The sequence below is a fragment of the Pseudomonas baetica genome (genome assembly GCF_051216495.1).
GTDB lineage: Bacteria > Pseudomonadota > Gammaproteobacteria > Pseudomonadales > Pseudomonadaceae > Aquipseudomonas > Aquipseudomonas baetica_B.
In genome coordinates, this window is record NZ_JBPKAM010000011.1 from 1 (window position 1) to 94,673 (window position 94,673).

Sequence of the window (94,673 nt, forward strand, 5' to 3'; positions counted from 1 at the left end):
CCCCCCCTCCCCCCCCCCCCCCCCCCCCCCCCCCCCCCCCCCCCCCCCCCCCCCCCCCCCCCCCCCCCCCCCCCCCCCCCCCCCCCCCCCCCCCCAGGTCCGGTTTTTTGTGGTTTAGAACGCCGTAACGCCACCATCCACCGCCAATGAATGACCGGTGGTGAACGCTGCACCATCGCTGCACAGGTACAACACCGCGCTGGCGATTTCCTCGACCTTGCCGATGCGCCCCACCGGGTGCATGGCATTGGCGAATTCGCCTTTCTTCGGATCAGCTTCATAGGCGCGGCGGAACATGTCGGTGTCGATCACGGCCGGGCATACCGCATTGACCCGGATCTTTTTCTTGGCATATTCGATGGCCGCCGATTTGGTCAGGCCAATCACCGCGTGCTTGGAGGCGGCGTAGATGCTCATTTTCGGCGCGGCGCCCAGACCGGCCACCGATGCGGTGTTGACGATCGCCCCGCCACCCTGGGCCAGCAGCAATGGCAACTGGTACTTCATGCACAACCAGACGCCTTTGACGTTGACGCCCATGATCGCGTCGAACTCGTCGACGGTGCCCTCGGCCAGCTTGCCTTTCTCGATCTCGATGCCGGCATTGTTGAAGGCATAGTCGAGTCGGCCGTAGGTGTTGATCACCTCGTCCATCAGGTTTTTTACTTCACTCTCCACGGTGACGTTACAGCGCACGAAGGTCGCTTCGCCGCCCGCTGTACGAATCAGCGCAACCGTCCCCTCGCCGCCCGCCGTGTCCATGTCAGCCACTACCACTTTCAGGCCTTCGGCGGCGAACGCCTGGGCGGTCGCTCGACCGATACCATTGGCGGCGCCTGTCACAACGGCGACCTGGCCGGAAAACGTCATGCTCATTGTTATGTCCTCGAAGAGAAGTGTGCGGGGGATCGCTTTTTTCCCAGTCTAGCCACAGCGCCTCCTGTCGCGGCAGCACTATCAGAAGGCCGGTTGGGCGACCATGAGTTGCAGTGATGGAACAGCCGTACCAACTATCACTGCACTGGATCAAGCTGCATTCGCCGCATCAGCCAAACTTGCGGCATCGCGCCTGAAGGTCTATCAACAAGGCTTCATTCATCTTGAGTGCCTGTCATGACTGCCCAGACCAATCGCCAATTCCTGCTCGCCAAACGTCCCGTCGGCGCGGCAACCCGCGAGACATTCACCTATCAGGAAGTACCGGTCGGCGAGCCGGCGGCGGGTCAGATCCTGGTCAAAAACGAATACCTGTCCCTGGACCCGGCCATGCGCGGCTGGATGAACGAGGGCAAGTCCTACATCCCTCCGGTGGGCCTGGGTGAAGTGATGCGAGCCTTGGGTGTCGGTAAAGTCGTGGCGTCGAACAACCCTGGGTTCGCAGTCGGGGACTACGTCAATGGTGCGCTGGGTGTGCAGGATTATTTCCTCGGTGAGCCGCGAGGCTTCTACAAGGTCGATCCGAATCTGGCACCGCTGCCGCGATACCTGTCCGCGCTGGGCATGACCGGCATGACGGCATACTTCGCCCTGCTCGACGTCGGCGCCCCGAAGTCTGGCGAGACGGTGGTGTTGTCGGGGGCGGCCGGCGCGGTGGGCAGCATTGCCGGGCAGATTGCCAAGATCAAGGGATGCCGGGTGGTCGGCATCGCTGGTGGCGCCGACAAGTGCAAATTCCTGATCGATGAACTGGGCTTCGACGGCGTCATCGACTACAAGAACGAAGACGTCATCGCCGGCCTCAAGCGTGAATGCCCGAAAGGCGTCGATGTGTATTTCGATAACGTCGGCGGCGACATCCTCGACGCGGTATTGAGCCGCCTGAACATGAAGGCACGGGTGGTGATCTGTGGCGCCATCAGCCAGTACAACAACAAGGAAGCGGTCAAGGGGCCGGCCAATTACCTGTCACTGCTGGTCAACCGCGCACGGATGGAAGGCTTTGTGGTAATGGATTACGCCGCACAGTTTGCCGCTGCTGGGCAGGAAATGGCCGGCTGGATAGCCAAAGGGCAGCTCAAGAGCAAGGAAGACATCGTAGAGGGACTGGAGACGTTCCCGGAGACGCTGATGAAGCTGTTCAGCGGGGAGAATTTCGGGAAGTTGGTTCTGAAGGTTTAAAGCAGTCACCAATGTGGGAGCGAGCCTGCTCGCGAAAGCGGTGTATCAGTCAACATTGATGTCGGCTGACATTCCCTCTTCGCGAGCAGGCTCGCTCCCACATTTGAATATTTAGCGTTTGATCAGGCGAGCTCAGCCACAACATCGGCCAACGCTTTTGCAGGATCCGCCGCCTGGCTGATCGGACGGCCGATCACCAGGTAATCGGAACCGGCTTCCAGCGCCTGACGCGGGGTCAGGATGCGGCGCTGGTCGTCCTGGGCGCTGCCCGCGGGGCGAATCCCCGGGGTTACCAGTTGCAGCGACGGGTGTGCCGATTTCAGGGCTTGGGCTTCCAGTGCCGAGCACACCAGGCCGTCCATTCCGGCCTTTTCCGCCAGTGCTGCCAGGCGCAGAACTTGCTCCTGCGGTTCGATATCCAGGCCGATCCCCGCCAGATCCTCACGCTCCATGCTGGTCAGCACGGTCACGCCGATCAGCAGCGGCTGCGGGCCACTGCGCTTGTCCAGCACTTCACGGCAAGCAGCCATCATGCGCAGGCCGCCGGAGCAGTGCACGTTGACCATCCATACGCCCATTTCCGCGGCGGCCTTGACCGCCATGGCGGTGGTGTTGGGGATGTCGTGGAACTTGAGGTCCAGGAACACTTCGAAACCCTTGTCGCGCAGGGTGCCGACAATTTCCGATGCGCAGCTGGTGAACAGTTCTTTACCGACTTTGACCCGGCACAGTTTCGGGTCCAACTGATCGGCCAGCTTCAGTGCGGCGTCACGGGTGGGGAAATCCAGGGCGACGATGATAGGAGTCTGGCAGGCGGACATGAGCGGGCTCTCAGGCAAGTCGAAATCGGCGCGCATTGTAGCGGAACCAGCGCCGCTGGGGGACCCGATGATCGGTAAATCGTCGAGAACGCTCAGGCAAGACTAGTCTTTGCGGCCATTGTGTCGAGTTCGGTACATTCCCGACACGTCCACAACACCCTTGGCCGCTACCCTCGCCAGCCGCAACATGTCCTTACAGCACTTCCCGCCTCCGGGCCGGACGCCTATGCTGAAGCCACAACCTCGCCGCCTATCTTTGTGGTTGGCAGCCTATACGGCAGATGAATGCACGCATGCACACGACCCACGCCCCTGTGAACGACGACCCAAAAGCGCCCGGAGACGACAAACGCTGGAGCATTCGCGCCCTGATCGTCGACGATGACGTCCCGATCCGCGAATTGATGATCGACTACCTCGCCCGGTTCAACATCCACGCCAGCGGCGTGACCGATGGCGCCGCGATGCGCCTGGCCATGCAGGCAGAACATTTCGACGTGGTGGTGCTGGACCTGATGCTGCCCGGCGAAGACGGTCTGTCGCTCTGTCGCTGGCTGCGCGCCGAGTCTGACATCCCGATCCTGATGCTCACCGCCCGCTGCGAACCCACCGACCGGATCATCGGCCTGGAACTGGGCGCCGACGACTACATGGCCAAGCCATTCGAACCCCGGGAACTGGTGGCACGCATCCAGACCATTTTGCGTCGGGTGCGCGACGACCGCACCGAACAGCGGGCGAACATTCGTTTCGACAACTGGCGGCTGAACAGCGTGTTGCGCCAGTTGATCGCTGCCGATGGCCTGGTGGTGCCGCTGTCCAACGCCGAGTTTCGCCTGCTCTGGGTGTTCATCGAACGTCCGCGCCGGGTCCTGAGCCGCGAACAACTGCTCGACGCCGCCCGCGGTCGCTCGATCGAGGCCTTTGATCGCAGCATCGACCTGCTGGTATCACGCCTGCGGCAGAAGCTCGGTGACGACCCGAAAGCGCCACAACTGATCAAAACCGTGCGCGGTGAGGGCTACCTGTTCGACGCCCGAGACATCGGTTGATGCGCGGGCGCTTCGATACGCTGTTCGGCCGCCTGTTTGGCGTGCTGATGCTGGCGATCATCATCGCGCACCTGTTGGCATTCATCTGGTTTCACCACTACGGCCCCCCGCCACCTCCCCCGCCGCCACCTCCCGTCTCAGCAGGAGATGTCCAGGGCCAACGCCAGCCACCAGACCCACGGTTCGAAAACCGTCCGCCAAGACCGTGGTTCGGCGGGCCGGTGGTGCCGTTCACCTTTCAATTGATCTCGCTGATCATTGCAGCCTGGTACGGCGCCAAACTGCTGAGTCGCCCCATCCAGCGCCTGAGCGATGCCGCCGAGCGCTTGAGCGAGAACCTCGACAGCCCGCCGTTGGAAGAATCCGGTCCTCGTGAAGCGCGGATGGCGGCGCACACCTTCAACCAAATGCAGCGACGGATACTCGAGCAAGTCAAACAACGCTCGCGGATGCTCGGCGCCGTGTCACACGACCTGCGCACGCCGCTGTCGCGGCTCAAGCTGCGACTGGAACAGATCGACGACGACAAGTTGCAAGGTCAGATGCGTCAGGATCTGGACGACATGATCAGCATGCTCGATGCGACCCTCACCTACCTTCACGAACAGCGCACCAGCGAGGCGCCGCAGTGGATGGATGTGCAAGCGCTGGTGGAGTCCCTGAGCGAAAACGCTCAGGACCAGGGTGCCGATGTCCAGGCCCTGGGGCATTGTGCACCGCTACAAGTGCAGCCGATGGCATTGCGCTCCTGCATCAACAACCTGCTGGACAATGCCCTGCGTTATGCCGGACAGGCGTTGATCACCCTGGAGGACCATCGCGGACACCTGGTGATCCGGGTCATCGACCATGGACCGGGGATCGCGTTGGAGCAACGCGAAGCGGTATTCGAACCGTTCTTTCGCCTCGAAGGTTCGCGCAATCGCAATTCCGGCGGGGTCGGCCTGGGCATGACCATCGCCCGCGAGGCAGCGCAACGGCTGGGCGGGCAGTTGAACCTGGAAGAAACTCCCGGTGGTGGACTGACTGCCGTCATTCGCCTGCCACGCATTTGAATATCCCACAGGGTGCTCGGCTAGCCTGACAACGATGTATTCCAAGCGCTACAAATCCTACACACCCACGACACCTTGTCCATTGAGGCTGCATGAGCCGGTACACCCACCGGCTTTTCCTTCCAAGGAGTGAGCCCAATGATAGGTAGCGTTAGCAGCTATTCGAGCTACACCAGCACCGCCAGTACCACCGCCAACAGCGCCCGTTCACAACAGTTCCAGAAAGAACTGCTCGCCAAGCTGGACACGAATACCGACGGCTCGGTGGATCAGGATGAACTCAAGAGTGCGTTGTCGCAGAAAAGCGACGATGGCCTGCTGGTCAGCCTGAGCAAGAATTTCGCCGACTTGGACAGTGACGACAGTGGCAGCCTGAGCAGCGAAGAGATGGCCGCAATGGCCCCTCCTCCCCCACCGCCACGGGATCAGGCGCCGGACACCGAACTCGCTGACGCGTTGATCAGCGCCCTGGACGCCGACGGTGATGGCGCCATCAGCAACGATGAACTGAGCAGCGGCCTGACCAGCGCCGGCAGCAGCGCCGACAGCACGGAAATTTTCTCGGCGCTGGACAAGAACCAGGACGGCGTCGTCAGCCAGGACGAACTCGCCGCCAGTCTTGCGCCACCGCCACAAACGTCCGCCAACGAACAGTTCAGTAGCCTCAACGCCGACACCACTGGCGATTCGACCCAATCGGCCACCCGCGAAGCCCTGGACAAAATGATCGCCAACCTGAGCAAGCAGTATTCGCTCGACAGCGTGGCAAGCGTGGGCAAGCACCTGAACGTGGCGACCTGAAGCCCGCCAGAAACCATTGTGGGAGCGAGCAGGCTCGCTCCCACAATGGCTCTGAGTGAAGCTGAACTTAACGCTTGCGCAGAATCACGCTACCGATCGAGTACCCGGCACCAAACGAGCTGAGCACCGCCAGCGAACCGGCCGGCAGGTCGTCCTGGTTCTTGTGGAACGCAATCACGGAACCGGCGGAGCTGGTGTTGGCGTAGGTGTCGAGAATCACCGGCGCTTCCTGCTCGGTGGCGTCGCGACCCAGCAGTTTTTTGACGATCAGGTGATTCATGCTGAGGTTGGCCTGGTGCAGCCAGAAGCGTTTCACATCGCTGACGTTGAGCTGGTTCTCTTCCAGATGCGTGCCGATCAACTCGGCCACCATCGGGCAGACTTCCTTGAACACCTTGCGGCCTTCCTGCACGAACAGTTTGTCCCTGGCGCCAATGCCCTCTTCCGCAGCGCGGTTGAGGAAGCCGAAGTTATTGCGAATGTTGTTGGAGAACTTGGTCAGCAGTTTGGTGCTAACCACATCGAACTGGTACTTGGACGTGGCCAGATCGGCACGCTCGACGATCACGGCGGTTGCAGCGTCGCCGAAGATGAAGTGGCTGTCGCGGTCGCGGAAGTTCAGGTGACCGGTGCAGACTTCCGGGTTGACCATCAGGATTGCCCGGGCCTGGCCCAGCTGGATGCTGTTGGCAGCGGTCTGGATGCCGAAGGTTGCCGAGGAACAGGCCACGTTCATGTCAAAACCGAAACCCTGGATGCCCAGTGCTTCCTGAACTTCGATGGCAATGGCCGGGTAGGCGCGTTGCAGGTTGGAGCAGGCGACGATCACGCCGTCGATGTCGGCTGCGGTCTTGCCGGCACGCTGCAGCGCTTGTTCAGCGGCGCCAATGGCCATTTGGCAAAGTACCGACCATTCGTCGTTGGACCGCTCCGGCAGACGAGGCGCCATGCGTTTCGGGTCGAGGATGCCTTCCTTGTCCATGACAAAGCGGCTCTTGATGCCGGACGCTTTTTCGATGAACGCTGCGCTGGACTCGGTCAGCGCTTCGACTTCGCCACGGGCAATGGCGTCGGCATTATCGGCGTTGAATTGCGCCACGTAGGTATTGAAAGACTGCACCAGCTCTTCGTTGGAGATGCTGTTGGCCGGAGTGAAAAGGCCGGTGCCGCTGATGACGACGTTATGCATGGTCGTGTCTCTAATCTGTTCAGGCAGAAAGCATTGGCACCGACGTACCAATACGCAAAGGGTCTATTCCCATCCGGGGGACGCAAACCTGGCATCGCTGTAGTCCGACAAGCACCCCGGCCAAAGGCTCTGGGTCGCGAAACCGGCGTTTATGGTCGCGAAGTTTGCCATAAACGTTAGATTTTGGCGCCTTTCTCAAGAACGATGAGTTACTTGTGGGAGCGAGCCTGCTCGCGAAAGCGGTGGATCAGCCAACAGTGATGTTTTCTGGTACTACGCATTCGCGAGCAGGCTCGCTCCCACAGGGTTCAGGGCTCTACCTGGCTCCACTGCTTGCCCAGGCGCTTGTCGGAGATCGGCACCCTGGTCCCCAATTGCTGGGCGAACAACGACACCCGGTACTCCTCCAGCCACCAGCGATACAGTTCCAGCTGTGGATCGCGCTTGCCTTCCTGGGCGTGTTTGCTGGCGCGGGTTTGGTACTGAGTCCAGAGATTGGCCAATTCGCCACTCCATACCCGGTCCTTCTGCACCTGGGCGCCCAGCTTCTCGAAGCGCTGTTCGATGGCTTTGAGGTAACGCGGCAGCTCCTTGAGCCATTGCATCGGCGTTTCCCGGACAAAACCCGGGTACACCAGTTGGCTGAGCTGCTGCTTGATGTCGTTCAGGGCCACGGCTTGCGCCAGATCGATCTTGCCCTTGAAGCGTTTTTGCAGGCCATGCCAGAGCTTGAGGATTTCCAGGGTCAGCTTCGCCACGCGCTCGGCGTGTTCGGTCCAGGCACCGCGCTTGCGCTCGGCCAGCGACGCCAGCCCGGCACCGTCACGGGGCAAGGGGTCTTCACCTTCGAGAATGCAGCTGTCGAGGCTGGCCAGCAGAATGTCTTCCACCAGCGCATCGACGCGCCCCATGTCGCGATATAGCAGGCCCAGTTCGGTCAGCCCCGGCAGCTTGCCGCGCAGGAACTTCGCCGACTCCGCCAGTTGTTGCATCAGCAAGCGCTGCAAAGCGCGACGATGCTGGAACTCGGCCTCGGCCGGCGTCGAGAAACGCCCCTCCTTGACCGTGCCGCCCTCCTCCACCAGCGCCGGATAGACCGTCATCGACAGCCCGGCAATCTTCTGCTGGGTTTTCTCGGCCACGGCGGCGAAGACTTTCGGCTCCACCGGTTGCTGGCTTTTCGCGGTTTGCGGTACGGCCAACGCCGCTTGGCTGGCTTCGGCGAAACGGGCTGTCAGCTCGGCCAGATCCCGACCTTCACCGAGGAACTTGCCCTGGGCGTCGACGATCTCCAGATTCATGCGCAGATGGTTTTCCACCTGCTGCGCCGCTTCGGCCCAGGCTTCATCGCTGACCCGGGCACCGGTCATGCGCAGCAGCTCGCGACCCAACGCCTGGGGCAACGAGCCCTCGGCGAAGGTCATGCGTTGCAGGGCGGCCTTGACGAAGTCCGGCACCGGCACGAAATTCTTGCGCAAGGCTTTGGGCAGGTTACGCACCAAGGCAATGCACTTGGCCTCGATGACACCCGGCACCAGCCATTCCAGGCGTTCTGGCGGCAGCATCGGCAACAGAGGCGCCGGCACGCGCAGGGTCACGCCGTCGCGGGGGTGGTTAGGTTCGAAGTGGTAGCTCAGCGCCAGTTCCAGATCGCCAATGTGCAGGGTGTCCGGGTAATGCTGGGCGGTGACTTCGCTAGCCTCGCGGGCCAGTACATCTTCTTCGCGCATGATCAGCAGCTGCGGATTTTTCTGGCTGTTGACTCGGTACCAGCTGTCGAAGGTCGCGGTCTGGTGAATCTCTGCCGGCAGCCGTGCATCGTAGAAAGCGAACAGGGTTTCTTCGTCGGCGAGGATGTCGCGACGACGCGCCTTGGCTTCCAGCTCATCGAGCTGTTCCAGCAATTGCTTGTTGGCGGTCAGGCATTTGGCCTTCGACTGGATCTCGCCCCGTACCAGCGCTTCACGGATGAACAGTTCGCGGGACACCACCGGGTCCGCTGGCCCGTAATGCACCGGCCGACGGCCGACTACGATCAATCCGAACAAGGTGATCTGTTCGAACGCCACCACCTGGCCGCGCTTCTTTTCCCAATGGGGTTCGAAGTGGTTTTTCTTGATCAGGTGCCCGGCCAGCGGCTCGATCCAGTCGGCATCGATCTTGGCGACCATGCGCGCATAGAGCTTGGTGGTTTCCACCAGTTCGGCGGTCATCAGCCATTGCGGGCGTTTCTTACCGATCCCCGACGAAGGATGAATCCAGAAGCGCCGCTGGCGGGCGCCGAGGTAGTCGCCTTCTTCGGTCTTCTGGCCGATCTGGCTGAGCAACCCCACCAGCACCGCCTTGTGCAGTTTCGGGTAATCCGCCGGCTCTTTGTTGAGGCTCAACTGCATGTCGCGACAGATCAGACTCAACTGACGATGGGAATCGCGCCACTCGCGCAAACGCAGGTAGTTGAGGAAATTCTTGCGGCACCAGTTACGCAACGGGTTGGCGGTGAGCGCTTGGCGTTGCTCTTCGAAACCCCGCCATAGATTGACCAGCCCGGCAAAGTCCGAGTCGGCGTCTTTCCATTGCGCGTGAGCCTGGTCCGCCGCTTGCTGACGCTCCGGCGGACGCTCGCGCGGGTCCTGGATCGACATGGCACTGGCGACGATCAACACTTCCTGCAAGCTGCCCAGCTTCGCCGCCTCCAGCAACATCCGCCCCATGCGCGGATCCACCGGTAGCCGCGCCAATTGCCGGCCAAGCGGGGTCAGCTGGCTGTTGCGATCGACCGCCGAGAGTTCTTGCAGCAGGTTGTAACCGTCGCTGATGGCCTTGCCATCCGGCGGCTCGATGAACGGGAATGCGGTGACCTCGCCAAGGCGCAGGTGCAGCATCTGCAGAATCACCGCAGCCAGGTTGGTGCGCAGGATTTCCGGATCGGTGAATTCCGGCCGGCCGAGGAAATCCTCTTCGCTGTACAAGCGCACGCAAATGCCCGGTTCGACTCGTCCGCATCGACCTTTACGCTGGTTGGCGCTGGCCTGGGAAACCGCTTCGATGGGCAGGCGCTGGACCTTGGCCCGGTAGCTGTAGCGGCTGATGCGCGCGGTGCCGCTGTCGATCACGTAGCGAATGCCCGGCACGGTCAGCGAGGTTTCGGCGACGTTGGTCGCCAGCACCACCCGACGCCCCGGATGCGACTGGAAGATCCGTTGTTGTTCGGCGGGCGACAGGCGTGCGTACAACGGCAGAATCTCGGTGTGCTTGAGCTGAGCCTTGCGCAGCATGTCGGCAGCGTCGCGGATCTCCCGCTCGCCGGGCAAGAACACCAGCACATCGCCGGGGCTGCGTCGTTCGCTGCGTTCGTATGCGGCAATTTCGTCGAGGGTGGCGAGAATTGCCTGATCCACCGTCAAGTCGTCCTCGACGCGGTTGCCTTCTTCGTCCTGCTCCAGGGTCAGCGGGCGATACCAGGTTTCCACCGGGAAGGTGCGACCGGAAACCTCGACAATCGGTGCATCGTCAAAGTGCTTGGAAAAGCGCTCCAGATCGATGGTCGCCGAGGTGATGATGACTTTCAGGTCCGGACGACGCGGCAGCAGGGTTTTCAGGTAACCGAGCAGGAAGTCGATATTGAGACTGCGTTCGTGGGCTTCGTCGACGATGATCGTGTCGTAGCGTTCCAGGTAACGGTCGTTCTGGGTTTCCGCCAGCAGGATGCCGTCGGTCATCAATTTGATCAGGGTATTGGCGTCGCTCTGATCCTCGAAGCGCACCTGATAACCGACCAGCGCGCCCAATGGCGTGCCCAGTTCCTCGGCAACCCGACTGGCCACGCTGCGCGCAGCAATCCGGCGCGGCTGGGTGTGGCCGATCAGGCCGTGTTGGCCGCGACCGATTTCCAGGCAGATCTTCGGCAACTGGGTGGTTTTACCCGAGCCGGTTTCGCCAGCGATGATCAGCACCTGATGCTTTTCCAGCGCCTTCTTGATTTCGTCGCGCTTGGCGGCGATCGGCAGGCTATCGTCATAACGAATCACTGGCAGGCTGGCCTTGCGCGCCAGCACCTGATCACAGGACGCCTGCATCCGCGCCACCCACTGGGCCAGCTTGACCTCGTCAGGTTTCTTGCGCAGCTCGAGCAACTGCCGCCGCAGCCGGTGACGGTCGGCGAGCATGGCTTGGTCGAGGTTTTTCAGCAGTTTGTCGATGGAGGGCGATTCGTCGGTCATCGGGTACGTAGTTCGGTCGTGTAGTGGCGCAAGGGTGCGGATTGTCGCAGAAAAGCAGCTTCAAGCGGCAAGCCACAAGCTACAAGTTGAACGCGGCTTTATCTTGCAGCTTGAAGCTTGTGGCTTACAGCTGCTTCCTCCTATACGGGAACACATCAATCACCTTCCCGGCCCGAATCGCCTCTTGCAGCCCTTTCCAGTAATCGGCGTTGTACAACTCGCCATGCAACTTATCGAACAGCTTGCGCTGCCCGGCGTCGGCAAACAGGAACGGCGGAAATTCTTCAGGGAATACGTCCAGCGGCCCGATCGAGTACCAGGGCTCCGAGGCCATTTCGTCCTCGGGCGTACGCGGTGCCGGGATGTGGCGGAAGTTGGCTTCGGTGAGGAAGCAGATCTCGTCGTAGTCGTAGAACACCACGCGGCCGTGACGGGTGACGCCAAAGTTCTTCAGCAGCATGTCGCCGGGAAAGATGTTCGCCGCCGCCAGTTGCTTGATCGCCAGGCCGTAATCTTCCAGCGCCTCGCGCACCTGCGCCTCGCTGGCGTTTTCCAGGTACAGGTTTAGCGGCGTCATGCGCCGTTCGGTCCAGCAGTGGCGGATCAGCACCGTGTCACCTTCCACCGAGACCGTGGACGGCGCGACTTCCAGCAGTTCTTCCAGGCACGCCGGATCGAACTTGCCCAGCGGGAAGCGGAAGTCGGCGAACTCCTGGGTATCGGCCATGCGCCCGACGCGATCGACGCTTTTCACCAGGCGGTACTTCTCGATCACCGTCGCACGGTCGACGTTTTTCGACGGTGAGAATCGGTCCTTGATGATCTTGAATACGGTGTTGAAGCCCGGCAGGGTAAACACGCTCATCACCATGCCGCGCACGCCCGGGGCCATGATGAACTGGTCGTCGGTGTTGGCCAGGTGATTGATCAGCGCCCGGTAGAACTCGGACTTACCATGTTTGTAGAAGCCGATCGAGGTGTACAACTCGGCGATGTGCTTGGCCGGCAGGATGCGTTTGAGGAAGCCGATGAACTCTGCCGGCACCGGTACATCCACCATGAAATACGAACGGGTGAAGGAGAAGATGATCGATACGTCGGCTTCGTCGGTGATCAGCGCATCGATCTGGATGCCGTGGCCTTCAAGGTGCAGCAGCGGAATCGCCAGCGGCCATTGCTCATCGGCGGTGTAGATGCGCCCCACCAGGTAGGCGCCCTTGTTGCGGTAGAGCACCGAGGAAAACAGCTCGACGCTCAATTCCGGGTCCTTGCACACCCAGTCCGGCAGGTTTTCGCGCAATTGCGCTTCCAGGCGACGCAGGTCGCCGGGCAGGTCGGCGTAGTCCTCGCTGAAGCGATAGTCGGCAAAGATGCTCGCCAGCATGCCCGACAGCTGGCCCTGTGGTTTGTAGGTACGGGTTTGCGCCGCCCTCGCCCGGCGCAGGCTTGGCCGGGTGGTGTGGATGAACATGCAGCCGTCGCTGATCAGGTCATGGCTGAACAGCCCGCAGAAAATCGAGTTGTACCAGGTCTCGGACAGCTCATCGTCGAAGCGCAGGTCGATCAGCGTGATATAGGCGCTCTTGACCAGCGGCCAGCAACTGACGTCCAGGGTGTCGGCGTCAAACGCCGTGCGCAGGCGCTCCACCGTTTCGCTGACCTTTTCTTCGTACAGGTTGATCCGCGCCGCCGACGCCGACTGCGTCTCCTGCCACCGGGCCTGCTCGAAACGGGCCCGGGCGCCGTCGGTGATCTGGCGAAAATGCTCGCGGTAATCGTCAAAGCCATCGAGGATCAAGCGGGCGATATCGGCGGCTGGCCATTGCTGCGGCATGGTGAGACCTCTGCGGGAATTTTCGAGCCTTGAGCTTAGCCAGTGAAGCGGGTGCAGGAGAAGTGTAATTTTCCGGCCGAATTAAATGCCTGGTTTTCGGTTGCCACGGACAAGGCTGTCAGCAACACTCTCGCCCTCATCAAGGAAGGAACTCGCTGTGAACCCCGTCGATATTTTCCGTTTACTGTTCCTGGCGGCCATCTGGGGAGCGAGTTTTCTGTTCATGCGCATCATCGCCCCGGTGATCGGCTCCCTGCCCACCGCGTTTTTCCGTGTGTCCATTGCCGCTGTCGGGTTGCTGGTGATTCTTGGCCTGATGCGCACCCGTTGGGACTTCAAGGGCAAACTCAAGACCGTGATGCTGCTCGGGGTGATTAACTCCGGCATTCCGGCGACGCTGTACTCCGTTGCAGCACAGGTGCTGCCCGCCGGTTATTCGTCGATTTTCAACGCCACCACGCCGCTGATGGGCGTGCTGATCGGCGGCCTGTTTTTCCATGAAAGGCTCAGCGCCGCCAAGCTCGGCGGAGTTTTTCTCGGCCTGTTCGGGGTTGGCGTGCTGACTCGCGCGGGCCCGGTGGCGTTCGATATCGGGTTGTTGATGGGCGCTGTCGCCTGCCTGCTCGCCACCACGTGCTACGGTTTTGCCGGTTTCCTGGCCCGGCGCTGGCTCGATCAGGCCGGTGGCCTCGACAGCCGTTTGTCGGCACTGGGCAGCATGCTTGGCGCGACGTTGTTCCTGCTGCCGCTTTTCGGTTACAGCGTGATCAGCCAGCCACCGTTGAGCTGGGGCGGCTGGAGCGTATGGCTGTCATTGCTTGGGTTGGGCCTGGGCTGCACGGCGTTTGCCTACATTATTTACTTCCGGCTTCTGAGTTCGATTGGTCCGGTGAAATCGATGACCACGACCTTCCTGATTCCGTTGTTCGGGGTGTTGTGGGGGGCGCTGTTTCTCGATGAGCCGCTGTCGATGGCGCATGTGTATGGCGGGGTTTTGATCGGGTTGGCGTTGTGGTTGGTGTTGAAACCAGCCAAGTAGTTTGAGGTGTGGCTGATGACGCCATCGCGGGCAAGCCCGCTCCCACAGTGATTGATGACATACACATAATCTGTGTACGACTCCAAAACCTGTGGGAGCTGGCTTGCCAGCGATGACAATTGTTCAGGCACTACAAGGCTGACGGGCTCAACTCCCCATCCACCAACCGCCGAATCCCCAACGGATTGCTGTTCTGCAACGCCTCGGGCAACAACGCATCCGGGTAATTCTGGAAGCACACCGGCCGCAGGAAACGGTCGATCGCCAACGTCCCTACGGACGTCCCCCGCGAATCCGAAGTCGCCGGGTACGGCCCGCCATGCACCATTGCTTCGCAGACTTCGACTCCGGTCGGGTAGCCATTAAGCAAAATCCGCCCGACCTTCTCCTGCAGCAATTCCGCCAGCCAGCGATACTCCAGCAACTCCTCAGGTTCGCCGATCAAAGTCGCCGTCAATTGCCCGCGAAGGCCCTGCAAGGCAGCAGCCAACTGCACCTGATCCTCGACCTCAACGACGATCGTGGTCGGCCCGAACACTTCCTCCTGAAGCAACTCATCGCCCTTGAGCAACAGGCTGACGTCTGCCTTGAACACTTGCGGCTGCGCCTGATTCCCTTGCTGCGGCCTGCCTGCCAGGTGTGTCAGGCCCGGATGCTCGTGCAGTTCTCCCAGGCCTCGGCTGTAGCTGGTCAATGCGCCTGCGTTGAGCATGGTCTGCGCCGGTTGCTCGTTCATGGTGGCGCAAAACGTGTTCAGGAACTGGCTGAACTGCGGTGAACGCAGGCCGATGACCAGACCGGGATTGGTGCAGAACTGACCGCAACCCAAGGTCACCGATCCGGCCAGTTGTGCTGCAATCTGCTCGCCGCGCACTGCCAGCGCTTCAGGTAGCAGGAATACCGGGTTGATGCTCGACATCTCGGCAAATACCGGAATCGGTTGCGGCCGGGTCGCGGCCATGTGGCTCAGGGCATTACCGCCCTTGAGCGACCCGGTGAAGCCCACGGCCTGAATCGCCGGATGCTTGACCAGCCACTCGCCGACGCCACCGCCATAGATCATGTTGAACACACCGGCCGGCATTTGCGTACGCTCGGCGGCGCGGATGATCGCGTCCGCCACCCATTCGGCCGTTGCCATGTGCCCACTGTGGGCCTTGAACACCACCGGGCAGCCGGCTGCCAGTGCCGAAGCGGTATCGCCACCGGCGGTGGAAAATGCCAGCGGGAAATTACTGGCGCCAAACACGGCGACAGGTCCCAGCGCGATGCGGTACTGGCGCAGGTCCGGGCGTGGCAATGGCTGGCGCTCGGGCAAGGCACGGTCGATCCGCGCACCGTAGAAGTCCCCGCGACGCAGCACCTTGGCGAACAGGCGCAACTGACCGCTGGTGCGACCGCGCTCACCTTGGATACGCCCGGCCGGCAATGCAGTTTCACGACACACGGTGGCGACGAAATCATCGCCCAATGCGTCGATTTCATCAGCGATGGCATCAAGGAAGATCGCGCGTTTTTCCGCACTCAGGTTGCGGTAAATCGGGTAAGCCGACGCGGCGGCTTTGGCGGCGGCGTCCACTTCGGCTTCACTGGCTTGGAAAAACCGGCCGGGCAATGGCTCACCCGTGGTGGCGTCGAGGCTTTGCAACTGCAAGGTACCGTTGGCGCTGCGACGCCCGCCGATGTAGTTATGTCCCAGAATCATGGTCATGAGCATTTCCTTTTGGCAGATTTAGAGTGCACGCACCTGGCCGATCGGCAGCGGTTGGGCACTCTCGCCAATGCCGTTGACCAGCGGTGCACCGAACTCATCGAGGCTGATCTGGAAACGATCCCCCGGCTGGGTCCGCACGCCATCGGCGAACGACAGCGTGGCCGTGCCGAAGTAATGCACGTGGACATCGCCGGGGCGCAAAAACTGCGCGTACTTGAAGTGATGGAATTCGAGGTTGGCCAGGCTGTGGCACATGTTGTCCTCGCCGCTGAGAAACTCCTTCTCCCAGATCGTTACGCCGTTGCGCTTGATGCGGCTGGTGCCCACCAGATGTCTCGGCAATTCACCGACGCGCAGCTCCGGACCGTAGGCGCAGAAGCGCAGTTTCGAGTGCGCCAGGTACAGGTAATTGCGACGCTCCATGACATGGTCGGAAAACTCGTTGCCCAAGGCGTAGCCCACGCGATACGGCAAGCCGTCATCGCCGATCACATAGAGGCCAGTCAGTTCCGGCTCTTCACCCGCGTCCTCGGCGAACGGTGGTACCGGGAAGTCCGCACCGGGACGCACGACGATGCTGCCGTCGCCCTTGTAGAACCACTCCGGTTGCGCACCGACCTGCCCGTCCGCCGGTTTGCCACCCTCCAGGCCCCATTTGAAGATGCGCATGGTGTCGGTCATGCCGGCTTCGACTTCACCGTCGTGCTGGTGCATTTTGTCCCGCGCCGAGGCACTGCCCAGGTGGGTCAGGCCGGTGCCGCTGATCAGGCAATGGGCCGGGTCTTCATGGTCCAGCGGCGGCAAGACTCTGCACTGCTGCAGCAGATCGGCGTAGTCCGGGCCGGGCTCGGTACCACGCTGGGCGATTTCTTCCTGCAGGCTGCGTTGGGCGCGAATCGCCGCGAGTGCCAGTTCACGGGTGCTTTGGGTGCTTCTAAGCACCTGAATCCGTGCGCCGTCGACGACGCCAACCTGGCGCTCACCGGCAGTGTTTTCAAATTGAATCAGGCGCATGTCGGCCCTCCGGAAAGTCGTGGATGAGTGGTGAGGGGATTTATCCCCTCACCACAAGATCATTCGATGATGTTGAAGTCGCTCAGGTACTCATCGGAGATTTCCAGGCCCAGGCCCGGCTTGTTGTCGTCGAGCTGGATGTAGCCGTTGACCGGCTGCGGCTCGCCCTTGAACACGTAGTAGAAGAGTTCGTTGCCGACCTCGACGTCGAACACCGGGAAGAACTCGGCCATCGGCGAGGCGGTGGTGGACATGGTCAGGTGGTAGTTGTGCATCTGCCCGGCATGGGGGATCACCGGTACCGACCAGGCTTCGGCCATGGCGTTGATCTTGCGCGCCGCGGTGATGCCGCCCACGCGGTTGGTGTCGTACTGGATCACGTCGACGGCGCGGCGTTCCAGCAGGTCCTTGAAGCCATAGGAAGTGAATTCGTGCTCGCCGCCGGAGATCGGCATGATCCCCATTTTTTTCAGCTCGATGTAGCCTTCGATGTCATCGGCGATCACCGGCTCTTCCAGCCAGCGCGGTTCGAATTCGGCCAGTTTCGGCAACATGCGCCGGGCGTATTCCAGGGTCCAGCCCATGTAGCACTCAAGCATGATGTCGACGTCGGGGCCTGCCAGTTCACGCAAGGCGCGCACTTGCTCGATGTTGCGACGCATGCCCGCCGGGCCGTCTTTCGGACCGTAGCCGAAACGCATTTTCAACGCGGTGAAACCCTGGTTCAGATAACCCTGAGCCTCTTCGAGGAACAGGTCGAGGTTGTCGTTGGCGTAGAGCTTGGAAGCGTAGGTCCAGATTTTTTCCTTGGTGCGGCCGCCGAGCAGCTTGAACACCGGTTTGTTCACCGCCTTGCCCATGATGTCCCAGATCGCGATGTCGATCGCCGAGATCGCCGCCATGCCAATGCCTTTACGGCCCCAGGCGTGGCTCTGGCGGTACATCTTCTGCCAGATGTATTCGTTGTCGAACGGGTCTTCGCCGATGGCAATCGGTGCCAGGTAGGTGTCGATGATTTCCTTGGCCACGCGCGGCGCCAGGGCGCAGTTACCGATGCCGACAAGACCGGTGTCGGTCTCGACTTCCACCACCAGCCAACCGTGGAAACGGAACGAGCCCATGGCGTCGCCGCGTTCGAAAAGAATGTCGCTGGCGTTGGTGCAGAAGTGCGCTTGGGGTGGAACGACCTTGCCTTTCCACTCGAAAACGCGGGTACGGATTGCTTTGATTTTCATGAATACAGTTCCTTGCTAACGCTTGGGTAGTGATCAGCCAACCTGAGCCGGTGTGAGCTGCGAGGGGGATGTGTGGGTGGTGCGAAGTCGGGACAGCAGGATGGCGCCCAGGATGCCGACCATGGCCAGGGCGAACATGCCGGCACGGGGGTCTGCGAACGAGGTTTCCATCACGGTTTTCAGGTTCGGCGCGACGAAGCCGCCGAGGTTGCCGAGGGAGTTGATCAGGGCGATCCCGCCGGCTGCGGCGGCACCGCTGAGGTAGCTGGTGGGGATGGTCCAGAACAGTGGCTGCACCGTGACGAAACCGGCAGCGGCGAAGCAGAACGCGAGGACCACCGGCACCATGCTGGTGCCCAGCGCCGAGGCGGCGATGCCCACGGCAGCCATGGTCAGCATGCACACGGCGAGACGACGATGCTGGCCGGTGCGGTCGGCATAACGGGTGACGATACGGGTCACGATCAGCGCGCAGATCCATGGAATCGCCGTGATCAGGCCGACGTTCAAACCGACGTGCCCGTCGAGCAGACCGGCAATTCGCGTTGGCAGGTAGAACACCACGCCGTACACGCTCATCTGGATCGTGAAATAGGCCACACAGAATTGCAGCACTTTCGGGTTGCGCAGGGCACTGAGGAAACCGTGGGGGCTGCTGTGTTTTTTCTGCGCGTCCTCATCGGCCAGGGCTTTTTCCAGTGCCAGTTTTTCCTCGACGCTGAGCCATGTGGCTTGGGCCGGACGGTTGACCAGATAGAAGTACGCGGCAATGCCCACCACCGACGCCATCAGGCCTTCGACCACGAACAGCCACTGCCAGTTGGTCAGGCCGAACACACCGTGGAAGTCCAGCAACCAACCCGACAACGGACTGCCCAACACCAGCGCCAGCGGCAGGCCGAAGTAGAACAGACCGAGGGCCTGGCCACGGCTCTGCGCCGGGAACCAGTAGGTGAGGTAGAGGATGATGCCCGGGAAGAACCCGGCTTCAGCCACACCGAGCAAGAAGCGCAGCACGTAGAAGGTTTCGGCGTTGTGGGCGAACATCATCGCCGCCGACACCAGCCCCCAGGTGACCATGATCCGGCACAGCCAGACCTTGGCGCCGAGGCGATGCAGCATGTAGTTGCTCGGCACTTCGAAGAACGCATAGCCGATAAAGAAGATGCTCGCACCAAAGGCAAACGCGGCATCGCCCAGGCCGGTGTCCGCCTGCAACGCTGCCTTGGCGAAGCCGACGTTGGAGCGATCGATGAAGGCCAGGATGTACATCAGGATCAGGAACGGCAGCAAACGCAGCCGGCTTTTGGAGATGGCACTGGACAAAACCAGGGCGGAATCTGGACGGGTCATGGGTGTGTTCCTTTACTGCCGGTCTGTGCCTTGCGGAAGTGACAAGGCGGGCTTTTTGTAGTTGTCATTCGCCTGATTGCAGCGGCTCGAAATGGCCGGTTGCGTTCATTCGATGGAGCGACTTTAGCCAGCGCAAAGGGGCTCGGATAATCACTTATGCACATCCATCGATAACCTGGGGTGATAGCAAAATCCGGTTAATGGGTAGATCGAGTTATCAGCCATCGCACAAAAAAAGTGGGAGCGGGCTTGCTCGCGAATGCGTTCTGTCAGTCACTTCAAAGGTGTCTGGCAGATTGCATTCGCGGGCAAGCCCGCTCCCACAGGGTTTTGCATGGGTCACAAATTCGTGCGACACCATCAAATCATTGTGGGAGCGAGCCTGCTCGCGAAAGCGGTGTGACAGTCACTTCCATAGTGTCTGCCTAGCCGATTTCGCGAGCAGGCTCGCTCCCACAGGGGTAATGCGTTTAGTTGTTGTTAGCGCCCATCCGGCAGGCGATTTCGAAGGCCTGGCGCGTGGCGCCGACGTTGGCCTTGCCCTGCCCCGCTATGTCGAAGGCGGTACCGTGGGCCGGGGTAGTGATCGGGATCGGCAGGCCGCCCTGTACGGTGACGCCACGGGAGAAGCCCATCAGTTTGATCGCGATCTGCCCCTGATCGTGGTACATGGTCACCACCGCGTCGAAGGCGCTGGCATCGCCCTGGACCTTGAGGAAAATCGTGTCCCCCGGATACGGCCCTTCCGCCGCGATCCCCAGTGCCTGGGCCGAACGCACCGCCGGGCCGATGATGTCCAGTTCCTCACGACCGAACGAGCCGTTGTCGCCATTGTGCGGATTGAGCCCGCAGACACCGATTCGCGGTTTTTCCAGGCCGCTGCGTTTGAGGGCGGTGTCAATCAGTTGGATCGCTTCCACCACCCGTTTCTCACTCAACAGCCCCGACACCTCGGACAGCGCCACATGAGACGTCACCCGCGAAGTCCAGAGATTGTCGAGCACGTTGAACTCGCAGAACGGCCCGTGGAAATCCAGCAACTCGGCGAACCAGTGCAGCTCGTCGTTGTGGGCCATGCCGGCCATGTGCAGCGACGTCTTGTTCAGCGGCCCGAACAGCACCGCATCGGTGGTGCCGGCCTCGGTCAGGCGCAGGGCTTTTTCCAAGGTGTCGAGGCTGTAGCGACCGCCAATCACACTGGCTTCACTGCGCGGGAATTCACCAACCGTGTCGCCGCGGAAATCGTAGAACAGTGGCGTGTCATCAATGAACGACAGTTGCTCCAGCGACTCCACCCGGCGATAGGGAAACTCCATCCCGGCAATGCGCATGCCGCGACGCATCTCGGCTTCGTCGGCAATCAGGATCACCTGGGCCTGGCTGCGCACCTCGGGTTCGCCGAGCAGGCGTGCGATCAGTTCCGGGCCAATGCCCGCCGGGTCGCCCAGGACCATGGCGATGGTGGTTTTTTTCATGCTTCACTCCTCAAGGATTCAGGCGCTGCCCGGTCAAGGGCGCAAGGCTCGCAGCGATAGACCCGCTGCGCGTTGCTGTAGAACAGCCGCTCCTGCTCAGCCAACGGCAGATCGGCGACGATGGATTTGAAACCGCTGTAGATGTCATCGAAAGAGCCACACAGACTGTCCACCGGAAAGTTGCTGGCGAACATCGCTCGATGGCTGCCGAACATGGCTATGATCTCGCGCACGATCCAGGCGTTGTCGATGGCGCGCCAGGCCCGGCCCGCCTGACCCAAACCGGAAATCTTCACTTGCACGTTCGGCCACTGGGCCAGTCGCGCCATTGCCGTGCGCCAGCCCGCCAGGCCCTCGGCGCTGCGGTCATTGGGCAATCCGGCATGGTTGAGAATCAGGGTGATGCCGGGAAAGTCCCGGGCCAGCCGTTCAGCCTCGGGCAGGTTCCACCAAGGCGTCTGCAAGTCGAAATGCAGGCCCAGGCCTTCGAGCGCGGCATAACTGCGCCGCCAGTGTTCGTCGCTCATCAGGCTGCGCACGCGACCGAACTGTTCGGGTGATGCCGGCCCGCCGGGCTTGTGCCGCACGCTGCGCACGCACTTGTAAGAGGCCTGTTCGGTCAATACCGCAATGGCGTCCGGATGATCCAGCCAAGCCTGTGCAACGATCGCATTCGGGACGCCGTAGCGGGCGGCCAGTTGCTCGATAAAACGGGTTTCGCCAATCGGGTCCTGCGGGTTCCACTCGGTCTCCACGTACACGGTCTGCACCACCCGATGCTCACCGGCGTCGGCGAAGTAATCCTCGGGAAAATAGCGGCGCTTGATCGCACTGTAATCACCGTAGCGAAACGGGATGCTCGCCTCGGGCGCGAGCCACGGGTGATCGTTGACGGCCGGGTCCCAGAAGTGATGATGGGCGTCGATGATCGGGCCATTCCAACGCTTATCCATGGCGTACCTCGTCGAGACTGATGAACAACGTTGCAAACACAAACACCGCCGAGCACGCCGCAAAGAACCCGAGTACCGGGGCAAAACCGCCGGACATTTGCAGGATCACGCCCACCAGAATCGGCACCGCGATACCGCCGGTGCTGCCGGCCATGTTCATCACGCCGCCGATCAGGCCGACCCGTGCCGGGGCTGCCAACAACGCCGGGAAACTCCAGTAGAGACTGCCCCACATAAGGAAAAACGCGGTCAGGGCCAACAGCGCCACAGCGGCATAGGGATTGCTCAGCGTCGGCAACAACAGGAAGGCGCCGAGGGCCACCAGGCCGGAGAACGCCAGCAGGCTCTTGACCGCCACCCCGCGTCGCACGCCCTTGCGGATCAAGCCATCGCAGAGAAAACCACCGGTCAGCGAACCCAGGGCGCCGCAGATGAAAATCACGAAGGTCGCCGCGCCAATGCCCTTGATATCAAAGCCGCGAGCCTGGGACAGATAACTCGGCCCCCAGGTCAGCAGACCGAAATACACCATGGCCCAACTGGCCCGCCCGATCAGCAGACCACTCAGGGAACGGAGGGCGATGCCCAAGCCCTTGACGGGCGCACGGGCGGCTTCGCTGACGGGCGTGGCGCGCCCGGCGTTGATCTTTTCCAGCTCCAGCGCATTGACCTGCGGGTGGCTGTTGGGGTCATCGCGCAGGTAGCGCCATGCCAGCCAAGCCAGCGCCAAGGTCGCGACGCCGGCAATCACAAACGCCAAACGCCAGGAATCGAGCGTTGCAATCAGAAAGGCGATGATCAACCCACCCAGTGCCACACCCAGCGGGCTGCCGCTGTCCATCAGCACCGCGCCGCGACTGCGTTCGCTGGGCGCCAGCCACAGGGAAATCAACTTGCCACCGGAGGGGAACAGCGGCGCTTCCGAGGCCCCCAGCGCCACGCGGGCAAACAACAGCGACAAGCCACCGGTGGCAAACGCCGCCAGCACCTGAAACGTGCCCCACAATCCGGTGGACCAACCGATCACCCGATGCGGGCCAAAGCGATCGATCAACCAGCCGCCGGGAATCTGCAACAACGCATAGGCCCAAAAAAAGCTGCTGAGGATCAGCCCCTGCATACTGGGAGACAGGGAAAACTCATGGGCGATGGTGGGCATGGCGATGGACAGCGACACCCGATCGATCAGGTTGACCATGGTCAACGCAAAGATGATCGCGAAGATCCGCCAGTGCACATTGCTGGCTTTGAGGGTGGTGGCCTGCGGGGTTGCAACGGCGGCGGACGAAACATCGGCGCCGGGCAAATGCAGGGAAGCACTGGGACGAGCCATGGTGCGTACCTCTTTTATTATTTTTGTCGGGGAACAACTTTGCCGTCTGTCTGTAGGAGCGAGCATGCTCGCGATGAACCTGAGAGCACCACGGGGTGTCAGGCACCCCATGTCATCGTTAACGACCATCGCGAGCATGCTCGCTCCTACAGGAAAAGCGGCCTTGGTGAGCACTATCGAAGGCCCAGCGATAACCGTCTAATCAAAACTTGAAATCAGGCGATAGCCTCGAGTTATGGCATACCTGTCTTTCACTGCGCTTTCAGCAAAACTCTACTGTTTCGACTTGTTACCAATATCGCTCTGGTCCACGGCTTTGAGCATTCGCTGCTGTGTTTTCACTTGTGAGCTATAACCCCAGGCTATCGGTGTATGTATTGTTTTGACTAGACGCGGCGACGCGGCGTTCCCACACTCGACCCAGGCTTGCGGCTTTACCGCACAGACAAGTCACTCATAACAACTACAAAAACAACGAGGCCCTTCCATGCGAAATGCATTCGTCCGTCGCACATCCCGTCTGTTTCTTGGTTGCACCCTGATCGCCGCCGGCGCCCTCCCCGCGCTGGCTCATGCCTGGCAACCGGACAAGAACGTTGAAATCGTCGTCGCCGGTGGTCCTGGCGGCGGCACCGACCAGCTCGGTCGCCTGATCCAATCGATCATCACCACCCACAAACTGCTCGACGTCAACACCATCGTCCTCAACAAGGGCGGCGGCAACGGCGCCGAAGCGTTTCTCGACATGAAGATGAACAAGGGCGATGCCGAGAAACTGGTGATCGGCACCAACAACATCTATCTGCTGCCACTGGTGTCCAAGCTCGGCTACCAATGGCAGGAACTGACGCCGATTGCCGCCGTGGCCGAGGATGACTTCATTCTCTGGAGCTACAAGGGTGCGCCGTGGAAGGACGCCAAAGGCTTCTACGAAGCAGTCAAGGCTGATCCATCGAACCTGCGCATGGGTGGGAGCCAGTCCAAGGACGTCGACCAGACCCTGACCCTGCTACTCAACCAGACCACCAACAGCAAACTGGTGTACATCCCCTTCAAGAGCGGCAGCGAAGCCGCGACCCAGCTGGCCGGCAAGCACATCGCCGCCAACGTCAACAACCCCAGCGAAAGCATCAGCCAATGGCGCGGCGATCAGGTCGAGCCGCTCTGCGTGTTCAGCAAGGAGCGCATGAGCTACACCGAAAAAGTCGCCGGCGACAAAGCCTGGGCCGACGTCCCGACCTGCCACGAACAGGGCCTGGGCATCGATCAGTACCGCTTCCCGCGCACCGTGTTCATGCCCGGCGACGTCAGCGCCGAGCAGCGTGCGTTCTATGTCGAGCTGATGCGCAAAGTCACCCAGACCGATGAGTTCAAGGCGTACGTGAAGCAGAACGCCCTGGTGCCGACCTTCCTCGAAGGTGAGCCGCTGACCGCCTACATCGAGCAGGACACCGCCCGTGTCACGCCGGTGTTCAAGGAAGCCGGCTGGCTGAAAAACTGACGTTGCCACGGCCGCTCGCTCGCGGGCGGCCGTCACCTGCTGGAGACCTCTTCATGTCCCATTCTTCGGATTCACCGGCGCTGGTCGGCACCCGCTGGGTCGAGCTTGGCCTGACGCTGTTCACCACCCTGATCGGCGTGGTGGTGATGTTCGGCAGCCTCGAACAAGGTATCGGTTGGGGCGATGCCGGCCCCGAGCCGGGTTACTTCCCCTTCTACATCGGTCTGTTATTGAGCGCCGCAAGCGTGGCCAACGGCGTGCTAGCCCTGGTGCGCTGGCAAGCCCTGAGCGTTTCCTTCGTCAGTCGCAGTGCATTCAGGCAAGTAATGTCGGTGTTCGTACCGATTGCACTGTTCGTCGGCGCCATGCCGTTCACCGGCATTTACCTCGCCTCGGCGGCGTTCATTGCCTGGTTCATGTGGCGCGACAGGGTGCGCGCCAAACCTTACGGCAAGTGGATGATCGCCAGCGTGTCCCTCGGCGCGGTGCTCGCCAGCTATCTGATTTTCGCGCTGTGGTTCAAGGTCCCGCTGGATGCAGGTCCCCTGGGCGACTGGATTGCCCTGGCCGGGAGACACTTCAAATGAGCGAATTCGATTCCCTGTTGCAAGGCATGAACCTGATCCTCACCCCAGGCCATATCGGCCTGATGGTGGTCGGTGTATTGCTGGGCATCCTCGTCGGCGTACTGCCCGGCCTCGGCGCCCCCAATGGCGTGGCACTGCTGTTGCCGCTTACGTTCACCATGTCGCCGGTGTCGGCGATCATCCTGCTGTCGTGCATGTATTGGGGGGCGCTGTTCGGTGGTTCGATCACCTCGATCCTGTTCAACATACCCGGTGAGCCCTCATCGGTGGCGACCACCTTCGACGGCTACCCGATGGCCCGCGAAGGGCGTGCTGCCGAAGCCCTGACCGCCGCGTTCAGCTCGGCGCTGATCGGCGCCCTCTGTGGCGTGTTGCTGCTGACCTTCCTGTCAACCCGCATTGCCGAGTTCGCCATGTCGTTCAGCTCGCCGGAATTCTTCGCGGTGTACCTGTTGGCGTTCTGCACCTTCATCGGCATGAGCAAGAACCCGCCATTGAAAACCGTGGTGGCAATGATGATCGGCTTCGCCATGGCGGCAGTCGGCATGGACACCGTGTCCGGCAACCTGCGCCTGACCTTCGACCAGCCGATCCTGATGACCGGCATCAGCTTCGAAGTGGCGGTGATCGGCCTGTTCGGCATCGGTGAAATTCTCTGCACCGTCGAGGAAGGCCTGGTGTTCCGTGGCGAGCATGCACGCATCACGCCGATGGTGATCCTGCGGACCTGGGCGAAACTGCCGCGTTATTGGTGGACGATCGTGCGCAGCACGCTGGTCGGTTGCTGGATGGGGATTACCCCCGGCGGGCCGACGGCGGCTTCCTTCATGAGCTATAGCCTGGCCCGGCGTTTCTCGAAGAACCGCGAGAACTTTGGTAAAGGTGAAGTCGAAGGGGTGATCGCTCCGGAAACCGCCGACCACGCCGCCGGCACCAGCGCCCTGCTGCCGATGCTGACCCTGGGCATTCCGGGTTCCGCCACGGCGGCGGTGATGCTCGGCGGCCTGATGATCTGGGGCCTGCACCCTGGCCCGACGCTGTTCGTCGAACAACACGACTTCGTCTGGGGCCTGATCGCGAGCATGTACCTGGGCAACGTGGTGAGCCTGATCGTGGTATTGGCCACCGTGCCACTGTTCGCCTCGATCCTGCGCATTCCGTTCTCGATCATTGCGCCGATCATCATCATGGTCTGCACCATCGGTGCCTACTCGGTGCACAACTCGTTCTTCGACGTGGTACTGATGCTGGGCTTCGGTGCGCTGGGCTATCTGTTCAAGAAGCTCGGCTACCCCATCGCTCCGCTGGTGTTGGCAGCGGTACTGGGCGACAAGGCCGAAGATGCGTTCCGTCAGTCAATGCTGTTCTCCGACGGGCACATCGGGATTTTCTGGTCCAACCCGCTGGTGGGCAGCCTGACCACGGCAGCCCTCCTGATGTTGTTCTGGCCGTTGATTTCCAAAGCGCTGCAATCGCTGATGGGCTTGCGCAAATCCCCTGTCGCCAAGCCAAAATCGGTGCTGTGACACAGCAATGCTGGCAACGCCTGACATTTGTTGTCAGGCTTGCCGCAGTCTTTCTTGCGAGTGCGACCCATGACCCGAATTCCTGACGCCAATGTGATCCACAGCCGACTGCGACTGCGCCAGCTGCGGCTGATGCTGGCGTTACAGGAGTTCGGCTCGTTGCGCCGCGCTGCCGACCACATCGGCATGACGCAACCGGCGGCAACCAAAATGCTGCACGAGGCCGAGGACCTGCTCGGCGTCGAACTCTTCGAGCGTCTGCCCCGGGGCATGCGCTCGACTCCGTTCGGTGAAACCGTCATCTACTACGCGCGCATGGTCTTTGCCGAGCTCAGCGGCATGCGCGAGGAACTGGTGGCGCTGGAGTCCGGCAACCTTGGCCGGGTCGCCGTTGGCGCCATTCCGGCGTTGGCGTCGGGGTTGCTGACTCGCACCATCGCCACCTTGAAACAGAGCCATCCACGGTTATCCATGAGCATTCAGGTCGACACCAGCGACGTGCTGGTGCAGGCGCTGTTGCAGGATCAACTGGACGTGGTGCTCGGGCGAATCCCGGTAGGGGCGCGAGCCGAAGAATTGCTCTTCGACAGTCTGGGTGAAGAAGCCTTGTGCGTGATTTGCGGCGCACAAAATCCCTTGGCGCAGGAGACCCAACTGACCTGGGCCGAATTGCAGAACCAGACGTGGGTACTGCAACAGCATCCGAGCCCGATGCGCGCGATCATCAATCAGGTGTTCCACAACGCCCGGGTCGATATCCCCAGCAGCATCGTCGAAACCACTTCGATCATGACCTTGCTCTCGCTGATCCAGCAGACCGACATGCTCGGCGTGACGCCGGTATCGGTGGTCGAGGATTACCCGGGTCGTGATCTGTTGGCGGTGTTGCCGATCAAGTTCGAAGCACGACTGCCGCCGTACGGGTTGATCACCCGGCGTCATCGCATTCAATCATCGGCGATGCAGGCGTTCATGAATTCGGTGCGGGCCGAGCATGCCCATTCGCTCCCCCTGTAGGAGCGAGCCTGCTCGCGATGGACGTCAACGATAACGAGTGCTGTCTGAATGATCGCGTTGTCTGGAAGTCCATCGTCGGAACGCCGCCCGGAGACAAGCTCGCTCCTACAGGAGAACGAAGGCCCGAAGCAATGCCTCGGGCCTTTGCGCATTCAGCCTGTTTTACGGAACACAAACACCAGGCCGACGATGATCAACAGCATGCCCAGCATGCTCAACGTCGCCAAACGATTGCCGAAAAACACATAGTCCATCACCGCCGTCACCGCTGGCACCAGGTAAAACAGACTGGTGACATTCACCAGATTGCCTCGGGCGATCAAGCGATACAGCAGCAAGGTCGCCAGCACCGACACCACCAGCCCCATCCACAACACCGGCACGACAAAGCCGCTGTTGTGCTCGAAGTGAAACGGCTGGAACGGCACAAAGATCCCGCAGAGCAACAACCCCGCCAGGTACTGCACCGGTAGCGTCCCCAGTGGATTGTCGGTGATGCGCTTCTGCATGATCGAGCCGAACGTCATGCTCGCCAACGCCAGCAAACCGAAAAGCATCCCGGCCAGCGACATGCCGGCCAGGCCGATGCCCTGATAAACCACCATGATTAATCCGGCCAGCCCCAGGGTCAGACCGAACATCCGACTGGCCGAGCGCTGACGCTCCATGATCACCACCGTGAGAATCGGTTGCACACCCATGATTGTCGCCATGACCCCCGGCGTGACTTTCAGGTCCAGGGCCAGCAGATAGAAAATCTGATAAGCCCCCAGCAACACCACCCCGGTGGCCATCGCATACAGCATCGGTTTTCCGCCCTTGGGCAACTTCAGCTTGAGCAACGGCACCAGCAGCAACAAACCGCACAAGGCGATGACAAAACGAATCAGCAGAAAGGCAAAGGGCGCCGCATGGGCTAACCCCCATTTGGAGAAAATCGCCCCGCTGCTCCACAGCAGGACGAACAGGCTCGTGGAAGCCGCCGCGAGCGCGGACTTTTGAGTAAGGACAAACATGAATACCACCTGTAGTCAGGCAAAGAGCCAACTCAGCCGAAGCTGAAATTCAGTAGGTTTTTTCAGGCGGGTGCAGGGTCAGCAGAAAAACGCTGATCAGCCCCGAACACCAACGCCCGGCGGTGATACGACTGCGCACACCGGCGTGCTACTGACAGGTGGAGGGTAATGACTGATCTGCACAGGCTGCTGATTCCCGCACGGCACGACGCCAGCGTTGACCGCTGAATCGACTACCGCGTTGTTAGGGAATGCAGGCATGGGCTGATCTTTATTCGAGGGATAAAAAGTGAGTTCTGGAACTCACAGTGCGCCGACTATAACTAGCGTTCGACATGGATTGCAATAAGTGGACAGGCTTCCTGTGGGAGCGAGCCTGCTCGCGATGGTCTCAAGGGCTCCGCGTTCATCCAGGATGCTCGCGTCATCGTTCACGTCCATCGCGAGCAGGCTCGCTCCTACAGGGGTATCAACCGAATAGCCAATAACCCAATAACGTCAGCACGACTACCGCCAACACCGGTCGCAAAACCCGATAAGCCTTGGGATTGCGCCGCTTCCACTGCTTGACCATACCGCTAATCTTGTCGCTGAAATTCTTGCTCCATGCGTAAGCCCGGTTGATCCCGCCAACCCGCTCCTCATCGAGGTTCTGCGGCGCGGTGGCGCGTCCCAGAAAAGCACTGATCGAGCGGTTGATGCGCGTCATCAGGCGATTGCTCAGCGGTCGCTCGATATCGCAGAACAGGATGACCCGGGTTTTGTCGGTTTCATTCTTGACCCAATGCACATAGGTCTCATCGAACATTACATCCTCACCGTCACGCCAGGCGTAGACCTGACCGTCGACGAAAATGCGGCAATCATCAGAATTGGGTGTGGACAAACCCAGGTGGTAACGCAGGGAGCCACCAAACGGGTCGCGGTGCGGGTTAAGGTGACTGCCACCCGGCAACAGGGCAAACATGGCGCCTTTGACATTGGGAATGCTGCTGACCAGCTCCACGGTTTTCGGGCACAGCAATTCGGCTGAAGGCAGCGGTTTGTCGTACCACTTGAGATAGAAACGTTTCCAGCCCTTCTTGAAGAAGGAGCCGAAACCGGCGTCGTTGTTCTTTTCCGCAGCGCGGATATAACCCTCATCGAACAGGTGCATCGCTTCGTCGCGAATGATTTCCCAATGGTCCTTGAGCACGTCCAGTTCAGGAAACCTGCTGCGGTCCAGATAGGGCTTGGAAGGTACACTGGAGAATAGATACATCAACGCGTTATACGGTGCGAACAACGCCGAGTGGTTGACGAACTGACGCAAGACCGGCAACCGCGCCTTGCCGCGTAAATGCACATAAAGCGTACTGCCTAGAAACAGCAGCAACACTGAAGCCTTCGCGACAAAGGAAAAGGTCATCAACAACTCCTTGGTATTAGACACTTTGCTCAACGCCATTTGCCCGGCGTTGCTGCCAGCATGATAACCACTGCCAACTTGGGGAAAAACCCGTCTGTCGCAACATTCAGTATTAAGGATTGTGCAATAAACCTTTCTTAACACGACGCATCTGAACGCCCGCTGACCAGCGTCATGTATCCGTATTCTGAGCGCTGTACGGTCTATCGCGGGCAATCCGGTTTGCCCACGATAGACCGTACAGCTGGCTACCATCAAAACGTTACTGCTGGTTCTCCTGCTCGGTAAACAGATCGCTGAACAGCATGCTCGACAGGTAGCGCTCCCCGGAATCCGGGAGGATCACCACGATCGTCTTGCCCTGCATTTCCGGGGTCTCGGCCAACCGCACCGCCACCGCCATCGCCGCGCCGCAGGAAATACCGCACAGAATCCCTTCTTCCTGCATCAAACGCAGGGCCATGGCTTTGGACTCTTCATCGCTGACCAACTCCACCCGGTCAACGATCGACAGGTCCAGGTTCTTGGGTACGAAACCGGCACCGATCCCCTGGATCTTATGCGGGCTCGGCTTGATTTCCTCACCGGCCAGCGCCTGACTGATCACTGGCGAAACAGCCGGCTCCACCGCCACCGAGAGGATCGGTTTGCCCTGGGTATTCTTGATATACCGCGAAACGCCGGTGATGGTTCCGCCCGTTCCGACGCCTGCCACCAGCACATCAACGGCACCATCGGTGTCGTTCCAGATCTCGGGGCCGGTGGTTTTTTCGTGGATGGCCGGGTTGGCCGGATTATCGAACTGCGCCGGCATGAAGTACTTGGATGGATCGCTGGCAACGATTTCACCCGCCTTCTCGATCGCGCCTTTCATGCCCTTGGCCGGCTCGGTCAGCACCAGTTCCGCCCCCAAGGCCTTGAGTACCTTGCGTCGCTCGATGCTCATGGACGAAGGCATGGTCAGCATCAATTTATAACCTCGCGCCGCGGCGACGAAGGCCAGGCCGATGCCGGTATTGCCGGAGGTCGGTTCGACAATGGTCATGCCAGGCTTGAGTTTGCCGGTGCTCTCGGCGTCCCAGATCATGTTCGCGCCAATCCGGCACTTGACCGAATACCCCGGGTTGCGCCCTTCGATCTTGGCCAGGATGGTTACACCGCGCGGGGCGATACGGTTGATCTGCACCAGCGGCGTGTTGCCGATGGAATGGGCGTTGTCAGCAAAAATACGGCTCATGGCTGGGTCCTTGATACAGCATTCAATAAGCGCACAAAGGTAAGCCTGTTGCCGATGGGCGTCCAGTCAGGTCGAACGTCCAGATATCAGCGCAGTCAATGGCTTTAGATCGCCAGAGATTTTCCGCCATGAAACGTCGATACCGCTGGCCTTTATGGACCCTCGCCGGCCTCGTTGCGCTGCTGGTTGCCCTGCACTTCGCCCTGCCCTGGCTGGTGCGTGACTACCTCAATGACAAACTGGCGAACATGGGGGATTACCGCGGCCAGATAGCGGACGTGGACCTGGCCCTGTGGCGCGGAGCCTACAAAATCAATGGACTGAAAATCGTCAAGGTCGACGGCAAGGTGCCGGTGCCGTTCGTCAATGCGCCGTTGATCGACCTTTCGGTCAGTTGGCACTCCCTCTGGCACGACCATGCGGTGGTGGCCGAAGTGTTGTTCATCAACCCCGAAGTCAATTTCGTCGACGGTGGCGCCAACAAACAGAACTCCCTGACGGGTGAAGGCACCGACTGGCGTGCCCAATTGGGGAAACTGCTCCCCATCACTTTGAACGAAGTGCGGATCGATGACGGCAAGATCAGTTTTCGCAACTTCAATTCCAAGCCCCCCGTGAACATGAATGCCACAAAGGTCGACGCCAGCATTTACAACCTGACCAATGTGGTCGACACCCAAGGCAAACGCGACGCCCGCTTCGAAGGCAAGGCACTGCTATTGGGGCATGCACCACTGGAAACCAGCGCCACGTTCGACCCGTTGAGCAACTTCGAAGACTTCCAGTTTCGTCTGCGAGCCAGGGACATCGAACTTAAGCGGATGAACGACTTCGCTTCGGCCTACGGCAAGTTCGATTTCAATGCCGGCCACGGTGATGTGGTGATCGAGGCGCAAGCTCAAAAAGCCAAACTGACCGGTTACATCAAACCGCTGCTGAGGGATGTCGACGTTTTCAACTGGCAACAAGACGTGGAAAACAAGGACAAGGGGATTTTCCGATCCATCTGGGAAGCCATCGTCGGCGGCTCCGAAACCGTGCTGAAAAACCAGGGCAAGAACCAGTTTGCCACCCGCGTCGAACTGAAAGGCAATGTACACCGGCAAGATATCAGCGCATTTCAGGCGTTTTTGCAGATTTTACGCAATGGTTTCATCGAGGCGTTCAATGCCCGCTATGAACGACCAAAGCCGGATGCCGGTTAACGCTTACGCGTGACGGTATAGCGGCCAGTCTCCTCAGCCGCCCGGGATGTTCCGGATTGCTGCTGCAGGAAATCCCAGCCCAGACAAGCCAGGGCCAGGGAACGTGGCACCGCTTCCCGACCGCTGCTGTATCGGCTGATGCTGCGAGTACTCACCCCCAAGGCTTCAGCGGCCTGATTGAGCGGCAAACCCGTGCGAGCGCGCCAGTCGATGAAAATCCGGGTGTTTTCGTCCGATGCGTTTTGCGCGAGTGCATCCAGGTACAGAGTGTCGGCGCCGATCTGGATATCCGCTTCAGGCCACTCCACACACCAGCCATCATCGCCCAATACCGCACCGTCAAAGGCGCTCCCCAGCAGTGGCTGTAACCCGGGAAAGGCCAACAGGTCGTGGCTCAGATCAAGGGTCAGCTGTTGACCATCAATAAACGTCAGCGCCAAGTGGTAATCCGGCAATACCCGCACCGCCAATAGCCGTGGTCGTTTCATGGGTAACATCGTTTCCAATACTCCAGCAATTGCGCCTGATGGGCCCTGACCCACTCCAGCGCTTCCTTGATAATCAGCGGCGGTGCCTTGCCCATCATCACCTCGACGGTTTCCAGGCTGAGCATCACATCCAGCCCGCCGCCGGTCAGATGGACGTGGGGTGGCGGATAATCCTTCTCGCGCAACTGAATACGGTACGTATCTCGAAATCGATATTTAGTAGACATGACGGGCAAGCTATCGCCAATATGGCGATAGCTCAATGCTGGCCTGTCGCCGATACTGAGTCAAGTTGTGACGCCCCATTCAGAGACTGAATAAGCCGTCTGCGTTCACAGTCGACCGGACACCGCGTTATAGTCAGGGCTGACCATTTATTGCGCTCCGCCCTGCCTCGTTCAGGTCGGCATTTTCGTTCGAGGATTAGCAGATGAAGTTCGAAGGCACCCAGGCCTACGTCGCCACCGATGACCTGAAGCTGGCGGTCAACGCCGCCATCACCCTGGAGCGGCCGCTGCTGGTCAAGGGCGAGCCGGGCACCGGCAAGACCATGCTCGCCGAGCAACTGGCCGAATCCTTTGGCGCCAAGCTGATTACCTGGCACATCAAATCCACCACCAAAGCCCATCAGGGACTCTACGAATACGACGCGGTCAGCCGTCTGCGCGATTCGCAGCTGGGCGTGGACAAGGTCCACGACGTGCGCAACTACCTGAAAAAGGGCAAGCTCTGGGAAGCCTTCGAGTCCGACGAGCGGGTGATCCTGCTGATCGATGAAATCGACAAGGCCGACATCGAGTTCCCCAACGACTTGCTGCAAGAACTCGACAAGATGGAGTTCTACGTTTACGAGATCGACGAGACGATCAAGGCCAAGAAGCGCCCGATCATCATCATTACCTCGAACAACGAAAAAGAACTGCCGGATGCCTTCCTGCGCCGCTGCTTCTTCCATTACATCGCCTTTCCTGACCGCGTCACACTGCAGAAAATCGTCGATGTTCACTACCCGGACATCAAGAAGGACCTGGTCAGCGAAGCGCTGGACGTGTTTTTCGACGTACGTAAGGTGCCGGGCCTGAAGAAGAAGCCTTCGACCTCCGAACTGGTGGACTGGCTCAAGCTGCTGATGGCCGACAACATTGGCGAAGCGGTGCTGCGCGAACGCGATCCAACCAAGGCCATCCCGCCGCTGGCTGGCGCTTTGGTGAAGAACGAACAGGACGTGCAATTGCTTGAACGCCTGGCGTTCATGAGCCGTCGCGGTACTCGCTAAGAGGCTGATCGCCATGTTGCTCAACCTGTTCAATGAAATGCGCGCCGCCAAGGTCCCGGTCTCGGTACGCGAGCTGCTGGACCTGATCAACGCGCTGAAACAGCGCGTGACCTTCGCCGACATGGACGAGTTTTATTACTTGGCCCGGGCGATCCTGGTGAAGGACGAACGGCATTTCGACAAGTTCGACCGGGCCTTTGGCGCCTACTTCAATGGCCTGGAAAAACTCGACGACCACTTGCAGGCACTGATTCCGGAAGACTGGCTGCGCAAGGAGTTCGAACGCTCCCTAACCGATGAAGAGCGGGCGGCGATCCAGTCCCTCGGTGGCCTGGACAAATTGATCGAAGAGTTCAAGAAACGCCTGGAAGAACAGAAGGAACGCCATGCTGGTGGCAACAAGTGGATTGGCACCGGTGGCACCAGTCCGTTCGGCTCCGGTGGTTTCAACCCGGAAGGCATTCGGGTCGGCGATGCCGGCAAGCGCCAGGGCAGAGCCGTCAAGGTCTGGGATCAACGCGAGTACAAGAACCTCGATGACTCAGTGGAGCTGGGCACGCGCAACATCAAGGTCGCCCTGCGCCGCCTGCGCAAGTTCGCCCGCCAGGGGGCGGCGGAAGAGCTGGACATCGACGGCACCATCGACCACACCGCCAAGGATGCCGGGCTGCTGAATATCCAGATGCGGCCCGAGCGGCGCAACACCGTGAAGTTGTTGCTGCTGTTCGACATCGGCGGTTCGATGGACGCTCACGTGAAGATCTGCGAAGAGCTGTTCTCGGCCTGCAAGACCGAGTTCAAGCACCTGGAGTACTTCTACTTCCATAACTTCATTTATGAATCGGTGTGGAAGAACAACATGCGCCGCACGTCCGAGCGCACCTCGACCATGGACTTGCTGCACAAATACGGCGCCGACTACAAAGTGATCTTCATCGGCGACGCCGCCATGGCGCCCTACGAAATCACCCAGGCGGGCGGTAGCGTCGAGCACTGGAACGAAGAAGCCGGTTACGTGTGGATGCAGCGTTTCAAGGAGAAGTACAAGAAGCTCATCTGGATCAACCCGTATCCGAAAGACACCTGGGGCTATACCTCGTCGACGAACATTGTTCGGGATTTAATCGAGGACCAGATGTATCCGCTGACGTTGCGGGGGTTGGAGGAAGGGATGCGGTTTCTTTCCAAGTAGCCTTTGTTGTCCTTTCGGGCGCTTTCGCGAGCAGGCTCGCTCCCACAGTAGACCGGCGTACGCCACACCAATGTGGGAGCGAGCCTGCTCGCGAAGCTCTTAGCCGATTGAAAACCTGCGCAAATACTCGACCTGCTCCCGATGTGCCACTTCCTGCACCACCGGCCGCAACCGCACCTGCGCCCCCGGCAGGCATTGCGCCAACCGGGCCAGCGCCAACGGCGTCAACGCTCCCAAACGCGGATAACCACCTATGGTCTGCCGATCATTGAGCAACACGATCGGCTGCCCGTCCGGTGGCACCTGGACCGCGCCCAGCGGGATCCCTTCGGAAATCATCGGTTTGCCCAGATAGTGCAATGCCGGACCCAACAGACGAATGCCCATCCGGTCACCGCGACTATCGAGGTTCCACACGCTGTTGAACGCATCGAACAGGCTTTGCCCGCTGAACTCGCCGATTTGCGCACCGAGTACCAGGTCCAACGGCGCATCAAGGTTAAGGTTCGGTCGCTGTTGCGCCGTCAACTCTCTCAGCAACAACACTGAACTGCCCGAATAGCTCAAGCACGCACCTTTACCCAGCGCACGCCCCATGCCATCCAGACCACCGAGCTCTTCACGGACCACCGTCGCACTACTGCCCAACACTTTCGGTGCATCGAAACCACCCGGCGCGGCCAGATAGGCGCGAGCACCGAGCAATGGCTGGGTGAATTGCAGACGTTGCCCTTTGCGTAACCGGAAACTGCGCCAGGGTGCCAGCGACTCGCCGTCCACCTGCGCCCCCAGATCCGCCCCGGCCAGCGCCAGCACGCAATCCTCGTCCGCCACCACGGCAAACCCGCCCAAGGCAATTTCGATGACGGGAGCATCCAGCCCGTTACCCAGCAACCAGTTGGCCCAGGCCATCGACCGCCAATCCAGCCCACCACCCTGGGTCACGCCCAGATGGCGCACGCCGAATCGACCGGCGTCCTGCAACAGGCACAGCGGCGTACTCGCCTCAATCGTCAGACGGCTCATGCCAGGGCCTCCAGAGGGGTGTCGTCGCCACCCAGCTTGATGAACTCGGCGTGATCGACGGCTTCGAAGCGCACGGTGTCCCCCGGTTGCATCAGGCTGTAGCCATCGCGGTTGCGGTCGAACAATCTGGCCGGGGTGCGACCGATCAGGTTCCAGCCACCCGGCGACACCACTGGATAGGCCGCCGTTTGTCGTTCAGCGATGCCGACACTGCCGGCGGCGACTTTCTTGCGTGGCGTGTTCAGGCGCGGAGCGGCGAGCACTTCTTCCACCAGCCCCATGAAGGCAAATCCCGGTGCGAAGCCGAGCGCGAACACCTGATATTCACGCTCGCTGTGACGGCGAATCACCTCTTGCACCGCCAGCCCACTGCGCTGCGACAGCAGCGTCAGCTCCGGGCCGACGCTCAAGTCATACCAGACCGGCAACACATGGCAGGTGCCGCGGGTACGCGCGTTAGGGGTCAAATCGATCAAGGCTTCGCCGATCAATTCCCGCGCCTGGACCGGAGTGAACGCCATCAGGTCGTAATGCACCATCAAGGTCGTGTAGGACGGCACCAGATCGATCAGGTGTTCACCGAACGCCGCCCGCAGGCTTTCGCTGGCCGCCAGCATCCAGGGCATGTTGGCCTCGGCGATTTCGTCGAACAGACGCACCATCAGGCAATCGAGCGCAACCACTTCCACCCGCAGCTTCATGACGCGCTCTGCTCATTCAAGGCCTGACGGATACGTTGTACGGCCGCGACCGAACTGGCGTTGTCGCCGTGCACGCACAGGGTGTTGGCCTGCAAATGCAAGGCACTGCCGTCACTGGCCGTGAGGTGATCGCCACGGGCAATGATCAATGCCTGCTCGATGATTTTCTCCGGATCGTGATGCACCGCCCCCGGCAGGCTTCGCGAAACCAGCCGGCCTTCACTGTCGTAGGCACGATCGGCAAAGGCCTCGAACCACAGGGTCACGCCGTACTCATCGCCCAACTGCTGTGCGGCGCTGTTGTCGCGGGTGGCCATCAACATCAATGGCAAGTTTCGGTCATAAGCGGCCACGGCCTGCAGCACCGCACGCAACTGCGCCGGGTTGGCCATCATGTCGTTATACATCGCGCCGTGGGGTTTGACGTAGCTGACCCGACCGCCCTGGGCACGGCAAATGCCATCAAGGGCGCCGATCTGGTAATGCAGGATGTCCTGGAGCTCCTGGGCGGCATAGGCCATGGAACGGCGGCCGAATCCCACCAGGTCCTGATAGGCCGGATGTGCGCCGATCTTCACGCCATGGCTAAGGGCGAGGCTGACGGTTTTGCGCATGATGCTCGGGTCGCCGGCATGGAAACCGCAGGCGATGTTGGCGCAATCGATGAAGGGCATGACCTCCGCGTCCAGACCCATGGTCCAGCTGCCGAAACTCTCGCCGATGTCGCAGTTCAATAGCAGGCGGCTCACGATGAACACTCCTGTAGGCTTTATTCTTTTTAGCTGCGGGACATATCCGTAGGACATGCCCGCAGGTTATCAGTTACTGGGCGTCGAGTTGTTTGCCGCGGGTTTCCGGCAGGCTCAGGGCGGCGAGGATCACGACCCCGTAGGATACCGCTGCAAAGGCACCGATCCCCACGCTCAGCGGCACGGTCTGGCTGAGCAGGCCGATCAGCAGCGGAAACAACGCCGCCAGCGCCCGGCCGATGTTGTAGCAAAAACCCTGGCCCGAACCACGAATGCGCGTCGGGAACAGCTCGGTCAAAAACGCACCCATGCCACTGAAAATGCCCGAGGCGAAGAAGCCCAGCGGAAAGCCCAGCCACAGCATCACGCCGTTACTGACCGGCATCTGCGTATAGAGCAAAACGATGGTGAACGAACCGACCGCGAACAGGATGAAGTTCTTTTTTCGCCCGAGGATGTCGGTCAAATAAGCGCTGATGACGTAGCCAACGTAGGAACCGATGATCACCATCGCCAGATAACCGCTGGTATTGAGTACGCTCAAACCCCGTTCGTTCTTCAGAAAGGTCGGCAGCCAGGACGTGATCGCGTAATAGCCGCCCAGCGCACCGGTGGTCAGCAGCGAAGCGCGAATGGTGGTGAAGAGCATGCCGGGGGCGAAAATCTCGTAAAACTTCGAAGGATTGCTCGGTGCTTCCTTGGCCTTGGCTTCACGGTAGATTTCCGGGTCCTTGACCAGACGGCGAACGAAGATGACGAAGATCGCCGGCACGATGCCGAGGATGAACAGTGCGCGCCACGCGTCTTCCGGTGGCAACAGCGAGAACAGCAGCGCATACAGGATCGCCGTCAGGCCCCAGCCCAATGCCCAGCCGGACTGCACCATACCCACCGCCTTGCCACGGTCCTTGGCCCGAATGACTTCACCGATCAGCACCGCGCCGGCCGTCCACTCGCCGCCAAAACCGAAGCCCATCAGGGTGCGTGCGACGAGCAGTTGTTCATAGTTCTGGGCGAAACCGCAGAGGAAGGTGAAGAAGGCAAACCACAGCACCGTCAGTTGCAATGTACGAACGCGACCGATGCGATCGGAGAGAATGCCTGCGACCCAACCACCGATGGCCGAAGCGATCAGCGTGCTGGTGTGAATCAGTCCGGCCTGACCGGTAGTGATGCCCCACATGGCAATCAGGGTGGGCACCACGAAGCTGAGCATCTGGGTGTCCATGCCGTCCAGGCCATAGCCGATCTTGCAGCTCCAGAAGGTGCGGCGTTCCTGCTGATTGATGTTGCGATACCAGTCGAAAGGTCCCGGGCGAGCCGTGGCTTTCGAAATGGCGGTAGTGTCGGGCGCACTCATGGCGAATCTCCGCGCTGATTTTATTGGTATTGTTCTGAGCCCCGACGACGCCTATCGTGGGAACCGGATGGCCTGATTCTTGGGCGCACCACCCTGCTGCGTCCAACTAATAAAATCCCGCCTTAGGCATAAGAAATTTTTATCCCATGAACCTGAAGTTTCTCGAAACCTTTGTCTGGGTCGCCCGACTCAAGAGTTTCCGCCTCACCGCCGACAAGCTCTTCACCACCCAGGCGTCGATTTCCAGCCGCATCGCCGTGCTCGAAGGCGAGCTCGGGGTGAAGCTTTTTCTGCGCGATTCCAGGGGCGTGAGTCTGACGCCCGAAGGCCTGAAAGTGCTTGATTACGCCGAGCAGATGATGGACACCATGCAGGCGCTGAAGCAGTCGATCGAAACCCGTTCGAGCAAGGCCGGACGCGTACGCATCGGCGTGATGGACACAGTGATCCACACCTGGCTGAGCCCATTGGTGGCGCAGATGACCGATCACTATCCCCTGGTGGAAATCGAGCTGGTGGCCGATACCTCGCTCAACCTCTGCGATCAGCTGCAAAAAGGCTTCCTCGATGTGATCCTGCAAACCGACCTGTTGCGTCAGGAAAGCGTGCGCAGCCTGGAGCTGGCCAGCCATCCCATGGGTTGGATCGTCGCCAGCAACTCGCTGTACAACCGTGAATATTCAGGCGTTGCCGATCTGGCGAACGAGCGGATCATTACCTATTCGAAAAACTCCCACCCCCATCAGGAAGTACTCGCTCTGATGCAAGCCAATGGCGTCATGGCACCCAGGCTGAACTGCGTGAATTCGGTGTCGGCGATTACCCGCTTGTTGCGCGATGGCTTCGGCATCGGCGCCTTGCCGCCAGTATTGGTCGCCGAAGAACTGGCACGCGGGGAATTGACCTTGCTGGCCATCGATCAACGCCCGCCGAACCTGCAAGTGGTGGTGTCGTGGCGGGTGGGTGTGGAATGGGTCGAGGAGATTGTGGCGTTGTGTCAGCAGGTGCTGGAGGGGTATGCGCGTCGGGTGGGTGAGGATTACATCGTTTTGGCCAAACCCGGCTTGTAGGCGACGCGATCATTGTGGCGAGGGAGCTTGCTCCCGTTGGGCTGCGAAGCGGCCCCAAAACCAGCCACTTCGGACATTCAGTCATACTGCATTTATCGGTTTACGACTGCTGCGCAGTCGAGCGGGAGCAAGCTCCCTCGCCACAAAAACCGCCTCAATCGTTACAACCCCCGCAAATCCCGCTCTTCGATCGGCCGGCTCTGGCGCAAGCGCTTGCCGCCCAGCACCACCCAGTCGATCAGGCGGAACAGGCACTCCAGACCAAATGACAGCAGCATCGCACCGCTCATGCCCCAGATCATCGCTTCGGGCGTCAACAGGATCTGGTAGCTGTAGCCGTTCCAGGTTTCCTTGCGAATGTCCGGATCGGCGGCCAGCACCACTTGCAGGAAGCGGATGTACCACGGGCCTTGCATGGCCTGGAACTGCTTGTCCAATGCCCGCTGGCGGGTCAGCAGGTTGTTCAGGCTCTCGGCATCGCTGCGAAAAATCGGGTCCTCGCTGGCGCGATAGTGAGCCACCAGCGCCTGCATATCGCCCTTGAAGAACTGATTGGCCGTGCCCTGGAACCCGCTCAACCCAGCCTGCGCTTCAATCAGATGCGCTTCGACCCGCTTGGCGTAATCGTTGATGAACCCGGGCACCTGGACACCGACCAACAGGCCCGCCGCGAACAACACCAGCCGTAGATAACTGAGCAACATGGGGAGTAGATCCTTATTCGGTCCTGCCCTGGCTGACGCATTCACCGCGTCGCCACAGGCTCCATTGGCCCGGTTCGTAGCGGGTCCAGGTTTCGTTTTCGGTCAAGGGTTCGGTGGCGATCACCGTGACCACGTCGTTGGGCGTGGTTTCGGCCTGGAAATCGACGATCACATCGACATCCTTCAAGCGCGCCGGGCCGAACGGAGCACGACGGGTAATCTGCGCCAATTTCGTCGAGCAATAGCAGAACAGCCAGTCGCCGTCGCTGAGCAGGCAGTTGAACACGCCTTTGCTACGGTATTCGGCGCAGGCGGCCACCAAGTCTGGCAGCAACGCTTCGACCTCCACCGGATCGGGAAACGCTCCACGTACGCGGTTGAGCAAATCGCAGAACGCCGCTTCGCTGTCGGTATCCCCCACAGGACGGTAGAAGCTGGTGACGGGCTGGAAATCAGCCAGCTGGCCGTTATGGGCGAAACACCAGTTGCGGCCCCACAATTCGCGCACGAAAGGATGGGTATTGGACAAACAGACCTTGCCGACGTTGGCCTGGCGTATGTGCCCAATCACCACTTCGCTCTTGATCGGATAGCGTTGCACCAGGTTCGCGACTTCCGACTCGCTGCTCGCCGCCGGATCCTGAAACAGGCGCAAGCCCCGGCCTTCGTAAAACGCGATGCCCCAGCCGTCACGGTGCGGACCGGTGCGCCCGCCACGCTGCATCAGACCGGTGAAGCTGAACACGATATCGGTCGGGACATTGGCGCTCATGCCCAATAACTCACACATGCTTGGACTCTCGCTCGATGGCAGCGGCCAGGTTACAGGCGGGGCTCGACCCGCATACGCTGAGGATTGCTCGGTACAGGCGGACGGCCGTAACGATCGTCGCCGGCGCCGCCGAACGGGTGCACTTCGTCCGGCTCGTCAGCCAGGGCCGCGGCTTTGGCTGCAGCGGCTTTTTCCTTGCGCTCATTGGAAGCGCGTTCGATGGGGAAGCGGATCGCCACGAACACCAGGTAGATGCCGAACGCGATCATGCCGTACATGAACAGATCGGAAATGGCCCGCCAGGCGTTATTGCCGACCTTGAACAACAGGTCCAGGGCAGTAATGGCGATGGCCGGGGCCACCTTTTCCTTCACCGGGTCGATGATGGTCGGGCTAAACAGCAAAACCGCCATCAGCAACCGCAGCGGCTCACGCAGCCAACGCCACATCCAGCGGGTAATGCGCATCCACACCAACAGGCAGCCCAAAGCGGCAAAGGCGTAGAGGCCCCAAGCGATCAGATAGTCGTTCTCGGTCATGGTGTCCATGGCAAGGCAGGCAAAGAGGCGCTTATGATAACGGCTTTTCGCACGTCAGGCTTGCCCCAAGCGCAATCCATGTGGGAGCGAGCCTGCTCGCGAAGGCGTCTTCAGCAGCACCCAAAAAACCCGAGTCAATGCATGTCCTCGCTGAACCTCACAAACCTCACCTGGTCCCCCCTGGGCCATGGCCACTGTCATCACCAGTTCCAACTGCGTGATGCCTCGCTGCAGGTGGCCGCCGGAGAGTTCGTCGGCTTGATCGGCCCCAACGGCAGTGGCAAGACCAGCCTGTTACGTTGCGCCTGGCGCTTCAGCAAGCCGGAAAGCGGCGAAGTCACGCTCGATCATCACAACGTCTGGCGACAGTCGTCACGCTGGTGCGCGCAACGCATCGCCGTGGTGTTGCAGGAATTTCCCGATGCCTTTGGCCTGACCGTCGACGAGGTGGTCGCCATGGGTCGTACACCGCACAAAGGCCTGTTCGATGGCGACACGGTCGAGGATAGAAAGCTTGCGACCCAGGCCTTGAAGTCGGTTGGCCTTGAAGGTTTCGAAGACCACGCTTTCTCCACCCTCTCCGGCGGAGAGAAGCAGCGGGTAATCCTCGCCCGCGCCCTGGCCCAGCAACCACAACTGCTGATCCTCGACGAGCCGACCAACCATCTCGACCCGCGCTATCAACTGGAGCTGTTGCAGTTGGTCAAGCGCCTGCAGATCGGCACCCTGGCCAGCATCCACGACCTCAACCTGGCCGCTGCCTTCTGTGATCGGCTGTACGTGATCAACCACGGCCGCATCGTCGCCAGCGGCACGCCGAAAGAAGTCCTGACCAGCGCGTTGCTGCGCAACGTTTTCGACGTCGAAGCACTGGTCGACGAGCATCCCTTGCACGGCTACCCACGAATTACCTGGATAACCCAACCATGATAATGCGTCCCCTGCTGTACGCTTCCCTGATGCTGTGCAGTGCCCAGGTATTGGCCGAGGCCACGCACTACCCGCTGACGATTCAAAGCTGCAACCGCGAGGTGACCTTTCAGCAAGCACCGAAGCACGCCGTCAGCCACGACATCAACATGACCCAGATGATGCTCGCCCTCGACCTCCAACCGCGGATGGCCGGCTACAGCGGTGTGTCTGGCTGGAAATCGGTGACGCCTGAGATGCACACCATCCTCGATGGTTTGCCGGAACTGGCAGCCAAGTATCCGTCGGTGGAAACCTTGCTGAACGCCAACGTCGACTTCTTCTTCGCCGGCTGGGATTACGGCATGCGCGTGGGCGGCGACCTCACGCCACAAACCCTGCAACCGTTGGGCATCAATGTCTATGAGTTGACGGAGTCCTGCGCCTTCGTGATGAAGCGCCCGGCGGCGACGCTGGAGGACACTTACAACGACCTGCGCAACCTCGGGAAAATCTTCGACGTACAGGACCGGGCCAACACCCTGATCGGCCAGATGCAGGCGCAAGTCGCCGCAGTCCGCAAACACCTGCCCGCCGACAAGCCACGGGTGTTCCTGTACGACAGTGGCGAAGACCGGGCCATGACCTCGGGCCGTCTGGGCATGCCGCAAGCGCTGATCGATGCCGCTGGCGGACGTAATGTGCTCGACGACGTCGAAGCGAGCTGGACCCGGGTCAACTGGGAAAACGTCGTCGAGCGTAATCCGCAGGTGATCGTGATCGTCGATTACGGCGAGGTCACTGCCGAACAAAAAGTGCAATTCCTGCTGAACAACAAGGCGCTGCAATCGGTGGACGCGATCAAGCATCAACGCTTTATCGTCATCCCGTACGTGCAGGCCACGCCGGGCATCGACAACGTGCTGGCGGTGCAAGCCCTGGCGAAAGGCTTCCACGGCGGATGATCGATCGTCGCTACACCTTGTTACTGATGGCCCTGGGCGCGCTGCTGCTGGTGTCCTGTGTGGTGTCCCTGGGTTTTGGCCCGGCACGGGTGCCCGTGGACGTGGTGTGGCGAATTCTGCTGCACAAGCTGTTCGGAGTTGGCGTACCCGACTGGAGCGCTGGCCAGGAACACATCGTCTGGCTGATCCGCGTGCCGCGCATGTTGCTCGGAGCGCTGGTCGGTGCCGGGCTGGCGCTGATCGGCGCGGTATTGCAAGCCGTGACGCGTAATCCGCTGGCCGACCCGCATTTGCTCGGAGTCACGTCCGGCGCCACCTTGGGCGCCGTGATCGTGGTGCTGCATGTCGGTGAAATCGTCGGCCTGCTGACTCTTCCCATCGCCGCTTTCATCGGCGCGTTGTTGAGCATGCTCGTGGTGCTGTTGATCGCCAGCCGTCACGGCCGCCTGGACAGTGATCGCCTGTTGCTGTGTGGCGTGGCGGTGTCTTTTGTGATGATGGCGATTGCCAACCTGCTGCTGTTTCTCGGCGATCACCGCGCCAGCTCCGCGGTGATGTTCTGGATGCTCGGCGGCCTGGGGCTTGCGCGGTGGGAACTGCTGGCAGTCCCGGCCACCAGCGTACTGCTCGGTCTGGTGTTGCTGCTGGGCATGGCACGGTCGTTGAACGCGTTGATGGCAGGCGAGCAGACGGCCGTGACCTTGGGACTGAACGCCCGAACGGTGCGGTTGTGGGTGTTCGTGATCGCCTCGCTGATGACTGGCGTACTGGTGTCCATCAGCGGCTCGATAGGTTTCGTCGGGTTGATGGTGCCGCATATTGCGCGGCGGCTGGTCGGGGCGGAGCACCGCCGTTTGCTGCCCGCATGCGTGTTGCTCGGCAGCGTGTTTCTGGTGTGGGTGGACGTCGCCGCCCGTACCATGATCGCCCCAGAAGACCTGCCCATCGGCGTTGCCACCGCCGCCATCGGCGGCCTGTTCTTCATCGGCCTGATGCGCCGCCGCTGATTTATACAAATCAAAAACTGTGGGAGCGAGCCTGCTCGCGAATGCAGTGTGTCAGTCACATAGATGGAGACTGACACGACCTCTTCGCGAGCAGGCTCGCTCCCACAAGTGATTACCGTTGCCCGCCCCAATGTGGCGCAGCACTGCGCACCAACGCACGAGACGCGTCCCTTCATGGTGCGCCATCAATCCCCGCAACCGCTCTAAACCGACATTTCCGTGCCTTTCCCCGACCAGGCACAGCCCTTGCTAAAGACCCTTCAGTCGTCCGCATCTGCCAACCAGAAAAATTAAACGTTCATGGAGATCGCACAATGAAGCGTCGCAGTTTGATCAAGGCTTTCACACTCTCGGCAAGCATTGCCGCGATGGGCATGACCTGGACTGTCCAGGCTGCCGAGACCATCAAGGTCGGGATTCTGCATTCGTTGTCCGGAACCATGGCGATCTCCGAAACATCGCTCAAGGACATGGCGTTGATGACCATCGACGAAATCAACGCCAAGGGCGGCGTAAACGGCAAAATGCTGGAGCCGGTGGTGGTGGACCCAGCATCGAACTGGCCGCTGTTCGCGGAAAAGGGACGCCAGTTGCTGACCCAGGACAAGGTCGCCGTGGTGTTCGGCTGCTGGACCTCCGTGTCGCGTAAGTCAGTGCTGCCGGTGTTCGAAGAACTCAATGGCCTGCTGTTCTACCCGGTGCAGTACGAAGGCGAAGAGATGTCACCGAACGTGTTCTACACCGGTGCAGCCCCCAATCAGCAAGCGATCCCCGCCGTCGAGTACCTGATGAGCGAAGAAGGAGGCAGTGCCAAGCGCTACTTCCTGCTGGGCACCGACTACGTTTACCCGCGCACCACCAACAAGATCCTGCGCTCGTTCCTGCATTCCAAAGGTGTGGCCGACAAGGACATCGAAGAGGTCTACACGCCGTTCGGTCACAGTGACTATCAAACCATCGTCGCCAACATCAAGAAGTTCTCCGCCGGCGGCAAGACCGCCGTCATCTCCACGGTCAATGGCGACTCCAACGTGCCGTTCTACAAAGAACTGGCCAACCAGGGCCTGAAAGCCACCGATGTACCGGTGGTGGCCTTCTCGGTCGGCGAAGAGGAACTGCGCGGCATCGACACCAAGCCGCTGGTGGGTAACCTCGCCGCGTGGAACTACTTCGAGTCGGTTGAGAACCCGGTGAACAAGAAGTTCGTTGATGACTGGAAAGCCTACGCGAAGAAACACAACCTGCCGGGCGCCGACAAAGCCGTGACCAACGATCCGATGGAAGCCACTTACGTCGGCATTCACATGTGGGCGCAGGCCGCGGAAAAAGCCAAGTCCACCGACGTCGACAAAGTCCGCGAAGCCCTCGGCGGCCAGACCTTTGCCGCACCGTCCGGCTACACCCTGACCATGGACAAGACCAACCACCACCTGCACAAGCCCGTGATGATCGGCGAGATCCAGGCCGATGGTCAGTTCAACGTGGTGTGGCAGACCGAAGGCCCGATCCGCGCCCAGCCATGGAGTCCGTTCATCCCGGGCAACGACAAGAAGCCTGAGTATGCGGTGAAGAGCAACTGAGCCATTGGATGTCGGGTGTGAGCACGGTGCTCATGTCCGACACAATTCCCTGTGGGAGCTGGCTTGCCAGCGATGGCATCACCTCGGTACATCAGACACACCGAGTCGCCTGCATCGCTGGCAAGCCAGCTCCCACAATGTCCGCGTCAAGGCGACTCCCTATGCCCACTGCCCTTTACCGCTTCATCCTTGCCATTGCACTTTGGTTGCCGATGGCCTCCCACGCCGGCGACACCGAGGACTTCCTCGCCGCCAATCCCACACAGCAAGCCAAACTGCTGGAGTCCTGGGCCGCGCAACCCGATCCGGCGCGCATCGAACTGATCAACGCCCTGCAACAAGGCGAGTTGTCCGTCGATGGCCAAGCGAAAACCCTGCGCCTGAACAACCGACTTCGCGGCTTGATCGACACCGCGCTGGCCAGCCATCAATTGCTTGCCGCCGATGCAAAAATCCGTCTGGCCGCCGCGCAGCAATTGCAGAAAAGCGCCAAACCCGCGCAGCTGAAGTTCCTCGACCAGCAATTGGCGGGTGAGCAGGAAGAAAGCGTGCATGCCGCCCTGAGCCTGGCCCTGGCCAATCTGCAACTGGTGGACACTGATCCCACCGTGCGCCTTGCCGCTGTACGTTTGCTGGGCGAAACCGGCGATCCGTTGGCCCGCACCCGTCTCGAAAACCTGTTGGAGCCGGGCGTCGAATCCGACGCCGCCGTGCGCACCGCTGCCGAAACCAGCCTCGCTCAAGTCAAACGCAAACTGCTGGTCGGCGAACTGATCGGGCAGGCATTCAGCGGTATGTCCCTGGGCTCGATCCTGCTGCTCGCGGCACTGGGGCTGGCAATCACTTTCGGCCTGCTCGGCGTGATCAACATGGCCCACGGCGAGATGCTGATGCTCGGAGCTTACTCGACGTACGTGGTGCAGTTGCTGTTCCAGCGTTTTGCGCCACAGGCCATCGAGTTTTATCCGCTGATCGCGTTGCCGGTAGCGTTTTTCGTCACCGCCGGAATCGGCATGGCACTCGAACGCACGGTGATTCGTCACCTCTACGGCCGTCCGTTGGAAACCCTGCTCGCTACGTGGGGCATCAGCCTGATGCTGATCCAGTTGGTACGCCTGGTGTTCGGCGCGCAGAACGTCGAAGTGGCCAACCCGGCATGGCTGTCGGGCGGGATTCAGGTGCTGCCGAATCTGGTGCTGCCGTACAACCGCATCGTGATCATCGCGTTTGCCTTGTTCGTCGTGGTGCTGACCTGGTTGCTGCTGAACAAGACACGCCTGGGCCTGAACGTTCGCGCGGTCACCCAGAACCGCAACATGGCCGCCTGCTGCGGTGTGCCGACCGGACGCGTCGACATGCTCGCCTTCGGCCTGGGATCGGGCATTGCCGGACTGGGTGGCGTTGCGCTGAGCCAGATCGGCAACGTCGGCCCGGACCTTGGTCAGAGCTACATCATCGATTCATTCCTGGTGGTGGTGCTCGGCGGTGTCGGGCAACTGGCGGGTAGCGTGTTCGCTGCCTTCGGCCTGGGCATCGCCAACAAGATTCTCGAACCGCAAATCGGTGCGGTGCTCGGCAAGATCCTCATCCTCGCGCTGATCATTCTGTTCATCCAGAAGCGTCCGCAAGGCCTCTTCGCACTCAAAGGACGGGTGATCGACTGATGAACCAGCCTCTGATGGTCACGGCTACCCAAAAGGCCGGCCCCAAAGTCACGATTGCCGTCGGTGCGGTGATCCTCCTTTTGCTGTTCGCGTTGCCGCTGCTGTCGCTGTTGCCGGCTGACAGCACGCTGCACGTCTCGGCCTACACCCTGACGCTGGTGGGCAAAATCCTCTGCTACGCCATCGTCGCCCTGGCGCTGGATCTGGTTTGGGGATACGCCGGCCTGTTGTCCCTCGGCCACGGCCTGTTCTTTGCCCTGGGCGGTTATGCGATGGGCATGTATCTGATGCGCCAGGCGTCGGGCGATGGCTTGCCGGCGTTCATGACTTTCCTGTCGTGGACCGAACTGCCATGGTACTGGACCGGCACCAGCAGCTTCCTCTGGGCCATGTGCCTGGTGGTACTGGCGCCTGGGTTGCTGGCCCTGGTGTTCGGCTTCTTCGCTTTCCGCTCGCGGATCAAGGGCGTGTATTTCTCGATCATGACCCAGGCCCTGACATTCGCCGGGATGCTGCTGTTCTTCCGCAACGAGACCGGTTTTGGCGGCAACAACGGCTTCACCAACTTCCGCACCATCCTCGGTTTCGGCATCACTGAGCCGGGCACCCGTGCGGTGCTGTTTATTGCCACGGTGCTGTTGCTGGTCGCAAGCCTGTTCATCGGCTGGCGCCTGGCGCAAAGCAAGTTCGGCCGAGTGCTGACCGCGCTGCGCGATGCGGAAAACCGCCTGATGTTCTGCGGCTACGATCCGCGCGGCTTCAAGCTGTTCGTCTGGGTGTTGAGCGCTGTGCTGTGCGGCCTGGCGGGGGCTTTGTACGTGCCGCAAGTCGGCATCATCAACCCGAGTGAAATGTCGCCCACCAACTCCATCGAAGCCGCCGTGTGGGTCGCTCTTGGCGGGCGCGGAACGTTGATCGGTCCGCTGCTCGGCGCCGGCGTGGTCAATGGCATGAAGAGCTGGTTCACCGTGGCTTTCCCGGAGTATTGGCTGTTCTTTCTCGGCGCGCTGTTCATCGTCGTGACCCTGTACCTGCCCAAAGGGGTGATCGGTCTGCTGAAAAAACGAGGTGAATCATGAGGGTCACTGCGAGCGCTGAATTCATGCTTGAGCCTGCCTTTTATCCGCCGGAACCGAACAAGGACGCCGGCAGCAGCCGCGACGCCATCGGCCTCGGCCAACGCGTCGGCCCCGGCCTGAATACCCGCCACGGCACCATCCTGACCCTGGAAGACATCAGCGTCAGCTTCGATGGTTTCAAGGCACTGAACAATCTGAACCTGTACATCGGCGTCGGCGAACTGCGCTGCATCATCGGCCCCAACGGCGCGGGCAAGACCACGCTGATGGACGTGATCACCGGCAAGACCCGCCCGAGTCACGGCAAGGCCTGGTTCGGCGAAACCCTGGACCTGACGCAGATGAGCGAAGTGCAGATCGCCCAGGCCGGCATCGGTCGCAAGTTCCAGAAGCCGACGGTGTTCGAAGCCCTGAGCGTGTTCGAGAACCTGGAACTGGCGCAGAAAACCGACAAGTCGGTATGGGCCAGCCTGCGGGCTCGCCTGAGTGGCGAACAGAAGGATCGCATCAGCGAAGTGCTGGACACCATTCGCCTGACCCCGTCGGTCAATCGTCCGGCCGGTTTGTTGTCCCATGGTCAGAAACAGTTTCTGGAAATCGGCATGTTGCTGATGCAGGACCCGCAATTGCTGCTGCTCGACGAACCGGTGGCGGGCATGACCGACGCCGAAACCGAATTCACCGCCGAACTGTTCAAGACCCTGGCGGGCAAGCATTCGCTGATGGTGGTGGAACACGACATGGGCTTCGTCGGCTCGATTGCCGACCACGTCACGGTGTTGCACCAGGGCAGTGTGTTGGCCGAGGGATCGCTGGAACAGGTGCAGGACAACGAGCGGGTGATCGAGGTGTACCTCGGTCGCTAGATTTGCAAACACATCTCCACCTGTGGGAGCGAGCCTGCTCGCGAAGGCGGTGGGTCAGACAACCTATATGGCGACTGACACACCCTCTTCGCGAGCAGGCTCGCTCCCACAGTGGAATGAGGAGAACTGAAGACATGCTGCAAGTCGACAAGCTGCACCAGTACTACGGCGGTAGCCACATTCTGCGTGGCCTGAGCTTTGACGTGAAGGTCGGTGAGGTCACCTGCCTGCTCGGTCGTAATGGCGTGGGCAAGACCACCCTGCTCAAGTGCCTGATGGGCCTGCTGCCTGCGAAAGAAGGTGCGGTGAACTGGGAAGGCAAGCCGATCACCACATTCAAGCCGCATCAACGGGTGCACGCCGGGATCGCCTATGTGCCGCAAGGTCGGGAGATTTTCGGGCGCCTGACGGTGGAAGAAAACTTGCTGATGGGCTTGTCCCGATTCCCGGGCTCCGAGGCCAAGGAAGTCCCGGCCTTCATCTACGAACTGTTCCCGGTGCTGCTGCAAATGAAGCACCGACGCGGCGGTGACTTGTCCGGTGGACAGCAACAGCAGCTTGCAATTGGCAGGGCATTGGCCAGCCGCCCGCGCCTGCTGATCCTCGACGAGCCTACCGAAGGTATCCAGCCCTCGGTGATCAAGGAAATTGGTGCGGTGATCAAGAAGCTCGCAGCCCGTGGTGACATGGCGATTCTGCTGGTGGAGCAGTTTTACGACTTCGCCGCCGAACTCGCCGATCACTATTTGGTGATGTCTCGGGGCGAGATCGTGCAGCAGGGCCGCGGCGAAAATATGGAAGCCGAGGGTGTGCGCGGTCTAGTTGCGATATAAGAGTACGATTTAATCTGTAGCAACCTAACGATAATTAGAACCCATGAATTTACCTGCCCCCACAACGCTGTTCACCCCGAGCTGGCACGCCGAGCTTGAGTTGGGCTACGCCCGATTCGGCGACACCACGCGTCCGGTACAGCGTCGCCACCTGGGCCCGCTACGGGTGCAGAAGCATTTGTATGCCGAGGGTCCGGAGGTCTGCCAGCACATCATCGTCCACCCGCCGGGCGGGATCGCCGGGGGTGATCGGCTGGATATTTCGGCCAGCGTCGGCCATGACGCCTGGGCGCAACTCACCAGCCCCGGTGCGGCCAAGTGGTATCGCGCTGCAGGTCCCGCTTATCAGCAGCTGGATTTGCGTGTGGCGGCCGGTGCGACACTGGAATGGTTGCCCCAGGAGACGATCATTTTCAGTGCGGCACAGGCTGAACTGCGCACCTGCATCGACCTTGAAGGCGATGCCAGGCTGTTCTACTGGGACGTGGTGGCATTGGGGCGGCCAGCCAGCGGTGAGCGCTTCGACCTCGGGCATTTTCAATCGCATCTGGATATCCGCCGTGATGGCCGGTTGCTCTGGCATGAGCGCCAGCGCATTGTCGGGAATGACGGTTTGCTCGATTCGCCAATTGGCCTGGACGGCCAACCGGTGTTTGCGACCCTGTTGGTGACGGGTGAGATCGATAGCGAACTGCTGGAGAAGTGCCGTTCGCTGTCCCATGACGTACGGGGGGATTTGACTCAGTTGCCGGGGTTACTGGTTGTCCGGTGCCTGGCCAGCGAGGCGCTGCTGGCGCGCAATTGGCTGATTGAGTTGTGGCGATTGCTCAGGCCGGTGCTGCTTGGCCGAGAAGCCGTCCCACCCCGAATATGGAACACCTGATGTTTGCTTTTTGTGGGAGCGAGCCTGCTCGCGAATACGGTGTGTCAGGCGACATGGATGTTGAATGTGAATCCGCTTTCGCGAGCAGGCTCGCTCCCACAGGGATTTGTAATTTCAAATCCAAATACTTTTTTAATCTGCCTTGATGGACTTCTACGATGGACCTGACTCCACGCGAAAAAGACAAGCTGCTGATCTTCACCGCCGGCCTCGTGGCCGAGCGGCGACTGGCTCGCGGCGTGAAACTCAATTACCCGGAAGCCATGGCCTATATCTCCGCGGCGCTGCTCGAAGGCGCCCGTGACGGCCAGACCGTCGCCGAGCTGATGCATTACGGCACCACCCTGCTCAGCCGCGAGCAAGTGATGGAAGGTATCCCGGAAATGATCCCGGAGATTCAGGTCGAAGCGACGTTCCCCGACGGCACCAAACTGGTCACCGTCCATCAACCTATCGCCTGAGGCTGCGCCATGACCTACACCATCCGCGATGCGGTACACGCCGATCTGCCGGCGATCCGCGACATCTATAACGACGCCGTGCTCAACACCACGGCAATCTGGAACGAACAGGCCGTCGATCTCGGCAACCGCCAGGCCTGGTTCAGCGCCCGCCAAGCCCAGGGCTATCCGATCCTGGTCATCGTCAACGCTGAGAACCAAGTGCTGGGCTACGCTTCATTCGGCGACTGGCGGCCGTTCGACGGTTTCCGTCACACCGTCGAGCATTCGGTCTACGTGCGCAGCGACCAACGCGGCAATGGGCTGGGCCCGAAACTGATGGATGCCCTGATCGAGCGCGCCAAAGACTGCGGTAAACACGTGATGGTGGCTGCCATCGAAAGCGGCAACGCCGCCTCGATTCGCCTGCACGAGCGCATCGGATTCGTGACCACCGGGCAAATGCCCCAGGTGGGTACCAAGTTCGGTCGCTGGCTGGACCTGACCTTCATGCAACTGACCCTCGATCCTGGCGCGCAACCTCCGACCGCCAGCAAGGAGTGATAGCCGATGAACCCCGCCCAACTGCGACGCGTCAACGTTGAAAGCTTTGCGCACTATCGTCAGGGATTGATTGACCTGCTGCTCGATGCGGTCGGTTACGGCGCCAGCGTCGGCTTCATGGCTGACCTCGATGCCACGCAGGCTCGCGCCTATTTCGATGAGGTTCAGGAGAACCTGAGCAAGGGACATGTGTTGCTGTGGGTGGTGGTCAAGGATGAACAAGTACAGGCCAGCGTGCAGCTCAGCCTGTGCCAGAAAGCCAATGGCCTGAACCGCGCCGAGGTGCAAAAACTGTTGGTGCGCGAGCACGCCCGGCGCCGTGGCCTGGGCCAACAGTTGATGACGGCCCTGGAACAGGCGGCCCTGCAACACCAGCGCGGCATGCTTTTTCTCGACACCGAGGCTGGCTCCCCGGCCGAAGATTTCTACAAGGCGCTGGGGTACACCCGCGCCGGCGAAATCCCCGATTACGCGTGCGACCCGACCGGCCGCTACAAACCGACAGCCCTCTATTACAAGATTCTCCAAGGAGCCCATTGATGATTCCCGGTGAATACCAGATCCAGCCCGGCGACATCGAACTCAACGCCGGCCGCCGCACGATCAGCCTGACGGTGGCCAATAGCGGCGACCGACCGATCCAGGTCGGCTCGCACTATCACTTTTTCGAAACCAACGACGCCCTGACCTTCGACCGTGTCGCCAGCCGCGGCATGCGCCTGAACATCCCCGCCGGCACCGCCGTGCGTTTCGAGCCCGGGCAAAGTCGGGAGGTGGAATTGGTGGATCTGGCGGGGCATCGTCGGGTATTCGGTTTTGCCGGTCGGGTCATGGGTGACCTTTAAGTTTCACGGTGTATGCACTGGCCCCTTCGCGAGCAGGCTCGCTCCCACAGTTGATCGCATTCCCCTGTGGGAGCGAGCCTGCTCGCGAAAGTGAGCGCAGCGAACGATTTCAAATCCAATTGAATCTCAAGGCGAACGAATGAAGATTTCCCGTCAGGCCTACGCCGACATGTACGGCCCCACCGTCGGCGACAAGGTCCGCCTGGCCGACACCGAGCTGTGGATCGAAGTGGAAAAAGACTTCACCACCTACGGCGAAGAAGTGAAGTTCGGCGGCGGCAAAGTCATCCGCGATGGCCAGGGTCAGAGCCAATTGCTGGCCGCCGACGTCGTCGACACCTTGATCACCAATGCCTTGATCATCGACCACTGGGGCATCGTCAAGGCCGACGTCGGCCTCAAGGACGGGCGCATCCACGGGATCGGCAAGTCCGGCAACCCGGACGTCCAGCCCAACGTGAACATCGCCATCGGCGCCAGCACCGAAGTCATCGCCGGCGAGGGCATGATCCTCACCGCTGGCGGCATCGACACCCACATCCATTTCATCTGTCCCCAGCAGATCGAAGAAGCGTTGATGAGCGGCGTCACCACCATGATCGGCGGCGGCACTGGCCCGGCCACCGGGACCAATGCGACCACCTGCACGTCCGGGCCCTGGCATCTGGCGCGCATGCTCCAGGCCGCCGATGCCTTCCCGATGAACATCGGCCTCACCGGCAAGGGCAACGCCAGCCTGCCGGAGCCGCTGATCGAGCAGGTCAAGGCCGGCGCCATCGGTCTCAAGCTGCACGAAGATTGGGGCACTACCCCGGCGAGTATCGACAACTGTCTGAGCGTGGCCGATCAGTACGACGTTCAGGTGGCGATCCACACCGACACCCTCAACGAGTCGGGTTTCGTCGAAACCACACTGGGCGCCTTCAAGGGCCGCACCATCCACACCTACCACACCGAAGGCGCGGGCGGCGGCCATGCCCCGGACATCATCAAGGCCTGTGGCTTCACCAATGTGCTGCCGAGTTCGACCAACCCGACCCGGCCATTCACCCGCAACACCATCGACGAACACCTCGACATGCTGATGGTCTGCCACCACCTGGACCCGAGCATTGCCGAAGACGTGGCCTTCGCCGAAAGCCGCATCCGCCGCGAGACCATTGCCGCCGAAGACATCCTTCACGACCTCGGCGCGTTCTCGATGATCAGTTCGGACAGCCAGGCCATGGGCCGGGTCGGCGAGGTCATCACCCGTACCTGGCAGACCGCCGACAAGATGAAAAAACAGCGCGGCCCGTTACCCGGTGACGGCGCAGGCAACGACAACTTCCGCGCCAAACGCTACATCGCCAAGTACACCATCAACCCGGCGATCACCCATGGCATCAGCCATGAAGTGGGCTCGATCGAGGCTGGAAAATGGGCGGATCTGGTCCTGTGGCGGCCGGCGTTTTTCGGGGTCAAGCCGACGCTGATTATCAAGGGCGGCGCCATCGCCGCCAGCCTGATGGGCGACGCCAACGCGTCGATTCCGACACCGCAACCGGTGCATTACCGTCCGATGTTCGCCAGTTACGGTGGCTCGCTGCACGCCACCAGCCTGACCTTCATCAGCCAGGCGGCGCAGGAAGCGGGCTTGCCGGAATCATTGGGGTTGAAGAAGACAATCGCCGTGGTCAAAGGCTGTCGCGATGTGCAGAAAACCGACCTGATCCACAACGATTATCTGCCGAGCATCGATGTCGATCCACAGACTTACCAGGTCAAGGCCGACGGGGTGTTGCTGTGGTGCGAACCGGCAGAAAGCCTTCCGATGGCACAACGTTACTTCCTGTTCTGACAGTTCCGCCTCTGTAGGAGCGAGCTCGCTCGCGATGAACTCCAGAACGACGCGCTTATCCAGGAACTACGCGTTATCGTTAACGTCCATCGCGAGCGAGCTCGCTCCTACAATGGCCCAGCCTACCCGCGCTGCAATCCGGCACGCTGAATGGCTTCGCCAGTCAACTTGCCGATCAACGCCTTTTCTTGCATCGCGATGGCGTCCATCTCGGCGTAGTACTGCACATCGCTCATCACCGCGCCAGCTGGCACCTCGCTGTCTGGCTTACCCAGCAGTTTGGCCAAGCGAAGAATTTCCGAGCGCCAATGCACTTTATGCACGGACGAATCGCTGTCGACCCAGGCTTGTTGCGCGGCCTGCAAGTCCAGCAAGGGCTCGGCCCTGGCGTGCAACGCTTGTATCCGGTCCTGATAGTTTCGCTTGAGGAAGTCGACCCAGAACGGCTGCTCGATCAGCCGCTCCTGCAACTGCACCCCCTGCTCTCTCGCTATCACCTGATCGTAGGCCTTGCTGATCATCTCGGCTGTCACGTCAGGCGCGCGGAACATCATCTCCCGGGATTGCCAGGGCAAATCCAGGCGCTCGGCCAATTGAGTGGGGTAGATCATATGGATTTCCACCTCATCGATATCCGCAAGCGGTCGCCCTTGAGCATCGACATGGGGGATCAGATCCCCTGTTTCATCGAACTCGGGAAACCGGCGCCCCTGCGCCACTAGCTCGCCGATCCGTTCCCGGGCAATCCTGCCTAATGCGTCCAGACGCGACTTGCCCCTGGCCAACCCAGCCAATTCGGCTTCAATCAGATCGTGGGCAGCCAATTCGTAGGCCTGGGTGATCAAGACCTCCACGCCCATGGCGTTAAACAACTGCGTACCGGCATCCACACAGGTCGTCGGGGCGGCGGCCATGCGAAACAGTTTCTCGCGCAATGCCGTGTTTTCGGCGGTCGTTTCAACCATTGACCAGACCTTGTGACACAGTTCGGCCCTTGCCTTTTCATCGGTGGTCAGCGCATCCGCAGATCGCGCCAGCTTCCTCAACTCGTTGAAAAAAGGCTCCGATCCAGGCTCCTTCTCCAGGTCAGCCCAGCGATCCTGTTTGGCCTGCCATTGCTGCTCGGTCAGCCCCTCTTTCCACAATCTGCTGTCGAGCACGCCCAAGGGAGGGTGTGGCCGATCCGGTTCAAAGCCGACCGATTGGCGATAGCCTCTGACACGCTGCAAATTCTCTGCGGAAATGGAGTCAGGTTCGTGACTGATGAGCGTACGAGCCACGATTTCCGCCTGAGCAGAACCCGGCTCCACTTGCGGAATGATTTCAAGTGCATTGGCCCGCATATCCAACATGAACGTGCGGCTGCGCGGTTGATCGAATATGCCGGCGGGCCAGGCGTTGATTTCGGTACTGCCCAACAGCAGGATGAGCAGGTCCGGCATCTGGCCGATGTCTGGGGGCGACTGCAACGGATTGCCCTCAAGCCCCAGAAATCTCAGGCGCGTCAGCCTGCTTAATTGAGTGACAGCCTGTGCATCGAACTCAATCAGGTTGTCGGACAGGTCCAGTTCCGTCAGATGAACCATTTGTCCCAAAGACTCAGGCAACTTAACCAGATCGTTATCGCTCAGATCGAGTTTGCGCAGCCGCTTGAAATAGCGCAGAAAACCATCCGCGTTCTCTTCGATACCGGCATTCGACAAATCCAGATGCGTGACGTGATCAAAGTTCGCGGTCAACGGCGGTAGTTCATCGAGTTGGCCATGCAGATCCATATCGGACAAGTCGATGAATTGCCCCTGTGGCCAGCCGGTATTGTCCAGGTCCACCTCACCCGTGTGTTGCCAGGCTTGCTTGAGCGCTCTAATGATCGCCAGTCGGGCGCCGCGACGTTGGCGAAAGTCATTGGTCGCACGCTCTGCGTCCGACACACCGTCCAACTGCGCTCGCTGCCAGTTTTGCAAGGTATGGTTGAGTCGCTTGAACTCGCGCTCACGGTTTCTCAGGATCGTGTCCTGTCGATCATCCATGCTCTGGATAAACGCTTCGACATCGGCAGACGACATCGTCGGATAGAGCGAACGAACCCGCTCTTCGACAACTCGCTGCCACTGGCTGACGTCAGGGCGATCACTCAGGGGATAACCGATGCGCTCGCCGGACAGGCGCATCGGCGGCTTGAAGAAAGGGTGCTGGCGCGGTTGCATTTTCAGCAGCGGACGAAGCTGATCATGAGACAACTGGTGTTCGACAATTTTCATTTTCAGCTGCTGGCCCTGCGTGACATGGGGCAACCCGATGGCCTGACGTTGCCGGTCAGGCAATGCGTGCTGTATCGAGGCGTAAAGGTCATCGGCGCCATGCAGATGTTCATCGCGGTCGTTACGCGCCTCGTAACGTCCCTCACTGACTCGCACAAGCACCTTGCGCTCCGTGGCGTCCTCGACGCCGACACTGGCACGCAAATCACCCTCAAGCCCGCCTTCGCGCACTTCAATACGGATATCGCCCAACCAGCCCGGCAGGTTTTTTAACGAATTGAGCGCCAGGATTTCGGTGTCCTTGTCGACCAGTTCGTCCAAGTACAATCCTTCGTAAGCCCGGGTCAAACGCACCTGCTGTTGTAGCCGGCGCGCGCCCTCGGCCAAGCGCAATGGAACACGCCTCTCACTGTTCAGGGCCGCCCGCTCAATGGGGGTGGCGTCGGCCAGCAGCTCCTGGACCATGGAAGAAGGCAAACGGGTGAAGTCCCGTTGCACAACAGCTACTGCCGCATCAGCGGACGGTTGTCGCTCGGCGTAGAGGCTGCGCATCAACCGCGCCCTGCCATTGATTGCCCGCGACTGCAGCTTTTGTTGCAACTCGCTGATACGCGCCTCAGGCGTTCGGGGCGTGTAGTGGGGCAACAACGACTTGATGTCTGCCTCACTGAAGGACGCGATGATACGAGCAGGCAATTGCCCGTTCATCAACTCCGAACGGGTGATGTTGAGGATGTCCTGCGGGGAAGCAGCGGGATTGCCGTATCTGACCGAATGCCCGCCAGGACCGGATTCCGAAAATGCCTCTATCGCCTTGCCGGTCGGCCACCCCGGCAATTCCACGGCGAGTGACGCCGCGTAACTGCACAGCGCGCTGGAGAGAGAACCGTCGCCGATTCCCCGGGCGATATTGATGGCATCGTCGTAAGCCCTGAACCTTCTTACCGTCTCGAGCAGGATCGCCGGGACCGGTTCGCTTTCGACATGCAACCGGCGCAATACCTCTGCATCGACACCACTGACGCGCCGAATGTGCTCCAGTTGCGCATCGCTGAAGCCTTCGACCAGCGGGCCGAGTCGACGCATCAACCTCATGCCTTCCCAGGTGTGGGGACGTTCCAGCTCATGGTGCCAGGCGCCTTCTCCGTTATGCGCCAATTCAGGGGCGTAGGCTCCGGGTCGGGTCGGGTGCTGGATCCGGTAATGCTCACCGGTCGCGTCCAGTTCGACCTGGAAGGGGTCGCCTTCGATGGGCAGAATCGTCTGGCCATTATGCACGTACAGCCCCAGTTCATTTGGCCTGGCCTCGGGTGCCAATGCGATAGAGGCCTTGTAGGGCGAAAGGTCCGGGTTCCACAGCTTTTGCTTGCCATCGGCCAGGATGACGGGCTTGAGATTGTCCACCCTGGACGACACCTGGATTTTCGGCAGCACCACCGCTCCGGCACCGATAAACGCCACATTCAACGCCACGCTGGAGAGGTGCGCCCACAGGTCCTTCGTTTCACCTTGCTCATAGGCCTCGACACCCTCGATGACTTCATCCAGCATTTGCGCGGCGCCTACCGCCAACATGATCGGCCCCAAACCCGGCACAACGAAGGCGGCAAGATTGAACACGCTGATCACGGCATCCAGGTAACTCGACAGCCTGGCTGCCCGAGCCTGGCTGTCTTCATCACCGGTAGGTACCGCCACCGCTCGGGCATCGGCATAGAGCTTGTCGATAGCCTGCAGCCGCAGGTACCTCCACAGATCACCCTCGATGTATTGATCATCCAGCGGCAGGTTCGAAGGCCTCGATTGAAGCGGAAAATCCGCCTCGACGCCTAGATTGCCGGGGTTATAAAACTTGTTGAACTGAGCGAAAAAAATCCCCTGTTGCCGCATGGGGATGAACTGGCTGAAATAGCGGCGATAGGCGGCACTGTGCAGGCGTGTGCGCAATTCCACCATGAAGTCTGTGCTGGAGGCATATTCTTTCAACGGCTGTTGCGGATCGTTGGGTAAATAAACCACCAGGCGCTCGACCCGATCCGAGTCTTCACGGTTCGGTCCGATCAGCAGCGGTCCGACCAACTCGATGCCAAATACGCTCAACGTCGCAAAGGTCACCGGCCTGTTGTCCAGCGTCACGCCACGCGTGCTGGCCAGCGTCTTTTTGAGCATCTGGTAAACATCATCGCTGATACCCGATTCAATCTGATGGCTACCCGGTCTGGTAGCGAATTGAAGCCTGGCCAGTTCAGTGCACACCGCCAGCCGCTGCCGTTGGTGTTCTTCCAGTTGCCCTTCAAGTGCCTCACGCTCGTCGGCGTTTTCTGGCTGCACGATCGTCTTGATGTGCTTCTGGTACAGCGCCCCGAGATCAAGGGTGCGACAAAGCCTGGCGAAGTCGTGGGCGGCGATGGGTTTGATCTCGGAGTTGACCGCGGCGACCGTTGCAATCACCTCGCCGTCGTAGCTGCTCCAGCCGGTAATGACCCGACAGTTATTGCAAGGAAGAGGTTTTTCTTCGTCAGGCTCGAAGTTGGCCAGAGCCGCCTCGAGCAGGGAGATACCTCCATAGACGTAGGCCCCCTCTGAAGTGTCTTCATACTCGAGGACAAGGGCGCCAAAAAAATCATCGCGCCCTTTGAAACCGTATTTGCGGGCGAAGTAAACGTTTTTGACGTCCAGATCCAGATTGAACTGCGCCTTGATCGCGTTCTTCAGCGGCTCTTCGGCGAACGCGAAAACATCCTTGACCGTGCCAAGCCTGGTTTCAATCTGATTCAAGCTCTCGCGGTATCGCGTGTGGCTATCGGCCAAGGCCTTCTTTTGCTCGGGCGAAGCACTCCGATACCAGGCCGGCAATTGCAGTTCGTGGTGACCGATTTCCTCTTGTCGCTGTGCAGAAGCTCCCGTGAACCAAGCGGGTATCCGATCCTTGATGAAGTCATAGTGCACACCTCGAAGATCGCTGTTGAACACGCCTTCGGATGTGGGAGAGGGTGTATTTGAATCGAGCATGGCAGGTCATCCGTGACTGATTGGAAAGCCATCAGCCTAACGAACGACAACGGGAAAAAAGCTTACATATGTACCGCACCTTCGAAGCCATACCTCCTTTTGTCGCTCAGCACCCGGCGCCGGAGATCGACGCCGGGCGCTTTATTACCTTGGGGGTAACGGGGCCCTCGAAGGACCGGGTTGAAGTTCCCCGGTACTTGCAGGTGCGATCTCCCCGGTCTCTCGACGAGACAGTTCGATCAGTTTCTGATTACGTTCGATCGTCAACTCGATACCCAGCGACTCCAACGCTTCGCTGTAGGCGCTACTGGCGATGTCCGGATGGTCGTCCTCCAGCCGATTGTTCTTCTCGGCAGCGTTCTTTTCCAGCGCCTGGAATTCCAGTGGATACTTTTCCTTGAGGTATTGGACCCAGTAAGGGCGGCTGATCAGTTCTTCATAAAAGAGATCGGATTTCTCTGCCCTTTGCACCGCGTCGATCGCATCGGCCAGGGTCTTGCCGGTGATCGGCCGGCCGAATGCCATGTTGTTGGGCTGCCCTGGCAACTCCAGCGCGTCCTTGAGGCCGATCCGGTATTCCAGTCGCGCTTCCGCCGCATCATGACGATGCGCCGGTGCCTTGGCCGCCAACTCTTCGACCCGGTCCAGGCGAAACAACTGCCGGGATAACTTCAACAATGCAGCCCCCTTCTGCTCCAGATTCGCCGGATCGATGTCGAGCAAAGCATTGTGCTCGTACACCTTGATCTCGAGCCCGCTGAAGGTGAGGATTCGACCATCGACACAAGTGCCATGGGTATTGGACAGGCCGAACAGGGTTTGCCTGAGTTCTGTATCGCTGGCCGCTGCATTGAGCACATTCCAGACCCGGCGAGTCAGGTCGGCGCGAGCAACCCGGAACTCCTGGGTGTCCTGCAAACGCATCAGCAAGTGAAAGAATGCTTCATGATCCGGCTCGGCTTCCAATTGATCCCACAACGCCTGGCGCTCTACCAGCGCTTCAGGCTCAATCGTCTCGAACCAGGGTTCGCGCAGCTCCGACATGAACGGTTGTTCGGACAAATCCTCATCCGGTTCGACGCTTTCGGGCGCGCTGTCGCTGTCGATATCACTGTCGAGGTTTTCGATCATCAGATCGATATCCGCATTGGGAAGTCCCAGCGCGCCACTACGCCCGTGGCGCCGGGCGTAATCCCTGAGTCGCTCCAGGCTGTCCCGGGACAAATCAAAGTTGTCGGATACGTCGATGCCGGACATCAACAGGTCATGGCTGCCATCAAGGGCTTCGGTAGGAATCGAGGTGAGGTCGTTGCTGCTCAGGTTCAGGTTTCGAAGGCGTGTGATGCGCAGTGCGCCTTCCGGCCAGGCCGTTAAGCGGTTATTGCGCAGATCAAGCGCTTCAAGTTGCGGGAGTCGAGTGGCGTCGAAGGCTTCGAGGAGGTTGAAGCCCAGGTCCAGGTATCGCAACCGTTCATTCGCGGCCAGTGAACGATACAGCGTCTGCGGATCGGCAATGTCATTAGCGGACAGTTCCAACCGCTCCAACGTGCTCATGCCTTGGACGGACTCAGGCAATGCCTGCAAGTCGTTGCCGTTGAGCACCAGTGTACGCAACTCGCCGAAGGCCCGCAGAAAACCGTTGGAACCCTGCTCGGACAGTCGCGTGCCGGTGAGGTCCAGGGTCTCGACATGGGGAAACGTGATTGCCAGTTCAGGGAGATCACCCAGCTGCAGCCCATTGAGATCGAGTTCTTCCACTGTAGTGCCATCAACCAGCAAGCCCTTGCGCCAGCACCCCATGATGCGCTGGGCAGCCAGATGACGATTATGTGCTGACTGTATCCAGCCAGGGCCACGGGTCTCGCGAATGTACAACCAGTCATTCAGCTGGCGGGTCAACACTTCGTGCGTCCTGTTCCAGCCATCGATGCGCTCGTGAAGCTGCACATCCGTCGTGCCCTTCACGCGCATTTGCTCGATCCATTGCCCTGGCTCGTCCGCGTTGAGCGAAGGGCACAAACGGCGCAGGCGCTGTTCCAGCGATTGGGGAATTTCGGCGGTTTCGGCGGGCAGCAACGGCAGCAGATAATAGCTGAGCGAAATACCGTTTTCTGTCGGCGGGAAGTTTTCCGGTACCGCTTGCCGGGCAAACCGGCTCAACGTGCCGCTTGCAAGGCCACTGGCCTGTTCAATACGCCGCTGCGCCACGGTCAAAGCCGTCTGCGCTTCCGGGGTCAGGGGTACGTCAGTCAGATTGGCACTGATCACCACCGAGTCCCTGGACAGCGCCGTTGGCGGGATCTTGGTGATCCGGGTGTCACGCAAGTCCAGCCAGGTCAGTTGCGCCAGGTCCTCCGCGCCCGCGGGCCAGGCTTGCAGTTCCGTTCCCCTCAGGTCCAGCGACTGGAGGCGACTCAGGTCGCCGACGTCCAGGTGGGTTAAAGGGCTATTGCGCAGGTTCAGGTGTTCAAGTGCGGTTAAATCCCCGGTGGCCAGAGGGAGTTCGGTCAAGCCACTGCTGCTCAGGTCAAGGGTTGTAAGGCCACTGAACCCACGAACGAACTCAAGTAGCGGTGCGACGGGGGACTGCAACCACGTCAGGCGCAGTGTTTGCACGTGGGCGAAGCCCTCCGCGGGCAGTCGTGGAAAGGGGTCCATTTGCCAGAACGGCAGCTCAAGCTCCGTGGAGTGGACACTGCGGGCATACATTGCGTCCAGGTTTGCCAACCCGGTGGTCGAGCCGTAACGTTGAAACAAACCATTACGCCAACAGGTTCTCAGGGAGACCGCCTTCGACTGCCTCGCTGTCCGGGCCATGCTTGCCATATTGTCCGAGGCCTCAAGCTCCCATGCTGACGGCGTCTGCGTCCATTCAGTCAGTGTTTGTTCAAGCTCCTCGTGCTGCGAACTCAAGGCCTCGATGGCATCGAACCTCGCCTGAGCGCCTTGCCATTGTTCGGCGAACTTGTTGTACAGGACATCAAAGTTGTACCCGCTGACTCGAAGGAGTTCGCCCTTGCAATAATCACTGACCATTTCCTCCGCATCGATCAAATGCGTTGGCAAACTGCTGATGTATTCATAAACCGGCTTGAACACGTCACGGGGGAACTTCGACCAGTCCAACGATAACCCGGCCAATAATTTTTCATGCCGTTTGATTCCGGCAGGCAACTTGTCAATCCCGGTTCGCCTGAGGTTCAAACGCTCAAGCCGTGGTAGCTCAAGCAGGCCAGTAGGCCACTCGGTCAGTCGTGGTTCGATCACTTCCAACCTGCGCAGGTTTGAAAAAGCTCTGAAATCAAAGGCCGCGTTGTCGAAGCCCTCTCCGAAATGGCCGGTACTCACCAGGTTAAGTTCTTCCAGGCGCGTCAACCGACTCAGATTCGATAGCAGCTCTGCAGTGGGCGATGCCGATATATGCAAACTGGCAAGCCGTTGCATGCCGCTTATCACCTCGAACAAGGCAGCGCTTTCGTCTGAACGCACAACCAATTGCAGCTTTTCCACGTTGGTGAACTGCTTGAGCAACTCATTGGGACCGGACGCCATCAACGTCAGGTCACGCACATGGGAGAAATCGGCGGTGATCGGTGGCAACGAACCGAGATGGATAATCTCAAGCCTGGCAAGGCTGGGGTCATCATCGACCAGCGGCGCGTTTCGCCAGGACGCCTTGATGTTCTCCACGACTGTCCGCCCGCCGAACAATGAGTTATCCACGCCGCCAGACGAAGGGTGCAGCCACTGGTCAAGGGTCGACTCGAGGGTTTGCCATTCGCTCAATCGCGCCTGGAGATGACCATAAATTTGCGCGTCGGTCTGGCCTGCTCGCCGTAGTTTGAGGAGATAGCCGTTGGCTTGCTGATCCGTCAGTCCCGGGTACACATTCTGTACCCGTGTCACCAGATGAGCGTCCATGCCTGGACCATCGCCACTGGCAAGGTAACCCATCCGGCCATCTTTCAATCGCGTCGGCGGCATACTCTTCGCAGGTTTCCCCCCGTGCTGCTCCAGCCGCCATGCCAACTCCGTGCGATGTTCCATTGCATAGTCGATGATTGCACGGCGCAATGCCCGGTTCTGGCCGGTTTCAGGAACGCCCAGTGCCCGCCGGGCCTCATCGGGCAAGGCGTGCATGAGCGCCTCAAAAAAATTGTCACCGTATCGAGGCAGGCTGTTCAGTGTTTCCCCCCGGTCGTTGAAGGCCTGATAGTAAGGCCCCTTCTTGACCAGGTACTTGCGGCTCGCGGCGGTCTCGCTGCCAATGGCTTCGAGCAAGGGCCCCTCGACGTGGCCTTCGCGAATCTCCAGGCGTACGTGATCCGACCAACCGGGAAGTTTCGCCAATGCTTGCAGCGCCAGGCGTCGACTGTCGGCCGAGCCCATGTGCTCCATGTGCAATCCGGTGTAGGCACGGCTCAGGCGCCCTTGCTGGACATGCCACCGGGCTTGCTCCTGCAGAGTTAACGGAACACGGCCTGTCGTATGCAACTGAGTGAGCTGTTCGGCGTTCGCCTGCGCCAGCACCGTTTGCGCGGCAGCATGGCTCAGCCCCGGGTGGAGCCTTTGCAGTTTCGCGACATCGGGGGCCGGCGTCGCCATCCCTTGATAGAGGTTCTCGAACAGCGTCGGCCGGCGAGTCCGTGCGAAGTCGGCGAGTTGCTTTCTGAGCTCGCCCGGCCTCGTTGCACGAACCCGAGCGGGCTCACCGCCCAGCAACCCGACAATCTCGGACTCGTTCAATGCGGCCAAAACACGATCGGGCAACTCGCCGTTCAAGACATCTGCCCGGCTGATGCGGATTGGGGGTTTACTTTTGGCGCCGGCCAACAGACGCTCGGCACCGTATTTGACCGAAGGCCCGGTCAATCCCTGTTCCTCGAACACCTGCAACACACGGCCCGTCGGCCAGCGTGGCAGCTCGGTCACCAAGGGCAACACACTCAGGTAACGCGCATCGATGGACTCCCCTGTCGCCAGCTGTCGAATCGTCGGCTCGACATTGCGCTCGGCGTCAAACAGTTGCAGGGTATCGACCCATTCAGGGGGAGGCGGCAAGTTGTCCATGTGTATCTTGCGCAAGACGTTGTCACTGACCCCGCTGATATCGGCGATGTTGATCAGTTGCTGATCGGAGAACGCTTCCGTGACATGGCCCATGCGCCGCAGTAGCGTCAAGCGATCCCAGGTCAACGGACGCTCCAGCGTATGCCGCCATGCGCCCGCCCCGTTATGACTGAGTAGGGGCCGGTAAGCCTGGGGGTCGTCAGGATGCTTGATCCGCCAGCGATTGAGCGACTCGTCCCAGGTGGTCTCATACACCTTGCCTGCTTGCCGGATGTAGGTCCTGCCATCCAGTTGATGCTGCCCTTGTGCGTTGGGGCCGCCGCTGCCCTCCAGATCGACCGGACTCTCATAACGGCCAAGATCCGGCTTCCACAACCGGGCCTTGCCATCGGCTCCCGTGACGGGTTCCAGGCGCTCGATCAGCGGCTCGGCCTTGACTGCCGTCAACTTGGCCAGGCCTTTGCCGGCACCCGCCATCACCGCCAGCAAGGCGAGGTTCTCGGCCACATCGACCAAATGCGCCTTGGCCGCCTTGCGATCACCCTCCCCCCATTCGACCGCCCCTTCCAGGGTTTCCTCCAACAGTTGCCCGGCCATCACTCCCATCATGACTTCGCCCAACACCGGGACGAACATGGAAACGCCCGTCAGCACGAGCATGCCGATGTTGAGCAGCCCGGAGAACTTTTCCGACCGCACCCGGGCGTCCACATCCGCCGTGGGCACGGCATGGCTGCGGGCATCGGCAAGGACTTTGTCGCGATGCTGCTCGAACAGGTAGGGCCACAGATCAATGTTCTCGGTCCAGACAGCAGCCCCTTTGCGAGGAATACCGCCCGGTGCAAGAAACGGGTCGGGCTCAGGTCGTTTCGGGGACGGGGCTGCGGGGGGAAGCTCTTTGATCCCATTGAAAATGCTGAATGGATTAATGCCATTAAGCCCCTCATTCAACAGGGGCACATAGGGCGCCAGGCTTTGACTGACCGAAGCCCCCTTGGCATCGACGGTAAATTGATTGAAATAGTAGGCGCGGTCGGCATAGGCGACGAACTGGCTAAAAAAACGCTGGTAGGCCGTCGGGCTGGGGTCGTCTGGCGCATAGCCGTCGCGTGCGGTGAATTGCTGTTTGAACTGCGCCTCCAACTCGGAATAGGTGTATCGCTTCAGGGGATGGTGAGGATCATTGGGGATATACAGAATCAACTCATCCGTATAGCGATACTTTTCGCAGATCGAAAAAAATACGCAGCCGGTCATGCGGTGTTTCATCAGGACCAAGTCGCAAAACCAGACCTCTTTATTACCTTGACGCGGATGGATCTCTCCTTCGATCACCGCCAGGAGCATGGTGTAGTCCCCGGGCTCGATGTCCTTTTTCAACAGCGCCATTTCAGCTGCTGCCCGCAAGGCAGTTTTCTGCGCCGCGATGAAGGTGTCACGAAAAACGCGGTCCGCCACTGCGTCCGCCGGGTGGAGATAATCCTTGAGGTAGGTCTGATATTTCGCACCGATATCCAGCGACCGACACAGCCCGGTGAATTGCTGGACCGTCAGTGCGGGCGTGGCGGCTTCGAAGGTTCCCGGGATCGATGTCTCAAGCAGAAAACCGGACGATTCGTGAAAGGCACCCGGCAGGCATTCCCAGGCTTCGAAGTTGTGCAAGGCCGCTTGCAGCAATGGCAGTTTCAGGACTTCGAAGCTGCCGACGTCGATGGCGAAAATCCCCACTTCCACTGCCTTCCTGAGTACGAGGAAGGTTTTGTTGACGTCGAGTTGCACATTGAACTGTTTCTTCAATGCGTTGATCAGCAGCGGCGCGGCGAAGGTGTCGATGTCCTGCAATGCCGACATGGCCTTGTCCAATCGGGTCTGCGCGGAAAAGCTGGCGACGACACTGTCGTTCAAGGCCTTGCGTTGCTGTGGCGAGGCGCGCTGATACCCATCAGGCATTGGCGCATCGCTTGTCTTGATCTGTTGCCGGCGTTGCGGTGTTGCGTCAGTCAGCCAATCGGGTATGGCCTGTTCCAGCAGCTTGCTGTGGACACTGTGTGAAACCAGAGGTGAGGTATCGGACATGATGTCGCTCCTTTTGAAATGGAGCGCCAGCACACCATGTCCGGTGGTTTCATCTGCGGTACATATCTACCTTCTCACCCCGGTATTGTCACCGAGGGTCAGGGTCAGAAAGGTGTTTCAACCTTGCTCAACTTTGCTCGATCCATCGCTTGTTGCGTCAATTGTTTGAGCAACATTTCCCGTTCGGTTTTGATCGCAAGGTATTGCTGCGTGAATTCGTCATCGGTCATGACCCGCCCCGGAGCAAAATCGCTTTCCGGTTTGCCGAGTTCAAAGGCCAATATCCTGATCTGCGTTTTCAGCCGGTCCTTATCCTCAGGCGGCAAGTCCGAACCGGCAGCCCGTTCATCCAGCGCCGTTTTGTACTCATAAAGTGCGTTCATCCGCCGATCGAACTGTTTGAAACGGACCCGGTTGGTGCCTTCCACCCAGGTCTTCCAGAAAGGCTGTTGGGCGATCGAGTCTCGCAACAGATCGCCTTCTTCCAATGCCAGTACCCTCATACGTGCATTCTCAATCATCGGACGGGTCACGCCGGCAATATTGCGAAACTGCATGGTGCGAGCCTGCCAGGGCAAGTCGAGGCCATTTTCCACCTCGGGCCCGGCCAGTTCGGTGGTAAACGCCAGGTGGACTTCAACAACATCGATGGATCCCGCCACATCATCGTTGCCACCCATTCCGCGAATCTGTTCGCCTGTGGCGATGCGCTCGGCGATATGGTGCTCGGCGATTCGCTCGAGCTCGTCCAGACGGGACTTGCCCTTGGCCAGACTGATCAGCTCGGCTTCGATCAAGCCGGGATTGGCCAACCCATACGCTTCGTGAACAAGGACTTTCATGCCCAGGACGTTGAACAGCTGCGTCGCACCATCGACACACTGTGTTCGCGCCACGGCCTCGGCAAAGATCGTCGTGCGCAATTCACTGTCCTCTTCCATGGCTTTCAACATGCGCCAGACCTTGGCTGTCAGATCCCGGCGATACAGGCCGCCAGCCTTGAAATCGGCCGATTGGGTCAGCCGCCGGATTTCATCGAAAAAGTGCTCGGAGTTATATTCATCCTCCACCGAATCCCAGATAGCTTGCCGGGCTTGCCATTGAACAGGCATCCCCTCCGCCCATTGAGCGCTGTCCAAAGTGCCTCTTGGCAGATAAGGACGATCGGGGTCCAGGCCAACCGACTCGGTATAACGTCTGAGGGTGTCCAGGTTTTCCGTGGAGATCCATTCGGGGTCGCGACTGAGCAGGGTGCGCGCCAGCAACTCCGCACGGAACGAACCGGGCGCCACATCCGGTATTTGGCTGATGGGATTGCGCCGAAGATCCAGGTAAAGGTTACGCGGCCGAGGTTGAGCAAACAGGCCGGTTGGCCAACCATCGATACCGGTATTGTCCAGAATCAACATATGCAGCTCGGGCATCCGGCCGATATCCGGCAGCAACCGCAAAGGGTTGCCCCTCAATCCCAGTGCCCCGAGCCTGGTCAAGCCTTTGAGGTCGGCCACCGCTTGATGGGTAAGCTCGATCCGGTTGTCGCTCAGATGCAGGTCCTCGAGATAGGGCATTTCAGCGATCACCGGTGGCAAGCCGGTGAACAGGTTCGCGCTGAGGTCCAGCGCGCGTAGTTGGCGGAAGGGTTTCAGAAAGTGCGTCTGGTTCGTCAGCACGCCGGCGTTGCGCATGCTCAACCGGGTGACGTGATCGAAATTGGCGGTCAGCCTCGGCAGCGTCGCGAGGTGATGGCCCATCGCGTAAGCATCCAGATTGAGCATCTGCGGATGGTCAATGCCGGGGACTTCGAGCCCCGCAGGGCCGGTCCGTTGCCAGCACTGTCTAAGGGTTGCATGAAGCTCTTTTCTGGTCTGAATTTCCCGGAAGGCCGATCGCCTGCCCGGTACCGTCGGCGCAGAGTTCACCCAACGCTTGAGCGACAGCTCCAATTGATCGAACTCAGCTTCCAGGGCCTTGAGACGTTCGGAAGCGTTTTCCCCAAAACCGGCGAGCAGGTCGTCCAGCTGCACGTCAGATAAAGCTGGATAGAGCCAACTCATGCGTTCACGCGGGGTATGCCGCCCCGTTTGACGCGAATACCCCGGGCCGCCGCCACGCAGGCGCATGGTTTGTGGGTCGTAGGCCGGTTTGCGAATCGGATGCTGATCCAGCACCGAAGCGAAGCGCTCATGGCTCAGCGGTGAGCGCTGAAGTGCCTGCTTAAGTTGGTCACCCTGATAAATTTCAAATCCGAGGGCCCTGCGTTCGACGTCCGGCAAGGCGTGCAGCAAAGCACCATAGAAATCATCGGCACCATGCAGGTGCAACCCTTGCCCGTCCCGTGCGTGGTAACGGCCAGTCTCATCGATAAACAGGACTTTGCGGATCGGCGCATCCTCAGGACCGACGCTGGCCAGTCGTTCACCCGTGAAGGAAAACCCGCGGATTTCGATGCGCACACCGGGCGACCAACCGGGCATGGCGGCCATCGAAGCCAACGCCAAACGACGTGTATCAGCGTCTTCCAGCGATTCCAGATAGAGGCCTTCATAGGCGCGGCTCAACCGCACGCGGGCCTGCGCGGCCTGCCCACGCTCGCGCAAGCTCAGGGAAACACGGCGCTTTTGCGACAGATGAAGTAGCTCCTCGGGGCTGGCATCCCGTAACAGACCTTCAGCCACCACCACGGGCATGCGGGGAAACTCGTCACGCAGCAACAAAACATTGGGATCGCTGGAGTCGTCCTGTTCCTTGTAAAGGGTTTCAAACACACGCTGGTGATTGCGTTCGGCCTGTTTGGCCAGCCGGTTTCGCAACTCGTTTACACGCACCTGCCTGTCGCTTGAAACGCCCTGGCCAAGCAGTTCGTGGATCTCTTGTTCACTTGAATGCTCGATCACCCGTTCAGGTAAAAGCCCTGCTCGCAGTTCGGCCCGGGTCAGTTTGATCAGTCGTTCCGGCTTGAGATCAGCATGTGCGAAACGGTAAGACCTGCCCTCCAGGGTTGGACCGTCGAACAGTGCGATACCACGGGACTCGGGCCAGCGAGGCAACTCGATCATGAACGCAGGTACGAGGTTTTCCAGCGCTTGTGGAATCCGCCCGGCCAGCATCTGTCGCCCAAGCTCACCGGCCTGTGCATAAACCTTGAACCGTTCAAGCGCGTCGAACAGCACCGCAGGCGGTACTTCATGCTCGACATGCATCCGGCGCAACGCGTTTTCATCCATGCCACTGACGGTCAGAATATGCTCGAGGGATTCATCGGACAGCGTATCCGTGGCCGCCCCCAATCGTCTCAACACGCGAGTCTTGTCCCATTCCAAAGGCCGATCGATTTCAGTTTTCCAACTGCCGGCATCGTTATGCCCGACAGGGGGCTGATAGGCGTCCGGCCGCTCCGGATGCATCAGGCGATGTAAGCCGGTTTCCGGATCCTGCGTCACCACGTAATGCCGGTCATCGAGCCGCAGGACCTGCTTACCGTCATGTTGATACAGGCCCAGCTCATTGGTTTGTGGGGTTGGCGGCAAGACCTCCGGGTGCTCGTAGGGCGACAGGTCCGGGTTCCAGAGTCGCTCCTTGCCACCGACTTCTATGGGCTTGAGGTTTTCGACGAAGGGCGAAAGGGCGACAGGCACCCGGGGCACGACATGCCCCGCCCCCATCAAGGTGAACTGCGCAAAATTGATCAACACACCATTGATGTAGGTTGACGCCTCTTCTTTATCGCCCTTGCTCCAGTCTTCAACGCCTTCGGCCAGTTCCGCCAGCATCTGCGCCACCATGATGCCCAGCACCACTTCATTCAATCCCGGCACCAACATCGCCGCGAAGGTGAAAACGTTCCAGCCAATGTCCAGATAACTGATCAAACGTTTCCAGCGAGCGGCGGCATCCTCATCGCCGGTTGGCACGGCAATGCAGCGCGCATCGCGAATGATCTTGTCCCGTCGCTCCTGGTATAACGTGACCCAAAGGTCATTGGCGATCAGATTGGTAATGGGTTCGGCGTTGGGGTTTTCGATGGCGGTTTCGCGCCACCAGGGTCCCATGTCCAGTGGCTGTCGCTGTTGCCACTTGATGGTCTTGAGGCGTTCGTTGACCCGCGCAAAAAAATGGCCTTTGTCCTTTTGCGCCACGAACCGGCTGAAAAATGCCTGGTACCGGTCGTCGCGCAGCTGGCTGATCAACGTCTTCATGAACTCGGTCAAGGAGGCATACTCCTTGAGCGGATGGTCAGGGTCGTCGGGGACATAGGCGATCAATGGGCCGGTCAACCGGCTCTGATTGTAGATGTCGTCAGTGCGCAGCATCTGGTCTTGGACACCGGTAGGTCCATTGGCGAAAAAGGCCTGTACCAGTTTGAATTGGTCATACGCGTTACCGGATAGAAACGGAACCCGCCGAGACCAGTCAATCCAGAACTTCAGACTGTCGGGGGTCAACGCTTCGATTGCCTTCTTCACAGCCCAAGGCTCACTCAGCGCACTGAAGAGCACGATCGATGTCAGCCGAAAGCCCATCAGTGACAACCGGTGGCTGAACAGTGGCAAGCCATGGAACCTGAGGCCTGTTTTTCCTTCAGCGAAGCCCAGCATCTGGTAATACGCATCAACGCTGATGTCGCCTTTCAGGCGGGCGATAAAAGCCGAGGACTTGAACGCTGCTTTTTCACTGGCAATCGAGCGCTCCTGCAGCGTGCGCCGGGCGAAAGGATCGGTTGGCATCAGCCGGGACTTGATATGCGTTTGATACTGCGCGCCAATGTCCAGCCTGCGGCACAGGTTGGCGAACCTCGCCGGTGTAATGGCATGCATCCGCTGCGGACTGCCCCGGGCGTCGTTGCGCAGAACACTGGAGCCGCTCCTGAACGCCCCCTCCTGTGTTTCCGCCTCTTCAAAATTATGCAGCGCCGCGGCGAGTAGTGAACTGCGGCGGATATGCGTGGCACCGGTATTGATGCCGAAGATCAGGGTGTCCGGAACTTCGAGCACCAGTGACAGTGCTTCGGGATCTTCGTAGTTATTAAAGTTCGCCTGCAATGAAGTTTTGAGCAACGGTTTGGCAAAGGCATCAATGTCGGTTTGCAGGTCAACCAGCAACTCATCGAGTTCGCCCTGCAAACGCCAACGTTCGTCGATCAGCGCTTTCAAACGCTGCCGATGGCTTGCGGGTAACTTGATATACCAGTCCGGCATTTCTGCCTTGAGCTTCAACATGGACTCAAGCGTGGCGGGCGATGCGTTTTTTATCGCAGAGGGAATGGCATTGGTTACACGTAGCTCATGAACACCCGGATTGCTTCCTTGCAATTCAGACATGGTTCAAACCTTAAAATGAATAGTGAAGCCAATAGACTATTCATGCGTCAGCAAAACAAAAGTCTGAAAAGTTGTTAATTAAACAGGGAAGAGAACGCTGACCGTTCGAATAACAAGCGCGTAAAAATACATAGTTACTCCCTGATAAATCCCAGTTGTGCAGCGTGTCACTGTGGGAACCTTGTAGGCGCTGTCGAGTGAAACGAGGCTGCGATCTTTTGACTTCCCGCCGAACCTTGCAAAGACCAAAAGATCGCAGCCTCGTTTCACTCCACAGCTCCTATGGGACTAACAACCGCCCCAACCGCTGCTTGAGCATCCGGTTCTCCGCCCGCAACTGCTGGACCTCTTCAAGCAGGTCCAGCGCCAGGGCGACGCCTTCCCAGTCCAGTTCCAGATCGTGGCGCAGCTTGGCGGCGCGCTTGGCCAGGGCCAGTTCGTAATCGGTGAAGCGCCAATCCTTGGGCACGGCGCCCTGAGGTTCGAGGATGCCGTGCTCGACGATTTCGATCACGTAGACGTCCGACAGGTCGGTCGCTTCGCAGAATTCTGCCAGGTCCAGTTGAACGATCAGGGGACTGCTCATGGTCAGTTTCTCCTTGGTTCCAATCAGAAGTTCTCTCTCGGGTCGAACGCGGCTTTCTTCGCCAGTTCCTGCCACAGGGCCTTGATGTCATCGTCGGATTTTTTCGGCATGACGGCCTTCAGTTGCACGAACAGGTAACCACGTTCACCCGACTTGTTAAGCAAACCGTGGCCCTTGGCGCGCATGCGCTGGCCGTTCTGGCTGCCGGCCGGGACCTTGAGGTTGATCTTGCCGGTCAGGGTCGGCACCGCGACTTCAGTGCCCAGCGCCAGCTCCCACGGTGCCAGCGGCAGCGTGATGATCAGGTTCTCGCCTTCGACATCGAATTTCGGGTGCGGCGCAAAACGGATCGTCAGGTACAGATCGCCGTTGGCGCCACCACCGGTACCCGGTGCACCCTGGCCCTTGAGGCGGATGCGCTCGCCGTCGCTGACGCCGGCGGGGATTTTCACATTCAGGCTTTTAGGGGTGTTGCTGACGTGCTGGCCGGCCGCGTTGTAGTGCGGTACCTGAAAGGTGACCTTCTTCGATTCGTTCGACAGGGTTTCCTCAAGGAATACCCCCAGTTCCATTTCCACGTCCTGCCCTCGACGCCCGGTGCTGCGACGCGACTGTCCGCCACCACCAAAGCCGGGGCCACGGTTACCGAAGATCGAACTGAAGAAATCCGAAAAGTCGCCACTGTCCTGACCACCGCCGAAACCGCCACGGCTCTGCCAGCCCGGCGGTCCCTGGAACGGTTGGCCATGCTGGCCATAACGGCGCAGGTCGTCGTATTCGGCGCGCTTGTCGGCGCTTTTCAGCGCTTCATAGGCTTCCGAGGCGTCCTTGAACTTGGCTTCGGCGTCCTTTTCCTTGCTGACGTCGGGGTGGTATTTGCGCGCCAGCTTGCGATAGGCGGCCTTGATCGCCTTGTCGTCTGCTGTCGGCTCCACGCCGAGAATCTTGTAATAGTCTTTGAAGTCCATCGCGGGAATCACCATCCGTTATCGAAATCGCGCCACCTGCCACAGCATGCGCCTGTTTGCGGCGCAGCCGTTGACCGATCTCAAGGTTGTGACCGGGCAGCGCGTCAGAAGTTTATCGGCAGCGTGCAGGGCGACTTGCGCTCGCCCCGGGGCTGGCCGGTTGATGCAGGGTAGTTTGGGGGTGATGGCACGTCTTTCAAGCGTTGAACGGCAAGATTTAGCGGATAACCGGCCTTCGATTCTGTGCCGCACTGGCATACACTGCGCGGCCGTTTTTTAACCGGAACCCGAAAGACATGAAAAACGCCTCTCCAGCCCGTGCCGTCGGCATCGACTTTGGCACGTCCAACTCCACCGTCGGCTGGCTGCGCCCCGGCATGGAAACGCTGATTGCGCTGGAGGATGACAAGATCACCCTGCCCTCGGTGGTCTTCTTCAACCTCGAAGAACGCCGCCCGGTGTATGGCCGACTGGCGCTGCACGAGTACCTGGAAGGTTACGAAGGCCGCCTGATGCGCTCGCTCAAGAGCCTGCTGGGTTCCAAGCTGATCAAGCACGACACCAGTGTTCTCGGCACAGCCATGCCGTTCAAGGACCTGCTCGGGCTGTTCATCGGCCAGCTCAAGAGCCGTGCCGAAGCCGCCGCCGGTCGGGAATTCGAGCAAGTGGTGCTCGGTCGCCCGGTGTTTTTCGTCGATGAAGACCCGGTCGCCGACAAAGAAGCCGAAGACACCCTGGTGGAAGTCGCGCGCAAGATCGGCTTCAAGGACGTGTCCTTCCAGTTCGAACCGATTGCTGCCGCGTTCGACTATGAATCGACCATCGAAAAGGAAGAGTTGGTGCTGATCGTCGACATCGGCGGGGGTACATCCGACTTCTCGCTGGTGCGTCTGTCCCCCGAGCGTCGGGGTGTGGATAACCGTCAGGAAGACATCCTGGCCACTGGCGGCGTGCACATCGGCGGTACCGATTTCGACAAGCAATTGAGCCTTCAGGGCCTGATGCCGCTGTTCGGCTACGGCAGCCGGATGAAGAGTGGCGCCTACATGCCCACCAGCCACCACATGAACCTGGCGACCTGGCACACCATCAACTCGGTGTACTCACAGAAGTCGCAACTGGCGTTGGGCAGCATGCGCTACGACATCGAAGACACCGGCGGCATCGATCGCCTGTTCAAGCTGATCGAACAGCGCGCCGGGCACTGGCTGGCCATGCTGACCGAAGAAACCAAGATCGAGCTGACCCATGTCGATAGCCGCATCGTCCCGCTGGATCGCATCGAAGCCGGTTTGAGCGTTGAATTGACCCGGGCGCTGTTCGAGTCGGCCATCGACAACTTGCTGGAGCGCGTGCGCAACAGCGTCAGCCAATTGCTGAACCAGGCTGGCGTGCAGGTCGGTCAGGTGGACACCGTATTCTTCACCGGTGGTTCCAGCGGTATTCCGGCGTTGCGCAACAGTGTTTCAGCCATGCTGCCGAATGCACGGCATGTGGAAGGGAATATCTTTGGCAGCATCGGTAGCGGTTTGGCCATTGAAGCGGCCAAGCGCTATGGCTGAGAAGCAGTTTTGAGCTTCAAGCTGCAAGCTACAAGTAAGAGCAAATGACACACCGTGCTCGCTCTTGTTTTTACTTGAAGCTTGAAGCTTGCCGCTGCTCCTAAACCATCCCCACCTGCTTCAACTCACTTTTCAGGTACGCGTAATAAATCGGCCCCGCCACCACCCCCGGCAGGCCGAACGCGGCTTCGAACACCAGCATCGCCAACAGCAACTCCCACGACTTGGCACTGATCTGCCCGCCGACGATGCGCGCGTTGAGGAAGTATTCGAGCTTGTGGATCACAATCAGGTAACCCAGCGCAGCGATGGCGACCCAGATCGACAACGACAGGCCGACGATGGTGATCAGGGTGTTCGACATCAGGTTGCCGATCACTGGCAACAGGCCAAGCAGGAACGTCAGGACGATCAGGGTCTTGGTCAGCGGCAGCTTGATACCGAACATCGGCAGCACCACGGCCAGGAAGATCCCGGTGAAGAAGGTGTTGAGCAGGGAAATCTTGATCTGCGCGAACACGATGTTGCGGAAGGCCTGGACCAGCAGGTGCAGGCGATCGAACAGGGCCGCGGCCAACGGTTTGCGTTTGGTCAGGTCGGGAATGCGCTGCAAGGCAATGATCGCCCCCAGCACCATGCCGATCAGCAGCGTCACGAACATGTGCGCCGCGTCCTTGCCGACCAGTTGCAAGTCACTGAGGTGTTTGCTGATCCACTCGCCAATCGCCACACGAAACTCGGCGGCACTGGCCGGCAGGTAGGCATCGATGAAGGGTGGCAGTTGCCCGCGAGCGCGGTCGACCACGCCCATGAATTTATCGAGCGAGGCGCCGGGGTTTTCCGCCTCGTGCAGCAGAAAGCTGATGGCACCGGCAAAGATCAGCGTCAACACGCTGACAATCAAAGTCCCTAGCAATGCCACCGCGAGCCAGCGCGCACGTCGACCTTCGATCAACCGCTGCAACTGCGGGGTGAGCATGTTGACCAGTTCGAACACCAGCAACCCGGCCAGCAAGCTGGGCAGAAGCCGCAGCGGAATCACCAGCAGCAATCCGCCGAAAATGATGACCCAGCTGATGACCAGCAAAACTTGACGTTGAGAAAACGTTGGCATACAGCCTCAAAACGAACGGCGTAAAAGGATTGGCAGTCTGCCAGCGTTCCGGTGTCAGCACTAGGGATTGTGTGGGGCGACCTTGGTCGGGGGCAGTTTGGTTTTTTGTAGTGCCTTTACCGGCCTCTTCGCGAGCAGGCTCGCTCCCACGTTCTGTGTTCACCGTTCCATTGTGGGAGCGAGCCTGCTCGCGAAGGGGCCCTCACAACCGCCACAGCATCCGCGTTGATGCTTATTTTTTCTTCAGGCAATCACTCATGAACGCCTTGCGCTCATCCCCTTTCAGGGCTTTGGTGGCCGCATCGGCATTACAGGTCTTCATCTTTTCCTGCTGCGGGGTCAAGGCTTTGCCGGCGTCGTTGGCGGCAGGTGTCGCCTTGAGGCAATTGCTCATGAAGGCTTTGCGCTCATCGCCCTTGAGGCTTTTGGCGGAAGCGTCGGCGTTGCAGGTGGTCATCTTGTTCTGTTGTTCAGTGGCGGCGAAACCTTGGGAGCAAAGCAGCAAACCGATCATCAACACAGGGACACGCAACATCTTCATGGAGTTTTCTCCTTGTTGCCGCACCGAGGGGAGCGGCCTTGCCCTGGAGTGTAGACAAAGCCTGTTACACCTTCCTGCTCTCCAGATGGCTGCGTCGATACTGCTCCGGTGTGCATCCAGCCTGACGCTGGAACATCGCGATAAACGCCGAGCCTGTGCTGTAACCCAGGTCAAAGGCGATGTCCTGAATGCTGCGCTGGTTATCCAGAGCTTCGATGGCTGCGAGAAACCGCAGGCGCTGGCGCCATTCGCCGAAACTCATGCCCAGTTCGCGGACAAACTGCCGCGCCAGGGTGCGCTCGCTCACATGGATGAGTGCTGCCCAATCCGCCAGCAGGCGGTTATCCCCGGGCTCGTTTTGCAGGGCTTCGAGAATACCGAGCAGTCCGGCACTGCTGGCGTAGGGCAGGTAGCACTCATGCACCGGAGCCTGTTTCAACTGATCCACCAACACCTGGGCCAGACGCTGATCCGCATCCCGCTCGGGAATTTTCACGTCACGGGCGGCGAAATCCTTGAGGATGGCTTTGAGAATATCGCTGATGGCCAAGGTGCAGGCTTGCGCTGGCAAATCACGACAAAGCGCCGGCGCGAGGCAGACTGCACGGTAGTTGATCGGCTGGTTGCTGTAGAAACTGTGCTCGGTCTCGGGCGGCACCCACACCGCGTATTGTGGCGGCGACATGAAGCGGCCACCGCCGATTTCCATGTGCAGTACGCCATGGGCCGAATACTCCAGCGTGCCCCACGGGTGCTGGTGAGCCGACGCAAAACGGTGCGCATCGAAATCGGCATAGCGGAAGTACACCGGGGCCGGCAGTTCGCTGAAATCAAGCAGGTCGATGTGTTGACTGGTCATGCTGTCCGGAATCAGGGGCGGGTTGTCTGGATCGAAGTATAGGGCTGTATCCAGACAAGGGATAATCAACGCTCATTAACGTTCTGGTTGTTCCCGATGCAATACGCTTACCCCCTGCTGGCCATTTTTATCTGGGCCGGCAACACCGTGATCACGAAAATGTCGGCCGGGGCGATTTTCCCCGCCGAGATCGGCTTTTATCGCTGGCTGCTCGCCGGACTGCTGTTCACGCCCTTCATGCTCAAACCGGTGATCACCCACTGGCCGGCCATTCGCCCGAACCTGGGCAAGATCTTCATCCTCGGCGTGCTCGGCATGGCGGTCTATCAAAGCCTGGCGTACTTCGCCGCGGCCCTGACCTCGGCCACCAACATGGGCATCATTCTGTCGCTGATGCCCTTGATGTCCCTGGCCATGGCGATCATCAGCCTCGGCCAGCGCCTGACCGCCGGCGCACTGGCGGGTGCGGTGCTGTCGTTTTTCGGCGTATTGGTCGTTGTCTCTTCCGGCAGCCTCGACGTGCTGCTGGAGCACGGCGTTAACCTGGGGGACGCGATGATGTTGGTCGCCACACTGGCCTACGCGGTCTACAGCACACTGCTGAAAAAATGGCAGCTAAAACTGCCGCCATTGGTGTTGCTGTATCTGCAGGTGCTGGTGGCTGTGTTGGTGCTGTTTCCTCTGTTCCTCGCCTCACCGAAAATCGGTCCGACCCTGCAGAACATTCCGTTGGTGTTGTACGCCTGCCTGTTGGCCTCGATGGTGGCGCCATTGGCGTGGATGCAGGCCGTCGTACGTCTGGGACCAAGCCGGACCACGCTGTTTTTCAATTTGCTGCCGGTGATGACTGCGCTGATTGCCGCGATGGTGCTGCATGAGCAGTTGGCGATGTATCACCTGGTGGGTGGGATGCTGACCTTGGGTGGAGTGATTCTTTCCGAGCGTTGGACCACGGTGTTGAGCCGCAAGGTCAGCGTCGCCTGAACTGACGTATTCGCGAGCAGGCTCGCTCCCACAGGGGGAATGCATTTCAAATGTGGGAGCGAGCCTGCTCGCGAAGAAGATCACGCGGTCTAAAGTCCTGCCGCTTTGAGTCGTGCCGCATGCTCGACAAACAACCGCACCGGCTCGGCTCCCTTCCCCACCAACCCCAACGACTGATTGACGATATCAAAGTGATCCAGCGGATACTCATCGCCAATCACCGTTCCCAGGTGCGAGCTGTAGCGCCCAACCATCCCGTCGCAATGCCCGGCTTCGCGCACGAAGGTCCTAGCGAACAGCCGACAACTGCGATTGGTGCCATCGAGCAGGTTGCACCCGCGATCGGTCTTGCCCGGTTGCAAGGTGCCGGACCACGAGTAATAGCGCACGCCATTCACTTCTTCCGGCCCATGCCCACCCCAAGTCTCGGGCAACCCCTGTGGATAACGTTGATTGAACAGCGCAACGCCTGAAGTGGTCAGTGAATGGTGGGACGCATGGATATCCACCGGTAGCTTCGGTCCGCGATATCCGGTTTCCAGCAGGCTCATCAATGCCCCGACGATGCGAACCAAAAATGTCAGCAATCGCCCCTTAACGCTGTCGTGGGGATAGTGTTTGTGCAGGTAATCGGCCAGCTCTGAACCATGGTTGGGCCCCGCCACAGACGTTACCGACGCCACTCGATCCGGTCGCATGGCGGCGGCATAACGGGCTGTCAGCGCACCCTGGCTGTGGCCGATCAGGTTGACCTTCCCGGACCTGGTTTCGTGCAGGATTTCTTCGATCCGGGCCAGCAACTGCTCACCCCGTACTTCGCATGAGTTGAGTGGCGAGACCTGCACCGCGAACACCTGCGCACCGCCCTGGCGCAACGCCGGAATGATGCCGTACCAGTACGGATAGAGCAGTAGCCGGACAAACCCGAGCATTCCCGGGACCAGCACCAACGGATAACGCGTGGCCGAACCTTGCGACATGGGCGGACATCCTTGTGGTCGAAAGCTGATGCAAGGCGCGATGCAAGACATCCGCCAAACTACGCCAGCGAAGATGACAACTCGACGACCAGTCTATGACATCCGCTCTGCATCAGCGCTTACTTCAACCCCACCACCCCCGCCACGATCAACCCGACCGACACCAATTTGACCGCGGTCAGGCTTTCGCCCAGTAACGCAAACCCGAGAAATACCGTGCCCAGCGAACCGATGGCCGTCCAGATCGGGTAGGCGATGCTCACCGGTAACTCACGCATCGCCAGCGTCAGGAAGTACACCCCGCCCACTGCCGCTACCACCGTGATCAACGACGGCCACAGCCGGGTAAAGCCCTCGGCGTACTTCATGCCCATGGCGAAGGTGACCTCGAACCCGGCGGCGATCAGCAAAAACAGCCAGGCCATTTAGAACTCCCTGGCCAGCGCGATCAGACGCTGTTCGGCCTCGGCGGCGGACACCGCGAACGTGCGAGCCTCGGATTCTTCGCCTTCGGCAGCGACTACCGTGACGTCCGTGATACCGATAAAGCCCAATGCAGTGCGCAGAAGTGGATCGGCATGATTCATGGCTTCCAGTTCGCCTCCCGGACCGAAGCCAAACCCACCACGGCTGGTGACGATCAGCGCCTTTTTACCGTGCACCAGCGGCTCGTACTGGGCCACACCGTTGTCCAGGATGTGGTTAAAGGTGAGCCCGAGACGCACGATCTGATCGATCCAGGCTTTCAAGCCGCTGGGGACACTGAAGTTGTGCATTGGCGTGGAAATCACCAGCAAATCATGGCCCAGCAACTCGCCCACCAGCTCATCACTGAACGCCAGATCGGCTTGCATCGACAGTGGCCTGGCTTCGGGCTCCGGATAAAACGCGGCAGCAACGAATGCTTCGTTCACTGGTGGAATCAATGCCCGCCCGACTTCGCGACGGGTCAGTTGCGCGTTTGGATTACGCGCCTGCAAAGCCGAAAGAAACACTTCGGCCAAACGCCGGGAGTGCGAACGTTCACCGCGTGGGCTGGCATGAACAGCAAGAATTTTACTCATCTGAATCTCCTCAAGGACTAAACTCAAACCACTTGTGGCTTGCAGCTTCAAGCTTGAAGCTGCACCTCTTCAACTGAGCAAAAATCAGTCTGGATGAATCCATTTCATCCATGGAGTCTTCAATGTTCGCTTCGTTGCCGCTGACCGCCCTGCGCGCCTTTGAATCCGCCTCGCGCCTGCTGAGCTTCAAGGCTGCCGCCGAAGAACTGTCGGTAACCCCGACGGCGGTATCCCATCAGATCCGCTCACTGGAAACCTGGCTCGGCGTGCCGCTGTTTGAGCGTTTGCCACGCCAGGTACGGCTGACCGACTGCGGCGAACGCCTGTTCCACAGCCTGCACGGCGCGTTTCTGGAAGTGGCGCAAAGCGTCGACACCCTGCGCCCGCAACGCAGCGGCACGAACCTGACGATCTCCACCACCGCCGCCTTCGCTGCCCTGTGGCTGGTGCCGCGACTGGGCCGCTTCTACGCCCGCCATCCGAACATCAGCGTGCGACTCGACACCCATTGCGAGGTCATCGACCTGCACCAGGACGCCAGCGTCGATCTGGTGCTGCGCTATAGCCTCGATGACTACCCGAACCTGTATGGCCAGTGCCTGTTCGACGAAACCTTCGGCGTCTATGGCTCACCGGAACAGGTGGCCCTGGCCGCAACTCGTACACCGACGCTGATCAGCGTGCGCTGGCACAACTCCAAACTCTATGCCCACGGGTGGGAAGCCTGGTGCGCACAGTCCGGCGAAACCTGGCTGGCCGGCCAGCCCGCCGTGCGCGAATACGATGAAGAGCACTACGCCTTGCAAGCGGCGATTGCCGGGCAAGGCCTGGTGCTGGCGAGCAATATTCTGGTGTCCGAGAGTGTGGGCAGTGGGTTGCTGATGCCCTATCGAGGAGAGGTGCAGGTGGATGGCGCGGGTTACAGCGCACTGTGTGTACCTGGGCGCGAGCGGCATCCACCGGTTCGAGCGTTTTTTGCGTGGTTGCATGAGGAGGCGTCGATGTCCGGGCAGGTCTTGCGTTAATCGATTCAGGCTAAATCCATGCCTTGCATGCGACTGGTAACAAGTTCGGAAAACGAAAGTTTAATTTAAACGAAAAGTACGCCACCACTTCAAACAACGCATAACCTCTTTCAAAGAGAAAGCCAGAACCTCAAGTTACAATAATTCAATGTACTTTTATCTGCATGAAACTAATCTAACGACACAACCATATGGTTGCTTAAATAGTCAAGTAAAGGAATACAATCATGCTACTAGAACAACGACTTGAATTTATTGAATCTTTGGCACCACTACCATCAATTATTACACCCCGGACATTTGGCGATATTCCCGACCAGCAGCCACACGACATCGACAAGCCAACCGCCAGTGTAATGCCCGGGACAATAGACGCATTTCTTCCTGGTGTTTCTGAGCAAACCATGGATGACGTGAATCTTTGCAAACTGGTGATGCAAAACGCTGCTTCCAAACTCTACCCTGAAGACGCCCAGTTATTTGAATGGTACAAATACTACGTAGAGGGGCTGAAAAAATTGGGCTGGATTATTCAAAACAAAAACATGCAAGAGGTCACCATCCAAAGAGTTGGCTTGACGATGGACCAAGTTGCCCTGGAAGTTGCCAAGGGACTGATCGGGGCAAATGCCGCTCAAGTTCTGGCAAACGTCGGAAAACAAGCTGTTGATGCCGTGCAAAAAAACCCTCAGGCCATCGAAATCTTCAATCGTGGATCCCAACTTGGCAAGCAGGCAAAATTCGATATCGCCCCAGTATGGGTCGATAATAACGCGCAAGCAAATATGGTCCTCAACTGTATATCCCTCGATGCACGTGAAAGCACACGCGGTATTCTGTTCTGGAAATCCACACGCCAATCAACCGTCATAAAAACCGGGGCGGTGCGAACCTACCTCGATAATAAAGTGTTTGCCAGCCTGCGCATGGCGATGTATGAAAAATACAGTGAAGTCGGTAAAAAATTCATTAACGAGCTTCCCGACTTCTAAGATTGGTTAACGTTTGGATCGGAAAACCCTGCCGATCCAAACAAACTTTTCACACATGCAGAGCACTCACTATTATGGGAACATCCTTACCCGACATTTATCTGATAAACGGAAACATAACCATTTTCTGCGGCGTACACACCGAGGCGTTCAAAAAAGACATTCTGAACTCCAGCTTGCTCGGCGAACTCGCATCAATTTCAAAACACTCGGATAGCCGGGAGATGTTGTGGTCTGGCTATGTAGAGACTGTTGGAAAAATAGGCTGGATTACCAACAGCCGGGAATTCAAGCGCCATGAGTTTTCTACAACAAGCCTTTGGAGAGTTATCGAATCAAGCGCGGGAGACTCGCTGACAAAGGAGGAAAAACACGAGTTACTCAACGCCTTTTTGCAACTGAAAAAGCCAGGCAGCCAATCACCGGCTATCAAATCCATCGTCGATAAACTTAAAGGTAATACGTTTATTGCCGACGGCGAATCCAATACCACCGAAGCAACGAAAGCATCGATTGCCACGTCAATCCGGCTGACCATTGTTCGCAGTAATGCAAGCATCATAACCTTGCAAGTGGTATTCAAAACGAACAATGGCATCAGCATCGATATTCTTGACCAACCCATTCTCAACGCCATCTCGGACGGAAAACCCAATACATGGCTGTTGGTAAGTTCATTGGATGCACGTCAATACGACAATCTCAGAGCGACAGTCATCAAGAAAATCGGCAACCACATCAACACTGACATACTGCACGTCCCAACACCTGGCCGTTTGCCTTGAACAACCCGCCGGACTTCATGTTTGAACGCTTTCGGAGTTCAGCTTCACAAGCGTTCAAACTTTTCCCGAATACGTCTCAATTTTTCACCGTCTTCGGCGCCTTGCCCGCCTTCATCTGTTCCAGTAACGGCGCACATTGATTCGGCTCCCCTCCACTTGGCGCCACCAAGGCCAGCAACCCGGCTGCCGGTGCTGCAATCACCCCCAGCGCAACCATCCCGGCCCCGCGCAACATCAGGGGCACGGCCTTTACCCCCGCGTCGGGCTTGATGAACTTACCGCGCACGTACAGCGGTGAACGCAACGAAATCAAACGCCATCCCTTGGACTCCGGGGTAATGGTCAGATCCAGTTGTTCGGTCGCCATATTTGCCGTGCCATCGATATATACGATCGCGTTCTCGGTATCGAAGACGAACAACCGTGTGGTGGCCAGACCGGTCTTGATGTCGAAGTCGGCGGCCGCGCAGTTGATCTTCACTTCCTTGTCGCCAAATATCTTGCCCATCACGTAGTTGCCGACGTTCAACCCGGCCAGTTCCATCAATTCGCGACTGATGGCGCCATCGTTGATCAACATTTTCAGATTGCCGTTGGCACTCCCCAGTAACCTGACCACGGAGTTGCCACGACCGGTAATGTCAGCATCGCCGTTGAGCTCGCCGAAACTGGTTTTCATGGGTTCAAAGGTCGGGAACAACTGTTTGAGCTTGAAACCGCGTGCGGTGAGTTTTGCACTGCCCTCCAGGGGCTCCGTGCGACCGTTCAATCGAATCAGCGCATCCAGCTTGCCACCCGCCACGCCAAATCGCAGCGGTTCAAGGCTGAGCACCCCATCGGTGAGTACCAGATGCGTGTAGAGATCGTTGAATGGCAGTTTTTCGCTGTGGACGATTCGTTTGCCGGTGAACTCGACATCGGCGTCCATATCGCGCCAGCGTTCGGTCTTGAACTCTTCGACCGGCAGTACTTTATCCGCCGGCTGCTTGCTCTCGCCGCCACGGGCCTTTTGTTTGGCATTGGAGTCGGCGCCGATCAACGGAGCCAGGTCGGCAAACAGCACTTGATTGGACAGCAATGACCCGCTGAGCTTGGGTCGCGGCTGGCTGGCGACGTAACTCAAGTTGCCATGGATATCGCTGTCGCCGATCTTGCCGTTGAACGCCTCATAACGGAACACCGCCCCTGCGGGCTCATGCAGCTTGGCGATCAGGTGACCGTCGGTGGCGTACGGCGGCGTATCGGGCAGGGTCACGCCCGTCAGTGGATAGAGGTTGCCCAGGCTGGTACCGACCAGCTTCAAGCGCAGGTCCAGGGCGCCGAGGTTCATCGGGTCGGTCAGGGTGCCGGCCAGTTCGACATGGGTGTCGGCGATCTGCACTTGCGCTTGCAATGGAAACGGTCGGGCCGCGTCCTGGAGGGCCAGCAGGCCGCCAATCTTGCCTTGGCCCGCCAGTTTCTGGCCGTGATATTGCCCTTTGACCTTCAGGCCAAACGCGTAGTCCTGCGGTGCCGCGCCCTTCTCTTGTGCGGTTTTCGCGGCTTTGTCGCCGACGATCTCGCTGAACGGAATCGGTTTGCCAAGCGGATCGATCAACAGGTCCAGCTGCGTTTTCAGGTTCTGGTCGTCGAGAGTGACATGGCCCTTGTCGAAGCCGATAGCACCGATGTCTACCACCCAGGGCGAAGGTTCGGCGTTAGGATCCTTTGGGTCGAACTTGAACGTCCAATTGGCGCGACCGTCGGCCAAACGTTGCAGCTCAGCATTGGGCTCAGTGAGATCGATGCGCGGAATCACCACACGTCGCGCCAATAAGGCCAAGGGCGAAATCCGCAGTTCCACGCGCTTGAGCGTGACCATCTGCGCAGCCTTCGACCAGTCCGGGTTGCCCAGGCTCAGGTCTTCGGCCACCACATGCGGCCAAGGCACCCAGGCACGCCAGCCGCCCTCATCGAGTTCGCGTCGCCAGACGACCGACAGGTTGCCGTTGATGGCGAACGCTCGGTGCAACTCTTCGGATACCTTGGCATTAAGCGGTGGTTTGATCCGGTTCCAATCGAAGAACACGATGATCAGTACCAGCGCCGCCAGCAGTACAACGAGGCAACTGAAGGTCGAGGCGAGAATCTTGTGAGTGCGCGTCATTGCACAGGGCTCCTGATACGACTGAGCGCCCCGACCGCGACGCACATGAGAAACGCTGGGCCAGAACCGGCCCCATATGGAATCTACGACTGGAAAACAGTTCGCAGGTTTAATCGAAATGCCGATTTTGCCGCAATCACACGCTCGTTTGATGCTTTTCCTTAGCATCCCGCGTTACCGCACCCGCACTTTTGCGCGGCATAACCGTGTCGAAAATACCCACCCCAGTGCACCGCAAAGCCCCGGTTTACAAGGTCTGCAGAGAACAATCAATTCCGTTGATTATTATCATTGCGTTTATGAACTTTTATATCGACTTATCGAGAGTAGCATTGCCTTCGTACCCACTTTTTCGCACCGCCACGGAGCAACGCCATCATGAAACGCCAATTGATGCTTAGCCTTACCCTCTCAATGCTAGCCAGTACTGCTTTCGCTTTGCCGGCAGCTGACCAAGCCACTCCACAAGTCAAGAACAGCCATTCGGTGTTCAGCCAAACCGTTGCTGCCGATGGTTCCGACCGTACCCCACAAGGCCAAACCCTTGCCGCCGATGGCTCGGACCGCACCCCACAAGGCCAGACCCTTGCCGCCGATGGCTCGGACCGCACCCCACAAGGCCAGACCCTCGCCGCTGATGGCTCGGACCGCACCCCACAAGGCCAGACCCTTGCCGCTGATGGCTCGGACCGCACCCCACAAGGCCAGACCCTTGCCGCTGATGGCTCGGACCGCACCCCACAAGGCCAGACCCTTGCTGCTGATGGCTCGGACCGCACCCCACAAGGCCAGACCCTTGCTGAAGGTGGTGGTGACCGCGTTATCGAACGCAACAGCACTATGAGCTAAGCCCATGGCCGCCCTGAAAAAAAGCCCAATCACCGGATTGGGCTTTTGACATTCTGGCGCTTCACTTTGTAAACGCAGCACCTCCCCCGCTTGCTCCCCTATCGTCGTTCGACGCCGGCAAAGCCGATTTGCTAGAGTGCGCCGCTCTCCTACTCCAGAAAACGCCTTTGCGATGCTGCCCCGCGCCGAACAGAAACAACAAACCCGCAACGCCCTGATGGACGCTGCCCGCCATTTGATGGAAGGCGGCCGAGGATTCGGCAGCCTGAGCCTGCGCGAAGTGGCGAAAACCGCAGGAATTGTCCCTACCGGTTTCTACCGGCATTTCGCCGATATGGATGAACTGGGCCTGGTGCTGGTTAGCGAAGTCGGCCAGACCTTCCGCGAAACCATCCGCCTGGTGCGGCACAACGAGTTCGTCATGGGCGGCATCATCGATGCGTCCGTGCGGATCTTTCTTGATGTAGTGAGCGCCAATCGTTCGCAATTTCTGTTTCTTGCCCGCGAGCAATATGGAGGTTCTCTTCCAGTGCGCCAGGCCATCGGACGTTTGCGCGAAGACATCAGCTCGGACCTGGCGGCCGACCTGTCGCTGATGCCCAAGCTGCAACACCTGGACTTCGCCGGCCTGAGCGTCATGGCAGACCTGATTGTCAAAAGCGTGTTCGCCACCTTGCCGGAGATCATCGATCCACCGGTCGAGGCGTTGCCTGAACACCTGACGCCCCAAGCCAAAATCACCCAGCAATTGCGCTTTATTTTCATCGGCCTCAAACACTGGCAAGGTCTCGGCAGCACCGAGTAACCCTTGTGGGAGCGAGCCTGCTCGCGAAGGCGTCGGCCAATTCAACATCGGTGTTGAATGTATTGCCCCATTCGCGAGCAGGCTCGCTCCCACAGAAAAGCCAAATCGCTTCACATTGGTGCAATACAAAAACCTCTCGCACCAACATCACTCAAAACCCGTACCCTTTTAAGCCTCGCCCCACAGCTCTTTCAGGCATTTCCTACGCATCACCCCGTTTGGCAAGCCCCTTGCTCTAGCCCCAGCATTGTCCATTGCTGGAAGCTTTCCGATGCTGGTGATTCACCGCAGAATCGACCCTCAACCCGTCTGGGCCGCCGAGTTGCACCTGACGTTCGAAGCGCGGAGCAAAAGCCGATTGCGCTGTTTCAGTGCCGAGGGTGAAGACGTCGGGTTGTTTTTGGAGCGCGGTCAATCGCCACTGTATGACGGCGAATGCCTGCAAGCCGAAGACGGGCGCATCGTCCGCGTTTGCGCCCGCCCCGAGCAACTGCTGCACGTCACCTGCGCCAACGCCTTTGAATTGACCCGCGCCGCTTATCACCTGGGTAATCGCCACGTCGCCCTGCAGGTGGGTGACGGCTGGTTGCGCTTGCTCGACGATTACGTGCTCAAGGCCATGCTCGAACAACTCGGCGCCACCACCGAGTCCATCGAGGCACCGTTCGAGCCGGAACATGGCGCTTACGGCGGAGGTCATCATCATTCGCGCCATGGCGATGAAGACTTCAACTACCCGCCCAAACTGCATCAGTTTGGCGTGCGACCATGAACCCCGCCTGGGCACTGCTTCGCCTGGCCAGTCCGCAATTGCCGATTGGCGGCTACAGCTATTCCCAAGGCCTGGAAATGGCGGTGGAAAACGGCATCGTCAACGACCCCGACAGCGCCCGACGCTGGATCAGTGATCAATTGCTGCTCAATCTCGCCCGCTTCGAAGCGCCGCTGCTGCTTGCACATTGCGTGGCTGCTCGGGATGAACACTGGGGCGAACTGCTGCAACGCTGTGAAGAACATCGCGCCAGCCGGGAGACCCGCGAGTTGCATCAGGAGAGCCGACAGATGGGTTACTCCCTCCAGCAATTGCTCCACGGTTTGCCGGAGCTGGATGCAACTGCCCGTGCCTTCCTCGAACAACAATCCGAGCCGCATCTCGCGTTGGGCTGGGCACTGGCTGCCCGTGCCTGGCAGATCAGTCCGCAGGATGCGTTGGCCGCATGGCTTTGGAGCTGGCTGGAAAACCAATTGGCGGTGCTGATGAAAACCCTGCCATTGGGCCAGCAAGCTGCCCAGCGCCTGACCAGCGAATTGGTCCCGCTGTTGCAGCAGGCCCAGCAGAACGCCACCACCCGCAACCCCGAACACTATGGCAGTGCCGCTTTCGGCCTGTCCCTGGCGTGCATGGCCCACGAGCGCCAGTACAGCCGTCTGTTTCGTTCCTGAGCCCCTTATTGGCCGCCTTACTTTGGAGAACCACATGAACACACAACCCCTGCGCGTCGGCATCGGCGGCCCGGTCGGCTCTGGCAAAACCGCCCTGACCCTGGCGCTTTGCCTGGCCCTGCGCGACCGTTACAACCTGGCCGTCGTGACCAACGACATCTACACCCGTGAGGACGCCGACTTTCTGGTGCGCAACCAGGCGCTGGCGCCGGAACGCATCATCGGCGTGGAAACCGGCGGCTGCCCGCACACGGCGATCCGCGAGGACGCCTCGATCAACCTCGAAGCCGTGGATCAACTGAACCGGCGCTTTCCGGGCCTGGACCTGATTCTGGTTGAGTCCGGTGGCGACAACCTTTCGGCCACGTTTAGCCCGGAATTGTCCGACCTGACGATTTACGTGATCGACGTTTCCGCCGGCGACAAGTTGCCGCGCAAGGGCGGTCCCGGCATCTGCAAATCCGATCTGCTGGTGATCAACAAAATCGACCTGGCGTCGCTGGTGGGTGCGTCGCTGACCTTGATGGACAGCGATACCACGCGCATGCGCAACGGCAAGCCGTTCGTCTTCAGCAACCAGAAAACCGGCCAGGGCCTGGAAGAGATCATCGCCTTCATCGAACGCCAGGGGCTGCTGACGGCGGCCTGATCCACTTACTCACAAGGAAGCCAAACCATGACACTGAAACGAATTCTGGGCGCCATGGCGCTGTTGCTGACCCCGGCCATTGCCTTCGCCCACCCGGGACACGGCGACAATGGCTTGATCGCCGGCATCAGACACCCGATCGGCGGGCTCGACCATTTGTTGGCGATGCTTGCGGTCGGCCTGTGGGCGGCCCAACAGAAAGGTGCGGCACGCTGGGCGCTGCCGTGCACTTTCGTCGGCACCATGCTGTTCGGCGGGCTACTGGGCTTCGAAGGGCTGGACCTGCCGGCGCTGGAGGGCGGGATTGCGGCATCCGTGTTGGCGTTGGGACTGGCGGTGGCATTGGCAGTGCGCCCGCCGTTGAGCCTGGCGGTGGCTGCGACAGCATTGTTCGCGCTGTTCCATGGTGTGGCGCACGGGCTGGAATTGCCGGACATGTCGAGTCCGTGGGCGTTTGCAGCCGGGTTTGTGGCGGCGACGGCGCTGTTGCATGGGGTGGGTTATGCGCTGGTTCGTGTTCTGCCTCAAGCAGCGGCGCCGTTAGTGCGACTGACGGGCGCGGCTTCGGCGGCGACTGGAGTCTGGTTATTGGCGGGTTGATTTTTTTGCGCCTGTGATGGCCGCTTCGCGAGCAGGCTCGCTCCCACAAGGGAATGCATTTCAAAGTGGGAGCGAGCCTGCTCGCGAAGACGGCCTGACAGACACCACATCTCTAAGGCCTGCTAACATGTCGCGCAATCAACCCTGCCGTGACGACGCCAGCCAATGCCGCAAGCCTCCCGCTCCGCCTCCCAGCCTGAACTGACCGCCCTGTTCACTTCGGTGCAGCAGCACTTTCTGAACGTGATCGTGCCACTCTGGCAAGGCCCGGGCTGGAATGCCGAGATGGCGTTGCCGTACGAGGCGCTGGATGCCGGGCACCTGCCACTGCCTCCCCAGCGTTACCGGGCCATGGCCTGCGCGCGACAGCTGTATCTGTTCGCCAGCCTGATCGGCCAGGTGCCGAACGCTGAAGAGCGTGCCGCGGCGCTTTTCCGCTCTTTGCAACGGCATTTCCACGACGCCGAGCATGGTGGCTGGTTCTATAGCATCGACCCGCAAGGCGCACCGCTCGATACCCGCAAAGACCTCTACACCCACGCCTTCATCCTGTTCTCCTGCGCCCATTACTGGGACAAGGTTCGCGAGCCACTGGTGGAGTCGGTGCTCAACGCCGCCCTGGAAGTGATTTCGCGGCGTTTCGCCACCGGCGACGGCCTCTACGAGGCCTGTGTGGATCGTGACTGGAACACCCTGGAAACCGGGCCGCTGCAAAACCCTTTGATGCACCTGGCCGAAGCCTTCCTCGCCACGCTGTCGGTGCGCGATGACCTCGACGTGCAGCGGGCGCTGGTTGAGTTATGCACAGCCATGCAAAAGTGCTTTATCGATCCGCAACACAGCGTACTGATGGAGAAACCCCTGGGTGCTGTGGATAACTGGTTTGAGCCGGGGCATCAGTTCGAGTGGTACTTCCTGCTGGAGTCCTCTGATCTGCTGCGCGGCTCGAAGCTGCACGCCTCGCTGGAACGGGCGTTTGCCTTCACCGAACAATTGGGCGTCGACCAACAGACCGGTGCCGTGCGAGCCATGCTCGATTTTGGGCCAAACGGCGGTTCCCGTGACGCTACCCAACGCATCTGGGCCCAGGCCGAATACCTTCGCGCGTTGACGCTGCGCCCGAGTAGCGAGACGTCGGTAGCGCGTCAGCTGCGCGCGTTGCAGGAGCGCTCGCTGCATGCGGGCGGCTGGTATGAATGCCGTGACGAGCACGGTGAGGTGAGCCGCCGGGACATGCCGTCGACAACGCCTTATCACCTGGCGACCTGCTATGCCGGGCTGGCTGAATATCTTCGCTGATCGTTAGATAGCGTTCGCGAGCAGGCTCGCTCCCACAGGGTTTCGCATTCCAATGTGGGAGCGAGCCTGCTCGCGAATGGCCATGATGCGGTCTTACGCCTTGCCACCACTGCGATCAATCGCAAACCCGGCCCAGCTTTGACTGACCGGCATCAGCTCCAGGCTGTTGATGTTGATGTGCGCCGGGGCATTGAGAATCCAGAAAATGGTGTCGGCGATGTCCTGGGGCTGGATCGGCTCGGCACCGGCGTAGGTGGCGTTGTAACGCTCCTGGTCACCGCCAAATCGCACCAGAGAAAACTCGCTCTCGCACAGACCTGGCTCGAGGTTGCTGACCCGCACGCCAGTGCCTTGCAGATCACAGCGCAGGCTCAGGGAGAACTGTTGGACGAAGGCCTTGGTCCCGCCATACACATGGCTGCCCGGATACGGATAATTGCCGGCAACGGAACCCAGGTTGACGATACCGGCGCCACGACCGTGGGCGATCAGGCGCGGCAACAGCAGGCGGGTGCTGTACATCAGGCCCTTGATGTTGGTATCGACCATGGTGTCCCAGTCGTCCAGGCTGCACTTGGGCGCCGGATCAGCCCCCAGGGCCAGGCCCGCATTGTTGATCAACCCGCGCAGCTTGGCGAAGCTCGGCGGCAGGTTGGCAATGGCCTCTTCCATGGCCTTGCGGTCGCGCACGTCCAGCACCAGACCATGTACTTCGGTTTGCTTCGACAACTCGGTGCACAGTGCGTTGAGTCGATCTTCACGACGGCCCGTCAGCACCAACTTCCAGCCGGCTTCGGCAAAACGACGGGCGCAGGCTTCACCAAAACCGGAGGTCGCGCCGGTAATAAACAGGGTGTTGGACATCGTGTTCTCCTTGCTTCGGCCGATGGTCAGCCATTGGAATAGAAAATCAGCAGGCAGCATGCCCGGCCTTGCTAACACCGGCAACCACCTCACAAACTGTACAAAAAACGACCAAATCGCCCAGCGCTTTATAAAACGTGGCTTGCAGCCATGTGCACGCACCTTATCCACAGTCCCATCCACACATTCCGGGGGCAAGTGGAAAAGCCGCAAGCCGCTATCCACAAGGCTTTGCGAGAGATTTGAAAACTTTTTCGCTTGACCCTCATCGGCCTACCATGTAGCCCATGGCCATTTTCCCGACCGGCCGGTCAAATCAACGATGGCCGCAAGCCAGCAACCACGGCCTTCAGCCGCGTCTTTCCAGAGTTTAATCACAGACTTATCCACAGGCTTGTTCACACCTTTTTCCGGCGCTTTTGCCTGCAAGAAAACAGTTGACAACGCAGACCTTAAGTCCACGAAAAACTCCTGATCAAAAAACAACCACACCACTGTAAGCCACGGTTTAAAAGGCTTTCAGCCAGCTACCACCAAGTTATTCACAGCCCGCTCCACAGCAAACGGGGACAAGTCAAAACCGTGACAAAACAGCGATTTGCAGCGGTTTTATGTCGCAGTTTGGGAGCTTGCGAATATTGTTTTCCACAATCCCCGAAACCTCACCATCACCCTCTGTGGGGGGGGGGGGGGGGGGGGGGGGGGGGGGGGGGAGGGAGGGGGGGGGGGGGGGGGGGGGGACGGGGGGGGGGGGGGGGGGGTCCCG

Annotated in this window: 76 protein-coding genes; 39 read left to right on the top strand and 37 right to left on the bottom strand. The window is 59.9% G+C overall.

What is annotated here, in order from left to right:
* Positions 1–114 precede the first annotated feature (114 nt).
* Positions 115–876 carry an SDR family oxidoreductase gene (locus tag ACSFE6_RS06550; RefSeq protein WP_339555604.1) on the bottom strand — a complete coding sequence of 254 codons (762 nt, stop codon included), beginning with the start codon at positions 874–876 and terminating at the stop codon, positions 115–117.
* A 237-nt stretch (positions 877–1,113) separates the two neighbouring features.
* Between ACSFE6_RS06550 and ACSFE6_RS06555 the strand changes: the two genes are divergently transcribed.
* Positions 1,114–2,118, top strand: a complete 1,005-nt coding sequence (locus ACSFE6_RS06555; RefSeq protein ID WP_435426832.1) for an NADP-dependent oxidoreductase — start codon at positions 1,114–1,116, stop codon at positions 2,116–2,118.
* A 122-nt stretch (positions 2,119–2,240) separates the two neighbouring features.
* On the opposite strand, the gene pyrF is transcribed toward ACSFE6_RS06555, so the two are convergent.
* Positions 2,241–2,939: an orotidine-5'-phosphate decarboxylase gene (gene pyrF / locus ACSFE6_RS06560; RefSeq protein WP_175389663.1), complete on the bottom strand. Its 699-nt coding sequence runs from the start codon at positions 2,937–2,939 to the stop codon at positions 2,241–2,243.
* Between the two features lie 293 nt (positions 2,940–3,232).
* Between pyrF and ACSFE6_RS06565 the strand changes: the two genes are divergently transcribed.
* The 3 genes from ACSFE6_RS06565 to xopAW all read left to right on the top strand — a co-directional run bounded on the left by ACSFE6_RS06565 (position 3,233) and on the right by xopAW (position 5,847).
* On the top strand, positions 3,233–3,991 hold the full coding sequence (locus ACSFE6_RS06565) for a response regulator (protein WP_435426833.1): 759 nt from the start codon (positions 3,233–3,235) through the stop codon (positions 3,989–3,991).
* A complete protein-coding gene (locus tag ACSFE6_RS06570) occupies positions 3,991–5,046 on the top strand; it encodes a sensor histidine kinase (protein WP_435426834.1) in 1,056 nt (351 codons plus the stop codon). Before ACSFE6_RS06565 ends, ACSFE6_RS06570 begins: the two co-directional genes overlap by 1 nt.
* A 138-nt stretch (positions 5,047–5,184) precedes the next feature.
* A complete protein-coding gene (gene xopAW / locus ACSFE6_RS06575) occupies positions 5,185–5,847 on the top strand; it encodes a XopAW family type III secretion system calcium-binding effector (RefSeq protein ID WP_435426835.1) in 663 nt (220 codons plus the stop codon).
* 67 nt (positions 5,848–5,914) lie between these two features.
* Here xopAW and ACSFE6_RS06580 read toward each other — a convergent pair whose 3' ends face one another.
* The 3 genes from ACSFE6_RS06580 to aceK form a co-directional block, all read right to left on the bottom strand.
* Positions 5,915–7,036 (bottom strand): beta-ketoacyl-ACP synthase III, encoded by a 1,122-nt coding sequence (locus tag ACSFE6_RS06580; protein WP_435426836.1) that lies wholly within the window; start codon positions 7,034–7,036, stop codon positions 5,915–5,917.
* Between the two features lie 308 nt (positions 7,037–7,344).
* Positions 7,345–11,256 (bottom strand): ATP-dependent RNA helicase HrpA, encoded by a 3,912-nt coding sequence (hrpA, locus tag ACSFE6_RS06585; protein WP_435426837.1) that lies wholly within the window; start codon positions 11,254–11,256, stop codon positions 7,345–7,347.
* 124 nt (positions 11,257–11,380) lie between these two features.
* Positions 11,381–13,090 (bottom strand): bifunctional isocitrate dehydrogenase kinase/phosphatase, encoded by a 1,710-nt coding sequence (aceK, locus tag ACSFE6_RS06590; RefSeq protein WP_435426838.1) that lies wholly within the window; start codon positions 13,088–13,090, stop codon positions 11,381–11,383.
* Positions 13,091–13,247: 157 nt separating this feature from the next.
* Here aceK and ACSFE6_RS06595 point away from each other — a divergent pair, with 157 nt between their 5' ends.
* A complete protein-coding gene (locus ACSFE6_RS06595) occupies positions 13,248–14,129 on the top strand; it encodes a DMT family transporter (protein WP_435426839.1) in 882 nt (293 codons plus the stop codon).
* 130 nt (positions 14,130–14,259) lie between these two features.
* Here ACSFE6_RS06595 and ACSFE6_RS06600 read toward each other — a convergent pair whose 3' ends face one another.
* The 7 genes from ACSFE6_RS06600 to ACSFE6_RS06630 all read right to left on the bottom strand — a co-directional run bounded on the left by ACSFE6_RS06600 (position 14,260) and on the right by ACSFE6_RS06630 (position 23,206).
* Complete coding sequence (locus tag ACSFE6_RS06600) at positions 14,260–15,840, bottom strand: aldehyde dehydrogenase (NADP(+)) (RefSeq protein WP_435426840.1); 1,581 nt, start codon at positions 15,838–15,840, stop codon at positions 14,260–14,262.
* 21 nt (positions 15,841–15,861) lie between these two features.
* On the bottom strand, positions 15,862–16,857 hold the full coding sequence (gene araD1 / locus ACSFE6_RS06605) for an AraD1 family protein (RefSeq protein ID WP_435426841.1): 996 nt from the start codon (positions 16,855–16,857) through the stop codon (positions 15,862–15,864).
* A gap of 59 nt (positions 16,858–16,916) precedes the next feature.
* A complete protein-coding gene (locus tag ACSFE6_RS06610) occupies positions 16,917–18,092 on the bottom strand; it encodes an L-rhamnonate dehydratase (protein WP_007972458.1) in 1,176 nt (391 codons plus the stop codon).
* Between the two features lie 33 nt (positions 18,093–18,125).
* Positions 18,126–19,445, bottom strand: a complete 1,320-nt coding sequence (locus tag ACSFE6_RS06615) for an MFS transporter (RefSeq protein ID WP_435426842.1) — start codon at positions 19,443–19,445, stop codon at positions 18,126–18,128.
* Positions 19,446–19,915: 470 nt separating this feature from the next.
* Positions 19,916–20,920: a 4-hydroxythreonine-4-phosphate dehydrogenase PdxA gene (locus ACSFE6_RS06620; RefSeq protein WP_435426843.1), complete on the bottom strand. Its 1,005-nt coding sequence runs from the start codon at positions 20,918–20,920 to the stop codon at positions 19,916–19,918.
* Complete coding sequence (locus ACSFE6_RS06625) at positions 20,917–21,873, bottom strand: amidohydrolase family protein (RefSeq protein ID WP_435426844.1); 957 nt, start codon at positions 21,871–21,873, stop codon at positions 20,917–20,919. Before ACSFE6_RS06625 ends, ACSFE6_RS06620 begins: the two co-directional genes overlap by 4 nt.
* A complete protein-coding gene (locus ACSFE6_RS06630) occupies positions 21,866–23,206 on the bottom strand; it encodes an MFS transporter (protein ID WP_435426845.1) in 1,341 nt (446 codons plus the stop codon). The genes ACSFE6_RS06625 and ACSFE6_RS06630 overlap by 8 nt, the downstream gene beginning before the upstream one ends.
* 487 nt (positions 23,207–23,693) lie before the next feature.
* Between ACSFE6_RS06630 and ACSFE6_RS06635 the strand changes: the two genes are divergently transcribed.
* The 4 genes from ACSFE6_RS06635 (at position 23,694) to ACSFE6_RS06650 (ending at position 27,837) form a co-directional block, all read left to right on the top strand.
* On the top strand, positions 23,694–24,707 hold the full coding sequence (locus tag ACSFE6_RS06635; protein ID WP_435426846.1) for a Bug family tripartite tricarboxylate transporter substrate binding protein: 1,014 nt from the start codon (positions 23,694–23,696) through the stop codon (positions 24,705–24,707).
* 53 nt (positions 24,708–24,760) lie between these two features.
* Positions 24,761–25,294, top strand: coding sequence for a tripartite tricarboxylate transporter TctB family protein (locus tag ACSFE6_RS06640; RefSeq protein ID WP_435426847.1), 534 nt, complete (start codon positions 24,761–24,763; stop codon positions 25,292–25,294).
* Positions 25,291–26,820, top strand: coding sequence for a tripartite tricarboxylate transporter permease (locus tag ACSFE6_RS06645; RefSeq protein ID WP_435426848.1), 1,530 nt, complete (start codon positions 25,291–25,293; stop codon positions 26,818–26,820). The genes ACSFE6_RS06640 and ACSFE6_RS06645 overlap by 4 nt, the downstream gene beginning before the upstream one ends.
* Positions 26,821–26,889: 69 nt before the next feature.
* The gene (locus tag ACSFE6_RS06650; RefSeq protein ID WP_435426849.1) at positions 26,890–27,837 is read left to right on the top strand and encodes a LysR family transcriptional regulator; all 948 of its coding nucleotides are present in this window, start codon (positions 26,890–26,892) and stop codon (positions 27,835–27,837) included.
* 152 nt (positions 27,838–27,989) lie between these two features.
* Here ACSFE6_RS06650 and ACSFE6_RS06655 read toward each other — a convergent pair whose 3' ends face one another.
* From ACSFE6_RS06655 to cysK, 3 genes are all read right to left on the bottom strand, one after another.
* Positions 27,990–28,853 carry a DMT family transporter gene (locus ACSFE6_RS06655; protein WP_435426850.1) on the bottom strand — a complete coding sequence of 288 codons (864 nt, stop codon included), beginning with the start codon at positions 28,851–28,853 and terminating at the stop codon, positions 27,990–27,992.
* 469 nt (positions 28,854–29,322) lie between these two features.
* A complete protein-coding gene (locus tag ACSFE6_RS06660) occupies positions 29,323–30,261 on the bottom strand; it encodes an aspartyl/asparaginyl beta-hydroxylase domain-containing protein (protein WP_435426851.1) in 939 nt (312 codons plus the stop codon).
* 262 nt (positions 30,262–30,523) lie between these two features.
* The gene (gene cysK, locus ACSFE6_RS06665; protein ID WP_435426852.1) at positions 30,524–31,498 is read right to left on the bottom strand and encodes a cysteine synthase A; all 975 of its coding nucleotides are present in this window, start codon (positions 31,496–31,498) and stop codon (positions 30,524–30,526) included.
* A 98-nt stretch (positions 31,499–31,596) separates the two neighbouring features.
* Here cysK and ACSFE6_RS06670 point away from each other — a divergent pair, with 98 nt between their 5' ends.
* Positions 31,597–32,703 carry a DUF748 domain-containing protein gene (locus ACSFE6_RS06670; RefSeq protein WP_435426853.1) on the top strand — a complete coding sequence of 369 codons (1,107 nt, stop codon included), beginning with the start codon at positions 31,597–31,599 and terminating at the stop codon, positions 32,701–32,703.
* On the opposite strand, the gene ACSFE6_RS06675 is transcribed toward ACSFE6_RS06670, so the two are convergent.
* Positions 32,700–33,200, bottom strand: coding sequence for a DUF2442 domain-containing protein (locus tag ACSFE6_RS06675; RefSeq protein WP_435426854.1), 501 nt, complete (start codon positions 33,198–33,200; stop codon positions 32,700–32,702). The two genes, ACSFE6_RS06670 and ACSFE6_RS06675, sit on opposite strands and share 4 nt — an antisense overlap.
* Entirely contained in the window at positions 33,188–33,418 is a 231-nt protein-coding gene (locus ACSFE6_RS06680; protein ID WP_435426855.1) for a DUF4160 domain-containing protein, read from the bottom strand. Before ACSFE6_RS06680 ends, ACSFE6_RS06675 begins: the two co-directional genes overlap by 13 nt.
* Before the next feature lie 203 nt (positions 33,419–33,621).
* Between ACSFE6_RS06680 and ACSFE6_RS06685 the strand changes: the two genes are divergently transcribed.
* Entirely contained in the window at positions 33,622–34,467 is an 846-nt protein-coding gene (locus ACSFE6_RS06685) for an AAA family ATPase (protein ID WP_435426856.1), read from the top strand.
* Positions 34,468–34,480: 13 nt separating this feature from the next.
* A complete protein-coding gene (locus ACSFE6_RS06690) occupies positions 34,481–35,659 on the top strand; it encodes a vWA domain-containing protein (RefSeq protein WP_435426857.1) in 1,179 nt (392 codons plus the stop codon).
* Between the two features lie 99 nt (positions 35,660–35,758).
* Here the strand turns inward: ACSFE6_RS06690 and ACSFE6_RS06695 are convergent, their stop codons facing one another.
* From ACSFE6_RS06695 to ACSFE6_RS06710, 4 genes are all read right to left on the bottom strand, one after another.
* Entirely contained in the window at positions 35,759–36,685 is a 927-nt protein-coding gene (locus ACSFE6_RS06695; protein ID WP_435426858.1) for a biotin-dependent carboxyltransferase family protein, read from the bottom strand.
* Positions 36,682–37,386 (bottom strand): 5-oxoprolinase subunit B family protein, encoded by a 705-nt coding sequence (locus ACSFE6_RS06700; protein WP_435426859.1) that lies wholly within the window; start codon positions 37,384–37,386, stop codon positions 36,682–36,684. The genes ACSFE6_RS06695 and ACSFE6_RS06700 overlap by 4 nt, the downstream gene beginning before the upstream one ends.
* Positions 37,383–38,135 carry a 5-oxoprolinase subunit PxpA gene (locus tag ACSFE6_RS06705; protein ID WP_435426860.1) on the bottom strand — a complete coding sequence of 251 codons (753 nt, stop codon included), beginning with the start codon at positions 38,133–38,135 and terminating at the stop codon, positions 37,383–37,385. The genes ACSFE6_RS06700 and ACSFE6_RS06705 overlap by 4 nt, the downstream gene beginning before the upstream one ends.
* Positions 38,136–38,208: 73 nt before the next feature.
* The gene (locus tag ACSFE6_RS06710; RefSeq protein ID WP_435426861.1) at positions 38,209–39,495 is read right to left on the bottom strand and encodes an MFS transporter; all 1,287 of its coding nucleotides are present in this window, start codon (positions 39,493–39,495) and stop codon (positions 38,209–38,211) included.
* Between the two features lie 146 nt (positions 39,496–39,641).
* On the opposite strand from ACSFE6_RS06710, the gene ACSFE6_RS06715 reads away from it, so the two are divergent.
* Positions 39,642–40,565 (top strand): LysR family transcriptional regulator, encoded by a 924-nt coding sequence (locus tag ACSFE6_RS06715; protein ID WP_435426862.1) that lies wholly within the window; start codon positions 39,642–39,644, stop codon positions 40,563–40,565.
* A 161-nt stretch (positions 40,566–40,726) separates the two neighbouring features.
* Here the strand turns inward: ACSFE6_RS06715 and ACSFE6_RS06720 are convergent, their stop codons facing one another.
* The 3 genes from ACSFE6_RS06720 to ACSFE6_RS06730 are packed head-to-tail and all read right to left on the bottom strand — an operon-like array spanning position 40,727 to position 42,589.
* Positions 40,727–41,269, bottom strand: coding sequence for a DUF2937 family protein (locus ACSFE6_RS06720; RefSeq protein WP_435426863.1), 543 nt, complete (start codon positions 41,267–41,269; stop codon positions 40,727–40,729).
* Between the two features lie 13 nt (positions 41,270–41,282).
* Positions 41,283–42,059, bottom strand: a complete 777-nt coding sequence (locus ACSFE6_RS06725) for a class II glutamine amidotransferase (RefSeq protein ID WP_435426864.1) — start codon at positions 42,057–42,059, stop codon at positions 41,283–41,285.
* 32 nt (positions 42,060–42,091) lie between these two features.
* The gene (locus ACSFE6_RS06730) at positions 42,092–42,589 is read right to left on the bottom strand and encodes an MFS transporter (protein WP_435426865.1); all 498 of its coding nucleotides are present in this window, start codon (positions 42,587–42,589) and stop codon (positions 42,092–42,094) included.
* Positions 42,590–42,721: 132 nt separating this feature from the next.
* On the opposite strand from ACSFE6_RS06730, the gene ACSFE6_RS06735 reads away from it, so the two are divergent.
* The 14 genes from ACSFE6_RS06735 to ureC all read left to right on the top strand — a co-directional run bounded on the left by ACSFE6_RS06735 (position 42,722) and on the right by ureC (position 56,055).
* A complete protein-coding gene (locus ACSFE6_RS06735; RefSeq protein ID WP_435426866.1) occupies positions 42,722–43,510 on the top strand; it encodes an ABC transporter ATP-binding protein in 789 nt (262 codons plus the stop codon).
* A complete protein-coding gene (locus ACSFE6_RS06740) occupies positions 43,507–44,454 on the top strand; it encodes an ABC transporter substrate-binding protein (RefSeq protein WP_435426867.1) in 948 nt (315 codons plus the stop codon). The genes ACSFE6_RS06735 and ACSFE6_RS06740 overlap by 4 nt, the downstream gene beginning before the upstream one ends.
* Complete coding sequence (locus ACSFE6_RS06745; protein WP_435426868.1) at positions 44,451–45,461, top strand: FecCD family ABC transporter permease; 1,011 nt, start codon at positions 44,451–44,453, stop codon at positions 45,459–45,461. The genes ACSFE6_RS06740 and ACSFE6_RS06745 overlap by 4 nt, the downstream gene beginning before the upstream one ends.
* Positions 45,462–45,775: 314 nt before the next feature.
* Positions 45,776–47,041, top strand: a complete 1,266-nt coding sequence (urtA, locus tag ACSFE6_RS06750) for an urea ABC transporter substrate-binding protein (RefSeq protein WP_077048973.1) — start codon at positions 45,776–45,778, stop codon at positions 47,039–47,041.
* 161 nt (positions 47,042–47,202) lie between these two features.
* Positions 47,203–48,705, top strand: a complete 1,503-nt coding sequence (gene urtB, locus ACSFE6_RS06755; protein WP_435426869.1) for an urea ABC transporter permease subunit UrtB — start codon at positions 47,203–47,205, stop codon at positions 48,703–48,705.
* The gene (gene urtC, locus ACSFE6_RS06760) at positions 48,705–49,784 is read left to right on the top strand and encodes an urea ABC transporter permease subunit UrtC (RefSeq protein WP_435426870.1); all 1,080 of its coding nucleotides are present in this window, start codon (positions 48,705–48,707) and stop codon (positions 49,782–49,784) included. Before urtB ends, urtC begins: the two co-directional genes overlap by 1 nt.
* A complete protein-coding gene (gene urtD / locus ACSFE6_RS06765; protein ID WP_435426871.1) occupies positions 49,781–50,650 on the top strand; it encodes an urea ABC transporter ATP-binding protein UrtD in 870 nt (289 codons plus the stop codon). The genes urtC and urtD overlap by 4 nt, the downstream gene beginning before the upstream one ends.
* A 134-nt stretch (positions 50,651–50,784) precedes the next feature.
* Complete coding sequence (urtE, locus tag ACSFE6_RS06770) at positions 50,785–51,483, top strand: urea ABC transporter ATP-binding subunit UrtE (protein WP_435426872.1); 699 nt, start codon at positions 50,785–50,787, stop codon at positions 51,481–51,483.
* 43 nt (positions 51,484–51,526) lie between these two features.
* Positions 51,527–52,366, top strand: a complete 840-nt coding sequence (locus ACSFE6_RS06775; RefSeq protein WP_435426873.1) for an urease accessory protein UreD — start codon at positions 51,527–51,529, stop codon at positions 52,364–52,366.
* Between the two features lie 158 nt (positions 52,367–52,524).
* Positions 52,525–52,827: an urease subunit gamma gene (gene ureA / locus ACSFE6_RS06780; RefSeq protein WP_007937143.1), complete on the top strand. Its 303-nt coding sequence runs from the start codon at positions 52,525–52,527 to the stop codon at positions 52,825–52,827.
* A gap of 9 nt (positions 52,828–52,836) precedes the next feature.
* A complete protein-coding gene (locus ACSFE6_RS06785; protein ID WP_435426874.1) occupies positions 52,837–53,370 on the top strand; it encodes an N-acetyltransferase family protein in 534 nt (177 codons plus the stop codon).
* Positions 53,371–53,376: 6 nt separating this feature from the next.
* Positions 53,377–53,910, top strand: coding sequence for a GNAT family N-acetyltransferase (locus tag ACSFE6_RS06790; RefSeq protein ID WP_435426875.1), 534 nt, complete (start codon positions 53,377–53,379; stop codon positions 53,908–53,910).
* Entirely contained in the window at positions 53,910–54,215 is a 306-nt protein-coding gene (locus tag ACSFE6_RS06795) for an urease subunit beta (protein ID WP_435426876.1), read from the top strand. Before ACSFE6_RS06790 ends, ACSFE6_RS06795 begins: the two co-directional genes overlap by 1 nt.
* A gap of 139 nt (positions 54,216–54,354) precedes the next feature.
* Positions 54,355–56,055: an urease subunit alpha gene (gene ureC, locus ACSFE6_RS06800; protein ID WP_435426877.1), complete on the top strand. Its 1,701-nt coding sequence runs from the start codon at positions 54,355–54,357 to the stop codon at positions 56,053–56,055.
* Between the two features lie 122 nt (positions 56,056–56,177).
* On the opposite strand, the gene ACSFE6_RS06805 is transcribed toward ureC, so the two are convergent.
* From ACSFE6_RS06805 to ACSFE6_RS06825, 5 genes are all read right to left on the bottom strand, one after another.
* Positions 56,178–61,328, bottom strand: coding sequence for an NEL-type E3 ubiquitin ligase domain-containing protein (locus tag ACSFE6_RS06805; RefSeq protein WP_435426878.1), 5,151 nt, complete (start codon positions 61,326–61,328; stop codon positions 56,178–56,180).
* A 144-nt stretch (positions 61,329–61,472) separates the two neighbouring features.
* On the bottom strand, positions 61,473–68,474 hold the full coding sequence (locus ACSFE6_RS06810) for an NEL-type E3 ubiquitin ligase domain-containing protein (protein ID WP_435426879.1): 7,002 nt from the start codon (positions 68,472–68,474) through the stop codon (positions 61,473–61,475).
* 104 nt (positions 68,475–68,578) lie between these two features.
* Entirely contained in the window at positions 68,579–73,792 is a 5,214-nt protein-coding gene (locus tag ACSFE6_RS06815) for a dermonecrotic toxin domain-containing protein (protein ID WP_435426880.1), read from the bottom strand.
* 280 nt (positions 73,793–74,072) lie between these two features.
* Positions 74,073–74,378 carry a chaperone modulator CbpM gene (locus tag ACSFE6_RS06820; protein ID WP_435426881.1) on the bottom strand — a complete coding sequence of 102 codons (306 nt, stop codon included), beginning with the start codon at positions 74,376–74,378 and terminating at the stop codon, positions 74,073–74,075.
* 23 nt (positions 74,379–74,401) lie between these two features.
* Complete coding sequence (locus ACSFE6_RS06825; protein ID WP_435426882.1) at positions 74,402–75,346, bottom strand: DnaJ C-terminal domain-containing protein; 945 nt, start codon at positions 75,344–75,346, stop codon at positions 74,402–74,404.
* Positions 75,347–75,642: 296 nt separating this feature from the next.
* Here ACSFE6_RS06825 and ACSFE6_RS06830 point away from each other — a divergent pair, with 296 nt between their 5' ends.
* Positions 75,643–76,908, top strand: a complete 1,266-nt coding sequence (locus ACSFE6_RS06830) for an Hsp70 family protein (protein ID WP_435426883.1) — start codon at positions 75,643–75,645, stop codon at positions 76,906–76,908.
* Positions 76,909–77,008: 100 nt separating this feature from the next.
* Here the strand turns inward: ACSFE6_RS06830 and ACSFE6_RS06835 are convergent, their stop codons facing one another.
* The 3 genes from ACSFE6_RS06835 to ACSFE6_RS06845 form a co-directional block, all read right to left on the bottom strand.
* Entirely contained in the window at positions 77,009–78,022 is a 1,014-nt protein-coding gene (locus ACSFE6_RS06835; protein ID WP_419712257.1) for an AI-2E family transporter, read from the bottom strand.
* Positions 78,023–78,254: 232 nt separating this feature from the next.
* Complete coding sequence (locus tag ACSFE6_RS06840) at positions 78,255–78,563, bottom strand: PsiF family protein (RefSeq protein WP_435426884.1); 309 nt, start codon at positions 78,561–78,563, stop codon at positions 78,255–78,257.
* 64 nt (positions 78,564–78,627) lie between these two features.
* Complete coding sequence (locus tag ACSFE6_RS06845; protein ID WP_435426885.1) at positions 78,628–79,422, bottom strand: AraC family transcriptional regulator; 795 nt, start codon at positions 79,420–79,422, stop codon at positions 78,628–78,630.
* Between the two features lie 96 nt (positions 79,423–79,518).
* Between ACSFE6_RS06845 and ACSFE6_RS06850 the strand changes: the two genes are divergently transcribed.
* Positions 79,519–80,406 (top strand): DMT family transporter, encoded by an 888-nt coding sequence (locus ACSFE6_RS06850; RefSeq protein ID WP_435426886.1) that lies wholly within the window; start codon positions 79,519–79,521, stop codon positions 80,404–80,406.
* An 89-nt stretch (positions 80,407–80,495) separates the two neighbouring features.
* Here ACSFE6_RS06850 and ACSFE6_RS06855 read toward each other — a convergent pair whose 3' ends face one another.
* The 3 genes from ACSFE6_RS06855 to ACSFE6_RS06865 form a co-directional block, all read right to left on the bottom strand.
* Positions 80,496–81,386, bottom strand: a complete 891-nt coding sequence (locus ACSFE6_RS06855) for a lipase family alpha/beta hydrolase (RefSeq protein WP_435426887.1) — start codon at positions 81,384–81,386, stop codon at positions 80,496–80,498.
* Positions 81,387–81,505: 119 nt separating this feature from the next.
* Positions 81,506–81,811, bottom strand: a complete 306-nt coding sequence (locus ACSFE6_RS06860) for a DMT family transporter (protein ID WP_435426888.1) — start codon at positions 81,809–81,811, stop codon at positions 81,506–81,508.
* The gene (locus ACSFE6_RS06865; RefSeq protein ID WP_435426889.1) at positions 81,812–82,450 is read right to left on the bottom strand and encodes an FMN-dependent NADH-azoreductase; all 639 of its coding nucleotides are present in this window, start codon (positions 82,448–82,450) and stop codon (positions 81,812–81,814) included.
* A 110-nt stretch (positions 82,451–82,560) separates the two neighbouring features.
* On the opposite strand from ACSFE6_RS06865, the gene ACSFE6_RS06870 reads away from it, so the two are divergent.
* The 3 genes from ACSFE6_RS06870 (at position 82,561) to ACSFE6_RS06880 (ending at position 85,252) form a co-directional block, all read left to right on the top strand.
* Positions 82,561–83,475 carry a LysR substrate-binding domain-containing protein gene (locus ACSFE6_RS06870; protein ID WP_435426890.1) on the top strand — a complete coding sequence of 305 codons (915 nt, stop codon included), beginning with the start codon at positions 82,561–82,563 and terminating at the stop codon, positions 83,473–83,475.
* A 227-nt stretch (positions 83,476–83,702) separates the two neighbouring features.
* The gene (locus tag ACSFE6_RS06875) at positions 83,703–84,467 is read left to right on the top strand and encodes a hypothetical protein (RefSeq protein ID WP_435426891.1); all 765 of its coding nucleotides are present in this window, start codon (positions 83,703–83,705) and stop codon (positions 84,465–84,467) included.
* Positions 84,468–84,541: 74 nt separating this feature from the next.
* On the top strand, positions 84,542–85,252 hold the full coding sequence (locus ACSFE6_RS06880; protein ID WP_435426892.1) for a hypothetical protein: 711 nt from the start codon (positions 84,542–84,544) through the stop codon (positions 85,250–85,252).
* Between the two features lie 76 nt (positions 85,253–85,328).
* On the opposite strand, the gene ACSFE6_RS06885 is transcribed toward ACSFE6_RS06880, so the two are convergent.
* Positions 85,329–87,398: an AsmA family protein gene (locus ACSFE6_RS06885; RefSeq protein WP_435426893.1), complete on the bottom strand. Its 2,070-nt coding sequence runs from the start codon at positions 87,396–87,398 to the stop codon at positions 85,329–85,331.
* 378 nt (positions 87,399–87,776) lie between these two features.
* On the opposite strand from ACSFE6_RS06885, the gene ACSFE6_RS06890 reads away from it, so the two are divergent.
* The 7 genes from ACSFE6_RS06890 to ACSFE6_RS06920 all read left to right on the top strand — a co-directional run bounded on the left by ACSFE6_RS06890 (position 87,777) and on the right by ACSFE6_RS06920 (position 93,043).
* A complete protein-coding gene (locus ACSFE6_RS06890; protein ID WP_435426894.1) occupies positions 87,777–88,247 on the top strand; it encodes a hypothetical protein in 471 nt (156 codons plus the stop codon).
* A 172-nt stretch (positions 88,248–88,419) separates the two neighbouring features.
* On the top strand, positions 88,420–89,052 hold the full coding sequence (locus ACSFE6_RS06895; RefSeq protein ID WP_435426901.1) for a TetR family transcriptional regulator: 633 nt from the start codon (positions 88,420–88,422) through the stop codon (positions 89,050–89,052).
* Between the two features lie 271 nt (positions 89,053–89,323).
* On the top strand, positions 89,324–89,824 hold the full coding sequence (ureE, locus tag ACSFE6_RS06900) for an urease accessory protein UreE (protein ID WP_435426895.1): 501 nt from the start codon (positions 89,324–89,326) through the stop codon (positions 89,822–89,824).
* Positions 89,821–90,495, top strand: a complete 675-nt coding sequence (locus ACSFE6_RS06905) for an urease accessory protein UreF (protein ID WP_435426896.1) — start codon at positions 89,821–89,823, stop codon at positions 90,493–90,495. The genes ureE and ACSFE6_RS06905 overlap by 4 nt, the downstream gene beginning before the upstream one ends.
* Before the next feature lie 34 nt (positions 90,496–90,529).
* Positions 90,530–91,144, top strand: a complete 615-nt coding sequence (ureG, locus tag ACSFE6_RS06910; RefSeq protein ID WP_435426897.1) for an urease accessory protein UreG — start codon at positions 90,530–90,532, stop codon at positions 91,142–91,144.
* A 27-nt stretch (positions 91,145–91,171) separates the two neighbouring features.
* Positions 91,172–91,744 carry a HupE/UreJ family protein gene (locus ACSFE6_RS06915; protein WP_435426898.1) on the top strand — a complete coding sequence of 191 codons (573 nt, stop codon included), beginning with the start codon at positions 91,172–91,174 and terminating at the stop codon, positions 91,742–91,744.
* A gap of 165 nt (positions 91,745–91,909) precedes the next feature.
* Complete coding sequence (locus ACSFE6_RS06920; protein WP_435426899.1) at positions 91,910–93,043, top strand: AGE family epimerase/isomerase; 1,134 nt, start codon at positions 91,910–91,912, stop codon at positions 93,041–93,043.
* A 93-nt stretch (positions 93,044–93,136) separates the two neighbouring features.
* Here ACSFE6_RS06920 and ACSFE6_RS06925 read toward each other — a convergent pair whose 3' ends face one another.
* On the bottom strand, positions 93,137–93,907 hold the full coding sequence (locus tag ACSFE6_RS06925) for an SDR family oxidoreductase (protein ID WP_435426900.1): 771 nt from the start codon (positions 93,905–93,907) through the stop codon (positions 93,137–93,139).
* Positions 93,908–94,673 lie beyond the last annotated feature (766 nt).

Bases quoted from the DNA above. Each gene is read 5' to 3' on its own strand.
- ACSFE6_RS06550 (WP_339555604.1), bottom strand. From the start codon at position 876: ATGAGCATGACGTTTTCCGGCCAGGTCGCCGTTGTGACAGGCGCCGCC.
- ACSFE6_RS06555 (WP_435426832.1), top strand. From the start codon at position 1,114: ATGACTGCCCAGACCAATCGCCAATTCCTGCTCGCCAAACGTCCCGTC.
- pyrF (WP_175389663.1), bottom strand. From the start codon at position 2,939: ATGTCCGCCTGCCAGACTCCTATCATCGTCGCCCTGGATTTCCCCACC.
- ACSFE6_RS06565 (WP_435426833.1), top strand. From the start codon at position 3,233: ATGCACACGACCCACGCCCCTGTGAACGACGACCCAAAAGCGCCCGGA.
- ACSFE6_RS06570 (WP_435426834.1), top strand. From the start codon at position 3,991: ATGCGCGGGCGCTTCGATACGCTGTTCGGCCGCCTGTTTGGCGTGCTG.
- xopAW (WP_435426835.1), top strand. From the start codon at position 5,185: ATGATAGGTAGCGTTAGCAGCTATTCGAGCTACACCAGCACCGCCAGT.
- ACSFE6_RS06580 (WP_435426836.1), bottom strand. From the start codon at position 7,036: ATGCATAACGTCGTCATCAGCGGCACCGGCCTTTTCACTCCGGCCAAC.
- hrpA (WP_435426837.1), bottom strand. From the start codon at position 11,256: ATGACCGACGAATCGCCCTCCATCGACAAACTGCTGAAAAACCTCGAC.
- aceK (WP_435426838.1), bottom strand. From the start codon at position 13,090: ATGCCGCAGCAATGGCCAGCCGCCGATATCGCCCGCTTGATCCTCGAT.
- ACSFE6_RS06600 (WP_435426840.1), bottom strand. From the start codon at position 15,840: ATGACCATGATTCTGGGACATAACTACATCGGCGGGCGTCGCAGCGCC.
- araD1 (WP_435426841.1), bottom strand. From the start codon at position 16,857: ATGCGCCTGATTCAATTTGAAAACACTGCCGGTGAGCGCCAGGTTGGC.
- ACSFE6_RS06610 (WP_007972458.1), bottom strand. From the start codon at position 18,092: ATGAAAATCAAAGCAATCCGTACCCGCGTTTTCGAGTGGAAAGGCAAG.
- ACSFE6_RS06615 (WP_435426842.1), bottom strand. From the start codon at position 19,445: ATGACCCGTCCAGATTCCGCCCTGGTTTTGTCCAGTGCCATCTCCAAA.
- ACSFE6_RS06620 (WP_435426843.1), bottom strand. From the start codon at position 20,920: ATGAAAAAAACCACCATCGCCATGGTCCTGGGCGACCCGGCGGGCATT.
- ACSFE6_RS06625 (WP_435426844.1), bottom strand. From the start codon at position 21,873: ATGGATAAGCGTTGGAATGGCCCGATCATCGACGCCCATCATCACTTC.
- ACSFE6_RS06630 (WP_435426845.1), bottom strand. From the start codon at position 23,206: ATGGCTCGTCCCAGTGCTTCCCTGCATTTGCCCGGCGCCGATGTTTCG.
- ACSFE6_RS06635 (WP_435426846.1), top strand. From the start codon at position 23,694: ATGCGAAATGCATTCGTCCGTCGCACATCCCGTCTGTTTCTTGGTTGC.
- ACSFE6_RS06640 (WP_435426847.1), top strand. From the start codon at position 24,761: ATGTCCCATTCTTCGGATTCACCGGCGCTGGTCGGCACCCGCTGGGTC.
- ACSFE6_RS06645 (WP_435426848.1), top strand. From the start codon at position 25,291: ATGAGCGAATTCGATTCCCTGTTGCAAGGCATGAACCTGATCCTCACC.
- ACSFE6_RS06650 (WP_435426849.1), top strand. From the start codon at position 26,890: ATGACCCGAATTCCTGACGCCAATGTGATCCACAGCCGACTGCGACTG.
- ACSFE6_RS06655 (WP_435426850.1), bottom strand. From the start codon at position 28,853: ATGTTTGTCCTTACTCAAAAGTCCGCGCTCGCGGCGGCTTCCACGAGC.
- ACSFE6_RS06660 (WP_435426851.1), bottom strand. From the start codon at position 30,261: ATGACCTTTTCCTTTGTCGCGAAGGCTTCAGTGTTGCTGCTGTTTCTA.
- cysK (WP_435426852.1), bottom strand. From the start codon at position 31,498: ATGAGCCGTATTTTTGCTGACAACGCCCATTCCATCGGCAACACGCCG.
- ACSFE6_RS06670 (WP_435426853.1), top strand. From the start codon at position 31,597: ATGGCTTTAGATCGCCAGAGATTTTCCGCCATGAAACGTCGATACCGC.
- ACSFE6_RS06675 (WP_435426854.1), bottom strand. From the start codon at position 33,200: ATGTTACCCATGAAACGACCACGGCTATTGGCGGTGCGGGTATTGCCG.
- ACSFE6_RS06680 (WP_435426855.1), bottom strand. From the start codon at position 33,418: ATGTCTACTAAATATCGATTTCGAGATACGTACCGTATTCAGTTGCGC.
- ACSFE6_RS06685 (WP_435426856.1), top strand. From the start codon at position 33,622: ATGAAGTTCGAAGGCACCCAGGCCTACGTCGCCACCGATGACCTGAAG.
- ACSFE6_RS06690 (WP_435426857.1), top strand. From the start codon at position 34,481: ATGTTGCTCAACCTGTTCAATGAAATGCGCGCCGCCAAGGTCCCGGTC.
- ACSFE6_RS06695 (WP_435426858.1), bottom strand. From the start codon at position 36,685: ATGAGCCGTCTGACGATTGAGGCGAGTACGCCGCTGTGCCTGTTGCAG.
- ACSFE6_RS06700 (WP_435426859.1), bottom strand. From the start codon at position 37,386: ATGAAGCTGCGGGTGGAAGTGGTTGCGCTCGATTGCCTGATGGTGCGT.
- ACSFE6_RS06710 (WP_435426861.1), bottom strand. From the start codon at position 39,495: ATGAGTGCGCCCGACACTACCGCCATTTCGAAAGCCACGGCTCGCCCG.
- ACSFE6_RS06715 (WP_435426862.1), top strand. From the start codon at position 39,642: ATGAACCTGAAGTTTCTCGAAACCTTTGTCTGGGTCGCCCGACTCAAG.
- ACSFE6_RS06720 (WP_435426863.1), bottom strand. From the start codon at position 41,269: ATGTTGCTCAGTTATCTACGGCTGGTGTTGTTCGCGGCGGGCCTGTTG.
- ACSFE6_RS06725 (WP_435426864.1), bottom strand. From the start codon at position 42,059: ATGTGTGAGTTATTGGGCATGAGCGCCAATGTCCCGACCGATATCGTG.
- ACSFE6_RS06730 (WP_435426865.1), bottom strand. From the start codon at position 42,589: ATGGACACCATGACCGAGAACGACTATCTGATCGCTTGGGGCCTCTAC.
- ACSFE6_RS06735 (WP_435426866.1), top strand. From the start codon at position 42,722: ATGTCCTCGCTGAACCTCACAAACCTCACCTGGTCCCCCCTGGGCCAT.
- ACSFE6_RS06740 (WP_435426867.1), top strand. From the start codon at position 43,507: ATGATAATGCGTCCCCTGCTGTACGCTTCCCTGATGCTGTGCAGTGCC.
- ACSFE6_RS06745 (WP_435426868.1), top strand. From the start codon at position 44,451: ATGATCGATCGTCGCTACACCTTGTTACTGATGGCCCTGGGCGCGCTG.
- urtA (WP_077048973.1), top strand. From the start codon at position 45,776: ATGAAGCGTCGCAGTTTGATCAAGGCTTTCACACTCTCGGCAAGCATT.
- urtB (WP_435426869.1), top strand. From the start codon at position 47,203: ATGCCCACTGCCCTTTACCGCTTCATCCTTGCCATTGCACTTTGGTTG.
- urtC (WP_435426870.1), top strand. From the start codon at position 48,705: ATGAACCAGCCTCTGATGGTCACGGCTACCCAAAAGGCCGGCCCCAAA.
- urtD (WP_435426871.1), top strand. From the start codon at position 49,781: ATGAGGGTCACTGCGAGCGCTGAATTCATGCTTGAGCCTGCCTTTTAT.
- urtE (WP_435426872.1), top strand. From the start codon at position 50,785: ATGCTGCAAGTCGACAAGCTGCACCAGTACTACGGCGGTAGCCACATT.
- ACSFE6_RS06775 (WP_435426873.1), top strand. From the start codon at position 51,527: ATGAATTTACCTGCCCCCACAACGCTGTTCACCCCGAGCTGGCACGCC.
- ureA (WP_007937143.1), top strand. From the start codon at position 52,525: ATGGACCTGACTCCACGCGAAAAAGACAAGCTGCTGATCTTCACCGCC.
- ACSFE6_RS06785 (WP_435426874.1), top strand. From the start codon at position 52,837: ATGACCTACACCATCCGCGATGCGGTACACGCCGATCTGCCGGCGATC.
- ACSFE6_RS06790 (WP_435426875.1), top strand. From the start codon at position 53,377: ATGAACCCCGCCCAACTGCGACGCGTCAACGTTGAAAGCTTTGCGCAC.
- ACSFE6_RS06795 (WP_435426876.1), top strand. From the start codon at position 53,910: ATGATTCCCGGTGAATACCAGATCCAGCCCGGCGACATCGAACTCAAC.
- ureC (WP_435426877.1), top strand. From the start codon at position 54,355: ATGAAGATTTCCCGTCAGGCCTACGCCGACATGTACGGCCCCACCGTC.
- ACSFE6_RS06805 (WP_435426878.1), bottom strand. From the start codon at position 61,328: ATGCTCGATTCAAATACACCCTCTCCCACATCCGAAGGCGTGTTCAAC.
- ACSFE6_RS06810 (WP_435426879.1), bottom strand. From the start codon at position 68,474: ATGTCCGATACCTCACCTCTGGTTTCACACAGTGTCCACAGCAAGCTG.
- ACSFE6_RS06815 (WP_435426880.1), bottom strand. From the start codon at position 73,792: ATGTCTGAATTGCAAGGAAGCAATCCGGGTGTTCATGAGCTACGTGTA.
- ACSFE6_RS06820 (WP_435426881.1), bottom strand. From the start codon at position 74,378: ATGAGCAGTCCCCTGATCGTTCAACTGGACCTGGCAGAATTCTGCGAA.
- ACSFE6_RS06825 (WP_435426882.1), bottom strand. From the start codon at position 75,346: ATGGACTTCAAAGACTATTACAAGATTCTCGGCGTGGAGCCGACAGCA.
- ACSFE6_RS06830 (WP_435426883.1), top strand. From the start codon at position 75,643: ATGAAAAACGCCTCTCCAGCCCGTGCCGTCGGCATCGACTTTGGCACG.
- ACSFE6_RS06835 (WP_419712257.1), bottom strand. From the start codon at position 78,022: ATGCCAACGTTTTCTCAACGTCAAGTTTTGCTGGTCATCAGCTGGGTC.
- ACSFE6_RS06840 (WP_435426884.1), bottom strand. From the start codon at position 78,563: ATGAAGATGTTGCGTGTCCCTGTGTTGATGATCGGTTTGCTGCTTTGC.
- ACSFE6_RS06845 (WP_435426885.1), bottom strand. From the start codon at position 79,422: ATGACCAGTCAACACATCGACCTGCTTGATTTCAGCGAACTGCCGGCC.
- ACSFE6_RS06850 (WP_435426886.1), top strand. From the start codon at position 79,519: ATGCAATACGCTTACCCCCTGCTGGCCATTTTTATCTGGGCCGGCAAC.
- ACSFE6_RS06855 (WP_435426887.1), bottom strand. From the start codon at position 81,386: ATGTCGCAAGGTTCGGCCACGCGTTATCCGTTGGTGCTGGTCCCGGGA.
- ACSFE6_RS06860 (WP_435426888.1), bottom strand. From the start codon at position 81,811: ATGGCCTGGCTGTTTTTGCTGATCGCCGCCGGGTTCGAGGTCACCTTC.
- ACSFE6_RS06865 (WP_435426889.1), bottom strand. From the start codon at position 82,450: ATGAGTAAAATTCTTGCTGTTCATGCCAGCCCACGCGGTGAACGTTCG.
- ACSFE6_RS06870 (WP_435426890.1), top strand. From the start codon at position 82,561: ATGGAGTCTTCAATGTTCGCTTCGTTGCCGCTGACCGCCCTGCGCGCC.
- ACSFE6_RS06875 (WP_435426891.1), top strand. From the start codon at position 83,703: ATGCTACTAGAACAACGACTTGAATTTATTGAATCTTTGGCACCACTA.
- ACSFE6_RS06880 (WP_435426892.1), top strand. From the start codon at position 84,542: ATGGGAACATCCTTACCCGACATTTATCTGATAAACGGAAACATAACC.
- ACSFE6_RS06885 (WP_435426893.1), bottom strand. From the start codon at position 87,398: ATGACGCGCACTCACAAGATTCTCGCCTCGACCTTCAGTTGCCTCGTT.
- ACSFE6_RS06890 (WP_435426894.1), top strand. From the start codon at position 87,777: ATGAAACGCCAATTGATGCTTAGCCTTACCCTCTCAATGCTAGCCAGT.
- ACSFE6_RS06895 (WP_435426901.1), top strand. From the start codon at position 88,420: ATGCTGCCCCGCGCCGAACAGAAACAACAAACCCGCAACGCCCTGATG.
- ureE (WP_435426895.1), top strand. From the start codon at position 89,324: ATGCTGGTGATTCACCGCAGAATCGACCCTCAACCCGTCTGGGCCGCC.
- ACSFE6_RS06905 (WP_435426896.1), top strand. From the start codon at position 89,821: ATGAACCCCGCCTGGGCACTGCTTCGCCTGGCCAGTCCGCAATTGCCG.
- ureG (WP_435426897.1), top strand. From the start codon at position 90,530: ATGAACACACAACCCCTGCGCGTCGGCATCGGCGGCCCGGTCGGCTCT.
- ACSFE6_RS06915 (WP_435426898.1), top strand. From the start codon at position 91,172: ATGACACTGAAACGAATTCTGGGCGCCATGGCGCTGTTGCTGACCCCG.
- ACSFE6_RS06920 (WP_435426899.1), top strand. From the start codon at position 91,910: ATGCCGCAAGCCTCCCGCTCCGCCTCCCAGCCTGAACTGACCGCCCTG.
- ACSFE6_RS06925 (WP_435426900.1), bottom strand. From the start codon at position 93,907: ATGTCCAACACCCTGTTTATTACCGGCGCGACCTCCGGTTTTGGTGAA.